The following is a 115,343-nucleotide window of genomic DNA, read 5'->3' on the forward strand; positions in this document are numbered from 1 at the left end:
TGATATTAAGCGGCAAAATGAAACCGGAAGATGCTGGTGAGCTGAAAGCGCTGTTCTTTGAGAAAGCAGCAAAATAAGGATCACTTCATTATTTGTTGCACAAATAAATTACCTGGCAGCCTTAGCGGCTGCTCCCTTCAAACTGCCGCTATTTACGCTACATCAACATCCCATTCCCGGTAAAACTGTTCCAGGAACTGCTCCATAAAACGGTGCCGCTCTTCTGCCATTTCTTTGGCCGTATTGGTGTTCATACGGTCTTTCAGCAGCAGCAGCTTTTCGTAAAAATGGTTGATGGTTGGCGCAAGGCTTTGTTTGTACTGTTCCTTGGTCATGGCCATGTTGGGTGTAACTGCAGGATCGTACATAGGACGGTTCTTAAAGCCTCCATAATTAAACGTACGTGCTATGCCAATAGCGCCCAAAGCATCCAGCCGGTCCGCATCCTGTACCACCGCCAGCTCCGGAGAACAGAAGTCCGGACGATGGTTCCCACCCTTGAAGGAGATGTTCTGAATAATGGACACTACATGTTTGGTCACAGATTCCGGTGCATCAATAGACTGCAGGAACGCGCGCGCCTTTTCAGGCCCAACCGTTTCATCGCCATTATGAAATTTGGAATCTGCAATGTCATGCAGCAGGGCTCCCAGCTCTACTACCAGCATATCTACGTTTTCTTTGGAACCAATATGCCTGGCCAGCTGCCAAACCCTTTGAATGTGCCACCAGTCGTGTCCGCCTTCTGCGTGGGTCAACTCCTTCTTTACATAGGTTACGGTGGGGTTGATTAGTTGTGTCGATAAAGTTGTTTCAATCATACGCACTTAAAACTCTTGTTCACTATAAATATACTGAATATTAAGATGTGTTGAGCACACATAACACGATAATAACACCTTTACCGGAGCCCCTTTCGGGCCCGGTAGAAGGTAAACTACAGGGAAGCGGGAATCCTGGTTGATAAATGGATCTGCGCGTAGCAAATAATAATAATTTAATGGGGCAGATCAGGGGTTTGGCGCGGCATAAGGCGGAGCCTTTTTCGCAACTAATAGGTTTCAAGGTAAAGATCTTAGATGGCCTTAGCTTACCCCGGGACCCGTTAAGTCGAACCCCGCCTATGACCGCTACTATCTTTTTTGCTGTAACAGCAATAAAAGGAATCTTGGAAAGAACAAAGGGAACAGCGCGGGTAGCGCTGCTCCCGTCAGTTGGTTTTATGATTTTGTCTTTTGTGTAACCCTGGTGAATGCATATTTCAGCATTAGTATGTGATAATATCCGTTCACCATTGTAGCATAAAAATAGAGAGATAAATTGAATTTTTATCTATTCAAGCATTAAAATAGCAACATATTTTTAATTATAATATAATATTAGAGTTAGTCACTAAGCAATGTTTTCCACTTTAATAACTTGATTTACAAGTTTATAAATAAATTTAAATGGTGATTTAGCAAATACCCCTTTAGATCACTTGGCAGCTTAACAATTATATTATAATAATACACATATAAATAATTGGGCGGGAAATACCTTACAATAGACATCCGGTATAGGAACAACCTATTAAAAAGGATCCGGGAATAAAAGGGAGATTAATTAAAGGAAAGGATTTACTGTTCTTTTTCTTTTTCCTGCACCAGCACATCGGTGATCTTATTCAGCTGTTTTACCTTTTCGGTAAAATCGCCTTTCAGGCGGTCACGGATAACCTGCAGCTTGTTCAGTACTTCGTCGAGGGTGTCGGGAATGGCTTCCTGTAATACCTGTTTCAGGCGTTTAGCCACTGTGGGGGATTTGCCATTGGTGGAAATGGCAATTTTGAGATTTCCTTTCTGTACAATAGAGCCCAGGTAAAAATCACAGAGCTCGGGGGTATCGGCTACATTAATGAGCACCTTGCTGCATTTGGCCTTTTCCCAGATGGTATAGTTCAGCTCTTTATCGTTAGTGGCGGCTATTACCAGGCTTTTGCCGATCATATCGCCACAGGAAAATTCTTTTTGAATAAGGGTAATGGTATGATGTTGCTGCGCCAGTGCTTCTACTTCCGGTAAGAACCAGGTTGCCACCACGGTTATGTTGGCATCCGGGCAATTCTGCAGCATGGCATTTAGTTTTTCATGGCCGATGTTGCCGCCGCCTACCACCAGGGTGTGCAGGCGGTTCAGCTTAAAGAATACGGGAAACAAATGGTTCTCTTCCATGACCTGAAGTTAATTCACTTTCACCTGACAATCGTTCACATTATACTGCCATTTTTAATTCAGCAGCCAGCTTTTCCTGCATGGCCTGGAACGCTTCGTGGAAGCGCACCACCTCTCCTACTATAATAACAGCGGGGTTGCGCAGCTCATGGCTGGCAGCTATGTGTGCCAGGTCGTTCACCGTGCCTGCGCCTATTTTCTGGTTGGGCAGGGTACCGTTCTGGATAATGGCGGCCGGTGTGCTGCCTTTGCCCTGTGCGGCATAAGCAGCGGCTATTTCAGCTACCTTGCTCATACCCATTAATATTACTACGGTTGTATTGGCCTGGATGGCAAATTCAAGGTCGCGGGCAAGATTGCCGTTCTGGGTATTGCCGGTGATCACCCAAAAACCTTCGCTTACATTACGTGCGGTAACAGGTATTTTGTTGATGCCCGGTACGGCTACTGCGCTGGATATGCCCGGCACTATTTCCGTTTCAATACCAAACTGCTGTGCAAAGGCCATTTCTTCCTGGCCACGGCCAAATACAAATGAATCGCCGCCTTTCAGGCGTACCACGCTGCCAAAAGTAAGCGCGTATTTAACGATCATGCGGTTAATCTCATCCTGAGAATATACATGCATACCGGCGCGCTTGCCTACAAAGCGTTTCAGGCAGTTGGCAGGCGCGTGTTCCAGCAGTTCATTATTCGACAGCGCATCGTAAAGGATCACTTTTGCCTGCTGTATCACTTTCAAACCTTTTACGGTGATCAATTCCGGATCACCAGGTCCTGCACCTACGAGCGTTAATTTTGGAACTATTGGTAACATATACTTCTCTTTAGTGGTGAGGGACGCGGGCCCCTCACCTTTTAATAATTTATGCGTTTACGGGAACAGCGGCGGTAGCAGCTGCTTCGCGATAGGCTTGTGCCTGTTGGTAAAAATCAGCAGCCTGCTGGTGGTATTGTTTGGCAAAACTTTCAGCCGGTTCGTGCTCATTGATCTGCATTACCACTGATTTAAACCCACCTTCAATATTGATCTTACCGGTAGCTACGAAATGTTTATCAAAATCGTTGATGATACCGTGCTGTGTGTTGCAGCTTACACCTTCGCCCAGCAGCAGCGATTTAGCGCCCTGTACAAAGGCTGAATAAGCATGGTAGATGCCATCTGCATACTGGCCTACTGCCAGCGCATCGGCGCTCCAGCCCAGCTTTTCTTCTGCCTCAAACAGCAGGGTAGCTACCAGGTCTATTACCACACCGGCGCACTCACCTACGCCAATGGCCGTTGCATATTTTTCTTCATGGCCCCAATCCACAAAATCTTCATCCCGCAGGGAAGCCAGGTCTGTTAAGGGTTTCAGCAGCTCGTAAAAATAACGATCGCCCTGGCGGTCGAAATAGTCATTGAACAGCTCATCTTCCTGGCCGTTTGCATCAAAATCATTCAGCAGGGAACGCAATACATCGGGGCCGCGTTTGCTGGGTACTTTAATAACCTTATCGGCTACACGGCCTACGCCGTTACCTACAATACCACCGCCTAACAATACCTGCAAAGCGGGTAATGTTTTGCCGGCGCTCTTTAAAGAGCTGCCGTGAAAACCAATGGATGCAATACCATGCTGGCCGCAGGAGTTCATACCACCGCTGATCTTTATTTTAATATCCTTGTTGTATACCAGGTCAGGAAATTCATCGTGGATCACCTGCTCCAGCTTAGCGGCAATACCGGTGCTGCTGCTGATACCCAGGTTACAGGTATCGGTACCGGGGCATGCGGTAATATCTGCAATACTGTCAAAACCCGGTGCGGCATAACCTACTGCTTCCAGCACGCTGAACACGTAAGGTAAATGTGCAGGACGAATATATTTTAACAGTAAACCCTGGTTGGCAGTTACCCGTACATCATTTGCTATAACGGGTTTCAGCGCTTTAATCAATTCGCGGGAAGTACCGGTGCTGATGTTGCCCAGCGGCACGCGTATATAAGCGGCAAAAAAGCCTTTTTGTCTTTGCTCAAATACGTTGGTTGTTTTCCAGGCTTCATATTGCTTAGGATCTTTGATGCTGTAGGCAGGCAGCGCGGGATTTTCTTCCGGCAGCGCTACTTCTTCTTCAGTACCATCAATCACAAATACTTTTGATTTCAGGGCTTTGTGCTCTTCCTTTACCAGGCGGTCAAACTCTTCCCAACCTATTTTCTGGATCAGGAATTTCAGCCTGGCTTTGTGACGGCTGGCCCTTTCACCATAACGGTCAAATACGCGCAGTACGTTCTCTATATAAGGGATCAGCTGATCAACTTCTAAAAATTCAAAAGCGGTGTGGGCCAGGTAAGGCTGTGCACCCAGGCCGCCGCCTACCATTACTTTAAAACCCCGTACCTCTTTACCATCTACCTGGCGCACTTTAGGGATCACGCCTACATCATGCATGAAAGCCCAGGCAGTATCCTTATCGCTGGAAGAAAAGGCGATCTTGAACTTACGGCCCATATCCTGGCAAATAGGGTTGCGCAGGAAATAGCGGAAAGTAGCATCTGCATAAGGTGTTACATCAAACGGTTCATCCGGGTCAATACCGGCTTTGTCAGATGCAGTAACGTTACGTACGGTATTACCGCAGGCTTCACGTATGGTCACATCATCTTTTGCCAGCTGTGCCCACAGTTGCGGCGTTCTTTCCAGGCTCACGTAGTGGATCTGGATGTCCTGGCGGGTAGTGAGGTGCAGGTTGCTGATGGAATACTCGTCAGATACGTCAGAGATCCGGGCCCACTGCTGCAGCGTCATTTTACCGTAGGGTAATTTAATGCGTATCATTTGTACACCGGGCTGGCGCTGGCCGTAAATGCCGCGTGCCAGGCGCAGGCTGCGGAATTTTTCATCCGGTATCTGCCCTTCCCTGAACAATTTGATCTTTTTGTCCAGCTCAATGATATCTTTCTCTACAACGGGATTTTCCAGTTCTGTTCTGAAGCTTTGCATACTGATCTGATTTACGATTTACGGTTTAGATTTACGATTTATGGCGGAGGTGGTGGATCGTAAACCTGGTATCTAAAATTAAAGCCTCCCTTATGCAAGGAGGCTTTATATAAGTAATTGTAATACAATACTTTTTTCTATCGTTATATAGCTATGCCTCCTCATATAGCCTATATTCCCATAATTTTAGTAGACTAATACAAAGATATACAGCCCGGGCAGATTAACAAAACTTTTCGGGTGAAAAGCGGGCCATAAAGGATAACTATTAATTATGCGTAATAACTGCTGGTTATGGGTTGGAAGGCTCCATCTGCGCCATTTCCCAGCCAATAAGGGCTTTTTTGCGGGTAGCGCCCCAGTGGTATTGGCCGGGTATACCCTCGCGTCTGATAACGCGATGGCAGGGAATGAGCCATGCTACCGGGTTTTGGCCAATGGCGGTACCTACGGCGCGGGAGGCATCCGGGCTGCCGATGCTTTTAGCGATCTGCTGGTAAGTGGATACTGCTCCCGGCGGTATTTGCAGCAAGGCCTGCCACACCTTTACCTGGAAGTTGGTACCCTGCACCAGCAGGTGCACCTTACCGCCCGGCATCCCCCCTTCGGGGAAGATCTGCTGCATATAACCGGCGGTAAAGGCCTGGTGCGGCTCTATATTGGCAAAGGCCCAGCGTTGTTTCAGGTCCTGCAGGGCGGCTTCCTCCTGCCCTTCCTCTACAAAGCTTAACCCGCAGATACCGCGTGGCGTAACGGCTATGAAACATTTGCCAAAAGGCGTATCGTGATACCCATACTGGATGGTAAGCCCGGCACCGCTATTGCGGAACTCGTTAGGCGTAACCGCTTCCATATTCACAAACAGGTCATATACCCGCGACTGGCTGGACAAGCCTGCCCATTCTGCCGCCTCTATGAGGTTGGAAGATGCCTGCAGCTTATCTTTCAGGTAAGCGGTAGTTAGGTATTGCAGGAACTTTTTTGGGCTTACACCCGCCCAGGCCGTGAACAGGCGCTGAAAATGGAAGGGACTCAGGTGCACCTGCGCGGCTACTTCGTCCAGGTCCGGCTGCTCCTTAAAGTTTTCGGACAGGTAATCGATAGCGGTGGCAATTCGATCGTAATTCAGTTTGTCTTGTATTTCCATTGTATTTGCATTTGTAATATCGCAAAAGTAGCTGAGATGGGGAGGGTGGGCAACCTGATAATTGCGGAATCAATGTGCTGATGTGCTAATATGCTAATGTGCTGGTTGGTAGATGATGTGCGGATGGCTCCTATGGCGGTTGATATTAGCACATCAGCACATTAAGAACTATCTTTGCGGCGCAAAAAGGCATAAAATATGGTTAATACGGCGATTTTTGATATGGATGGCTTGCTGATAGATTCTGAGCCATTATGGGGCAAGGCAATGCGGGAAGTATTTGCAACGGTAGGTGTGGAGCTGACCTCTGAGCTCACTTCCCAAACCACTGGTTTACGCACCGTAGAAGTAGTGGATTACTGGCACGACTATTTTCAATGGAACGGTAAAAGCCGGGAGCAGGTAACCACCGAGATCATTGATACCGTTATTTCTAAAATACTGGCCCAGGGCACTGCCATGGAGGGCCTGCATTATATCCTGGATTATTTCCGTACCAAGGGTTTCAAGCTGGGCTTAGCTTCTTCCTCTCCCCTGCGCCTGATAGAATCCGCACTGGATCACCTGGAGATCAAACCTTATTTCAACGCCATCCGCTCTGCGGAATTTGAATCGCATGGCAAACCCCACCCCGCAGTATACCTGGCCTGCGCAGAAGCGCTGGACAGCCATCCCCTGCACTGCCTGGCATTTGAAGATTCCGTTACCGGTATGATAGCCGCCAAGGCAGCCCGCATGAAAGTAGTGGTAGTACCTGAAGCGCACAACCGTAACGATAAACGTTATGCGCTGGCTGATCTGAAGCTGGATTCCCTGCTGGCTTTTGGTGATGCGGAATTAGCGCCGTTTGTGTAATTAAGCTGAAAGCAAAATGCAGAAAGCTTAACGCAGAACGCAATCAGCGTTAAGCATTAAGCTTTCTGCGTTAAGCGTAATTCATAGTTCGCTTATCACATAATCTGATAACAATCCATAATCATACACATCATACTCACTGCCGGAAGGATAACTATTTACATTCCGCCACATCCAGGGCGATACCAGACCCGGTGCAGGTTTGTTATGATGCGGGCCAAGTGTGTTCTTTAAGCTGCCGGTAACTATTACTTCTACGGTATTGTTACCACGCTTCACCAGGGGCGTAATATCCAGCGCATAGGGTGGTATATCAATAATACCAGCCTCTTGTCCATTCACTTTTACGGTAGCTACGGTACCTTTCCAATCCTGCAGCTGTACTATGTATGTTTTACCGGCAGCAGCCGTAAACTGTTTGCGGTAGCCCATTTCCTGCCCATACAAAGGTAATCCCTGCTGTTTCCAGCTACCGATCTTTGGCGTTAGGGGTGCATGCAAGGCAAACCCATGTTGCTGTGTTTCCAGGCTGAAATCACCCAGAATGTATACGGGTTCTATTTCTGCAAAAATGCGCATAGGCGTGGCCGTTATTTCCAGTGTGTTAATGCCAGGTTGTGCGGCGTTGCTGATATTGTATACAGCAAAAGACCTGTCCAGCCACCATTTGCCGGGTATGGGCATAAGCGTTTTGCCATTGAGCTTTACTTTCCAGATATCCGGGCGCTCTGCAACGGCTTGTAATGTTTGCCGGTTAATACCCTCACCCAGCGTGAAATGATAACGCGCGGTAAGCCTGCTGCCGGTGCGGAAAGTATTCCGGTCCACAATGTTACGCTTGTACTGTACAGAGGTATTCCAGGGGTTGCCGTTTGTAAAGCCAAAGTATTTGAAAGCCTTATCGGCAGCGTTGTACACATGCTGGTCTTTATATACACTGTCACCTAACTGCACATCGCAGAAATCAATGGTCAGCACATTGGGCTGCAGGCGTTGTACGGTGGAGGGTTTGGTATTTACCGGCGTACCGGTATGTAAAGGCATATAGGCGTTACCGGTACGCATATCCTTATTACTTACAAACCATAACATGCTGCCAGCGGGCGGCAGCTTGTATTGCAGGGTAAGTGTTTCCCCATTAGCGGTAGCCGGGTAATCCCACACTTTGCCGGTGCTTAGCTCCATTAACAGCACGTGTTTACCCTTTAGCTGTACCTGTCCGGCAGCGGTTTCCTGCATGCTGGCGTTGCTCAGGAATAAGAGCTGCCCATCGTCCAGCACACGGCGGTGGTGATACAATTTGCCTTTGGCGAGATCCAGCTGCGGAAAGCTAATGTCTGGGTTGGCGGGTAATTGCGGTGTTTCCTGTACAGTTAAATGTGCGCTTTGCAGCCAGCTTTTCAGCTGCGCATTATCCGCACCATTTACCTGCTGCGGCGCCTGCAGCATAATTACTTTACCACCGGCAGCCGTGTATTGCTGCAAGAGCTGAAAGGTAGTACTGTCCAGGTTATCTGTACCTGGCGGTATAATAACCGTGCTGTATGCACGTTTGCCAATAACAAACTTGTCACCTGCTACCTTGCCATGATCTTTGATAATGTTTTCAGAGCCCAGGTCATACTCCACCTGCTGCTTTTCCAGGCTGGTAACAAATTGCTGGAACTGCTGCGCTATTTCCCCGAAACGGTTATTTGTCTTTAAGGGGCTTACATACATCCAGGCGCTGGAAGTTGGCTCCAGTATAAGGATATTGTTCTGCTGCTGCCCTCTTGACAATGCCAGCGATAAGCGTGCAAAGTAACGGTTCAGCGATCCGTAATGCGGCCACCAGGGATTGTGATAGGAGAAGGATTGCGGGTAATCATATTTACGCGCGCCGTTAATGGTCATATCTGCCAGGTGCTGGTTCAGGGTATTTACTCCCAGTACAAAAGCCCAGTCGCCCAGGCGTTTCATATCCATAAAGGTAAGCTCCCAGCCGCCGCCACCGTAGGTTTCACAAAGCGTTCTTTGCTTGCCTAACTGGTTGGCTACACTGGCCAGCTCTTTTACTGCGCGGATATTTCCAAACTGCGCGTTGGGGCTTTTTTCATCAAACTGGTTAAACAGCAGGTCTATGCCGGGGCGCTGATGCCAGGCATACATGGCCATGTTATCTCCGCCATGATTGGGATCGGGCCAGGCATGTTCCCAGTAATGGCCCGTCCATTCCAGCCCTTTTTTACTGGTGTACTGCTGCCAGGGTTTAGACCAGCCATCAATGAACATTTGCAGCAGGGTTTGACGATAGTTATGCCGTACCTTTTTCCAATCGCCTGTTTCTTCGTATAAACATGGCAGGTAGTTCTGCAGATCATAACCCCAGGTTTGGCGAAAGCGGTTAAATAATTCCGGCGACCAGCGGATGTTACCTCCTCCCTGTGTTTCAATATTGGGCTCATCGGAAAATACGCCTTTCAGGGTTTTCCCAAACTCGGTCCCGCCTATCTGCTCATACCCGCGCATGGTTACATCAATGAACTTTTCTGTTACTCCTTTTACCATCAGGTCTACATAAGAAAAACCGCCGTACCAGTCGGAGCGCTCATAGTATTCTTTGCGGAACAAATAGTAAGTACCGGTTTTGCCGCGCTCCTGGTCCAGGTGCCGGGTAATGTTCTCAAAACCCTGGCCCTGCGCTTTCAGGCAGCAGTAGAATTTATTGGCTGTATCCGGCAGCTGGGTTACTTTGATCATGTGTAACATTTGCCCCTGGTTCCAGGATGCCGGCATTTGCGCCGGTACATGCCCGCCTGCAAAACCGCTGGGGTAAGAGTTCTCGTCATAGATCCAGATATCCAGCTTCAGCTGTTTTGCCTTTTTAAGCGCGTACTGCCAGTTCTCAAACCACTCATTACCCAAATATTCTGTTACCAGCCCCGGGCGCGGATGTACGAACACACCGCCAAAACCTTTGGCCTTAAAATCCACCAGCATACTGTCAATAATGTTATGGGTAACTTTCGTGTTCCATACCCAAAGCGGCGCACTGCCGTATTGCTGATCCGGTTGTGCAAACTGTTGCTGCAGGTAGGCGTAGCTACTTTTTGACGTGGAGCTTTGCGCATGTGCTGCCATGCTGATAAACAGGATCAGCAGGGCAGCTGTATAACATTTATACGAACCATATTTCTTCATAACGGGAATTTAATTGTGATAGCAAGAACACCTTGCTCCTGTTACAGCTGCGAGGTAAAACTGTAAGTACCGGAGCCTATCATTTCCGGCTTTTTACTACCCGGCATTATGATCCTGGCCTGGGTATTGGCAGGTATGGTTACTTCCAGCGCAAACTTTTTACCTTCTTTAAACCAGGCTACCTGCACCGGGCCGTGTAATGTTTCAAAACCAGCTTTTACCCAATCCATACCTGTTACCGGGATGGGCGCTATTTCCAGCATAGTAAAACCTTTGCTGTCAGGCGCCTGGCGTATGCCTGCCAGGCCGTTGTAAAACCATTCCATCAAATGCCCCAGCATCATGTGGTTATTGGATACATAACGCAGCGCAGGCCAGCTTTCTGTAAGCGCAGTAGCGCCGTGTTTCAGCTGGAAAGCATACCCCGGTACATCATCCCGCTTATTCATATCATACAGCAGCTGTGATGCGCCGCCATTGCTTAATACGCTCACCAGGTAGTGATAACCGATATCGCCTGCGGTTAATGCGTAGTTCCCTTTGCGGATGCTATCCTGCAGGTTGCGGAACACTTTTTGCCGGTAACGCTCTTCCACCAGACCGGTGTATAACGGCATGGCATAAGCGGTTTGGCTGCCGGTGGCATAAGTGCCGGTAGCCGGGTTAAAGAACTTTTTGTTAAATGCTTTCCGTATACTATCTGCCAGCGAGTGGTAGCGGCTCACATCTGCACGTTTGCCCAATGCCGTAGCTATTTTGGCCATGGCATCTGCATCCTGGTAGTATATAGCCGTAGCCGTTAGTGCCAAAGGTGTCAGCTGTGCAATGCCCGGGTGTTTGGGGCCCATATCATACCAATCACCCAGACCGTAGTCCAGGATGTGGTTTTGGGCGCGGCTGCCCAGGTAAGCTATATAACGCTGCATCATGTTATAGGCTCTTTCCAGCACCTGTTTATCGCCATACCAGGTGTACAGGAACCAGGGTATTTGTATGCTGGCGCTGCCCCATTCCGGCGAGTCGCGGAAGCCACCGTCAAACTCCACGTATTCCGGCGCAATGTCCGGCACCAGGCCATTGGGCAGCTGCGCCTCCATCATGTCATTTACCGTTTTGTTAAAGAGGTTCAGCACATCGTAGTTATAACCTACACAGTTGCGCAGCAAATAGGTTTGTTCCAGCCAGCCCAGTTTTTCGCGGTGCGGGCAATCAGTAGCTACGCTGGCCAGGTTGCTTTTTATGCCCCAGTTAATGAGGGTAAATATGCGGTTGAACAAAGTATCGGAACAGCTGAAGCTGCCCACGGTTGGCGCGCTGTTGCGGGTATGCAAAAAGGTAATATTCTGCAGCTGCGCGGAATCACTGTCTTTGTAAGTGGCGGCAGGCTCCGCACCTTCTACCATGGCATAACGCAGGCCGTAGTAGGAAAAACGGGGCGTCCATTCCTCCGTGCCTTCACCTTTAAGGGTATACGAAAAATAGTAGGGCGATCCGCTGGCTTTCTGATAAGGCAGGTGCTCATCATCCAGCAGCTCAGCGGGCGTAATACGTACTACTGCGCCCTTTTTCCCTTTTACTTTTATGCGGATAATGCCGGAGGCATTTTGCCCGAAGTCCACCACGTACTTACCAGGCTGCGGGGTATATGTTCTTTGTACTGTAAAGCTATCCATTACCTGCAGGGGATACTCCCGCTGGGCGCGCATTTCACCACCCGGGCTTTGTACGGGCAGGGCGGCCTTCCAGGCGGCGTCTTTAAAACCGGGCCGGCACCAGCCCTGCTGCTCCAAAGTAGCGTCATAACTTTCACCTCCGTAAATGCTGGTAAAAGTAACCGGCGACGGCGTTGTTTTCCAGCTATGATCGGTTACTATTTCTGTGCTGGTGCCATCGGTGTAACGGACCACCAGCTTAGCCCGCAGCATAGGGTAACCCTGTGCTATTACCAGCTTGCGGTAGCGCTCCCGGTTTACATTAAAGAACCCATTGCCTACTATGGCGCCTATTACGTTCTGCTCCGGTTTTAACTGTTCTGTTACATCAAAGCTGTTGTACAGGCATACCTTGTTGTAATTGGTCCAGCCGGGGGTTAGGAAATCATTACCTACCTTATTGCCGTTCAGATACAGCTCATACTGTCCCAGCCCGCTTACAAATACCAGCGCCTGCTGCACCTGTTTCTGCACCAGGAACGACTTGCTAAGGTATGGCACAATGGAGCGCTGCAGGCCTTTGCTGCCCAGCTTATTGCCGTTGCCATGCACACCGGGGTATATTTTACTGCTATCCGGCAGGTTTTCATAAGCTATCCATTGCGCTTTATTCCACTCCTGCGCCTGCATAATGCCGGTAGTAAAAACGCTGGCAGCAGTGGCCGGACCTCCTTTATTGGTCCACACCTCCACTTTCCAGTAACAGCTGGCGGCGCTTTGCAAAGGCTTGCCGGCATATGGTATAAAGCTGCTTTGTGCAGATGGGATCTTACCTGAATCCCACAGGTCGGGCGTGCCGGCCAGCAGGGCTTCGGATGTTGCTGCCAGCAGGCGGTAATGTGTTTGCTGCACATCCCGGCCTATAGATTCCAGCTGCCAGCTGAATACCGGCTGCGGTACATCTACACCTACCGGTGATTGCCGGGCTTCACAACGTAGGTCCTTTATATTTACTACGGCCAGGGATTGTGCATGTGTTTGCAGCTGGGCCAATAAGCACAGGGTAAAACACACACGGAAAAAATGTTGTTGTATCATAGTTGCTGTGATAGTTTCCGGTAATTGCGGGTGAACAATTGGTTACCCATAACGTAGAAATTTAAACAATAAAACGTGGAATTGCCGCTTATGAAAATAGGGCAGGGTTTCAGCAGGGGCATCCTATGGCGTCCTAGTGGAGGTGGGGTAAATAAAAAAATCCCCCGGCGTAAAACCGGGGGATTGGTATGTGAGCTTAAAGCTTGTCGTAATTATTCGCCTTTCTTCTCTTCGCCGCCTTCGTTCTGCTTCAGCTTTTCTCTCAGTTCGGCCAGTGCACCCAGATCGCCCAGGGTAGCTTTTTCTACCTTGCTCTGGAGGTTCTTCACTGCCTTACGGGTTTTGTCAGCATCTGCTCTCTTCTCTTTGTTAACGGCTTCTTTCTCTTCTGCTTTCTGAGCTTCCCAAACGCGGGTGTGAGATACCAGGATACGTTTTTCGCTGCGATCGAATTCGATGATCTGGAATTCTTTCACATCTTCCACGTTGATGGGTTTCTCATCTTCCGTGCGCAGGTGACGGGCAGGAGCGTAAGCTTCCAGGCCGTATTGCAGCTGTACAGTTGCACCTTTCTCATCTTTCTTCACTACGGTACCTTCATGGTGAGAACCAATCGGGAAGATAGTTTCAAAAGTGTTCCAGGGATCTTCCTCGATCTGTTTGTGACCCAGGCTCAGCTTGCGGTTATCTTTATCAATACCCAGAATTACTACTTCGATCTCGTTACCTACTTTCGTGTACTCGCTCGGGTGATTGAAACGTTTGATCCAGCTCAGGTCAGAGATGTGGATCATACCGCCGATACCGGTTTCCAGCTCTACGAACACGCCATAAGGAGTGATGTTCTTCACGATACCTTTGTGACGGCTTTCGAGCGGGAATTTAGTTTCGATAGTAGCCCATGGATCTTCTGTGAGCTGTTTAATAGACAGGCTCATTTTGCGCTCGTCCTTGCTCAGCGTTACTACCACTGCTTCGTACTCTTCGCCTAATTTGAAGAATTCTTTAGCATTGATAGGCGTAGAAGCCCAGGAGATCTCAGATACGTGCACCAGACCTTCTACACCAGGCAGAATTTCCAGGAATGCGCCGTAATCTTCAATGTTCACTACTTTACCTTTCACTTTAGCACCTTCGGTGATGTGTGCGGGTAAAGTATCCCACGGATGCGGGGTCAGCTGTTTGTAACCTAAGCTGATACGTTTCTTCTCGTCGTCGAAGTCCAATACCACCACATTGATCTTCTGATCCATCTGCAGTATTTCGCTCGGGTGAGAGATACGTCCCCAGCTGATGTCGGTGATGTACAGCAAGCCGTCCAGACCACCCAGGTCGATGAACGCACCGAAGTCGGTGATATTTTTGATAGTACCTTCCAATACCTGGCCTTTTTCCAGTTTGGAGATAATATCCACTCTTTGCTGCTCGATATCGCTTTCGATAAGCGCTTTGTGGGAAACTACGGCGTTGCGGATGGCTTCGTTCACCTTCACCACTTTGAACTCCATTGTTTTGCCTACAAACTGGTCGTAATCGGTAACCGGTTTCACATCGATCTGAGAACCGGGCAGGAATGTTTCCATACCATACACGTCTACGATCAGGCCGCCTTTGGTTTTGCTGGTAACGGTACCAGTAACCACTTCGCCTGTTTTGTACACTTCCACAATACGTTCCCATGCACGTTGCTGGCGAGCCTGTTTACGGCTCAGGTGCAGGTTACCGCTGCGGTCTTCTTTTTCTACTACCAGTACTTCGATCTCATCTCCTACTTTCAGGTTCTGCATGTCGCGGAACTCATTCAGGGAGATCAGACCATCGGATTTGAACCCGATGTTGATCACTACGTCGGTTTTGGTTAAACCTACTACCAGGCCGTTGATCAATCCATTTTCTTCAATTACCTTGAAGGTGCTGTCGTACGTTTGATCGTACTTAGCTTTTTCTTCTTTGTTGTAAGAAGAAACGTTCCGTTTGTCCACGCTCCAATCGAAATCATCATGAGCGGTGGCAACGGCAACAGGTTCATTTGGTGTCGCTGTTTCTACTGCGGCAGTAGCTGCCTGCGGAGCCTGTTGTTCAGCGTTTTGTTCGTTAATAATGTTGTTTTCTTCCAAAACTTGTCCTTTTATTGTGTTTAAAATTTCCCGGGATTTCGCCCAGAACCCTTTATTGGGACGGCAAAGATACTAAAAAAAATGCAGGAAATGTAGAAAAAGGGGTATTTTTCATTTCTCCGTTAAGTAGTAATTTTCAGATATGAATGGCACTTCTTTTCAATCGGATATTCGCTACTGGCTCAAGCAAGAAAATGCGGTAAACCATCTGCTAGTCTGGAACATAGCGATCTTTGTGGTATTGGGGCTTTTGCGCCTTGTAAGCTATTTCGGCGTTTCAGACCTGGTGTTCATGTTTTCCTATAACCAGATAGTGCTGCATTCGGAGCTCGGCGTTTTTCTCCGGAAACCCTGGGGGCTGATCACTTACATGTTTGCGCACCTGAACGTTTTTCATATTTTCTTCAATATGCTGAACCTGTTCTGGTTTGGCAACCTGTTCCGCTCTTTCCTGGGCAATAAACGCATACTTCCCCTGTACCTGCTGGGCGGTATTACCGGCGGCCTGGTATATATGCTCTGCTTTCACCTGCTGCTGCCGGCCGGCACTGATACTACCATGCTGGGCGCTTCTGCCTCTGTAATGGCCCTGCTGGTGGCCTGCGCTACCCTGATGCCCAACTATGAAATAGGCCTGCTGCTGATAGGCAGCGTACGGCTGAAATGGCTGGCCCTGGCAGTGATAGTGCTGGACCTGATCTCCATTCCACAGGGTAACCTGGGCGGCATACTGGCCCATGTGGGCGGTGCGGCCACGGGTTTCATTTACATTAAGCTGCTGCAGAACGGTACAGACCTGGGTCAACCTTTTGTATGGTGTTTTGAGGCCATTGCCAACCTGCGGAGCGGTAACCGATCCGCCACCAAACGCTCCTTTAAACCCAAAAAGTCCCCCCTGAAAGTGGTAAAAAAGAACATTGTGGAGAACAAACAGCTGCGGTTAGACCAGCTGCTGGACAAGATCAATGAAAGAGGGATCGAGAGCCTGAGCGCTGAGGAAAAGATCTGGCTGGATAAACATAGCCAGGAGTAGTAATGCGCTGCGCGCAGTCCATGGCCGATGGTCCATTGCCTGCTTCAAGTGCGTTAGTGAGCGGAATTAAGAATTAATAATCACGGAGGAAGGCGGTGCGAGTAACACCGATACCCTATATTTTTGGTTCCCCATGCAATGAATTACCTTTGCCCCATCATTAAGGATGAATAGAAGTACCTCCTTTACGGAAGTACTTGTGTATGCGATTATTAATTATTCATTCTTAATTATTAATTACTCAGAAGTATGAAAACGTTTAATGTTCCCATCATTTACCGCAGCCCGCTGATCACAGCTATAAAGCAAAAGCGCAAGCAACAGGACCGGATGAAGAAGGATTTTACCCCTACCCTGCTGGATTTTGGGGCATTGAAGATATTGCTGGCGCGGCATTTTGGGTTTTGCTACGGGGTGGAGAACGCCATTGAAATAGCTTTTAAGACCATCGAGGAAAATCCCGGCAAGCGCATTTTTTTGCTGAGTGAAATGATCCATAACCCCCATGTAAATAACGACCTGCTGGAAAAAGGGGTACAGTTCATCATGGACACCAGCGGTAAACAGCTGGTACCCTGGGAAGCTTTGCAACCGGATGATATTGTGATCATCCCTGCTTTTGGCACTACCCTGGAAATAGAGGCCCGGCTTACAAGCCTGGGCATTTCCCCCGTACAATACAATACGACCTGCCCCTTTGTGGAAAGGGTTTGGAATAAAGCAGAGCAGATCGGTGAAAAGAACTATACCGTAATTGTACATGGTAAGCCGGGGCACGAAGAAACCCGGGCCACCTTTTCCCACAGCCTGCATAATACGCCTACTGTTGTGGTGAACGATATAGCTGAAGCCAAAATACTGGGCGAGTTCATGACCGGGCAACGGCCGGCATCAGATTTTGCCGGTTTGTTCAAGGGCCAGTATTCCCCCGGGTTTAATGTGGAAACAGACCTGCAGCGGGTAGGCGTAGTGAACCAAACCACTATGCTGGCCACCGAAACCCAGGCCATTGCCGATTATATAAAAGGCGTGATCATGGAGCAATACCAGCTTACCGAAGCTACTGCCGGCGAACGGTTTGCCGATGCCCGCGATACCCTTTGTTATGCTACCAACGATAACCAGAGCGCGGTAAATGGCATGTTAGCCGCCAACGCGGACCTGGCCATTGTGGTGGGTGGCTATAACAGCTCCAACACCTCGCACCTGGTAGAGCTGTGCGAGGAAAAGATGCCTACTTACTTTATCTCCTCTGAAGAAAAGATCTTATCTGAAAAAGAGATCCTGCACTGGGATTTTCACCATAAGCAGGAGTTACACAGCCTGCACTTTTTACCGGAACAAACGCCGGCCACCATTATGCTTACCAGCGGCGCCTCCTGCCCGGATGCGCTGGTAGAAGGCGTGATCCGGAAGCTGCTGACGTTTTATGGTTTGGAACATAAGGCAGATGAGCTGGCGGACCAGCTAATGAATAATTAAGAATTAATAGTGAAGGATACACATTAAAAAAGACACCCGAGGGTGCCTTTTTTCTTTGGGGCTACTCAATGCTAGTAATGCAGAGAAAAAAAGAGTTTATATTATGCGATGTATTATCGAAGTATGATCGTATTCTTTAAACAAATGTACCGGTTCCATATAGCGCCTGCAACGTGTAATTATTATCCGGCAGATAATAGTAAATAAGTGGCGTGAATTGGTGAAAATCTGGAAGTACTAAAACTGCATGGCCCTCTTCAGGAACTCTGCTTTCCGGCGCCGCGATACCTCTACCTGCGTTCCATCTGTCATAAGAGCAAAGCCACCTTCTCCCTGTATATAGGACTGCATTTGCTGCAGGTTAATGAGGTGCGAGTTATGTACCCGGAAAAAGTCCAGGTCTGATAACAGCTCCTCAAACTCCTTTAACGGGCGGGACACCAGCAGGTTTTTCTTATCTGTAAAAAAGATCTTGGTATAGTTACCTGTGGATTCACAACGTACAATGTTCTGTACCGGCATAAACACCAGGCCATTAATGGTAGGCAGGGCTATTTTACGGTGGGTCTGATGCAGGGTTTTCATGTTCTGCAGGAACACTTCCAGGGGGGAGGAGGTGGGGGTGGCGCTACGGTTGCTCTTCCTTTCCCTGCACTTCTGCACCGCATCCTGCAGCTCCTGTACGCTGAAGGGCTTTAACAGGTAATCCAGGGCATTGAACTTGATAGCTTTTAAGGCATATTGCTCAAATGCGGTGGTGAAGATCACATCAAACCACAGCTTTTCAAACAGCTTTAACAGCTCAAATCCGTTCTGGTGGGGCATTTCCACATCCAGGAACACCAGGTCCGGCTGCAGCTCATCTATCAGGCCCTTGGCTTCCCGCACACTATTTACACCTCCGAGTACCGTTACCTCCGGGCATTTTTTCTGTAACATGGTTTGTAATGCATCTATACAGTGCTGCTCATCGTCCACAATGATCGCCTTGATTTCGCTCATGCTTATAGGTTTGTAGGTTTGTAGTTTCTGCTAAAAAATATGCTCCACCGGCAGCGTTATAGCTACTTGTGTACCGGCGGGTGTACCATCTTCTGATTCCAGGTCGGTGATAGTGACGTTTGTATCCCTGCTGTTATTGATCTTACGGATCAGGTCTATACGGCCTTCTGTTACCTGCATGCCCATTGAGCGGTGTGTTTCCCCTTTTTTGGCCTTTATTTCCAGCGCTCTTTTGCGGCCGATCCCGTTGTCTGTAACCATGCAAATGAGCGTACGGCCGCTGCGCATGGTAATGCTGATGTCCAGCATACCCTTGCCTGATTTATGCACTAACCCGTGCCAGATGGCATTTTCCACATAGGGTTGTATGATCATGGGGGGCAACATTACTTCATCATCATTAATATCGTCTGCTATGTTAATACGGTATTCAAATACACCGTTGCAGCGCAGGCGTTCCAGGTCCAGGTACAGGCGCAGGGACTCTACTTCCTTGTTCAGGGAAATGAAGGTGTGCTGGGTATTGTCCAGGATCATGCGCATTAGCTTGGAGAACTTGGTGAGGTAGTCTGATGCTTCCTCCTGGCTGTTACTCCATATAAACCGGTGAATGGAGCTTAAGGAGTTAAAGATAAAGTGCGGGTTCATTTGCGCACGCAGGGAGCGCAGCTCCAGCTGCAAGGTATGCTTATTGGCCTCCAGGTTACGGTGGCGGATATAGAAAAAGGCGCCTACGGCCAGCATCAGTAAAAAACCGGCGGTAGAGAACATGTATACAATGTTACGTTTGGTGCGCAGCTCGCTGAGCTGTTTATCGTGCTCCAGGGCTTTGATCTGGATATCTTTACGGTCCACTTCATAAATGGCCCTGGTTTGGGCTAATGCCATGGCGGCGTTTTCATCCAGTATGCTATCCTTATATAACAGCGACCTGTCTGTAAATTCCAGGGAGCGCTTAAAATCACCACTGGCCTTATAATCTGCGGCCAGGGCTTTATACACCTCCAGCAGCATGGATTTAAAGCGCCAGTGCAGGCTAAGGTCCAGGGACTGCTGTATGTACCTGCGGGCTTCTTCATGTTTGCCCTGCCGGCTTAACAGCATACCTATATTCAGATAACTTTCAGCTATGTGGATCTTATCCTCCACCTTATCATTCACGGCCAGGGCCTTTTGCAGGGCCTCCATGGCATGGGTGTAATCCTTTTTTTCCTGGTAGGCATTGCCCAGGGAGTTATAACATATAGCCATGCCCGTATTATTCTTCAGCTTCTGGTTTACGGCCAGGGAACGTTTGTAGAATTCAATGGCCAGATCTATTTTGCCCAGCCCCTGGTAAGCATATCCAATGTTGCCCAGGTTAATGGCCTCGCCCAGCTCATTTTTGTTTTTTTCTTCCAGCTCCAGGGCTTTGGTAAAGTGGCCGATGGCGTCTGTATATTTTTCGGTAGAGAGCTCTATGTTGCCAATACTGTTAATGGCTACGCAAACACTGCGTACATCATTAGCCCTTTCTGCGGCCTGCAGGGCCCTGAAATGGTAATCAAATGCTTTCTGCAGCTGGTCCATACGCCGGTTATCCACACCTGCATTGTTAAGGGATATGCTGATAAGGCGATCGTCCTTTGTTTCCTCTGCGTACTTAATTGCTTTTTCGTGATAGTCGTTAGCGAGGATATATTCTGAGCGGTTCCTTTTGGCGGTGCCTACTTCATTATATACATTGGCCAGGCCCCGTGAGTAGCGGATGCGTTGTCCAAGGGTAATGGCTTCCTGAAAAAAAGCATTCTCTTCTTTCCTGCCGTCAAAGAAACGGGCCATTGCTTTGCCCTTTGCAATATACCAGTTCACTTTGCCGGAGTCATTTGGCAAGGCTTTGGCGGAATCAAGCGTACGATTTACCAGCAATGAGTCTTGCCCCCGTAAACGCCCATTTGCCCATAAGGTCAAAATCAATAAAATACAGGCACCTTTGCTGAACATGGATCAGTAGGGATAGAACTTACACAATTTAAGTAATTAATCACTAATTAAGACTGAATAATTAATACTGTAGCGCATTTGCACCTTTGTCCCCAATTTTTGACCGTAACCGGCATTAAATGTTACCGGTTCACGGGATTGATAAAAAAGCGAAAGGGCGAAAGAATTCGCCCCTTCTTCCTATTAACCGAATACACCTACTGAAAACATGAAATAAGACTGAAAAACAATCCTATTCCACATTAAGTTTTAATAATAATAACAGCCGTCCTGGCAACCTGTCCAGCCGTTAATTTTATATAGATAAAAATTTCTATTATCGGTTAATAGCAGAGGTCTTTTGGATACAGTTAGGCTAAAATCTTCCAAAACACATTATAGTCATCGTTATACTGCACCTATTTCCTGCCCTGCTTAATATTTAATCATACCAAACACGTGCACACAACATTTTATTGCGCGCCCAAAGATCAAGCATGGCTTTTACACATGGATAAGGTGGAAAATTATGTACGGTAGGAGATTCTAAAGGATGTGGTAAATTATTGGAGTGATCCGCAGGTCAACGGATTCAAAACAAATTTATAAAACCTTTCTTTAAAATGGAAAAATATTTACACTGCCGGCATAAATATTTATATTTCAAGGTGTATTATGAGGTCAGGATGACTGCACCATCATGGCATCCTCTACCCACTGCAGAGCTAACAGCAGCTGTTCTTCCATGCTTAATTGGCTGTTATCCAATATAATAGCATCTGCAGCTTTGCGCAGCGGGCTTATTTCCCGGTTAGAATCTATATAATCCCGCAGCTCCAGGTTTTCTTTTACTTCCTGGATAGTGATGCTCTTATTTTTTGCGTACAGCTCTTTAAAACGGCGTTCTACCCGTATGGCGGTATCTGCTGTCATGAAGATCTTCAGCTCTGCTTTAGGGAATACTGTAGTGCCTATATCCCGGCCATCCATTACGATCCCCTTCTTCTCTCCCATTTGCTGCTGCTGTGCTACGGCAAACTCCCGTACTTCTTTCACGGCAGCTACCTCGCTCACTTTTTCAGCTACCAGCATATCCCGGATCAGGTGCTCTACATTTTCACCATTGAGGTAAATGGAGGCCTGGCCTTCATTGGTTTCATCGTATTCAAATTCCAGGTGAATGTTTTGCAGGGCTTCTTTTACAGCGGCAGTGTCTGACCAGCTTACCTGGTTTTGTATGAAGTAGAAGGTGATAGCCCGGTACATAGCTCCGCTGTCAATGTACACGTAATCCAGCTGCCTGGCCAGCTGTTTGGCCAGTGTGCTTTTTCCACAGGAGGAGTAACCGTCTATCGTTATAATGATCTTCTTCAAAACCGGGTGTTTGTACAAAAGTAAGAAAAAAGCGAAAAGGTGAAAGCATAAAGCATAAAGCTGAATGCAGCGGATGATGATGATTACAAAGATGGCGGATCTAGTAATGCAAAAAGCTGAAGGCCTGCGCAGTGGTGTACACTGCTTTATGCTTTCAGCTTTTTGCTTTATGCTTTTACTGTTGTCCCAGCACTACCACCTTTGTGCGGTAAGCTACTGCCTGGGTATCCTTATGGTACAGCACCAGGTAGTACAGGCCGGCCGGCAGCTCTTTCACCAGCACATCGCCTTCATTCTGTATATCATACTGGCGCAGGATCTGGCCCCAGTTATTGATCAGCTGCATATGCAGTGCCTGGCGGATGCCGCGGATGCGTACTTTAAACTGCCCAAGGTTCGGGTTGGGATATACATCTATCTGGATCAGCGGCGGTACGGCCCTGATCACGGAGTACACTATCTGGCCATTTCGTCCTATCACTTTTATGCGGTAATAGGTCCAGCCATCATAGCTGTTGTTATTATCCTGGTAAGTGTAATCCAAACGTTTATTGCTATAACCACCAGGGGCTTTGGTAGGTACCCTGCCAATGGTGGTAAAGGCGGTATCATCCTCAAAGCGGCGCTCTATTTCAAACACGTAGTTATTTACCTCCTGGCTGGTGCTCCATTCCAGGTGCACCTTATCCCAGGCTAAACGCCAGGCCTGAAAATCGATGATGGTAGCTGGCGGGCGCAGGGCGGTGAACAGTACGGTTTTGGAAAAATATTCGTTGGTGAGCAGGCCGTCAGTAAAGCTGCGCAGGTGCATGGTGGCCCCGCTCATAGGTACGGTAGTAAGCGTACCTGCCTGCGGCTGGTATTGCAGCGTGCTGAGCTTATCCCAGGCGGTTGCATTATAATGATTAATATAGCTGCTATCCCGGTACGTAGCATAAATAGGCATTTCCATGCTGTTCATGTGCTGCAGGATCACATCTGTAGGTGCGCTGCCGTTTTGCAGGTGGCCTATATTCCAGGTTTTGGTAATAAAGGTATCCTGCAGGGCAGTACCACCACTGGCGGCCGTATAAATGCTGTCGAACACGCGTACCTTAAACATATCTGCCGTGCCCTGGTATGCCAGCGCTGCCGGGGCATAGTTATTTACATCTGTACCTACAGGGAACACTACCCTGCCTGAAGTGCCCATCAAACCTTCCCGGTAAAGAAAACCGCCTACTGAACCGGTACCTGTTACCACAAAACGCTGATCACTGTAACCGGTAATGGTGCCGGGCGACTGGTGGCCTACCACCAGGTTCCAGCCGTTCAGGAAAATGTGCCCGTTGCTGAAGCTAAGGGTACGGCGTACTTTCAGATCACTCAGATCATCCAGCAGCAAACCGGAGGGGTTATTAAGCTCTAAGTTAGGGAAGCTGGTACCTGTGCCGCTGGCTACGTTGTAGTTGCCAAACACGGTTTGCTGGCCCATATTGCCGTACAGGATATTGTTGGAGGAAAAGCGGAATATACCACCGGTACCACTATTACCGCCTGTTTCATCAGGCAGCGTAGCTGCGTTACCGTTGGTCCACTTCTTACCCAGGAAGTATAATAAGGAATTAGGATTGGAGCCCAGGGAACCCTCCTGCTGCATGTTGCCGAAAACGGCTACAGGAGCATTGTTGCCGCCAAACATCCAGACCTGGCCGCCGGGGGGAATGTAGGTGCCCTGCTGGGCTAAGCCAAGGGTGGCTACACCAAGTAAGCATAAGGATAAAAGATATTTGAGCGCTTTTAGTTTCACTATAAGATCTGTTCCCTGTGGTTAGAATTGAGCAAGGATATACCAGTTAGTGCCATCTGACTGGATTGTCCAGGATCTGTTTGCCGTTGCTGTAAAAGTCACCCCATTACCTCCGTTAGCCGTTGCAAGGTTGCTACCATCCAATGTACCGGTGGTGGATTTAATATAAACAGTACCGGTTGCGGATACACGTTTTACAACATAGATCCTGCCGGCACAGGTGCTGGCAGCAGGTATATTAATTGTTGCATTACCGGTACCTGTTTTTATAAAAGTGTAATCATCTGCCGTTAAAGTAGTATTAGTACCGGACCTTATTGGCATTGAAAGGCTGCCTCTCACATCTAAAGTACTTGCAGGCGTATTAGTGCCAATCCCCAGCTCTTTACTGCTATTATCCCAGTGCAGATTTGCATCATCCTGCCTTACTTCTGTAGTCGCATCGGTGGTTGCACCGGCAAAAATAAGCCCTCCATTTGTGAAGATGTTATCACCATGTGTAGTAACCACCTTATACCAGGGATTACCTGCATTTGAAGTAAGCGGTGCGGTATTACCAGCCCATTCTTTTACAGCAAAGCCATTTTTATCAAAGTATAACTGCGTGGTAAAGGCGCCATTCTGGAAGGATAATACGCTGTATGCAAAAGCGGTGGTTCCTAAAGGCCCGTTCGTTACCACCCCTGTCATTGGATTCGGGTTGGACCATATTTTCATGCGGTAGTTGGCATCCGGCGCATCTGCATTACTGATATCATTTGTAAGCAGCGTACCATAAGAAGCGCCGCCGGTAATATCCGGGGCCGGCAGCCATAAACTCCTGGTTGGATTCCATTTCAACACGTCGCCGGTACCTGGTACAGAATCCAGTATGTTGCGGTTCTGGAACTTGTTAGCATTCCAGATGTTGCTTGTGTTATTTGCAGTTAAAGTACCGGTGGCAATTCCCAACGTTGTAGTGTTTATAGCCATGTTGGCAATATCTCCATTGGCATCGCGGCCTAACAGGCTGGCGGGTGTACCTGCGCTACCGGTAAGGCGCATATCTCCCTGCACTTCCAGCTTACGTACAGGTACGGCATTGGTGCCTATGCCCACTTTGCCGCTCTGTAAACGCATCATTTCGGTGAAGGTAGTTGTTGCGTAGTTATAACTTTTGAACAGGATAGGCTCGTCTCCATCATCGCCAATAATAAATTCAAAACCGCCATTGTTGGCAGTGCCGGTGGCGCCCATCTCAAAATAATCAGTACCGGCGGATGCGCCTTTGATGCGGAAGTTACCGTCCGCAGTGGTCCACATCTTGGGTTTATAGAAGCTAACGGCAGCGGGTACCTCAAACTGCAAAGCAGAGCGTACCCAGGTTACCTTTTCATCATTATCTGTGTAGTCCGGGTACGTTTCTGTTAAACCTAAGGTCTGGCGGCGGCCAAACTCCAGGTAAGGCTGGCTGTTGGAGCGCAGGCTCATCTTTTTATCGTCTGTGGTACCCAGGAAGTTGAGGGTCTGATCTACCCCGGCATTACCGGTGATCAGCCAGTTATTGGCCCCCGCGTTGGTGGTTACAATAACATCTCCATTGTTATTAATGGATAATACCTTGCTGTTATAAGCCTGCACAGTGGCAGTGCCCAGATCTTTTAAACGTAAACCGGAGGTGCCGGTAGCCGCTGTGGTGCCTGCTACTTCCAGCTTATTGTTAGGGGTATTGGTGCCAACGCCCAGGCGGCTGTTGGCAATATCCCAGAAAAAGTTTGTGTTGTTCTGCGCTACGTTAGTGCCATTCATAAACAGCACTGAACCGCTGGCCAGTGAGGGAAGCCCTAAAGTGCCGCCAATACTGCCATTGCCGCTAATAGAAAAACCGGCCGTTTGTGTACCGGCGCTCAGGTTTTGTATATAGTCATTTAATCCTACACCGCTACCCAGCTTTTGCCAAATACCGTTTGCGCGTACCCGTAATGATTTGTCTGGTGTAAAGTAAATGATGGTTCCATCCAATGCGGTATTCAAAGGCGCAGAAAGCGTATCGGAGATACGTGTTAATAATAAGCCCTGTTTGGTACTTTCCAGCTCCAGCAATGCAGATTTCTGTATTACAGTGGGGGTGGTACCCAGCTTAAGCTGTTGCGCCTGCAAAGCAGTGCTGATGCAGAAACACAGGGTGGCCAATATAGATAGACGGATAGGTAGAACTATTTTCATCACAAACTCGCTTGCGTATGGTTAGGGAAGGCTACTTCATAAAAACGGGTTAACAGGAGTGGCTATACGCCGCTCCTGTTAACAAACCGTATTTATTATTTCTTAATGATGTACCAGTTGGTACCATCAGTTTGCAGTGTTACGTAAGTCCAGGCGTTGTAAATGGTGTAGTTGGTACCACCTTCAATCTGTGCGCCGGTAGGCGTGATAGTTACAGTGTTGTCGATGTTATCTGTACCGGTAGTTATTTTCTTAATGGTATAGATACGGCCTTTCATACCGGTAGGGTTGGGCAGGGTAACGGTTACCGCTGCTGCAGGATTTACCAGTACGGTGTTATCTGTAGCTGTTACAGTATAGTTAGTAGTAACTGTGGTGATAGACATAGATACAGAACCTTCTACCTGGAAGGTAGAGTTAGGCCTTGTTGCAGCACCTACTACTACTGAATCGCGGAACTGTTTGCTGCCGGCAAAAGCCTGGTCAGGTTTACCATTGATCACACCACGTGCAGTCAGTGACGCATCGGGAACGTTCAGGGTAATTACGTTAGCTACGCTGGTGCTATCTAAAGCAACATCAGTACCGGCAGTACCTGTTTTCAGGGAAATGCTGGGGCCTGTAAGGCTGTTCAGCTTCTGGATGGCGCCGTTGAAAGCAGCATCGTTCAGTGTTTTCTTTAATACCAGGCCGCTGGCAGTACGGATCAGCACATCATTTTCAGCAGTAGCAGCATCGGTAAGCGCGTTGGTGATGGTAAGCGCACCGCCTAAAGTAGTAGCACCGCCTAAGCCGGTAGTGCCGGTTACGTTTAAGTTGGCACCTGCCACTAAATTATCCTGGAAGGTTTTTGCACCTGCAAAGGTCTGTGCAGCAACTGATACAGCACCAGGATTGGTAGCATCAGCGGCATGCAGCACCAGGGAAGCCTGGGGACCTGTATTGTCTATGGTTAAACCACCGGCAACAGGTGTGGTAGAGAAAGTACCTATTACGATAGCTTTCTGTGCGTTGTTCAGCTTAGTCCAGTCAGCACTTGTTAAAAGACCTCTTGTTTTAGTACCATCCTGTGTAGGGATATCAAAAGTATGTGCGGTACCGGTAGATGTGATGGTGAAGTCGTTACCGGCAGAACCGGCCACCATTGTTTGCACATTACCTGTTAACCCATTCAGGCTGCTGATAGCGCCAGTGAAGGCGGAAGCAGAGATGGTACGGCGCATTACAGAACCACCGGCGCCTAATACCAGCACTTCCAGATCGCCAACAGCGCCTACAGTTACCTGTTTCAGCTGCACATTACCGGCAGTGGTTACGCGGATAGCTTCTGTATTGTTTGCACGTACAGAAAGCTCCTGGGCATCGCTGGTACCAACATAGTTATTGGTTGGGTTGGTGCCTGCGTTACCGGTTAATCCCCAGTTACCTAAAGCTGATGATGAATTAGCCATCATTTCCCAGTGGCCGCCCTTTCTAACATACAGGCCAACGTTAGGCGCCAGGGCCAGGTAAATGATCATACCATCCGGGGGAGCCGGGGTAATTGCATTGATAGCCACGGTATCTGTAAGGCGGGGCAGTAACAGACCCTGCCGGTCAGATTCCAGCTCTAACACTGCTGATTTCTGGATGTTAGTTGGATTGCTACCGACCTTTAACTGGGCCTGAACGGTAACAGAGAATAAGGCAAGGCAGCCTGCCAGGAGCAGCTTTGCTCCGATACGTAGAGATTTGTTCATGGTATAAGGATAGTTATCAAGTCAAATAATAGCTATGAGGCTTTACCTCATAGTGTTGTGGTTTATTAATCCAATAGAATTTGTCCGGTAAAACCGTAAAGTCTCACTAAGCACATTGCTGTACTTAAATATTGTCCACTGTTTGTACTACTCTCTCACTGATTGTTGCAGCGGCGATGCTGCCAGCTGGTGATGTACTTCCTATTCAGGCCATTCCGTTAAATAGTTGTCACTGTTCACTACGATGGAAGGAAATACTGCCTTAAATGGATAAAGCATATGGCTAGATCAACTCATTATTTAAATAAGCAATAACTTTCATATGACAAAAATGAAATATTTAACTCGTGTATAAAATGGTATTATGATGTCATTTTACTGAATATATTTAGTTAAGGGGTATATGTTTAGCCGCCAATTAACAAGCGCTTAACAATTGATAATGAGGATAAAAGGTCAGTTGTCCTGACTAGTTACCAACTTAATATGTTGATAATCATACTATCTCTTTTGCACAAAATCGTATAATTATATTATACCAATTTGAGTAGTGACATAACATATATGTGTTATAACAAGGGTTAAAATTGCCTTTCGGAAAAGAAAAAATCCCGCCCAGCTTTACGCTGAGCGGGATCTAAAATTATCCTGATAACTAATTTACTTACTTAGGCTTCCGATTTTTCGGACTTGTTGCTTTTAGGCAGATTCTTGATCGTAAAGATCAGCTTCTGATTTTCCTTATCCAGGTCAGCTACCAGTATGTCCCCGTTATGGATGTTCATATTGAGGATCTCTTCTGCTAACGGATCTTCCAGGTATTTCTGGATGGCCCTGTGCAACGGCCTTGCGCCAAACTGTGCATCGTAACCCTTTTCTGCCAGGAAGCCTTTGGCCTCGTCGGTCAGCTCCAGGCTGAAGCCCAGGTTGTTCAGGCGTTTCAGCACACTCTTCATGGTGATGTCTATGATCACATAGATATGCTCCTTGCTGAGTGAGTTAAAGATCACCACATCATCTATACGGTTCAGGAACTCGGGAGAGAAGGTCCGTTTCAGTGATTTTTCGATCACGGATTTGGTGTTCTCTTCTTCATTCATCTGCCTTGTTCCGGTAGTGAAGCCCACGCCTGCACCAAAGTCTTTCAACTGGCGCACCCCGATGTTGGAGGTCATGATTATGAGCGTGTTCTTGAAATCCACCTTGCGGCCCAGGCCATCGGTTAAGATACCGTCGTCCAATACCTGCAGCAGGATGTTATAGATATCCGGGTGTGCTTTTTCAATTTCGTCCAGCAGGATCACGGAGTACGGTTTGCGGCGTACTTTCTCGGTCAGCTGTCCGCCTTCTTCATACCCTACATATCCCGGAGGCGCACCGATCAAGCGGCTTACGGAGAATTTCTCCATATACTCACTCATATCTATACGGATCAGTGAATCTTCAGAATCGAACATGTAACGGGCCAGGGATTTAGCCAGCTCGGTTTTACCTACCCCGGTTGGTCCCAGGAAGATAAAGGTACCGATGGGCTTTTTAGGATCTTTCAACCCTACCCTGTTACGCTGAATGGCTTTGGTTACCTTGGCAATGGCTTCGTCCTGTCCTACTACCGCGCCTTTCAGGTCTTCACCCATGCGGCGGAGCTTTTCAGTTTCTGCCTGTACCATCCGTTTTACGGGAATGCCTGTCATCATGCTCACTACTTCTGCAATGGCTTCCTCATCAATCGGATAGCGTTTGTGCTTCACTTCTTCTTCCCAAACACCTTTGGCACGTTCCAGGTCTTCACCCAGCTTCTTTTCCGTATCGCGGAGGGCTGCTGCTTCTTCAAAGCGCTGGCTCTTCACGACCTTATTTTTCTCCTGCTTAATATCTTCGATCTGTTTTTCCAGGTCCAGGATATTCTGCGGTACGTTAATGTTCTTGAGGTGTACGCGGGCGCCTACTTCATCCAGCACGTCTATGGCCTTATCGGGCAACAGGCGGTCTGTCATATAGCGGTCGCTCAGTTTTACGCATGCATCAATGGCATCTTCCGTGTAGGATACATTGTGATACTCTTCATACCTGGGTTTGATATTGTTGAGGATCTGGATGGTTTCTTCCACGGTGGGAGGATCTACCATTACCTTCTGGAAACGGCGGTCCAAAGCACCATCCTTTTCAATGTACATACGGTATTCATCCAGTGTGGATGCGCCAATGCACTGGAGCTCGCCACGGGCTAATGCCGGTTTAAAGATGTTGGAAGCATCCAGTGAGCCTGAAGCGCCACCTGCTCCTACGATTGTGTGGATCTCATCGATGAACAGGATCACATCGCGGTTCTTCTCCAATTCGTTCATGATGGCTTTCATCCTTTCCTCAAACTGGCCGCGGTATTTGGTACCGGCTACCAGCGCTGCAAGGTCCAGGCTTACCACGCGTTTGTCGAACAATACGCGGGATACCTTTCGCTGTACAATGCGTAAGGCTAAGCCTTCAACGATAGCGGTTTTACCCACTCCCGGCTCGCCTATCAGGATCGGATTATTCTTTTTGCGGCGGGAGAGTATCTGGGATACCCTTTCAATCTCCTGCTCGCGACCCACAATCGGATCTAAGCTGCCACTCTCGGCCAGCTTGGTAATGTCCCTGCCGAAATTATCCAAAACGGGTGTTTTGGATTTAGTATTAGCCTGCTTGCTTTTAGAAGCAAAACTTTTACGTTCATCTTCGAATTCTTCCTCTCCAGGATCGTCGAACTCGGCTTTAGGATCTGCGGACTTAACAAAGCCCAATTCGTTTTTAAAAGTATCGTAGTCCACGTCAAACTGTTGTAAGATTTGTGTACAAACGTTTTCCTTATTCTTGAGAATAGACAGCATCAGGTGTTCCGTTTCTACGGTAGGGCTTTTGAGGGCCTTTGCCTCGAGTACGGTAACCCGGATAACTTTTTCTGCCTGCCTTGTAAGCGGAAGACTATTGATATTGGCAATGTTCTTTCCTGTCTTGTCTTTTACGGCTAACTCCACCTCCTTGCGCAATTCATAGAGGTCCACGTTCAAAGCCTGCAGAATTTTTACTGCGGTGCCTTCACCCTCGCGAATAATGCCTAGCAGCAGGTGTTCTGTGCCAATGAAATCATTTCCCAAGCGTAAAGCCTCCTCCCTGCTGAACGAAATGATCTCCTTTACTTGCGGTGAAAAATTCTGGTCCATTGTGAGATTATTAAATTATTAAAACCCTTACGGGGGCTTGTTTATACAATATTAGCAAATAATTTTGATTCTTTTCTTCTAACACGTTAATAGTATAAGATTTACTTTTGTGCTGAGTATGTTGGAAAGGCTGTGTTAATACTTACGGAGAAAGCGATCTAAAAGTTGCCGGTCTCTTACAGAATTTTCGCAGAGGTTCCTTCAGTTACTACTAATGTACTAAACAAGTTCCAAGCATCATGAAGTTCAAAATTGATACCAAAGAAAAAATACTCATTGTACACCCTGAAATTCCCCGTTTGGATGTTAATTTGTCAGTTGAATTTGCAAGATCTATCACCGATCTGCCGGAGCTGAAAGACCGCAATCTTATACTGGATATGGCATTGGTACCTGAGATAGATGAAGCTGGACTGATGGCCATTTTAACAGTATACCAGCAGCAATATGACAGCAGGCAATCCTGCGCAATCACTGGTCTTAACAACACTTTAACAGGTATCTTACGCGAATCCTATGAAGACCTGAACATTACCCCTACCCTTGCTGAAGCGATTGATATTGTAATGATGGAATCACTGGAAAGAGAGCTGATGGAAGGTGAAGAATGGTGATCATAAAAGGCAGCAACAATGTGGTGAATGGTTAAAATGCAGTGGTAAAATAACATTAAATGACCATTACCGATGAGCCATCAACGATGCATGATGGTAACAAATGTGGATGGTTTGTGTGACTATGTAAAGCGTAAACTGCTAACTAATTACTATTTTCGGCACAGCAAAAACAATTTACGCTTACGACTTTTTACTATGTTTGCTGTTACCATTTTAGGCAATAACTCCGCGATACCCACTACTGAAAGGCATCCCACCGCACAGGTAATAACCTGTAATGAACAATTGCTGTTAATTGACTGCGGAGAAGGCACCCAGGTACAGATGACCCGCTACAAGATCCGGCGCAGCCGCGTTAAACACATTTTCATCAGCCACTTACACGGCGATCACTATTTTGGACTGATAGGCCTGTTAAACAGCTTAAGCCTTTTAGGCCGTACGGAGCCCCTTACTGTTTACGCCACGCCGGAGCTGGAAGCCATTTTACAGCTACAGCTGGAATGCGCGGCCACCCAGCTGAAGTTTGACCTGCATTTTGTGCCGCTGCGCGCGGAAAACGCCGGCGTAATAGTGGATGAAAAGGACCTGGAAGTACGTTTTTTCCCTGTACGGCACCGCATACCCTGTTTTGGTTTTGTGATAGAACAGCGGCGCAAGAAAAGGAAGATCATACCGGAACAGGCACAAGCCTACGAAATACCAGCCGCTTATTACTCCCAGCTCCAGGAAGGCGCTGATTATCAGCGAAAAGATGGCGTGCTGGTAAAAAACCATTGGGTAACCCTGCCCCCTGCCCCCAGTAAAAAGTATGTGTATTGCGCGGATACCATTTACGATGAGGAGCTTATCGCCCAGATGGAGCATGCCGACCTGGTGTACCATGAAACCACTTACCTGCATGGCCTGGCTGAAAGGGCTGCCGAACGCTACCACAGCACCTCTGTGCAAGCCGCTACCCTGGCGGCGCGGGCAGGCGCCAAACGCTTGCTGATCGGTCATTTTTCTTCCAAGTATACAGAGCTGCAGCCTTTCCTGGATGAGTGCCGGCCGGTGTTTGAAAATACGGAGCTATCAGTGGAAGGGGCTACTTTTCTCATCTAGTCCATGGTCGATGGTGAGTTAGTCCATGGTCGATGATGGGTAGGTATGATGTAGGGTTTTATGTAGGGGGGAGGAGTTGCGCACGGGTTGCGCAGCAATGTCGCACGGGTTGCACGTAGGGAAAACCCCAGTTTTACCGCAATCAGACAGGGGAAATGGGCAGGCTGCTTTTGAGGGGTAGAGGATAATGGGCCGCGGCGATAATTCCGGGAAATACCCCCTAAAAACTGTGTGGATATGAAAGAAAAAGACCTGACAAGTCTTGCGAGCCTGTCAGGTCCTGCGGAAGATCCGTTAATGATTTCTACTTATTCTTATCGAGATAGGCTTTGATCTTTTCATTCAGCCCGCTGCTTACCGGTACTACGGGCAGGCGGAAGGCCTGCTCCATTAAACCGCCGTGCTGTAAAAATGCCTTAATGCCTGCGGGATTGTTCTCTGCAAACATCAGGTCAAACGCTTCATGCAGCTTATAATGCAGGGCGCGTGCGGCCGGCAGGTCATCGGCCAGGGCAGCTTTTACCATGGCTGAAAAACCGGCGGCAAAGTAGTTGGCGGCAACGGATATTACACCATCCATACCACAGGCCAGCTGCGGTAAGGCCAGCGCATCGTCCCCACTGATCACCAGGAAGTCTTTGGGTTTGTCCTTTATGATCTGCATACACTGCACCATATCACCACTGGCCTCTTTCATGGCTACAATGTTCTCTACTTCATGTGCCAGGCGCAGCGTAGTGTCTGCCGTCATATTACGGCCCGTACGACCGGGCACGTTGTACAGGATCACCGGTTTGGGCGACGCCTGGGCTATGGCCTTGTAATGCTGGAAAATGCCTTCCTGGCTGGGCTTACTATAGTAAGGCGCTACACTGAGTATGGCTATTGCCTCATCCAGCGGGCAGGTTTCCAGGCGTTTCACCACATCGCGGGTATTATAATCCCCAATACCAACTACAACGGGTATACGCCTATTTACTTTTTCAAAGGTGAACTTTATAATGTCCAGCTTTTCTTCTGCAGAAAGCGTAGGTGTTTCTCCGGTGGTGCCTAAAGACACGATGTAGTCTATGCCACCGTTAATAACATGATCAATCAATTTTTCCAAAGCATTCCAGTCAATGCTTTCATTTGCTTTGAACGGCGTAACCAGGGCTACACCCGATCCTCTTAACTGTTCCATGAATTATTTATAAGCCAAAAAGTCTGCAAATATTAGCATTTGGCCTGTGATCTCTAAATATTTTTTAGCGTTCCTCAAAAAATCCCATGTTGCTGAATTTGTCGATCCGCTGCTCAATGCGCGTATCCGGGTCTATTTTCTTCAGTTCAGCCAGGGTTTGTTTCAGGCTGGTCTTTAAAATGGCGGCTGCTTCGTCGGGATTGACGTGCGCACCGCCTAATGGTTCTTTGATGACACCATCCACCAGACCAAATTTGCTCATATGGTCGGAGGTTAATTTCAGCTCTTCTGCGGCTTTTTCCTTGAAATTCCAGGTACGCCACAGGATGGTAGAACAGTTTTCCGGGGAGATTACGGTGTACCAGCTGTTTTCCAGCATGAATACACGGTCGCCTATGCCGATGCCCAGGGCACCGCCGGAAGCACCTTCGCCAATGATCACGCAGATCACGGGTACGCGCAGCTTTACCATTTCAAACAGGTTACGGGCAATGGCCTCGCCCTGTCCCCTTTCTTCTGCTTCCAGGCCGGGGAAAGCGCCGGGAGTATCTATGAGGGTTACAATGGGCTTGTTGAACTTTTCCGCCAGCTTCATCAGGCGCAGGGCCTTGCGATAGCCTTCCGGATTGGCCATCCCGAAGTTGCGGATCTGGCGCATTTTGGTATTCACACCTTTCTGCTGGCCAATGAACATTACGGTTTCGCCGTCCAGCTCTGCAAAGCCACCTACCATGGCTTTATCATCCTTCACATTCCGGTCGCCATGCAGCTCCACGAAGTTGGTGCACATTTTTTCAATATACGCCAGGGTATAGGGCCTATCGGGATGCCTGCTAAGCTGTACCTTTTGCCAGCTGGTAAGATGGGAATACACGTCGTTCCGGGTAGTTTCTATTTTCTGCTCATACTCTTTTACAGTGGCAGATACGTCTACGCCGGATTTCTGACCGTTTTCCTTCAGCTTTTCCAATTGTTCGTACAGGTCCGCAATAGGTTTTTCAAAGTCCAGGAATTGCATAATTAGTTTTAAAATTGATTAAAGAACGGTGTAAAGATAAAGGGTAAAAGTTTTTTTAAAAAAGATTTGCAAAATTGGGTGGCTTGTTGTTATCTTTGCAATCCCAAAACGGAACAGGTTTGCCTGTGAAGTTAAGGAGGATCGGTAGTTCAGTCGGTTAGAATGCCGCCCTGTCACGGCGGAGGTCGCGGGTTCGAGTCCCGTCCGGTCCGCGTAGTAAGACTGATACAAATAAGGCCCGCTCGGTGAGCGGGTTTTTTATTTTTTATAGGTTAAACTAAACAGGGATCAAGTTGAAATCTTGGGGGATTATAAGTTTAAGCATACAATTTAGCTAACCTGAACAAGAAGAATTCTACATCTCTGACCCCTCTCATAGTATTTCTAAAGGCTTTTATCTTAGAATTGAATGATTCAGCAGCAGCATTAACGGGTCAGCTCTCTTACAACTGGAAACTTACACAAAAATAAGCGCTCAATCCCGCCTTACACATATGTAGTTGCCCGTCAGGATACAAAAAACCAATGTTATGCCCTATAAATTTTTGAGGATAGCTATTTGCAACTCGTGAGGTTAATAGAATTTATCGAAACTTATTCGCTGGAAGAAATGGAACTTGCTTTAACCAATGGTTCTATAGTCTCAACTTCTACAACAGTGTCTCCATTAATAACCTTGATCAGACTACTGTCACCAGTTTTTTCGTATTCATCCAAATTTTCATCTTCTACAAAAGCGAAGAGATTATTGAGGACACGGTGAGTATTGTCTACAAACTCTTTTACAAATTTTCCTACAATTGGTTGTTCATTTCTATAAAAGGATACTTTAACCATTATGTCTGGTGGGAAATCCTCTACCTTTTTTATTTTAAATTTCTGGGCAATTAAAAGTTCGTTTTTGCCCAATAGTCGAATTTTACTATCGTAATACGATAAATACTTTTCCTTCGCTTCTCTGCTCAATTGGGAGTTTTCTACCATTTCATGAACACGGACACTTGAATTTAATAGTATGGCTATAATCCTGGCAGCCCTAATTGGGTTAATACCTATTTTTTTCGCAAGTTCTCTAAAATGTACTTGTCCATACCGTCCTTCCCGGGCATAAAACTCATTCTCATTATCTCCCTTATAAAGTTCTAAAGCTGTTTCTGGCCCTCCAGGTGTGTGAAGCTGAGTACACATAAGATCATACGCTTTAGCAAGCATATTATCTCCCATTGGAGATTCGATAAAAGAAAAGTTTTTCAAATGAGCATCGTCATTGGAAAAAATATAATTGAATAGAACTTGTCTAAAGAATGCCTCCAGTGCTGGGGCTGTTGCGGAAACATGCTGCGTGATAAGCGCTCCTACGTCTTCGTAAGTACCCTGGTACTTAAAATCTTCTCCATGGCTTTGCCTTGTTTTACCACTGGCTTGCGCCATATCTTCCTGCAAGTATTTTCCCCCTTCTGGTTTGATGTCAAATCTTTTGGTAATATAAGCAGGAGAACCATCTTTGAAATAAATCAATGCACTTTCAGCGGTCTCTATTCCAAATACCTGAGAGGCGATCTGCATGGTTAAATGCTCATTTTCCGGTGCTTGATCTTTGTTTAAAATGTGATCAGCAGTAGGAATTGGTTTTAATATATATTGGCCGCCAGTTTCGGTTAATTTCAACTCTTTACCGTCCAGTATCATCGAATACTTTAACTGAACACCAGAAATGGATAATTTCTTTGTTTTATTTTGGTACTCTCTATAGTTATTTTCTTTGGGGGGGTCAAAATTTAGGATATGGGATACCTTTTTGCCGTCAAATAATTTTTTACGACAATTAAGACAATAACCTTCAATATTGTCTTTGTTTCCTTTATAACATCCTGGACACATTTATTATATTCTCCTTTGTTATTTTTCTTCGATTTCTTTAATCGTGATGGCACCAATGGTATCTGTGTCGGCGGTTTTTAATAGCCTCGTGAAATCGTCGTTCTCATCAATTCGAAGTAAGCGGCACTGGATATTTTTATTTATACCCTCAGCAAGAAGCCCCGAAAAAAAGGAAAAAAGCTGGGTGCTTGTATGTTCCTTTCGCTTCTTGGGCAACGTTACACTTATGGAAGGCATTGCAGAATTATCAACATATTTATCATCGTAAGTAAACCGATAATCTTCAGGACCATGCTTTTCAAGGAGACCTGCAAGGATGTCGTTATAGTATACTTCGCCTTTCTGCATTATGTTGGTTTAACTATACTAATAATTTCAACCGTTACATCCATGCCTACTGCAATGAAAAGTTTCCGCAAAGTGTCAAACGAAGGATTGCCTACGCCCTGCTCAATTTGACGGATTGTTCTAATACCTACCCCACTTATCTCGGCAAGATCTTCTTGTCGAAGTCGGAAAAGGGCTCTCCTTTCTTGTAATTTCTCTCCAATTTGTTTAATATCCATCGGCAGTATAATGCTGATTTACCAGCAAATTTATCGAATTTTTCTCACTTTATAATTAAATAGGCATTATAGTGCCGTTTGTGTATTCTAATAGCTAAAATTTAACGATTTCATGCATAATCGGCATCATACTGCCGGTATTAATTTATTTTTGCTCACATTTTCCTAATAATAAACCTTTTGGGCGTTATAATACCGATCAACTATATGGGATATTTATCAATATTTCTTCTGCCAGATATTTTATGCAGAAACAGGTCCTGGGGAAAATTTATCTTTTTCTGCTTATGCTAACAAAAAAAGACCACCGGAATCCTATACCTGATGGTCTGTAAAAGCAATAAATCCACACTCCTGCATCAAGCCGGTATCTCAGGCTCTACCAGCTTAGCCAGCTTTTCCAGTGATTCCTGCCAGCCTAAATAACACATTTCAGCGGGTATAGCAGCAGGGATCCCTTCCTGCGTGATTTTTATTTCTGTACCTGCAACAGTTTGCCGCAGCACTACAGTGGTGGTCATTTCTCCCGGCAGGTTAGGATCATCAAATTTATCCGTATACTTTAACAGCTCATTAGGTTTGAGCTCCAGGTAAGTACCACCGAATGAATGACCACCGCCGGTTGTAAAATTCTGGAATGACATTTTATGGGTACCACCTACCGTTACATTCATTTCATGAACGGTACAAAGAAATCCATAAGGAGGTAACCAGGAAGCGATTGCCAGGGCTTCGGTAAATGCGCGGTATACTTTTTCCGGCGATGTTTTAAGAACTCTGTGTAGTGAAACATTGTTTGACATAAAATTTATTTTTGTTCCCTACTCATCTGGCTTTTCGGTTCCGCCCGTTTTTAGAGTGGTTGCTGCTCCACTATCTTTTCATTTTCAACACCACAAAGATGGCGGGAAAATTTGTTTTGAATAGCGGCTGTACCGGACTAACTGAAGGGCTATTTACGACATTGCAATTCCCCGCCGGCTCATTCAGCCCTCCCATTTGCTAAATGGCACTTCCTCCGCTCCCGCTTGTATTAAACGTTATATACGTAGAGAGGGCGGACAGATAGAGCTGGAAAACGGGGTGTATATAACAGTGTCGCGGCGGAAAAAGGAAGAGCTGCTGAAACAGTTCAGTATAAGCGGTCGGTTTTAGCCGGTTACCTGTAGTTAATTCTATTCCCTTCTGTATTTTTTAAATAGGCCACCACTGTTGCCGGGAGCTCCTTGCTTTCCATGAGAAAACTTATAGACTCCGCAACAAAATTCTTTGTATTGCTTACCTTCTGGAAGATCTCAAACAGGGCAATGGGTTCCTGGTTAAAGCTGATGCAGGTGCTGATAAAATGCATCTCGCTCACTATGTAATCAGGCTGTTTTAGTTTTTCATTAATATCTTTCAACCGTGAAATAAAATGCCGCTGCCGGATAAAGGTATTGCTATTCATAATGATGAAAACATAATCTGCATAGGCTGTTATTTTGCCATAATACTTATGATTGTCGCCTCCACTTCTCTCGATCAGGTATTCGCCCGAAGATTCTGATTTGTATATTTCAACGGATGAGCGCCAGATCCTTTCTTCATTAATTTTGTCCGGGTTATCCGGCAGATTGCGGTTAAAGGAATACCAGCATCCAATTAACTCATCCAGGAGCTTAGTATTCACTGTTGCCTTCGGAATTTCGATCTTCAGATCATTAAAGTTAAAGGCCTCTTTGTGCGAATTAATAAAATCGAAGTAGCTCTCATATCCCAGCACCTGGACAATGCGGCTTAATTTACTAAGGTTAGGCTTACTTGCCCCTTCCATGCTTTTCTTTCCTTCGTATGCTTTTAGCTTATTTATAATGAGATGTTCGTAAAGATAATTTGTACCCAGCAGATCTGCTTCCTTCCTTATTTTATGCTTCCTGTTCCGCTCCTCCAGCAACCTGTTTAGCTCCTCCGCAATGTAGGTCCACTCCGATTTTGAGACATCTTTCCAGGCATTCTTCCTGATAAAATGAGCCGCCAGAAAATTCATCAGCTTTTCAAGATGTAATAGGTCCTCTCTTTTCATAAGACGAATATAAGATAAAAACAACACTAAATAAGACGAGTATAAGACTTTTACATTCTGCTATTTTCAGAAGTTCACCATTGAAAAAAAAGGCCATGAAACCATTGCATTCAAAGATCCTGTTAACGGAAGGAGATATAAATTACCGGGAAAACGCGCTTTGGCTACGGATTGAGAATTATGTTATTGACGACGCCAATGCCGTGATCCCCTTCTCTAAAAAACTGGCACAGACGGAAAAGTGGACGGATGCTTTTACCAGGGATGCCATCCAGGAATACAAGCGGTTTGTTTATCTCTGCTGTATTGCTGAAAACGGGGCCTCACCCTCTGTTGTGGTAGACAAGGTATGGCATATGCATTTATTGTATACCACTGAATATTGGAAAAATTTTTGTCCTAATATTCTGCACCGGGAGCTTCATCATTTTCCCAACATAGGCGGTGTTACAGATCACAAAAAACATCATGACTGGTACCTGGAAACCCTGATCTTATATATACAGGTATTTAAGCAAAATCCATCTGAAAAGTTCTGGCGTATTCCCACAGCGCTAACACCTTTCCTGCTCCCTGATAAAATTGCTGCTCCCCAACAGCTATTCAAAGCATCCGGCACTAAAATAGCTCCGGCAGCTTATTACCTGACCCTGGTGATCCCATTTATATTCACCTGGTTATTATTTGGCGGATTGCCACTGCTTGACCTTTCTGCATTACAGTACTTTGTTCTTTTCACCCCTTTGCTTTTTATCACCAGGAAGCTGGTTGTGATGGATGAGGAGCGGCATCTGAAGCCCGTTATCAGAAATTTGCCGCTTTATAATCGTTATCAGCTGGCTTATTTATCAGGTGGTTATAACAATGCGTTTTTATTATTGGTAAATGACCTTGAGGAAAATAACTGGATTAAGATCCGTGATACGAAAAAAGAATTTGCAAAAAAATACTTTTCACTGATAGTTGATCAAACGCATGCTTTTGAAGATCAAAATTTCATTCAGCCTGAAGTATTGTTTCAGTCCATGGACCGCCTGTACAATAAATCAAAATTCAGTTTGTCCCAGCTGTCGCTGGCGCTCAGTGAATACCTGCATCCCATTGCTACTGTACAAACAGCGCCTCCGGAAAGGGATGCCATACTGTATCCTGTTTGGATCGTACTATCGGCTCTGAGCATCTGTTGTTTTCCTGCTGAAGAAGTTAATTTGTTTACCGGGGTTTTATATGGTATATTTTTCCTGCTGTGGATCATTTCAATTGTTGCCTGGCAAACTAAGGACAGTGATCATACTATTATGGAAAGAGCGCTTAAAAAACGGAAGGGTGCTCTTAACGATATCAAGACCTTACACCAGCAGGCAATCATCCTGCATCGTTTCAACGGTGTTTATAATATTCCTTTCTTCGAAAAGACAGCCAACTTTTTCAGGGACGAAGGCAGTTGCGGAGCCGCCCGCCCAAGTTGTAGCTGCGGTTGCTAGTAAATCATGTTATAAACATAAACAGCCGGATGGAGAATAAATATATAAGCTTCACATTTGAAGCTCTTTTGAAAAAATGGACAAAACCCCGGACTGCGGAGCCGTAATGCCACACATTATTTCAACCGCCTGCAGTAAAAGATGATGGCAGCTGCCGCCGCTAATCCGCCAACCCCTACCGCACAAAAGGCCAGGGCCGCCTTTACTAAGATCATCAGCTGCTTTTGTGCCGCTCCGCCTGCACAATCAAATAATTCCGTACATTTATGGCGTACCCCTTTTACTATCCCACTGGCCACCCCAGAACACGCAACAGCTATAATAAAGCAAAATTCAACGGTTAATGGATAGAAAAATTAAAACAATTAAATTATGCCTAAGTATGTGATCGAGCGCGAAATTCCAGGCGCAGGTAAATTATCCGCAGAACAGTTAAAAGCAGTTTCTCAGACTTCCTGTGGTGTGTTAAACAAAATGGGACCGGAAATCCAATGGGTTCAGAGTTTTGTAACCGCCGACAAGATCTACTGTGTTTACATTGCGCCCAATGCAGAAATGATCCGTGAACATGCAAAACAGGGAGGATTTCCGGCCAATTCCATCAACGAGGTGGCTACGGTTATTGATCCCACTACTGCAGAATAGTATTTCCGGAAGTAGTAGCAGGAGGACCTGCTGCTACTTCTTATTTAATGCCTCCTGTTAACTCCTTAAGCCGGTACCCCTTTAACCGGACTTATACTACGCTGCTTTGTTCAAAACAAACACCGCATTAACATGAACACGCCAATACATTACACACCTGCACCGAATGCCGCCACAAAAGCAAATACAACCGTATTACCTGCACAGGAACCCGTACAACCAACCCTGCCTGAAATGGGTGTTATGCCATTATCCATTTCCTGCAAATTAAACATCGGCGCTCCGGATGATCCATTAGAACATGAAGCCGATGCCATGGCAAATAAAGTAATGCGCATGCCTTCCGCTTCTTTTATTCAACGCAAATGTGCGCATTGTGAAAACGAGGAGCAGGTACAACGCAAGCCCTTAGCTTCCTTTATCCAAAGGAAAGGCAGCGAAGGAAGCACCCAGGCTTCCGATACGGTAAGTAGTAAGATCCAATCCTCCAAAGGAAGCGGCAGCGCTATTGACGGCGGCGCCAGGACCTTTATGGAAAACCGCTTTGGTACTGACTTCAGCGGCGTAAAGATCCATACGGATAACGAATCCGTACAAATGAACCGTGAATTGCAGTCGCAGGCATTTACGGTGGGTAACGATATTTATTTTAACGAAGGCAAATACAATCCCCAATCCGAAAGCGGCAAACAGCTGCTGGCGCATGAGCTTACGCATACCGTGCAGCAAAGTGGTGCTACCTCCATTCAAAGGTTCGCTGACGATGATCACCATGTGATAGATGAATCGGCCTTGTCAGGCATTTTTGAGGAAGCAGATATCCGCAATATTGAAAAAGGCAATAAACAACGGGATTACAGCCAAAGCCCCTATGCTTTTGTAAATGCGCTGCTATTGGGAGAATATAACCGGTTCGGGGGTTATAAGGATTATGAGCACTTTGATAATTTTGTATGGGACAGTGAAAAAGAGCGCTGGATAAGCCGGGACGAATGGAACAAAATATGGGATGAAAAAAGCCAGCAATGGGTACCCCGGATCTTACCCATCAAAGGTGAACCCACTAAAAAAACGCCTGTTGAATATATTGAAACCGAATTTCTTGCTGCGGTAGAACAAACGCCTCCATCCCCGGCAGGTTTCACCAGGATCGGCAACGCCTTCCATTCCATAGAAGATTTTTTTGCGCATTCCAACTTCTTAGAGCTTATGCAGCATGATACTTCTTTTGGTACCGAGCTTACTACGGGCTCTGTTGGAACCAGTGACAATACTTCCCTTTATTCCATAACCTCCCATGTAACCACTGGAACAACGAGTGAATTTTACGATGATAAGTTTAAAAAAGACCAGGCAGCATCTTCCACCACTTCGCACGCGAAAATAGCCAAGGATTATCCCTCTAACAAGAACCATCAGCTGGCCATCCTGTTAGCGTCGCTTGTGATCCAGGAAACCGCTATCAGCCTGAAGAACATCTTCACGTTAAAAACCAAGGCTGAACGTGAGAAAGCAATTAAAGATATTGTAATGAAACGTTTAAACTCCTATCTGCGCCCGCCTTCTGACAAAGACAAATGGTGGGAACGGTTAATAGATAAAGGAGGCAAAGCAATGGGGGAAACCAATAAAGAAAAACGGGATGAAACCATTGTAACCGTCAACCAATCGCCCTTTAGCCCATTGAGGGGCCTGGAGGCCAATAGGTTTGGCGATGTACGCGGATTTGGATATGGCAATCTGTTAATGCCTGATACGGTCAGGTTCCTTGGTAAAATAGGATCCGGCAACCTGCTTTCTATTACGGCAGATGATCTTCCCATACCATCCGTATCTTTCCCCATAGGCAGCGGCAACCAAACGTTTATAACGATCGGGAAAATATACAATTTCCCGGGGCTGGGCAGCATTGTCAATCAACCGCCTGATGGTACAAGCCAGTCCAGGGTATTGCCGGACCCGCCCCGTATAAACCAGGATCAGCCGGTAAGGCCTTTTATTGGTATTTCTATTGAGGGTAGAACGGATTTTCTTTCAGGGAAGTAATTAATCCATAAACCCTACATCATCCAGAATAATCACACCTGCCTTTGACTGGTCAAAGATCAGCTGAATGCTGCGCAGCTTATTCATTACAAAAGCTGGATGTTTCTTTTGCAAAACATCCAGGTCAAAATAAAAGAAATCGGGAATGGATTCCGCATCATCGTTAGAATTTAGAAAAGCGTATTTCGCGAGGTTCTTCTTTATCTGCGGCTGCAGCGGCATACACTCACTTAACAGGAAGCGGATATGGGATCCCTGCTGATCTGTTAATTCCAGGGTAAAATCAACCGGCTTTTTTTCGTTGTCCTTTTTATCTTCTTTAGCGGCTTTTTTCTCTTTCTTTTTTTCTGCTTTGCTCTTCTCTCCCTTCTCAACATGGAGGGAGCTTTCGTCGCTTTCTGCCAGACTGAATACCAGCGCGCGGCCATCCAGCTTTAAGCCTGCGCTGTCCGGCAGGGTGAAGGTATACTTTCCCACCAGGGAATCCACCTCTTCCCTGTTCCATCCAATATAGGCGGCACGGGAAATATGATCGCCCCACATGAGCTTATGCTGTGCTTCCCTCCAAACGCTCAGGTGTGCCGATGATATAGAAACGCCTGGCCTGGTGGCTGTTTGCAGGTTCAGATCTTCCTCATAGCGGGCTATGTAAGTGGTGCGGCTGCTCTCAAACTGGTTGAAATAAATTTGTTTGGGCAGCCATTGGCGGCCATAACGGTAATCCATAAACAGGGGTTTGTAAGCACTGTCACCCTTCAGATTCAGATCCAGGAAAGCGCTGATGTACACCTTTGCTATTTGCTCCTGGTCTTTGACCGGCATCAGGTTGGTCATGTTAAACCGGTTAATATAAGGGCTGCTGCCATCGTACTTTCCCCAGGAGGTATTGAACTGGCCATGGTTGGCATGGTGCACATATAAGCCGGCTTTAAAACCGTTGAATGAAGGGGAATATTCAATCCGCTTAAAAGGGCTTAAGCCGCCGTAAGATTGCATGTCCATATCATGCGTTCCCTGTATTACAAAATAGTTGATGTCTTTCAGCGGGGCCAGTATTGCGGCGGGTTTATATTGCCCGTCAACCGGCGCAATGGCTACATAGGCCTTGATGTTGAAATTAAAATTGAACACTTCATTTGCATTATCCGGAAAGCTGGGCAGGGTGTTGAATAAAGCGGCGTGCGACATGGCCTCTCCTCCTCTTGAATGGCCCATAAGGGCAATACGGTCCATATCTACAAGATGGTAAAAGGGATTCGTTGGGTCCTGGTTCCACTTTCTCCAAAGCTCCAGGTGTTTCAGCATCATCCATCCCCTGACGCCATTTTCCTCTTTTAATCCTCCACCTGGCAGGTCTGTAAAACTTGAGTTGAGGAAGTTCTCATCTACCGAAGCTACTATATATCCCCTGCTGGCCAGCAATTCGCCCAGATAATCATAGCCGCCTTCTGACCAGTCCTGGGCAAGATGGTTCCCATGGACTACCAGCACCAGCGGCGCAGGTGCTTTCAGATCTTTGGGGTACCATACCATAGCATTCAATGGCAATGCTGTTTGATCAAAACCAAAGTACCAGGTACGCAGCTTGCCGGATAAGCCATCCCAGGATTTAAGTAGGAAGCTGGCATCCACTGAAGGTGTTTTTATTTTTGCATCCTTACCATATATTTTGCGGCGTTTGTCTTTTCCTGAGCCATAGGTGAGGAACGATACTGTATAACTGCCGGGCTTAGACGGATCAGCAGCCTGAATAGGCTCCGGTAAATGGGCCAGGATCTTATAATCTTTTATGGGTTTAACCGGTGTGCCGGGATATAAGAAAAGGTACAGGCTGATGGCGATGCCCAGCACGCCTACGGCCAGTGAAACCAGGGTAATAATGCGCTGCTTTTTGGGCCAAACCACTCCCCGGTGGGTTTTCCAGGCGTACAGCGCACCAAAGGCTAAAGCGGGAAAAAGGATAAGGATGGAGATCAGGATCCAGCCATACGGCCCGTTGAGCCGGAAGAAAAACAGCAGGCTCAAAACAACCAGCGCCACGGCTGTTCTGAAATTGCGCGGTGTTTTGGCCACCAGCCGCACCAGCTGCCCTACCAGCCAGGCTGCCGCCACTGCTATCAACAGGTAACATAAAACACTTACCAGGTAATAACCAAAGCTGACGCCCTTTAAAAAAATGTTTGACATTGAAAGGACAAAAAAGAGCAGGGCAGCTATAAAAACACCGGTACCGGCGGCTTTCAGGCTTGCCTGGCCAGGCGCAAGCGCAAGGATGATAACCCGGATACGGTTCTTAATGCGGTTGCCAATGGAAGTGCTGTTTTTTTGCATGAGGATGGTTTGTTACGTACAAAACTATATAGGTGATCAAGATAAAAATTGTATGTATTTAGCCTGGGAAGGGGCAACATTAATGGGTACTTAACCGGGCAATGTTCTTTGCTATCATAGCTTTATCCGATTCAGAAACGGCCAGCTCCAATGCCTTTTCAAAGTGTTGTAATGCCTGCTTATTATCAATATCCGTATAAAGGTTCCCCAATAATGAATAATAAAAATGGTTATTGGTAAGCCCCAGCTTTTCCGCTTCAATAATAGCGGCCTGTTTTCCTTTTACCTTACTCAGGGCATACGTTCTGTTAAGCGCAGCAATGGGTGAATATTGCAGGATAAGCAGGTTATTATACAGCTGCAGGATGCCTTCCCATTTTTCAGTGCTGTCTTCCTTAAAGGTATGCCAATAAGCAATGCCTGCTTCCAGGTGATACTTTGTTAATACCTCTAAAGAGGATGCCTGGTGCAGAAAATACCGGCCTTTGGCAATGAGCTCCTGGTTCCAGCGCGCTGTATCCTGATCCTGGTACAGGATGGCCTCTCCTTCTTCGTTCATCCTGGCATCAAACCGCGAGGTGTGAAAACACATAAGGGCCATTAATGCATTTACAGCCGGCGTATTGGTGTTTGTATTTTCATTCAGCAGGTAGGTTAACCGCATTGCTTCTGCGCAAAGGTCTTTACGTAAAGTTATATTTTTGGAAGTAGAATAATACCCTTCTGAGAACAGCAGGTAAATGGTGGTGAGCACCATCTCCAGCCGGGTGTTAATCTCTGCCAGGCCGGGTGTTTCAATCTTGATCTTTGCTTCTTTTAGTTTTTCCTTGGCCCGGTTTATCCGCTTATACACTACCTCTTTGTTGGTTAAAAAGGCATCTGCTATTTCCTGGATGCCAAAACCGCATAACAGGTTTAAGGCAAGCGCAATCTGCGATTCTGCTGAAATAACGGGGTTACACACGGTAAAGATCATACCCAGCTGGCTGTCTGTAATGTTTTTGGGCGAGAGGTCAATTTCAATTTCGCTGCCGGTTTCCAGGCTTGCTTTATATTTTAATTCTGCTGAAAGCTTTTGTTCAAACAGGGAGTTGCGCTTTAAATAATTCTTTGTTTTGTTCTTTGCTACGGTATAGAGCCATCCCGTGGGATTATCCGGGATGCCATGCTGGCTCCATGATTCTGTTGCAGCCAGGAATGTATCGCTGACTATGTCTTCTGCTATTTCAATATGTTCAATGCCAAACAGGTAACAGAGCACCGAAACGATCTTCTGATATTCTGTTCTGAATAAATTCGGGATGAGCTGATTTCCGGTCATAGAAAAATAAAATGCCTTTGTAAATTACAAAGGCATTTCCAGAAAATAACTGCACTACTCTACGGGGGTAGCTTTCCGCACCTCTACATTACCTCCTAACAGCAGGATGGGACAGCCTTTCGCTATTTCGCAGGCTTCTTCATAATCCGCCGCTTTTATGATCACTAACCCGCCTATTGATTCCTTGATCTCAACATAAGGGCCGTTGGTGACCACCTTGTTGGGCGTTACTACTTTGCCTTTACCATCCCATCTTTGCAGGGGCCTGGCCAGCTTGTCCTGGGCAGCAATTCCGCCGAACCAGTTTTGCCAAAGCTTCAGGGATTCCTGCAGCTCATCAGGTGATGGCTGCGCTTCCTTATTCGTGAAATCTCTGCGAAATATTAACAGGAACTCGTTCATTTTATTTGTTTGTTTGGCGTTATTAAAATTGCTACAATTTAGTAAATACTTAAAAGCGGCGGTATGATCAACCAAACTGCCCTACCTGGTAACCGCCCGGAGTAGTGGGGAATGCCAGGTTAAACCGGTTCCAGGTATTAATGTTGGAAATGGCAAGCGTAAGATCGATCAGCTCTTCTTCTGAGAATTGCTGTATGGCATTATTATATACATCGTCCGGCACATGGCAGGCTGTAACGGCTTCTGCCCAGGCTAATGCGGCCTTTTCACGGTCATTATAATAAGGCGTTTCCCGCCAGGCGCTTAAACCATACAGGCGCTGTTCTGTTTCGCCATGGGCCCGTGCATCTTTTGAATGCATAACCAGGCAATAGGCGCAGCCATTGATCTGGGATACCCTGAAATCGACTAATTCCCGTAAGGAAAGCTCCAGGGATGTTTTTTTCAGGTAACTGCCAGTGGCAAAAAGTGTTTTAAGGGCATTTTGTCCTTTCTGGTGAAGATTCAAACGTTGATCCATTGCTTTAATTTTTATGTTGTTAAAGCAGAATGACAACTGAATTTCCCGGATTGGACAAAAAGGGAAATATTTTTTTTTTAAACTTTTACCCCACCACAATCTCCCCCTCCACATTTACCTGCTTTAAAAAATATTCGTCGTGCGATACTACCAGCAGCGTGCCTTTATATTCATTAATGGCATTGGTTAAGATTTCTATGTTCTGCATATCCAGGTTATTGGTGGGCTCATCTAATATGATCATATCCGGCGCCTGGTTACTGATGGTTAAGGCACAAAGCATTAACCGCATTTTTTCACCGCCGCTCAGCGCGCTGCAAGGTTTGTCCCAGTATTCTTTTGTAAACAGGAACCGGTTCAAGCGGGTCTTTACCTCATGCTCCTGCAAGGCGCCGGTATTAGCCTGCTGCGCCTGTTCGTATACGCTGAGGTTATTGTTGATCCCTGAATAATCCTGGTCAATATAAATGGCTTTAACGCCGGCCCTGTCCAGGGTTCCGGAGCGGGGTTGCAGCTCCCCTAAGATCATTTTTATTAAGGTGGTTTTGCCGGAGCCATTAAGTCCTTTAATGGCTATACGCTCACCGCTTTTTACCTGGAAGCTAAGGCCGGGTTGCCAAAGCTGCCGGTTGCCGTATCCGAAATTAATTTCCTTTGCAGTAAGCAGGATCTTTCCCTTATGAAGGGCGGAATTGTCGAGGTCCATCTTCATTTTCTCCGTACCGGGCAGCTCTTTTCGCAGCTGATCCAGCTCCTGCGCAATGGTATCCACTTTCTCCGCATGAACGCCCTTTAAACGGGCCGTGCTTTTTTCCGCATTGTTCTTAAAAGTATTCATGGAAATGGTGGGCAGGCCTGCTTTTTCCTGTTTCTTCCTGCCGCGGGCATCCAGCTTTTGCTGCCGTTCCTGCGATTCCCTTTCTGTTTCTTTTGCCTTGCGCAGCGCTTTTTCTTTGCTTTTGAGATCCTGGTCCAGCGCATCCTTCTCTACCATTTTCTGTGCTGCGTAAAAATCATAATTACCGCCGTAAACCGTGATACCGCGCTTGCTGAGCTCATAAACAGTATGCAGGAGGTTTAATAAAGTTCTGTCGTGGCTTACTACTACCAGGGTGTTGTTGGTAGTTTGTATGTAGTTATAGAGGATGTTCCTGCTAAGGGTATCCAAGTGGTTGCTGGGCTCATCCAATAAAACTATTTCCGGGCGGTGGATCATAATACCTGCCAGGAAAACCCTTGTTTTTTGACCGCCGCTTAGGGTTCCCATTTTTTGGGTAAGGTCCAGGCCGTCCAGCTTCCAGTGCATGAAGGCTTCTTTGCAGCGTTCTTCAATGGCCCAGTCATCATCCAGCAAGGCCATGTTCTGCTCTGTTACATGGCCATCCAGGATCTCTTTTAATGCCTGGAGCTTATGCTGCACCTGCAGGGCTGCTGCAATACTAAGATCGTTGTACTGGCCAAACAGCTGTGGTAAATAATAAGGCTTGCTGCCTGCTTTTACCAGGCCGCCGGAGGGCTGCAGGTTGCCGGACAGGATCTTTAACAGGGTAGATTTTCCTGCGCCGTTATTGCCTATTAATGCAATTTTATCGTGTTTGTTGATAACGAGATCTATACCAGTGAACAATAGATCCCGGTTGGGATGTGTGTAGGTAATACCCTGAAGCATCATCATCATTCCTTTCTTTAAAAAAGTAAATAATCACCAGGGCCATAGCGGCCGGCGCTGTTTATTTATTGAAAGAAAGTGAATCTCACATTAAGGTATTGTTTTGATGAGAGCTGCAAAATTAAGAAAAAAAACAATCCGCTAAAAGTCCAGGATCATCTTCATAGCAATGTTCCTTCCCATATTATAAATACCCAGGCGCCCGTTGGAAGCAGCGTTGTAATATTCAAAATATTTTAAGCGGCTTAAATTATCCTGGTACGCCACATCAAATAAATTATTTACCTGCAGCTGTAACTGTAACAAATGTTCCCGGTAATATTTAATGTGCGTGCCTGCTGAAATATTAATGAGCGTATAGGAAGGAGTAGCGGTTTCCGTATTATATAATGCTAAAAAGCGGTTTTGCGCTGCAACATACTCCATTTCAGCCCCGGCAGTAATGGTAGAAAAAATCCGGGAATTAGTACTGATCTCCTGGCTGATACTGCTTAACCATTTGGCAGGTGGTATTAACGATAAATACTGACCGTTTATTCCTTTGTTCTTATAATCCTGCTTTTTATTTACGCCGTATGTAAGTGAAAGGGTATTGTTAAAGGAAAAACCTTTCCAGGCTGCCGGGTAAATGGTGGCCGATGCTTCTGCGCCATACAGGCGGGCAGCTGCCTGCTGGTACTGGAATGTTTTATTGCCCTGCGCATCTGTTATGGCATTTCCGCCGGCATCCGTTAACTGGGTCAGGTAAATATAATTCTGGATGTTGTTGTTGAATACACTCAATGAGGCTGATATGCCTTTAAATTGGGCGCTGATGCCCAGATCCTGCTGAAAGCTGAATTCCGGCACAAAGTTCCTGTTGCCCAGGTAAATAATATGCGCGCCGGGGTCTAAACCATTAGATGCAAGCTCGGTAATAGCAGGGCTCCTGTACCCCCTTGCTATATTGGCTTTCAGGCTTATCTGCTCTGTAAGCTGATAAGCGGCCCCTATACTTAAAGACAGGCCGTTAAATGTTTTATGCAGCGCTGCAAACTGTAAGGTTGCACCGGCCGTATCCGGTAAAAATGCCTGCCGGGCAAAACCCGTAACCGTAGCGGTATCTACATAAAAATTCCGGCCTGTTACACTGCGCTGGTCATAACGCAGCCCGCCACTGATGGTTAATTTGTCCTGTTTCCATTTTCCATAGATATAACCGCCTATGTCTGACAAGCTGTAATCCGGTATTGGAAAATCAGTTGCATCTTTATTCTTATTGTTCTGGTACATACCGTTTGCCCCAATGGTTATTTCAAGCTCGGAAAAAACGGGGACCAGGTATCTTACACCATAATTGATGGTATTTAAGCGCACGTACATGCCTGCCTGTTGCGGCGCTGAAGGATGGCTGTACTCCCTGCGGATGTTTTGCTGAAAACCTATTGTGGCATCTATTTCCCCGCTTCCTAACCGGTAATGGTTATTTGTGTAAACGCGGTAATGCTGTATATGCTGGTGCAGGGGGCTCAGTGTGTAGCTGTTCAATTCACGGTTAGTTACAACCGGCCTGTTGTTGATATTGTCCTGCGCGCCTTCATACACCTGTTTGGTGAATTGCCGGGTTAAGGAATCGCGGCTGCCGTCGGGGATGCCCTGCAAATTATCATATAAGGTGGTGTTGAAGGTAGTGAAACCCTGGCCGGTAGTATAACCAATGGTAACGCCTGCATTGGCTTCTTTAAAACCGGTATTGTATACCCGGCCATCAATGGCATTGATATAATTTTTTGCCAGCCGGTATGAACCTTTTACTATCCATAACCAATGCTGGTTGCTGTATCCCAGGCGCATACCGTTACCTATTAAACCATTATTGCTTTGATACTCGCTCATTACCCGGCCATGGATCTTAGCATCCTTTTCTTTGGGCAGACTGGGGAACAGGCTTACCACACCGGCTACAGCATCGGAACCAAACATCAGGCTGGCCGGTCCTTTAATTACCTCCGCCTTGTCTATATTATAGGCGTCTACCTCAATACCATGCTCATCACCCCATTGCTGGCCTTCCTGGCGTATACCATCGTACAAAGTAAGTACGCGGTTATATCCTAATCCCCTGATAAATGGTTTGGAAATATTAGGGCCTGTTTTTACTGCATTTAAGCCTGGTACATTTTTAACCAGGGCATCAATAATATTGGGCTCAACGGTTTTGTCAATATTCCTGGACGATACGCCGGCAATTGCTACAGGGTTTTCCTTAATTAAGGTAGCCCTGGAAACACCTGTTACTACCAGCTCATTTAATACACTGCGCACAGGTTCCAGGTTAATATTCACCGTTAAGGATTGCCCTTCCCTGACAGATACTTTACGGGTAAACTTTTCATATCCTATGCTGGAAACGGTGATGGTGAAAGCGCCTTCCCGCACGCCCGTAATTTTATAAATACCGTTGCTGTCTGCAACGGCGTACTGCGCCTGAAGGTGAACACTGGCTGCAGGGATCTTATAACCCTGGCCCGTTATTTTACCCCAGACCGTAGCCCCTTTTTGGGCGCACACAGGGGTGGCCGCCCCTATTATTAATAGCGTCAAACAAAAAAGTAAGGAAAAGCGCATGTATTTTATTTGAATAGCAAAATAAACAAAGTTAGGTATATCTAACAAATAATGTTTCGTTATTTCTGTATTTTTGTAACTATGCTATCACAGACAGAGGAAAATTATTTAAAGAGCTTACTGCACCTGACGGTTGAAGACGACAGGAAAGAAGCAGGCACCAATGAGCTGGCCGCCTACCTGAGCGTAAAACCAGCCTCTGTTAACGACATGCTTAAAAAGCTGAAGGAGAAGGAATTAGTGCTTTACGAGAAATATGGCAAGATCACGCTTACGGCAGAGGGCCGGAAAAAAGCGATTGAGGTAGTACGCAAACATCGTTTATGGGAAACCTTTTTATATGAGAAGCTGTCTTTTTCCTGGGATGAGGTGCATGAAGTGGCGGAGCAGCTGGAACATATACAAAGCACCAAGCTGGTGGATAAGCTGGATGAATTTTTGAATTACCCCTTATATGACCCGCATGGCGACGCCATTCCCAATGCCAAAGGAGAATTGCCCACCACCTGGAAAAAAACGCTTGATGAGGAAGAAATAGGGCATAACTGCACCATGATTGCCGTAAAGGACAATTCAGCACCCTTCCTGCAATATGTGAACAGGATCGGGTTAAGCATCAATCACAAAATTAAGGTGATAGCCAAACATGCCTATGATGAGCTGATGGATATAGAGGTAAACGGTAAGGTTTGTAGTGTAAGCCCCCGTTTTGCCAAAAACATCGTTATTATCTGCAATGATTGTTCAAAGAAGCCAGCCTTAAAACATCCTACGCATTAGTGTTTAGCAGCATCTGCCGGCACAACCTGCATTAATCCCTGCTGGTTTTTTATCTGCAGGTATGGGTTCCTGTATTTTTCTATGAACTGTTTTTTAGCATCCCGGCAGGAAGATACTGCGCCGATGAATTTTAAAGTTCTTATATAATACCACGCAAAGTCTATTTGACCGGGTAAGAAACCGGAGCGGGCACTGGCGGGGTACAAATGATGGTTATTATGCCACTCACCTGCCACAATACCGGGCCACCACTGGTTAATGGATTTATCGTCTTCATTAAAATCAGTACCTACCACCTGCTTGTTCTCTCCTTTACCATGGCCTTCATAGTTAAAGGTCCTTACACCTACTGCCCATACAAAAGCGCCGGCAAATAAGGCTGCTACCAGGTAAAAACCGCCAATCAGGTAAAACACCGTGAACCAGAAGATCCAGCTGGCAACCGTAGCAATCACCGTTTTCAGCGGTGAGGCAACAGAGCCCCATTTTAAATACTGCTGGTAAGAATTGGCTTTTACACCTGTATGCTCCAGCATTTTTGCTGTGCGGGCATAATCCTCCTCACTCAGGTTCTTGGCAATGGGCTGGTGATTTACATCGGCCAGGAAGCAGTATAAAAAGCCGCCTTCTGCATTATACGGATCACCGGGTTTATCAGATAATGAATGGTGTACGTGGTGCGATACTACATACAGCTCCTCCGGTATCATCTTAACCACCAGGTTGGCTGTTATAAACCGCCAGAAATTATTACGGAAAGTATAGGCCTGGTGCGTACAATAACGGTGGTACCAGATGGTGCCATGTGTGCCCATGAATACCATTCCATATACAAATGCTGCTGCCAGGTACCATGGATTAAAATCATTTATTTCCATGGCAATGAAAATGAACAGGAAGGGCGCCAGCGACAGGGTACATAACCAGGAGAAAAATGGCATCCAGTTCTTAGCGGAGGCAAAAATGTTAAGCCTGCTAAAGAACTGGGAAAAAATTTGTTTGGGACTGGGTTTGTAAAAAGATCCCTGGCTGTCTTTCCAGCCATAGTCAGGTGTCTCAAGTACATTTTCTATAAATGACATATTTGGAATAGTTTTAATAAATTTTACCCCGTATTGCTTTCTGGATCGTTAAACAAATTTTTCAGATGGATGCTGAAGTGTGAAAGCCGGCCCCTGAGACATTCGTCTTCGAAAGAAATTGCTGTTGTAAACAGCATATTCCCGACGGCCCTAAGGTGAGACGATGATTGTACCTTAACAGTTAAAAAGTAAATCCAAGTGTTGTAGGTTGTTATCAAAAGAATCAGGCACGAATATATGAAATATATTGAAAATATTTTGTTAAAGTTAGAAATTGAAATACAGCAAGTTGTGCATTGCGGTAAGATGCCTATATTTGCAACACTTATATTCCTCTTTTCACATACCTTGAATTGCGGCATTTAATCTACGTGGAGATAAGATCATAAGCCTAAGCACGTAATAGCTTTCTTTGGCAGCTCATTTGCTGGGGACAATACGATGGCTATTAATCAGCTAACCTGAACAGTACAATCTATGCAACGCTCCATTATTACCGGCACGGGCGCCTACATCCCGTCTGTTGTTAAGAATAATAAAGAATTTGAATCCGGCAGCTTTTATACGGACAAACATGAGCTGATCGATCAGCCCTCGCTACAGATCATCAAAAAGTTCCAGCAAATTACGGGGATCAATGAACGCCGTTATGCGGCGGAGGGTGTTAATGCCTCTGACATGGCTACTCATGCAGGCCGGCTGGCTATTGAAGAAAGCGGTATAACACCTGAATCACTTGACCAGATCATTGTAGCGCATAACTATGGTAATATTAATAATGGCACTTCGCAAACAGATGCGGTGCCCTCGTTAGCATCCAGGGTAAAACATAATCTTGGGATCCGCAATCCCGGCTGTATTGCTTACGATCTTTTATTTGGCTGCCCGGGCTGGCTGCAGGGAGTAATACAGGCCGACATTTGCCTGCGGGCCGGTGCGGCAAAAAAGTGCCTGGTAATTGGCACGGAAACCCTTTCCCGGATGATAGACCGTTATGACCGCGACAGCATGATATTTTCCGATGGGGCAGGCGCCTGCGTTATTGAACAGCAGGAATCAGGCCCTGCCGGCGCCGGTATACTGGCTACCAGCAGCCGGTCAGATTGTTTTGAGGAGCTGGAGTATATTAATTTTGGCGGCTCCTATTTCCCGGATGCGGATAGCCATTCCCGTTATATTAAGATGAAAGGCCGTAAAGTATATGAGTATGCGCTGCGCCATGTACCGGATGCCATGAAGGAGTGCCTGGATAAAAGCGGTATACCTATTGACGGGCTAAAGAAAATATTCATCCACCAGGCCAATGAAAAAATGGACGAGGCTATTGTAAAGGCTTTTTACGGGTTATATGGCATAGAACAGGCGCCGGAATATATTATGCCGATGACCATTCAATGGCTGGGCAACAGCTCCGTAGCCACCATTCCCACCTTATATGACCTGGTGCGCAAGGGCCAGCTGGAACAGCATACGTTAAATACGGGAGATGTAATATTGTTTGCGTCTGTTGGCGCGGGGATGAATATTAATGCGGTTTGTTACCGGTATACGGCGTAGGGGTTTAATAAAAGAATTGCTCTGATATGATCTGACCATCTTTTACTTCATAGAGCATGACCTGGTTAATCTGGATCCTGCCATGTCCCTGCACCGTAATATCTATATCCCTTCCAACTGCAAAATGATTGCCACCCACAACCGGTGCAGTTGTAGAAGCACTATGAACCGCTTCGATCCGTTTCACAAAGTCTTCGCCTTTTTTGCGAACAGGTGCCTTACCTTCTGCATACCCAAAATATGGGGAGCCTGCAGGATCTGTGCTTGTAACATTCTCCGTGAAAAATTCGTCCTGGATCTCAAACCATTTTTCCTGCTGGGCCAGTTCATGGAACCGTGCTGCAACTTCCTGTGTTGTTAGTGTTTTTGTGTTTTGCATTGTTATTGTTTTTTGTGTAATTGATGATGATTAAGAAGGCTGTCCTGTTCCGGTTTCGCAATAGGATTTTAAACTTTTCATAAATAAGGCCCAGTCATAATTACAGGCAGCAAATGTATCTGTAACTGCTTTCCAGCCTCCCTGGCTAAACCGTAATAATGTTTTCCCGTTTTTTTCTTCCAGGTCAAAAGAGATGCTGGTACCAATCCATTCCTCAATTGAATTGATGCATTCCCATGCGGCTCTTTTGTTGGGGACAAGGTCGGTTACCTTCATTTCGTTATAGTATTGTCCAAAGATGAAGATATTCACAAACCCCAGTTCCGGTTTGGCGGTTGTATGCTTACACCACCATGCTTCAATACCTTCCTGTGTGGTAACTGCTTCGTAAATTTTTTCGGGTGTAGCTTTGATCACTACATTATGCCTGATGTCTGCCATAGTTTGAATATTTAATACAAAGCTACTGTCTAAATATTACTTCGGGATGTACCATTTAGACAATTTGGGGGATGGATTTGGACAGTACAATTTCATCTTATCAAGCAATGGAACCTTAACCGGTTTATGACGGATCAGGAAAGGTTCACTGAAATGGTTTAATTTTCAGGTATGATCTACACTGCAGAAACTACTATTCCAAAGTATGCTTTTGAGCCGGATAACGCTACGGGAAACAAATTTTTCCGTATCAATAAAAACGACAGTGTACTGTATTACCGGCGTTCTGACTTCCTGGTGCCGCACCGGAAAGACTATTACTTTTTTGCTTTTGTAAAAAAGGGCAGCAGCCGGCACTGGATAGACATGACCCCTTATACCTTAAAGGATAATACCTTTTACTTTACCGTGCCTTACCAGGTACATTTAAAGGAAGAAACCGCGGCCCTCACAGGCATTACGCTTAGCTTTACCCGGGACTTCCTGGCTACTGATGAAAACGACTTCCTTAAAAACCTGCCCATTATCCAGAACCCTTATAACGGCCATGCGCTGAACCTGAATGAGCCGGACCTGGCTTTTGTGGAGGACATACTGGAAAAGATCTATGCTGAATACCACGCCCAACACGACTGGCAGCATACCATGCTGTTAAGCTATACCAAAGTACTGCTGATCTATTTAAGCCGCTTGTACATGGAGCAGTTCAGCAATGTAAACCAGTTTCCGGAGCGGCTGCTGCTGAAGAAATACCTTTCACATATTGAAGACTCTTATACCCGCCTGCATGAAGTAGCCGCCTATGCGCAGCTGATGAACATTTCCGCCGGGCATTTAAGCGAGGTGGTAAAAGAGCAAAGCGGCAAACCTGCTATTGTACATATCCATGAACGTTTAATCCTGGAAGCCAAAAGGCTGTTGTACCATACCGATCAGTCCATTAAAGAGATTGCCTTTAGCCTGGGATTTGAAGAGGCGTCTTACTTCAATAAATTCTTTAAACGGCTTACCCAGCAAACGCCATTGCAGTACCGGAGCGCCATCCGTGAAATTTACCATTGAAACCATTTGAAGTGCAGTTTTGCCATTACAGGCAGGGATAACTTTGCCCTGTAAATAAAATATATGGAACCGAGCATGAGATATTTTCTTACACAGGAGCATGTTAATGCGAGGTTCCATCTGACCCGTAAAAAAATCAAATATTAACAGATGAAAACAGCACTTATAACAGGCGCAAATAAAAGCATTGGTTTTGAAACTGCCAGGCAATTAGCTGCACAGGGTTATTTTATTTTCCTGGGCAGCAGGGATCTTAAAAATGGAGAGCAGGCAGTGGCACAGCTGAAAGCCGAAGGCTTTGACCAGCTCACACTTGTTCAGCTAAACGTAGCTGATCCTGCATCTGTAAAAGCGGCCCGGGAGCAGGTAGAAAAACAAACTGCTTCTTTGGACCTGCTGATCAATAACGCCGGCATTAGCGGCGGCTTTCCGCAAACGCCTTCTACAACGGAGGTGGCTACTATCCGCGAGGTTTTTGACACCAACTTTTTTGGCGCCATAAACGTTACACAGGTTTTCCTGGATCTCTTGAAAAAATCCCCTGCCCCGCGTATTGTGAATGTAACATCGGGCTTAGGATCGCTTACCTTACACAGTGACCCCAACTGGAAATATTATGCAATAAAAGGCGGCGCTTACGGTCCTTCCAAAACGGCCCTGAATGCGTATACCGTTGCACTGGCTTATGAGCTGCGCGATACTGCCTTTAAAGTAAATGCAGTGGACCCGGGGCATACGGGTACTGATTTTAATAATCACCGCGGCCCTGGCAGCGTGGAGAACGCTGCAAAGATCATTGTTAAATATGCTTTGCTTGATGCAGAGGGCCCTACCGGGAAATACTTCAGCAATGACATGGATGGTGAAGGGGATGAAAGTCCCTGGTGATCACTTGTCCAGCTGGATCCACACCGGCGCATGATCGCTTGATTTTTCCCAGCCGCGTACCTCCTTATCAACACCGGCAGCTTTCAGGCGTTTTTCCAGGTGCGGGCTTAGCAGAAAATGATCAATACGCAAACCGGCATTGCGGTTATAAGCCTGGCGGAAATAATCCCAGAAGGTGTAGATCTTTTCACCGGGATGCAGGGTTCGTATGGCATCAGTCCAGCCCTGCGCTACCAGTTTCTTAAATGCGTCACGCACTTCCGGCAGGAACAGGGCATCATTTACCCAGCTTTCAGGCTTATACACATCCAGCTCAGTAGGCATTACATTATAATCGCCTACCAATACTACCGGTATATCCTGCGCCAGCAGGTCCTTTGCATGTGCATGCAGGCGTTTGAACCAGCTCAGCTTATAGTCGAACTTAGGGCCAGGCGCAGGGTTGCCGTTAGGTAAGTACAAACAGCCTATTAAGATGCCGTTGACAGTGGCTTCTATATAACGGCTATTCACATCGTCCGGGTCGCCGGGCAGCGCCCGCCGCAGCTCCTGGGGTTTTCCGATCTTTGAGAGGATGGCTACACCGGTCCAGCTTTTTTGTCCGTGCCAGATGGCTTCATAACCGGCGTCTGTAATAGCCTGCTCAGGGAATTTTTCCGGGGGCGCTTTTAGCTCCTGCAAACAGGCCACATCGGGCGCGGTTTCTTTTAACCAGCGCAGCAGAACGGGTAAGCGGCCATTGACACCATTAACGTTATAGGTAGCTATTTTCATGATGATGGGTGATGGGATTTATGTGGATCAGTACTTCGAATTTCGTGCCATTGGGTTATAATATTATTGCCTTTCCTTCCACCGGTTCCGACAACACGCTGTAAGTGATCGTTTCCCCGTACGCACCAAACTTATCCAGGATCACATCCAGCTCTGCTCTTGTATTTACCGTTACGCTTACAAAGAAACAATACTCCCCGGTTACGCGTACTATATCTGTTATACCCGCTATTTTTTCTGTTGCTTTTAAAAATGTATCTGTGTAGGCGTGCGGCAGCTTTACGCCTATCAATGCTTTTTCCGTGTATTGCAGGCGCCGGAAATCAATATGGGTACCAAAACCTTTGATGATGCCTGCTTCCTCCATCCGTTTTATTCTTTCGCCTACAGCAGGCGCGGTAAGGCCTATCCGGCGGCCCAGCTCTGCGTTGCTGATGCGTGCGTTCTGCTGCAGTTCATTCAATATAGCTTTATGTAATTCATCCAGCTGCATATAAATTCTTTCGGTTTGTAAGTTTGGCGAAGATATTCCTTTGAATCGAAAGCGGCCTTACGCCCTGCCGGTATTTACTTTGTGCAATGAAAACACTCACGGCTGTGAACACGGCTAACCGTTCTTTCCTGCTGGCCATTTTGGCTATCTGCTTGTTAGCCAGTGGCGGTATTTTTGTCAGGCTCAGCACCTTACCTCCTATTCATACCGGCTTTTACCGGGTATTGTTCTCCGTTTTTCTCCTGTACCCGTTTGTTAAAAGTAAATTACGGCAATTGGATGTAAAAACGATGGTCACTATTATTATAGCAGGGGTATTCCTGGCGCTGGACCTCATACTCTGGAACATCTCCTTTCACCTGACTTCCGTAGCTAATGCCAACCTGTTTGCCAATTTAGTGCCTTTTACCATGATACCGGTGGCGTATTTTGTTTTTAAAGAGCGCTTGCAGCCCCGGTTCTTTTTGGGTGTGGCTACCACTTTAGCAGGGATCTTTTTGCTGGTGTCCGGTAAAATAAATCCTACGTTCAGCAATTATAAAGGCGACCTGCTGGCGTTTGCCACCTCTGTTTTTTATGCGCTGTTCCTGCTAACGGTGTATACTATACGGGATAAGGTGGATGCGCTGACCATTATGTTTATAAGCGCGTTCGGATCCTTGCCGGTATTATTTGGGGCGATGGTTTGGCGAGAGGGGTTTTATGTACCGCAGACGTTTACAGACCTGTACCCGCTGATCTGTTTAGCGGTGTTTTCCCAAATCCTTGGGCAGGGATTGCTGAGCTATTGCATGGGCAAGCTGCCGGTAGCAGTGGCTTCACTGGTGGTGCTTACGCAGCCGCTGGTTGCAGCGGTGTATGCCTATGTACTGTTTCATGAGCGGTTATCATTTGGGGAAATGGCCGGTATGCTGGTGGCTTTAACCGGGATATTTTTTGCGAAGAAATCGTGATGCCAATGGTTAGAGAATGTAAAAATAAAATGCCGCGAAACCAGGTGGGCTTATATCGCGGCATTTTACTTTACATTTATGATTTGAAATTTTACATTCCTTTTAGTCGGCCCTATTTATCCAAATTCCACACCTTCAGCTCATTCAACTCCACACTTCCCTCTTTTGCAAAAGCTGCAAAACCAGTGGCGCCGGGCGCGGGAAAGAGCAAGGTAGTAAGCACCTGCTCCCCATCATTCACAAATACTTCCAGAGATGACTTATCAAACAGCACCTGCAATTTTATTTTATTGTTCACAGGTTGTACCTGCAATTTTTGTACATCGCCAGAAACCTTGCCTTCCTTCATATTTGCCAGGTACAGCTCATGGCTTTGGGTGTTATAACCCAGCACCGTTTCCGTACCGCCGGTTTGCTGCGCTATCTTCAGGCCAAAATCTATTGCAGTGGCGGGGGTAAACTCCGCCTCTATCCAGTTCGTGTTGGTGTTAAAGCTGTTGGCTGTATTTAAAGGCAGCTCCTGGTTATTGATAGTAACATTCTTTTTTACCAGTTTTTTAGCTGCCGGTAATTTATCCAGCGAAGCATTCAGCACTGCTGATGGCTGCTGAAATAAACGTATACCCGCAGGCGTGGTTTTTAACAGCAGGTCCCGGGGAATTGACATTTGCCCGCGCCAGGGAAAGGTGGCTGTTTCAAAAGGCATCAGCCAGCCCACCATGGTCTGGCGGCCCTCCGGCAGGTGATTGTAGGGGATAGCGGCATAAAAGGTTTTGCCATAATCCACGAATAGCTGGCTTTCCGCAGGATTATTATTGGTAAATGTTTTGCCATCAAAATCACCAATGAAGTATTGCATGCCGGTGGCGGCATCCGGGTTGCCGGATGATACCATGAGCAGCCATTTCTTTTTTGAAGGATCACCATCTACGTACAGCGGCGTTAAAGAAGGGCATTCCCAGATCTTGCGCGTATCGCCCTGGCCGCCAAACTCGCTCAACAGCTCCCAGTTTTTCAGGTTCGCAGAACTATAGAACTGTACCTTATGCTCTGCAGGTACAGCTACGGTCATCAGCCATTTGTGCTGGTCTTCCAGCCAGATCACGCTGGGGTCGCGGAAATCTTTTTTATTAATATCTACCACCGGGTTGCCGGAATATTGGGTGTAGGTTAGCCCGCCGTCATTGCTATAAGCAATGAACTGTGATTCCTTTTGCTGTTTGGGCTGATCTGCGGTATAGATGGCTACAATGGGCGCCTTGCCATTCTTACCAAAACCGCTGCTGTTCTGTTTGTCCAATACGGCGGAACCGGAAAAGATCCAGGTGGTGGTATCTTTGCTTTCCATTTCAGGAATGGCTACCGGTAAGTGTTTCCAGTGCAGCAGATCTTTGCTGGTGGCGTGGCCCCAGCTCATATGCCCCCATTTATTTTCAAAGGGATTGTGCTGGTAATACAGGTGGTATACGCCATCCAGGTAGATCAATCCATTGGGATCGTTGGTCCAGTTCTTAGCGGGTGTGAAGTGGTATACCGGGCGCCATTGAGGCGTAGGCGTGGTGGCGTCCTGCGCCTGCAGTAGGGCGGGCAGCAGGCCTACCCCGGCTAACAACATCGAAAAGAGTTTTTTTTTCATAATTTTTTTTTTGTTCCTTTTTGCTTCCCCAAAAAGGAACCAAAAAGGGGACCGCAACCGGTTACCGCCCGGTTGCGGGTTGGTACATTGATTAAGCTTTTTTGCTACTGTGGTGCCAGGCTTTGGAGCCTTGAGCTGCACAGTGTTTTATGATACGTTGTATGTTCATATTTTATGTCGCTTTACCAGCCGGTGTTTTGTTTGTATAAGCCTTTGCTGAAGTTAATCTGGTTCAGCGGTATGGGCAAATATTCATCGCGGCCTTTTTTGAAGAGCGCGTCGTTGAGATGGGCGCTGCGCGTTTTTTCGGTGGTAAAATAGGTGTTTAGATATTCTGCTGCAATGCCCCAGCGTACCAGGTCAAAAAAGCGGTAACCTTCCATGGCAAACTCCAAACGCCGCTCCCAGCGCATGGCCTGGCGGGCAAAATCCTGCGTCCAGGTGCAGTTGATGCCTGGCTGGTAAATACCCATTTTGTAATTGGATGTGAAGCTGCCATTGGATTGTTTTAACAGGCTGGTGCTGGCACCGGCCCTTTGCCGTATGCTGTTGATCAAAGGTAAAGCCTCATTTTGCCGGCCCAGCTCTATCAATGCTTCTGCCTTAAACAGCAGCACATCGGCATAGCGGATCACTTCCCAGTTCTTGGAGCTGGACATAAAAGGCGGCACCTTCTGAAAGGCAGGATCATCCGGCAATACGGCTTCTTTTAAACTTAGGTAGCTGCCATATACCTCTGGTGCGCGTGCCCAGGAACGCTGGTAAATAAACGCAGGATCGTATTTATAAGGATGCTCCGGTATGGCTACGGTATGGTCTAAACGCGGATCAAAGGTGAGGGTCTGGAAATCACTTTCCTTGGTAATGTTCACGTTGTTGAATGTGTTGAACATAGGCAAGCCAAAATTATCTGTCTTAAAAGCATTCACCAGGTTATAGCTGGGAGAGTGAAAGCCGCAGCAGCCAAAATCCTGGTTCATGGGATAATCCAGCGCATGTCCATAATCCAGGCGGCCTTTGGGTGTACCATCGTCTTTGGAATATTGAATGGCAAAAACAGATTCAGGACCGTTCTCATTCTTTGATAAAAAGTTATTGGCAAAATCTGCTGCCAGCTGGTATTTACCGGATGCCATTACTTCATCACAAAGCGCATTTACCTGCTGTAACATAGCGGCATCAATGCCGGTAACAGCATTACTTTCATTCTGCTTATAGGCTGCATACAACAGGGTTTTAGCCAGGTATGCTTTGGCCGCAAACTTATTGGGACGGCCGGTTTCAGGCTGTGTTGCGGGTAAGTTAGCTGCTGCAAAAGTGAAGTCTGCTATGATCTTGCTCCATAGCTCCTGGTCGGTATATACGCGGTTGGAGATGGTATCATAACTTGCCTTGGGCATGGTTTCATCTATGTAAGGCACATGCTTGAAAAGTATTTTCAGTAAAAAGTAAAAGTGGCCGCGCAGGAATTTCATTTCTGCCTGGCGGATGGTTTTATTGGGAAAGGCATCGTCTGTGGCGGTATTCAAACGGCCCAGCGCATCATTGGCCCGGCCTATACACACGTATAAACGGAACCATAACAGGTCAGACGAACCATTGTCTACCCGGTTCAGGGAAAAAGTTTCGTAAAAATGATAGTCGCTGATATCACCGGCGCCATCTCCGCCTTTATACGCATCGCCGCTGCGAATGTTGCCATAAGGCCACATGCTGGAATAAGGCGCGGTGTAGTGATCGTTCCCTAAACCGGCATAAGCGGCCACCACCATCTTTTCCAGGTTCTCCGGCGTATTCAGGTCATCGCCGGAAATTACGGCCTGCGGCGTTTGATCCAGGAACTTGCTGCAGGCGCCCAACAGCAGGCAGCTGCCTATAATTATATATTGAAGGTACTTCATGTTGCTGTGTTTAATAGTTTAAAAGGACAGGTTTAAACCCAGGGTGCCAATTACCGGAATGGGGTAGGCATTGTTCGGGTTTTCAGGATCAGTGGCAGTGAAAGTTTTGCTCTTTATGGTGAACAAATTACTGCCCTGCATATATACCCTGGCCGTTTGTAAACGCTTGCTGAAAAAATGCTGGAAGCTATACCCTACCTGCAGGTTCCGGAGCTTCAGGTAAGAACCGGATTCCAGGAAGTAGGTGGAGGTACGGTTCTCGTTATTACGGTCTACCAGTGTTAAAGCAGGTATGGAAGCATCTGCATGCTGGGGTGTCCAGGCATCCAGCGTACGTGCGCCCCAGTTAGTACCCGGCCATATGGAGGCAAAGTCGGTATAAGTTTTAAAAGTGTTATACACCTGCACGCCCTGGATCCCCTGAAGGAAAAAAGTAAGGTCAAAGTGTTTGTACTCTAAAGACACATTCAAACCATAGGTAAAATCAGGATCGCCTTTACCAATGTAGTTGCGGTCCTTGTCATCCACCACGCCATCGTTGTTCAGGTCTTTATAACGGATGCGGCCCAGGCCTTTGCCTATCTGGTCAGCATAATCATCTACCTCTTTCTGGGAGCGGAACAGGCCATCTGCTATGTAACCGAAGGTGGAGTTAACAGAACGCCCCAGGATGGTTTTATCCTGCCCGTTGCCGGGATAAGAGGTAAGCACCTCTGCCGGCAGCTTTGTAATTTTATTGCGATAGGTGGCTATGTTGCCGGTAACGGTTAAAGCCAGTCCCGGTGCAATGTTGCCGCTATAAGACAGTAATACTTCCAGGCCTTTGTTCTGCATAGAGGCGCCGTTCACGAATTTGGTGCCGCCCTCCCCAATCACCGCCAGGTAAGCCGGGCTAATGAGGATGTCGGATGTTTTCTTAATAAAATAATCCACGGAACCACTGAGGCGGTTATCGAACAAACCAAAGTCCAGCCCAAAGTTTGACTGTACCGTGCTTTCCCATTTCAGCGCGGGATTGCCCTGCTGTATCAGGGTATAACCGGATGGCAGCTGCCCGGAGCCTGCGCCGCCAAGATCATATGCGCTGCCGCTATCAAAATCCCAGGTAGGATCTATGCCATAAATAGCGGAGTATAAAGTATTGGTAGCATTGTTGGCAATTTCCTGGTTACCGGTTTTACCCCAGCCGTAACGCAGCTTCAGGTCAGAGATAAAGGCTACATTATTCTTGATGAAATTTTCTTCGCTCACGCGCCAGCCCAGTGATACGGCGGGGAACATACCAAAGCGGTTCTCTTTCCCAAAACGGGAAGAGCCATCACGGCGGAGGGTAACAGATGCCAGGTACCTGTTATCATAAGAATAGTTAACCTTACCAAAATAGGATAACAACGTATACCCGCTGCCGGTACCGCCGTTATCCTTGTTGGTGGAGCCTGCGTTCAGGTAGGAATAGTCAATATTCTCCAGCGCATACCCTTGCCGGCTGGCGTAAAAGTTCTGCGCCATATATTTGATCTGCTCCTCGCCCAGCAGGAAATCCAGGTGGTGTTTTTGCAGCGTTACATCGTAGGTAAGGGTATTTTGCCATACCCAGTTACCGTTGTAGTCCTGCGAGGTTTGGGAAAAATTCGTTTTATCTGACAGGAAACCGGAGGTATAAGATTTGCGCAGCGTACGCTGGTAGGTACCGTTATAGTCTATACCATAGCTGCTTTTAAAATGCAGGTTGGGAATAATTTCCAGGTCGGCGTAAGCATTGCCGAAAATGCGGTAAAAGTTGCTTTTGTTCTGCCGGTTATCTTCGATCAGGCGTACGGGATTCTGACGGTCCGTCATGCCAGGTGCAGGGCCGCCCCAGCCGCCATCCACGGTATGTATAGGTACAACCGGCTGTTGCACCAGCGCGGTAAATAAAATGTCGGACGAAGGGACCAGCGCATCTTTTATATAGGATGCGGAAAGGTTCTCTCCTATTCTTAAGCGGCCGTTAAAAAATGAATAATCGGTATTAAAACGGGCCGTGATCTTTTGCTGGTTCGTAGCTTTTACAATGCCTTTATTGTTGTACATGCCTACGGAGAAAAACGAGTTGCCTCTTTCGCTGCCGTTGGCAATGGAGATGTTATAATTCTGCAGCAGGGAGGTTTGCGCAATCTGGTCGTACCAATAGGTATCTGCCGGGTGCATGGTTTTAGCGGCATCAATAAATTCCGGCAGGTTTATTTTATTCAGCACCGGGTTATTGTAATCGCCGTTCCAGTCGTACTGGTAGATCTGGTTGTTGTTGGGATCTACATGGTCATTCACCGCTGCCTGCCAGTAGGCGCGGCCACGGCCATCTGTATTCAGGGTTTTTAGCTTTGTGCTGTAATACTGCAAAGAGGAAGAGGCATCCACATTAATGCGGCTGTAACCTTTTTTGGCTCTTTTGGTAGTAACAATAATAACGCCGTTGGCTGCACGTGAACCGTAGATGGTTGCGGCAGATGCATCTTTCAATACCTGTATGGATTCAATGTCGCTCTGGTTCAGCTCCTGCAGCCCTCTTTTGGTGGGGATACCATCTATTACATACAGCGGATCATTATTACCCAGGGTACCTATACCGCGTATACGTACGGTGGCGCTGCTGTTAGGATCACCGCTGGTGGTAATGAATACGCCGGGAACGCGCCCCTGTAAGGCTTTTACAGGATTGCCCAACGGAATATCCTTGATCTCTTTTACATCCACTACAGATACCGCGCCGGTAAGGTCTGCCTTTTTCTGGGTTTGATAGCCGGTTACAATTACCTGGTTAAGGTCTGTGGCATTTTCTTCCATTTGTATAGACAGTACAGTGCCGCCTTCCCCTGCTTTTTGTGAAACAGGCTTCATGCCGATGTAGGAGAAGTTCAGCACTTCATCCGGCGCAGCCTGTATGGTAAAGTTACCACTGGCATTGGTGATGGTATTGCGGTTGCCTGCCTGCACGGTTACACCGGGTAAGGGCATGCCGCCTTGTTTGCCGGTAACCGTACCGGTGATGTTGCGCTGTTGTGCCAGCCCCCAAAGACTGCATAACAGCAACGATGTTAAGTATAACAACTTTTTCATAATGGGAATTTGTGTGATTGTAAACAGTTGTTTTCGTGATTGTCCCTGGTGATCTATAAACTGTATTGTGGAATTTTAAGCAGGGTGGTTATTTCCGCCGGATCGTATTCCGGGCAGCCGCCTGGCCGCGATGCTACCAGCGCGCCCAGCGCATTGGCATAGGCCAGGCTGTAAGCGGGTGTGCAGCTATTGAGCTGGCAGCTGAGAAAGCCCGCCAGGAAAGCATCGCCGCTGCCAATAGTATCTGCTACGGTTACCGGCTGCACCTCCTGATAGTAGAACTGCTGCTGTATATATCCCATACAGCCTTTGCTGCCCAGCGTTACAATAATGGTATCTATATTAAAGCGGGCAGCCAGTGCCTGTATGCGTGTTTCGTTATTATCATAGCTGCCGTACCAGGCGCTGATCAGCTGCAGCTCTGCTACATTCAGCTTCAGCAGCTGGCAGTGCTGCAGCAGCCATTCCAGCGTTTCCGGTGTATACCAGGGTGCGCGCAGGTTAATGTCCAGCACTTTTTGCGCTTTTGTTTGCAGGGCTTTGTCCAGTGTTTCGCGGGAGGCTGCATGGCGCGCCATCAGGCTGCCAAATACTACATATTGCAGGTGTGGCTGCTGTAACAGGTTTTCCAGCTGCGCATTCCAGCTGATATGATCCCAGGCCACGGGGTGCAGGATATCATACTGCATATCGTTCCGGGCATCCATCCAGGCATTTACCTTACCGGTGGCATAAGTACTATCCTGCTGCACATAAGCAGTGCTGAGCTGCATTTTTTCCATGAGCTGCAGCAGGCGTTTGCCATGATCATCGTTCCCAATGCGGGATACCATGGCCACCTGCTGTGAGAGTTTTTGCAGGTGATAGGCTACGTTCAGCGGCGCACCGCCGGGCAGCTCTTTATCCGGCAGCACATCCCACAGTATTTCTCCCAGGCAAACGATATTGTGCTTTATCATAAGGTTTTAGTTTTAAAGGTTCCGTTAATGCACTACCATGCTTACTTCTATCTGTTCCAGGGTTTGGCCTTTGGTTTCCGGCATCCATTTCCATACAAATAATAATTGCAGCACCATCATCAAACAGAAGAAAAGGAAAATGTGCCCGCCGCCGATATGGCTGGCCAGGTAAGGAAATGTGAAGGCTATCACTGCTGCCATGATCCAGTGCGTAAAGCTGCCAATAGTTTGTCCTTTGGCGCGTACCTGGTTAGGGAAGATCTCTGAAATAAACACCCAGATAACCGCGCCCTGTGAAAAGGCAAAAAAGGCAATGTAGATGAGCAGGTAGGACACCACTGCAATGCCGCCGGTATGCCGGTAAAAGGAAATGGCTACCAGCCCCAGGGTGGCAATCAACCCCACAGTGCCAATAAGCATGAGCTGCCTGCGGCCTATGCGGTCAATAAAACGTATAGCGGTTAACGTGAAAATGAAATTCACGATGCCGATACCCACTGTTGATAATAAGGAAGACCCTGCGCCTAAACCTGACATTTCAAAAATGCGGGGCGCATAATATATAATGGCGTTTATTCCGGATACCTGGTTAAACATGGCAAACAATACGGCCAGCATAATGGGCGTACGGTATTTGCCGGAGAACAGCTTTTCTTTGGGCGCACCTGCCACCATCTGCTGCGATTGCCGGATGGTAATCATATCCTGCTCATAACCGGCAGGGTTAATGATCTGCAGGGTTTTCACGGCCGCAGCTTCTTCTTTACCCTGCAGCAATAACCAGCGCGGGCTTTCCGGTACCCAGCGCAATAACAGCAGGAACAATGCTGCAGGAAAAGCCTGTATGCCCAGCATCAGCCGCCAGGCATTTTCCCCGCCCTGTCCGCCAATAAGGTAATTGGATAAATAAGATACCAGGATGCCAAATACTACATTGAACTGGAACAGCGCTACCATGCGGCCACGGTACTGCGCGGGTGATACTTCTGAAATATATACCGGCGCTGTTACGGAGGATGCGCCTACTCCCAGCCCGCCTACAAAACGGCATAACAGGAACAGGTACCAGTTAGTTGCCATGGCCGTACCTACTGCAGAAACCAGGTACACAATGGCTACCAGTAATAAGGTAGCCCGGCGGCCCAGCTTATCAGAAGGGGTGCTGCCACCCAGGGCGCCCAGCACCGTACCTATTAAAGCAATGGATACAGTAAAGCCATGCTGCATTTCTGATAAATGCCAGTATTGCTGAATATCCTGCTCCGCCCCGGAGATCACCGCCGTATCAAATCCGAATAAAAAACCGCCCAGTGCTACTACAAAGGCCCAGAAAAAAACAATGTTGCTATTCATCCTTTTGGTTGTTTTTATTTTAAGGCAGGATGGGAACCTTACATGCTTTTTTCCTGTGGAAGAAGAAATCAGCCTTGTCCGGTTTCATAACGCAGATCCTGTTAATGCTTCAAACCTAGCCCTTTTCCCAGGCGGCGGCATTACAGGATAGCTTCCAATGCTTTTGAAATTGTAACAGGAGTGAATTTTGCATTTGTTGTTAATAACCAGCTAATTATAAATGCTTGTAAAAATATTATCCGGGGTAGTTTTTCAATTTTGTATCATTGTTTTTAGAAATTAGCACCAGGTTGCCATCTTTAGATTACCCGCCACGTTATATGTCATGTTAAGAACATTCCTGTTTTTTTGCTGTTTATGGGGGCTGTTATGCGGCATTAGCTGCCGGCAGGAAACAGCGCCGAAATACCGCATCGGGTTTTCCCAATGTACCGGTAACGACGACTGGCGCCGGAACATGCTGACGGAAATGAAAAGGGAACTTTTCTACCATCCGGAAATGCAGCTATTATATAAGGATGCGGAAAGCGACAGCAAGCGGCAGGTGCAGCAGATCAGGGAGCTGCTGGCGCAAAAAATGGATATACTGCTGGTATCCCCCAATGAAGCTACTCCCCTGGCGCCGGTAATTGCGGAAGTATATAATAAAGGTATACCCGTGATTATCCTGGACCGCAAAGCAGCTACTGACTCTTTTACTGCTTACATTGGCGGTGATAATTATAATATAGGAAAGCTGGCGGCAGAATATATTGCCGGGCAGTTGGGTGGCAAAGGCCGTATTATAGAAGTAACCGGGTTAAGAGGATCTTCCCCCACCATAGAAAGGCACCAGGGTTTTCATGATGCGCTGGTACGCTACCCCGGCCTGCACATGATAGCCACGCTGGAAGGCAGCTGGGTGGCGGATAAAACACAAGCTGCAGCTGCGCAGCATGATTCCGCCTTACGGCAGGCCGATGTGGTATTTGCCCAGAACGATGTAATGGCGTATAGCATGTACCGTTATTGCCGGGCAAAGGGATTAACTAATACCCGGTTTATTGGCGTAGATGCATCGCCCTACCCGGATGCCGGTATAGACCTGGTATCCCGTAGGATCTTAAGCGCATCGCTGCTGTATCCCAGCGGCGGTAAAGAAGCCATTAGCATGGCGGCCGATATTTTAGCCGGTAAAAAAGTACCCCGCAGCACATTACTGCAAACCGTGCTGATAGACAGCAGCAATGTAAAGCTGATGCGCTTACAGATAGATAAGATACAGGCGCAGCACCAGGAAATAGAGCAGCAGCAATCGCTGTTGCAGGAACAGCGCTCCCTGTACCAGGACCAGCAGCACCTGCTGCGCATTGTGGCTACTACCCTCTGCATTGCTTTTTTACTGGGCATTGTGCTGTTCTTTATACTGCGCACCAACCGCCGCATTAACCACCAGCTGAAACAGCAGCGGGATGAAATACTGCAGCAGCGCGACCGCTTAGTGGAAATGACAGCTAAGGCGCAGGAAGCCACGGAAGCGAAGTTTGCTTTTTTTACCAATGTATCCCACGAGTTCCGCACCCCGCTAACACTGATACAGGCCCCACTGGAAAGCCTGATGGGCGGGCGGCAGTTCTCCGCCACGCAAAAACACCAGCTGGAGCTGATGCACCGCAACGTGATACGGTTAATGCGGCTGGTGAACCAGCTGCTGGAATTCCGCCGTATTGAAAGCGGCAAGCTGCAGCTAAGAGTAGCAGAGCAGGACCTGCAGGTTTTTATGATGGATATTATGGAAGCCTATAAAAGCATTGCGGTAAAAAAACATATTGACTTCCGCCTTATTAACCGGCAGCCGGGCATTAAAGCCTGGTTTGACCAACACCTGTTTGACCGCGTGTTATACAACCTGCTTTCCAATGCTTTTAAATTCACCAGCGATTATGGTAAGGTGCATATATACCTGGAAAAACCGGAGCAGGCCGGCGAGGTGATCATCCGCATTGAGGATAATGGCGCAGGTATGGACGAAGCCACGCTGGCACATGCCTTTGAGCTGTTTTATCAAAGCCGGGAAACCGCGCATAAAGGCACAGGCATAGGGCTGGCGCTGAGCCGGGAGATCATTTCCCTGCACCACGGCACTATTAGCTTAAAAAGCACCAGAGGTACCGGTACTACTTTTACCCTTACGCTGCCCGCCAGCAGTACGCCTTTTGAACCGGAAGAGATCCAGCAGGAAGCAGAAAGCATGAATGTGCTGAACCACTCCCTGTTCAATTACCTGGAAGAACCGGAAGAGCAGCTGCCGGCTACCACTAATACCGGCGAACACCTGCATTCTATATTGATCATTGAAGACCACCCGGACCTGAACAGCTTCCTGGCAAGCTACCTGGGCGGGCTATACGAAGTTTTTCATGCAGTTAATGGTGCAGATGGTTTGCAGCTGGCCTTTCAGCACATACCTGACCTGATCCTCTGCGATATTATGATGCCGGAGATGGATGGCATACAGGTGCTGGAAACCCTGAAAAAAGACATCCGTACCTCGCACATACCGGTTATACTGCTCAGCGCCAACAGCAGTGAGGAGCAGCGCATAAAAGGCATGCAGCACAATGCAGATGCCTATATCAGCAAACCCTTTAACCTGCAATACCTGGCAGAGAACATCAGCAGCATCCTGAATAACCGCGCGCTGCTGAAAGACCATTACATTGCGGAGCCGGAAACCCGGGTGCATACGCCCCAGTCTAATAAGCCGGACCGCAAGTTTGTAAATGATTTCACGGCTATTGTTGAAAATAACCTGGGCAATGACCAATTTGGGGTGGATGATATTTGCCAGCAGCTATCCATTTCCAAAATGCAATTATACCGCAAGGTGAAGCAGCTGCTGAACTGTAATGTGAATGATTACATACTGGATACCCGTGTTAAAAAAGCTAAGTACCTGCTGGTAAATTCCCAGCAGTCTGTTTCGGAAATTGCCTATGCCTGCGGCTTTTCATCGCCCGCATATTTTTCAACGGTATTTAAGGCGCGCAGTCAGCAAACACCTAAAACCTTCCGGGAGCAGGTGAATAAGAAACCGGATGTGTAGAGCAGCTGTAATTACGCCATTACAGATCTTTGAGCATGGGCGGCCTGCTGTGTTACAGCCTGCTTACTTTTAAGTTTCCGGAAATACGTATACGAAACCGTTAAAATGCCCAGGAAGATGAGCGGATCAATAATGAAGATAATACCATCGCCCACAGAGAAATGCGCAATGGCAGCAGATGCCAGCGTAATGGCAAAACCTGCGTAGGCAAATTCTTTTGCCTTTGATGGTATGCCGGGAATTAATAAGGCCAGCACCCCTAATGCTTTAGCAATGGAAAGCTCTATCCGCATATAATCCGGCAGGCCCAGATGTTTGAAGGGCCCTTCTGTACGGTATACTTCCGGTCCTATGGGAACTTTGAGATTAAAATTAATAACGCTGTATACCATTACGGTGCAGATGATGCCCGTGGTGATCCAGTAAATGCGCTTGTCCTTTTTCATGATGTACTGTTTATACATAGGACAGCGCAGCTATTCATCCTGTGACAGCCTCTTAAAACGTTTCAGCTTTTCCGGGTTGGTTTGTATGTAAATGTTTTTGATCTGCTCCCCTTCCAACTCGATGGATACAATGCTTACGGCCGATGTACCTGAATAGGAAATGATAGAAGGCAAGCCATTAGCCATGGTTATTTCGCGGAAAATCTCCGGCATATCGCGGTAGTATACAGGTACTACGCCTTTCAGCAGCCTGATCACATTTTCCTTACCGTAAATGGGATTTAAAGGAGCGGTAAGACGTTTGCGGTTAAGCGCGGTTACGGTGCCGCCACCATCGGCAAACAGGGTAATATCTTCTTTCAGCAGCTGCACCAGCTCTTCCACCCTGCCTTCTGAAGCAGCCAGCAAAAAGTTCTGCAGTATTTTTTCATGGGCTTTAATATCTACTTCAAAACGGCGGGTTTCCTTGCCCAGGTTATCTTTGGCGCGTTTCAGGATCTGCCGGCAGTTATCTTCTGATCTGTCAAAGATCTCTGCCAGCTCATAATAGTCGTAGGCAAATACTTCTTTTAACAGGAAAATGGCCCTTTCCTGCGGAGTGAGCTTTTCCAGCAGCACCATCATCCCAATAGACAATGCATGGTACATTTCCACCTGCCGGTAAGCAGGGTGTGTGGCATACTGCTGCAGCGGCTCCGGCAGCCAGATGCCAATATATTCTTCCCGCTTTAAACGTGCGCTGTGCAGGTAATTAATACTTTTATTGGTGATCATTTTTACCAGGTAGGCTTTGCGGTGGCGTACATCCTCCACCGGCATTTCCATCCATTTCAGGAAGGTGTCCTGCACCAGGTCCTCCGCTGCATCCACATTGCCCAGCATGTTATAGGCGATGGAAAACAGCAGGTTTTTGTATTCAAGAAAAGTTGCTGCCCTGTAGTCCATAATTTAATTACTGCATTGGTACAAAAGTAAGACAGCATAACCAGCTGTTTTGTGACAACTTGTTTGTTATTCCTGGCAAGAGTTTTTAACTTCCCCCTTCAACCTATATTAAATACGTAAACCATGAGAAAGATTGTACTGGACTTAGCAGTTACCTTAGACGGTTTTATTGAAGGCCCCAACGGGGAAATTGACTGGTGTATAATGGATGGCGATATTATGGACGGGGAATCCGGTTTTGGCGCTTTCCTGAACAGTATTGACGCCATTTTTTACGGACGCGTAAGCTATGATCTGTGGGGGCAGTTCCAGCCGGACAGCAATGCAGCAGCGGCGGAGCAGCAGCTGTGGCAAACGGTGCACAGCAAAAAGAAATACGTGTTCTCCCACCAACCGAAAGATGATGGTAAAGCCACTTACATTCATGGGGACATTGCAGCGCAGGTAGCTGCTATCAAACAACAGCCAGGCAAAAACATCTGGTTATACGGTGGTGGTAAGCTGATCACAACGTTTATAGCGCAGGGTTTGATAGATGTGTACCGGCTGGCAGTGCATCCCGTGCTGCTGGGCGAAGGCAAACCGCTTTTTTCCGGTTTTAAGAACCGTGTGGGGCTTAGTTTAATAAACAGCACCTCTCATAAATCAGGTGTGGTTTTACTGGAATATGCAGCGGTGAAATAAATGCGTTTCCACCCCCCTGATTTGTCGGTTTCTCCCCGCCTGCGTGGTATATGCAATCCGTAGTTTTGTAAAAACATAAAACATATGAGAAAGCTTATACTGAAAGTGTCTATGTCTGTTGATGGCTTTATGGCCGGGCCTAATGGGGAAATGGACTGGTTCTTTAAAAGCAGGAGCGAGGAAGGCGCCGCCTGGCTGACGGACACGCTATGGCAGATGGGCCTTCATATTATGGGCAGCCGCACCTTTTATACTATGGCGTCGCACTGGCCTTTTTCCAAAGATGCTGTTGCGGAGCCTATGAACGCTATTCCCAAAGTAGTATTCACCAGCAAAGATAAACTTGACCTGCAAGCCAAGGGATTAAACGCACAGGCTTTGAAAGATGCTAACGCTTCACCGGATGCCCACACCTGGGCTGAAGCACAAATAGCCAATGGCGGCCTGGCTGAAGAAATTAAAAAGCTGAAACAACAACCGGGGAAAGATATACTGGCACAGGGCGGCGCCAGTTTTGTAGAAAGCCTGGTAGCCACCGGTTTAATTGATGAATACCGCCTGGTAATACATCCGGTAGTGCTGGGGACCGGCTTACCCGTATTTTCTAAATTGCCCAAGCCCACGGATCTGCAGCTGGTGGAGCATATTCCATTTAAGGCCGGCACTGTGGTGCACATTTACCGCGCCCTGGGTAATTAATAATGAATAATTAACATAGTAAACGTTGAATGCAGGAGATCGCTGCATTCAACGTTTACGTTTGGGGCTTTGTGGTTTGGGCTTTTAGCTAAATTATTTTATTCCCCTAAAATTGCCTTAAAATAGTAATATCCTACCGCGATGGTATGGCATGGATCAATTCAGCAGGGTAAAGGTTTTCTTCGCTTTCTCTTCCCCGTTAATAATAACAGACAGTTCATGCGGGCCTGCATAAAACGTACGGGTGGTAATAAGTTTAAAGGATTGTTTTCTGCTGATCACGCATTTTTCGCCGGGTGCATAGGGCCGTTCGCTGATCTTAAATACTTTACGGGCCAGCTGCCCGTTGGCTTTATTGTAGTACAGTCCATATTCCAGGCGTACAGTTTGCTGTGCGGTAAACCCGTTGGTTACTGCAAAAGAAAATTCCACGCTGCCGCCTATTTTTACTTTGGGGGTCATGATCTTAAAATCTGCCAGTATAATGTGCTTACTCTCCAGGCCATAGTGGCGCAGCATTTCCGCATGCCCTTTTTTTAACAGGCTGCGGCTGCCGTGTTTAATAATGGCATCTGTTTCTTTGCTGATGCCTTTCCATTGCCGGGCAATTTCCATTACAATATCCGGGTGGTCTTTGGAAATATCATTGAGGTTGTTGGCCACACTTCTTCTTACCCATTCATGCGGATCATTTTTCAGGTTATTCAGCAGCGGTAAAATAGCGGCCGGGTGTTTCTTCAGCTCCGGGATAGCCATTGCCCAGGGCAGGCGCGGACGGCTGCCTTCACTGGCAAAACGCCTTACCTTATGGTTTTCATGTAATGACCATTCCGTCATCTGGTTGATCATACGCTGGCCGTATTTTAAAATAAAAGGCCGCACGGCAAATTCACAGCTTACAAACTGTGTTAACCATTCAAAGGCTTTTGCGGCATGTTCAAAATCATCCAGCCCATAGGTTTCTATATAATCCGGGAAGAACATGTAGGCCAGGCTATCCTCTCCCACCCCATCTTTACGGAGCTGTGTTATGATCTTTTCAATGGACTTCACTGCTTTGGGAAAACCCTTTGGCAAAAATTCGTGCAGGGTACGGGTAGTGTGTTTCATGCGGTCCTTCCATTCCATTTCACTAAACCCGTTGCCTAACGCCTGTTTTACAAATTGTTTTTTATTGAAGTCCGGCAGCACCTTTTCCACGGAGGTTGCAAACTTATTATAAAAGCCCTGCGAGTAAATATCCTTGATCAATGCCATGATATGTAGTTGTATAGTTTGCAAAAGTAACATTTCCCGGCTGACCGCCCTGCCACCCGGCAGATTTTCCCAATTAGATAAGTTATTCTCCCGATTGCGTAAACTTTCCTTGCCTGCATACCTGATTTTTGCGGTGCTAATCAATTAAGTTATGTGTAGCTATTCCCCTGGCCGTATATCATTTCTTTTAATCACACTGTTTATTACTGTTTTATATACACCGCTGTTTGCGCGGGAGGACATTGAGAAGAATGGGAGCATCCACGGTACCGTTACTACCAGTGATGGTACGGCCGCTGCATTTGTAACCGTTCAGATCAAATCATTATCCAAAGGCACGCTTACCAATGAGGAAGGCCGCTTTTCGTTCAGCCGGCTGAAACCTGGCAGCTATACCCTGTCTGTTTCCTTAACCGGTTATGAAACTATTGAGCAAACCGTGGAAGTAGAAGAAGGAAGAACCGCTCAGCTATCTATCCGGTTAACCGTGTCCCGCAGCCAGCTGCAGGAGGTAGTGGTTAGCAGCGCACGCGGAAGGCTGGTAAATAAAAATACCGACTACGTAGCCCGCATGCCCATCTCTAACCTGGAAAACCCGCAGGTGTATTCCGTGGTAAACAAAGAGCTGCTGAAAGAGCAGGTGGTAATAGATGCTAAAGAAGCCCTGCGCAATGCAGTGGGCGCTGCACCGGTTACCTATCCTGCAGGCGGCCTGGCCATCAGCTCCCGTGGTTTTACCACCAGCGTAAATGCGCGCAATGGCATGGAAACCGTTGCCAGCCGCTCTTCCATTGACCTGGGCAACGTAGAACGGCTGGAAGTAATCAAAGGACCTTCCGGTACCTTATTTGGCGCTGCTATTTCCTCCTTTGGAGGCCTGGTGAACCTGGTAACTAAAAAACCTTTTGACACTTTTAAAGGCGAAGCCGCTTATACATTTGGCAGCTTTGGCTTACAGCGTGTTGCCGCTGATATTAATACACCCGTGAACCAGGACAAAACAGTGCTGTTCCGCCTGAACACGGCGGTGAACCGGCAGAACAGCTTCCTGAATTACGGGCATAACAATGCTTACCTGGTAGCGCCCAGCCTATCGTACAAAGTAAATGACCGGCTTACACTACTGGCCGACCTGGAATACCTGTACACCGATCAAACCAGGGTAATGTACTCACGCACTGCCGCCAATTCCGGCATTACCAACCCGGCAGATATTAAGCTGCCTTATGACCAGACGCTTTACGTAGACGACGCTAATGCCCGTGCTTTTGCCAATAAGCTTTTTCTGCAGGGGCAATACAAAATTTCTGATAGCTGGATCACCACCACCCTGTTCTCCTATGTTAGTGAAAATGCCATTCAAAGCTACCAGTACTACCCCACCTGGCTTACGGATACTACCGTAGCCAGGAATGTGCTGAACTACGGGCCTATCCATAATGACTACACGAACTTTCAACAGAATGTAAACGGCACTTTCCATACCGGCCGGCTGCGCCACCGTTTGCTGGCAGGGGTGAACTACCGTTATTTTCACGGCACGTTTAACTATACCGGCAGCAGGAACAACCGTTTCATAGATACTATTAACATCCGCAGATCCTTTACTGCACTCAGCAAAGCCCAGATAGACCAGTTTATGCTGAACTATGGCGGTATGCAGCCCTCTGCGGTTTCTGACCAGCAAACCATGAGCGTTTATGCCAGTGATGTAGTGAATGTCACTGACCACCTGATAGCCATGCTGAGCTTACGGGCTGACCGCTTTAATTATAAAGGAGTAAAAAGTACTGACGCCTATAAACAAACTTCCGTGGCGCCCAAACTGGGACTGGTATACGAAGTGGTAAAAGACCAGGTATCTGTATTTGGTAACTACATGAGCGGTTTCCAGAACATGGCGCCGGTGAACCAGCCCAATGGCAGCCAGTTAGCGCTGGATCCCATTTTTGCCAATCAATGGGAAGGCGGCCTAAAGGTGGAAGCCTTCTCTAAAAAACTGAACCTGACAGCCAGCTATTATAACATTAACATAGATAACGCCACCCGTACCGATGCAAACCTGTTCACTATACAGGATGGCAAACAAGTGAGCAAAGGTTTGGAAGTAGAATTAATAGCCAGCCCCGTAACAGGCCTGAGCATTATAGCCGGTTACGCGTACAATGACAACAAGATTATACGGGCCACGGATAAGAACATTGAAGGCAATAAGGCCGCTGCTGCGCCGGCCAATGTGGTGAATGTGTGGATCAGCTACCGCCTGCCCGGCGTGCTGAAGAACCTGGGAGTTGCGGCCGGCGGCAACTACGTGGATAAAGTTTACCTGGCTACGGACAACAAATATTTTATGCCTTCCTATACCATCGTGAACGGATCACTGTTCTATGATACTGACCAATGGCGCTTTGACCTTAAGCTGAATAATATAGGCAGCCGTAAGAACTGGGATATGTACGGCGCGCCACAGGCGTTAAGAAATTTTGCAGGGAGTGTAACCTTTAAATTCTGATGTATGACCTTTAAGAAAATATCCGGCTGGCTGCACCTGTGGCTGGGCCTTATTGCAGGACTGATAGTGATGATCATTGCGCTTACCGGCGCCATTTATACCTTTCAGCCGGAGCTGACAAAGGCAACACAACCTTACCTTTCAGTAAAAGCGGAGAACAGGCCTTTTTTGCCTGCCTCCGCTTTTAAAGCTATTGCGGAAAAACAATTGCCCGGCAAAAAGCCCATCCGCATTATGCTGCGCGGCAAAGACGAATCAGTGAACGTGATGTTCTTTGAACGGAAACAGCACCCTTACTATTACAATGTGTACATTAACCCTTACAGCGGCAAGGTGCTGGCCGTAAAGAATATGTACAGGGATTTCTTTCACGTAACGCTGCTTGGGCACCTGTACCTGTGGCTGCCCCAGCCCATTGGTCACGTAGTGAATATTTATGGCACCCTTACTTTCCTGGTTATTATCATCAGCGGTATTGTGCTGTGGTGGCCACGGAACAAAGCGCGACGCAAAACCAGCTTTAAGGTAAAATGGGATGCCTCGCCCAAACGGCTCAATTATGACCTGCATAACGTGCTGGGTTTTTATGCCAGCTGGATCATTTTGTTTGCCGTGCTCACAGGCCTTGTATGGGGATTTGAATGGGCGGCAAAAGCGGAATATTCACTATTGAGCGGCGGCAAAAGCAAACCGGTATTCCCAAAGACGAAGGTGCTGCCAGTGGCCCAGCCGGTAAAAGATCCGTTGGATAAGATCACCGCCATTGCACAGGCACAAAACCCCGGCGCCAAACGTGTGATGCTGATGCTGCCTGCAACAGATTCTGCTGCCGTAGGCGTGCGTATTTATAATGATGAACAGTTGAATTATACTACTGACCTGGCCTATTTTAATCCCTATACCCTGGAAGAGATCAAGGTGCCGCACTGGGGCAAATATTCCGAAGCTACCATAGCGGATAAGGCTGTACGTATGAACTACGATATTCACGTGGGCGCTATTGCCGGGTGGCCGGGCAGGATCCTGATGTTCCTTGCTTCGCTGATCACGGCTTCTTTACCGGTAACCGGGTTTTACATCTGGTGGGGCAAAAGGAAGAAGGATAAAAAGAAGAGCAAAGGCGCAGCAAAGAAAGCAGGCAGCGTGCAGGTGGCTTATGCTACGCCTAAGGCAGGTGTCAAAGCATAAAGGTTAAAGCAACTATTAAGCAAGGGCTGACCATTACTTTTGGTCAGCCCTTATTATTCTCTTATTTTAACAGGTGAGGTTCTACCATCTCCTTCCAGATCTGGTAACCTTTTGCACTCATGTGCAGCATGTCCGATACAAAGAGCTCAGGACGTGTTTTTCCATCAGCCGTTAGCATAGCATGGAACACATCTATGAAAACGGTTTGTTTTTCCTTGCTCAGGAAATCCTTAATGAGCGCATTGGCTTCAATGGCCTTTTGCTGGAATTTTTCCCTGGAAGGGCTGGGTTTCATGGAAATATAAACGATGGGCACATCCGGCAGCTTATTCCTGATCAGGTGAAACAGGCGTTCTGTTCTTTGCAGCACAGAATCGGCCGTGCTGGCTTCATCCGGCAGGTCGTTCTCCCCTACATATAATACGATCTGGCGCGGATGGTATGGAAAAACAATATCGTTCAGATAAAAAGTAATGTCATTTACAATGGCGCCGCCAATGCCGCGGTTCAACACCACATAACTGGCAAAGCTGCGTTCCAGGTCGTCCCACTTGCGGATGGAGGAGCTGCCGGTGAACAGGATGGGATGGGCCGGCGGGTTGTACATTTTATCAAATTGTTTGATGGTTTGTACATCATCCCAGAACCGGGGCTTATCCTGCGCCTGTAATACCGTAACAGATGCAGCGAGTAACAGGGTGTAAAGCAAAATAACTTTTTTCATACGACAGATCTCTTCTGATTAATGACTCAATGTTTACGGAGCAGCTCCAGGAACTGTTTATCCAGCTGGTGACCGTACCATTCTTCATACTGTACATCGGTACGTTTGGAATCCAGCACCCCAAAATCGCCAATAAAATTCCAAACAGCAAATCCAATTTGATGAGTGGATAAAATATCCAGCACATCGCCAAACCAGGCCATAAATACAGCATGTGGTGTTTTGTTCCAGCAGCCGCATTCCCCGCAGTGCACGCCGGTGCCTTTTGCGGCCAGCTCTATCCAGGGTTTATAGTAGTTTTCCAGCATATCGCGGCTCAGGTATTTATCGCCTACCTGTCCCGGCCACAGCGGTGCAGGGGCATGTTCCGGGTCTTTGTTAGCCCAGGGCGCCTTGTAGTGTGAGATGGCGCCCGGGAAATACCCGCGGCAGCTTTGCGCAATGTCCAGGTCTATGATCTCCGGGATAACGTTATTGCCTACACTATTGCCATCAGCAATCACCAGGTGGTTGGGATTTTCTTTACGAATGGCAGTTGCCGCAGCCTGCGCCACTTTACGGTACACGTTACCGGGAACGGCTTTGGAGGGTGAATGCTGATCGTTCATGTCTTCCCGCATGCTGGGCTCATTTACCAGGTCAAAGCTGATCTTTTTGCTGGATAAACCTTTGTACCGTTTAGCCCACAGGTTCCAGTGAAAGCAGAAAGCATCCTGCGCTGCCTGGTCTGTCCATAAATTATACGGCTCATGGAACCCTGCATTAATGCAATACCCCGGGGCACGGTGCAGGTTCAGGCTTACGTGCATATTATATTTATGGGCCAGAGTTACCAGCTGATCAATCTTTTCAACTGCCTGCTCATCTATTTTATACACCTCTTCCGGCGTAATGTTGCGGCTGCGGTCAATATTTAAATAGCTGGGATAAGCAATGGGAATACGCACAAAATCAAAACCCCAGTCGCGCATCCAGCGGAAATGATCTTCAGTAGTAGGTTTATTGGCGCCTGCGGGCTGGGGCGAGAAAAAATCCAGCAGGTTAAACCCTTTCCATTTAGGCAGCTTGTTAGTCTTAATAACAGATGGTTGTAAAGCAGCCATGGCGGCGGCACCGGCCAGACTGATACCCGCAGTTAACAGGCCGGTGTTTTTAAGAAAAGAACGACGTTCCATAACGTGAATATTTAACGTGAAATAATTATTAACCGGGTGAGCTGATGAAAATAGACAATTTCAGCCGTTAGTCAAAATACCTCCTGTATGCTTTTTACCATTTGGTAAATGAAAGCAATTCTTAGCGGCAGACCTTTGCCGTATAAAATATAAGCATCATGGAAAATCAAAGTAAACAAGGATCAGCACTGGCAGGTAAACGGGTTATTTTACTAGGCGGCAGCTCCGGTTTTGGACTGGCTACTGCCAAAGCCGCAGCAGCTGAAGGCGCGAAAGTAGTGATCGTATCCAGCAACCAGCAACGGGTGGATCAGGCCATGCAGCAATTACCTGCAGGCAGCGAAGGATATGCCATAGACCTGAGCAAAGAGGCCAACATTAAAGATTTTTTTGAAAAGGCCGGCGCTTTTGATCACCTGGTATATACGGCAGCTGAAAACATTAACCTGAACAATCTGAGTGAAACTATAATTGATAATGCACGCCAGTTTTTTGGGCTGCGTTACTGGAGCGCATTGGCAGCTGTTAAATATGGCGCGCCACATATTAATCCCGGTGGATCTGTTTGTTTAACCGGTGGTATTGCCGGTTTACGTCCAGGTAAAGGATGGACCATAGCTGCCAGCATTTGCGGCGCCATGGAAGGTTTAACGCGTGCGCTGGCTGTGGAACTGGCGCCTATACGGGTGAACAGCGTGGTGCCGGGTGTGGTGAGAACCAATCTTTGGAACAGCTTGCCGGAAGCTGACCGGGAAGGATTGTACAAAAATGTAGGAGATGCTTTGCTGGTAAAACGGGTAGGTGAAGCGGAAGAAATTGCACAGGCGTTTTTATACCTGATGAAACAGCAATTTGGTACGGGCCAGAATATGGTGATTGACGGCGGTGCGTCGCTGGTATGATCACGGCTGCCCGGGGCAGGTGCTCCGGGCAGTCTTACGGCCACTACGCATACATTTCAATAAACGCCTTCATAGCCCTCGATTGCGGCAGGTCTTTCCGGTAAACAAGTACTGTTGTTAAAGTACCCAGCTCCTTATTGATCCCATGGATCTTTATTTTGCGTTTAGCATAGTGCTGCAGCAGCAGGTCCTCTGGTACAATGGTCATGCCCATGCCGCCTTCCACAAAACTGATAATACCTTCCCAGCTATTCATTACCGTGCGTCTATAGCTTACTACTCCTTTTGCATTCAGCCATGATTCCAGCCGGGCGCGGAAGCTGCAGCCCTGGTCAAACACGATGATCTTTACCGGTTGTTTTTTCAGGTAATTTTTGAGGCTGGTATGTTCGCTGGCGGTAATGATCACCAGCTTATCCTTTTTGATCACCTTCTCCTGCAGCTCCGGCGAGGCAATGGGCGCTGCCACGAAAGCCAGATCCAGCTTATAGCTGAGCACATCGTTGGTTAACACACCAGTAAAGGCGCTTTTAACTTCAATCTCTACATCCGGGTAATGATCCGTAAAACGGTTAATAACACCTGGCAGCTTCATAGACAGGGATGTTTCCATTGTACCAATGCGGATAATGCCGCCAACCTGCGAGGTTTCCGACAGCTCTCTTTTAGCTTCTTCAATGGTTTGGCCGATGTGCCGGCAGTATTTGATCAGTGTTTCTCCGGCTGTTGTCAGCTCTACCCGGCGGGAGGTACGCGTGAAAAGGGTTACTTTAAATTCATCTTCCAGGCTTTTAATACGTGCGGTAACGTTAGATTGCACGGTGTGCATAGCTTCTGCTGCTTTGGTAAAACTACCTAGGGCAGCTACTGCCTCAAAAGTTTGCAGGTCATGTAAATTCATCTCTTTTACAGATAGTTCATATCAAAACTAATCATTTTTACTGATTAAATGGCTGGTGTACATTTGTAGGGTCAACAAAAGACATACTTACCATGACAAACACCACTGTATTTCACCGCACTGCCAAAGCCAATGGTTTAAATATATTTTACCGGGAAGCCGGACCTGCGAATGCCCCTACTGTACTGCTGCTGCACGGGTACCCTACCTCCTCTTTCATGTTCCGCAACCTGATCCCCATTTTAAGTGAGCAGTACCATGTTATTGCGCCGGACCTGCCCGGGTATGGCTATTCTGATGCAACACCGCACGACCAGTTTGCCTATACATTTGACAACCTGGCCAATACCATGCAGGCGTTTATTGATGGCCTGGGATTGAAACGTTTTGCTATTTATGTGTTTGATTATGGCGCCCCTACCGGTTACCGGCTGGCATTGGCTAACAAGGAAAAGATCACCGGTATTATTTCCCAGAACGGAAATGCATATGAAGCCGGCTTAAGTAAAGAGTGGAATCCGCTGCAAACTTATTGGCAAGACCCTTCTGAAACTAACCGTAATGCGCTGCGCGGATTTGTAGCTACTGAAATGACGCGTTTCCAATATGAGCACGGTGTAACGGATCTGTCATTAATTGCCCCTGAAACCTATACGCTGGATCAGCATTTCCTGGACCGCCCGGGCAACATAGACATTCAGCTGGACCTGATGCTGGATTACCGCAGCAATGTGGCGCTGTACCCGAAATTCCAGGAATACTTCCGTAACAGCCAGCCCCCGATATTAGCCACCTGGGGAAATAAAGATCCGTTCTTTTTACCGGCTGGTGCGGAAGCGTATAAAAAGGATAACCCGAAAGCGATCGTTAAGTTTTATGATACCGGGCACTTTGCACTGGAAACGCATTACCGGGAGATTGGGCAGGATGTGCTGGAATTTTTGAAGGGGTTAGCGGCGTAGGAGCACCTTCATTAACTCCATTATGCCTTCCAAATCTTTAACCCCTTGCTCGTAACCCAACATTTGTGCAATCATAGTATAAATATCCGCCGGCTGCTGTTCTTCTTTTCGCAGGAATTGTATGGAAGTGGCACCGGCGGATTTTGATAATTTTTTATCAGGCGTTTCTAATAATAGCGGATGATGATAGCTAGTACTGTATTGAAAAGTATTACCCGGCAGGAGTGCAGATAAATAATTCTGTGCAATGGTGGATGGCCAAAGGTCCTCTCCTCTTATTATTAAGTCTACCCCAAAGTAATGATCATCTACAACCGAGGTTAGCTGGTAAGCCGGGAAACCATCCTTCTTTCTTACAACAAAATCCTGCATGGATGGTGGTAGGATGGCTTTTATTTCACCTGTCAACGTTTGAATGCTGATCTCTTTCGTAGTATCCGTACGCAGCCGCCAGCTTACGTTTTCTTTATCCAGCGGTAATCCTTTATTACGGCAGGTACCCTGGTAAATTCCATCCGGTACCTGCGCGCGTGAACACTCACAGGCAAATACATGTTCACTTTCTTTTAACTGCTGCAGCGCTGTACGGTATAACTCCATGCGGTGCAACTGTGAATATTCCTTTTCGTATTGCGCATAATCTGCAGGGCCTTCATCCCAGGGAATGTTGAGATAATGCAGGGTATCAAAGATGTCCTGTACATACTGCGGCGCTGCCCGTTCACGGTCCAGGTCATCAATACGCAGGAGTATTTTTGCGTTGGTTTTCTTTGCCAGCGCAGCAGTGATGACAAACGACAATACATTACCCAGGTGTAAGAAACCGCTGGGTGTAGGTGCTAGCCTGGTTTTATTGAATGTTTGGTGCAGCAGCATGCGCGGGTAAATTACTATTTTTTTGCTGCCGGCTATGAAGAGGGAATTTTTTTTATCTGGATTTGTTTATTTCAGAGATCTCTATATATTTGCAGCCCGTTTAACACGGAACGGATCGGTAGTTCAGTCGGTTAGAATGCCGCCCTGTCACGGCGGAGGTCGCGGGTTCGAGTCCCGTCCGGTCCGCCTCTCTCGGAGCTAAGAGCTCCAAAAGACTGATACATTTTTAGATAGAAGCCTGTAAATCGAAGATTTACGGGCTTTATCATTTTTGTCCTTCGTTAATTTCTCCACCTTACACAAAATATTATTATCAATTCAAACCAGACCTATTTGACCTGTGCAGGTATCTATCAATAATTTTAAAGTTATCAATTTTGCGATAAATATATAAAATCATTAAATTGAGAAAATAGTAATTTTTCCTAAATGAAAAAACGCATATCTGTATGAATAGTGAGGACGTTTTGTATATATTAAGTGCTAACCCGGCATTCTTAATCCTAAGACTACAAAATACAAAGTGGATATTACCCTTACTACACAAAGCCTTTAAGGAAGATAACCGGCTATTGATCGACGAAGAATCGCTCATTCAAATAGTAGCAGAATTTCTGCTCAACCAGTCTGATGGCACAGAAAATCTCGATGAGGCCAATATACTCTTTGGCGAAAATGAAGATATCAGAAGCCGAAAATATATACTCAACTGGGTACAGAAAAGAATACTGCAAGATTTCACAGATGCAGAAGGCACAATTCAATATCAGCTAAGTGCCCATACCGAAAGATTATTCCAGTGGATTACCAGCCTGCAGAACAGGCATCATGTGGGCACAGAAAGCCGGTTTAAGCTATTATTCAACTCCCTTCGGGATATGGTGGAGCATACAGAAGATGATGCGAAGAAAAGGCTGGAATTGCTGAAGGATAAAAGAGCTGAAATAGATAAAGAAATCAAAGCTATTGAACTGGGGATAGCGCCCGACAGTTATAATAATGCCCAGGTACAGGAACGGCTTGCTCTCTTTACCCGCCTTAGCTATGAACTCATCAGCGACTTTCGCGAAGTGGAAGATAATTTCAAGCAGATCCATCGTTCCATTGTAGAACATCATACCAGAACTGAACAACATAAAGGAGCAATTGTAGGTTATGCTTTTGAAGCTTACGATGTGCTGCGTAACAGCAGCCAGGGTAAAAGCTTTTATGCCTTCTGGGATTTTCTCATCTCCCGTATGGGGCAAGAGGAATGGAAAACCCTGACAGAAGAGCTGCTGGTACTGCTCAGGGATAGAGAAATTTCCACGGATGATTTTTTTATTCAGAACGTAAAATCGCTGCTGTTACAACAAGGACGCTCCGTTTACGATGCAAACGATAAAATGGCGGATAAACTAAGCCGTATTATCTCCGAAAAAGAAATTGCCAGACACAGGAGGCTGCGTCACCAGATGTCTGCTATTAAGGAACTGATCTTCGACTTAATGAATATACCGGATATTAATTGTGGCTTGTCCATACCAGAAGAACCAGACATAAAGATGGTGATGGACAGGAAACTGCAAATGACACCTAAAAGACCGCCACCGGTAGTAATACAACCATCTATGGCGCCTGAAAAGATTACAGATCCGGAACGATTCGGCAGAATACTTAATACTACCCTTGTTGATAAAAAATATTTATGGGACAAGGTGGAACTGGCCCTGAAAATGCAAAAAGTAGCGTCATTAAAAGAAGTATTACAAATAACCCCACTAGAACATGGGCTGGCCGAAATAGTAGGTTACTTCAGATTTCTCCGGGAAAAACCGGGTAAGGCCAGTGTTGTTGGTACCGGTACAGAATTAATTCCACTGGATAAAGCACAGACCAGGTTCGTAGAAGTTCCCTTTTTATTATTTAACATCTGAACAACATGAATACAAACACCAAAATACTTCCCTTCACGCCCGTATTTATAAGACTATTAAAAGGACCATTGGAATATCTGGAGAAAAGTAACTGGGAAAAACTAATGCAACATAAACACGAACTCCAGTCTTTTCTACTCCCCCTTGGTCTGATAATGACATTGGACGAAGAGGATGGCTACGCTTTCTTAAAACATAACTTCACAGAAGATGATAATATCGGGTTTAGCTGGATACAACGCCGCGCCCTGAGCTATGAAGAAAGCATTATGCTGGTATTGCTCCGGGAAATGATGGCCGAGTTTGAAACCGGCGAATCAACCAACCGTGAACTGATCCGGAAACGAAGAGAAATAAAAGAACAGGCAGAACTATTTTTCAAAGAAAATGCCAGCCGTGTAAAATTCATGAAGGAAATAGACCGGCTCATTGAAAAAGCAGAAGAATATGGATTCCTCCATCGGGAAGAACAACACGAAATACCCGATGAACAAAGGTTCAGAATTTGCAAAATTATTAAAGCCAGGATTGGTGCAGAAGAGCTGGATGATTTTTATCAGCAGCTCCTACAGGTAAAACAATCCATCTCATCTGGCCCCGACACAGACGATCTATTTAACAATAATTAAACCCAGGACCATCGATGCAGCTAAGCGTTTTCAGTACCGATAGCCAAAAGAGCGGATTCCGCCTACAATATATGGAAGTGCTTAACTGGGGCACTTTCGATGAAACCATACATACTATTAAACCGCTTGGGGAAACCAGCCTTTTAACCGGCGCAAATGGCAGCGGCAAGACAACCTTCGTAGATGCCTTGCTCACATTGATCGTGCCTGAAAAAAGATACCGTTTCTATAACCAGAGCAGTGGCAGCGAAAAAAAAGGAGATCGCACAGAAGATAGTTACGTGTTGGGAGGCTTCGGAACCATCAACAATGAAACAAACGGATCTTCCAAAACCGAATACTTAAGAGAAGATAAAGCAAAAGCCTATAGTATCCTGCTTGTCCATTTTTCAAATGAAACAGGGCAAGAGGTCACGCTTTTCCAGGTACGATACTACCTGAATGGTGACATGAAAAAATATTACGGCCTGGCACATAAAGCCCTGCTCATAGAAAATGATTTCAAACCTTTTGACCTGAGCGGCAACTGGAAGCGGAACATCGATCAACGCTACAACAAAGGTACCCGCAAACAGGTGGAATGGTTTGATACCGCCAGCAGATATGCGCAAAGAATGGTGGAGGTATTGGGTATGCAAAGCCAACAGGCGCTTCAGCTCTTCAATCAAACAGTGGGAATAAAAGTACTTGGCAACCTGGACGAATTCATCCGCCTCAATATGCTGGAACCCAGAAATATAGAAGATGAATTTGAGGCGTTGAAAAAACAACTGCTTACCCTATTGGAAGCACAGCGGAATATTGAAAAGGCAGAAGAACAGATCCGTATGTTAACTCCTCTCAAAGAGTATTACGGGCAATTCCAGGAGCTCATTGCGGGGGCGGAAAAAAAGAAACAACTGCTGGAAACTGCCCTTATCTGGAAAAACTTTACTAAAAGAGAGCTGCTGCAAACAGCCATCAACGAAATAGATGAGCAGCTTAAAATCCAACAGGACAAACTACTCAGCACCAGAAATTTACTTAATGAATATCAAAAGGAAGAACAGGATATCAATTATCAGATACAAAACAACAAGGCAGGTCAACGGCTAAAAGCCCTTGAAACAGAGATCAGTGAAAAAGAAAAAGAACACCAATCGGCACAGCTGGCACTGTCAGAATTCGGCAGATGGTGCGAATTATTGAAATTATCCATCACGATACCTGCAAACAATGAAAACTACCAGCAGATAAAAAAGGAAAACAACAGGAAATTCCTCATCCTTGAAAACGAAAAAAGACTGAATGATGAGGATGACTTTGAAGCCAAAAACAATAAAAAGACAGCACTAGCTGATAAGGAGGCTTTTGAATACCAGCTGAACAGCCTGCAGCAAAGTAAAAATAATATCGACTACCATCTTATCAATCTGCGGAAGGAACTCTGTGAAGAACTAAGTATAGATACTGCGCAACTACCCTTTGCAGGTGAACTAATGCAGGTAAAAAGCGAAGAAGTAATTTGGCAGCCCGCTCTGGAAAAGCTTCTCCACTCCTTTGCACTCAGATTGCTTGTACCTGACAAATACTATAAACGGGTTAACAAATATGTAAACAATCATCACCTCAAAGCACGATTAGTATATACACATGTAGTAGATATTCCGTTACACCAGCATATAGAAAAAGATACTGTACCTGAGAAACTGGAGTTCCATCCTGATCATGACCTAGGTAAATGGATAGAACAGGAAACTATCCGGCATTTCCGTTATAGCTGCCTGCAAGATGAAAAAAATATAGAACAGTATGAGAGCGCCATCACGCTTAACGGTCTTATTAAAAACGGGAAACGTCATGAAAAAGACGACCGCCCTGATCGGAATGACCCCAGCCGCTATGTATTAGGCTGGAATAACGAAAAGAAAAAAGAAGCCCTGCTGAAAAAAAGAGCCGCCACGGTAGAGATCATCTCTAAAGCTGAAGAAACTATCAGCAAATGCGAAAACAAAAACAAACGGCTGAACCAACAGTTCTATGCGAATAACCGGATTAAAGACCATACAGGATTTGAAGTACTGAATGTAACTGCCATCACTGCGGCCATACAAAACCTGAAGAAACAGGTGGAAGAGCTACGTCAAAGTAATGAAGTGCTGGATGCACTGAAAAAACAACTTCAACAGGTTCAGCAACAGCGCAAAAATGCAGACGACATAATCACAGACCTCGTCCGGGAAGAAGCCAGACAGCAATTTCTCAAAGACCAGTATAACAGGGAGGTTGATCTGCTGCAACCACTGCTGCAAAATTTAACCGAAACAGAAAAAGACATACTGTTGTCTTTCCAGCAGCAATATAGCGCTACCCTTGGACTGGTAGACCTAAGCAACATTGGGGCCTGCTATGATACTTTTAAACAATCCTGTGAGAAGGAAAAAGAAGCAATCCAGGAAAATTTAGCTAAAAAAGAAAGAAATGTAGTGCTGCAAATTTCCAGGATCAAACGGCCAACCCCTGAAGTTTTAACCAGATATCCCGATTGGGGCGGAGATGTACAACAGCTGCCGGATGATCCGAAGTATGCTGCAGAATATATAGAATGGCTGGAAAAACTGACCACAGAAAATCTTCCAAAATATAAACGGGATTTCGAAGACTTCATTAATATTACGATCACACATAAAATAGCGGGGCTTAAAGAAGCATTGGATAAATGGGAACGGGACATTGATACCAGTGTTAAACGATTGAATGAATCATTGGCAGGTATTAATTTTAACAGGCTCCCGGATACCTATATACAATTAGGCAAAAGAGTATTGGGCGCCGGAACAGATATCCGTGAGTTTCGTCAGAAAATACTGGAAGCGCTGCCACAGGCTGCCAACTGGGGACAGGAAAGCTTTGAGGCAAAAGCTTTTCATTTCACTCAAAAGGTGCAGCCCCTCATTGATGAACTGGATAAAAATGAAGCCTATCGTAAGAAAGTATTGGATGTGCGCAATTGGTTCGAATTCTGGGCAGATGAAAGATTCCGCAGCAATAACGATCTCAGGAAAACATATAAACAAATGGGGCAATTATCCGGTGGTGAAAAGGCCCAGCTCACCTATACCATTCTTTGCAGCGCCATTGCCTATCAATTCGGCATTACGCGGGAAGGAAAAAACAACAAAAGCCTTCGCTTTATTGCAGTAGATGAAAGCTACAGTAACCAGGACGAAGAAAAAGCGACTTACCTGATGGAGCTATGCCAGGAACTTCACCTGCAATTATTGGTAGTTACTCCCAGTGATAAAATCCAGATAGTACAGGATTTCATTGCCCATGTACACCTGGTTCAGCGGGTTAATCATCGCAACAGTACGCTGTACAACATGACAATAAAGGAATTAAAAGATAAAATGGAACAAACGTCCTAAATAATAAAATTATCTCCATGCAGGACAAACTGTATCTCTCTCAATTAGAAAAACATTACCATACTTATCTTCAGCAGCTGATTAATGAGAGAGAATTTACACCTGTTATTTTGCGGGGTGGCCTGAAAAAACCAGATTCATGGGAAGTACTGGAACAATCCGTGCAATGCTTTCAACGATACGAAAAAAAAACGGGTACTCATGGCTGGACTATCCAATGGGAAGAATGGAACAGCAAAAAACTAAATAAACAGCGTTGGCCGGCTCAGATCCGGGTGGATCATGAAAAAGACTATCTGACTTTACTGAAAAAAGAAAAAGAGGTCACAAGATTCAAAGAACAATTATTGATCCTCATTCAATGGAATCCCAACATCCGCCCCTGGCTTGCCAAGCGGCCAGGCAAAGTACTGGAACTGGAAAATGACTGGAAAGGTCTCTGTGCAGTTATCGATTATCTTTACAACAACGCGCTTCATGAGCATTACCTTCGTGGGTTACCGGTTCCGGTACATACAAAGTTTATCAGCAAATACCAGGCAACTATTCTCTCTTTAGTAAGGCACCTGCATCCCGGCATCTGCAAACAAGACAGCGGTAACCTGGAAACCGTTTTGGGACTACGCCTGAAACCCTTCCTGTTTCCCACACGCTGGCTGGATATCTCCTTACAACAAAGTCTTCTTCCCAACATGGAATTCATTGGTCTTACACAGGAATCATTACAGGCACTCAACTGGCCCATCAAAGAAATATGGATTGTGGAAAATGAAACTACACTGTATATGCTGCCACCAAGACCCAATGCACTTGCCATCTGCTCAGAAGGTTATGCGCTCACCGGATTAAGCGATATTCCTATGTTACATCGGGCCAATCTGTATTATTGGAGTGATATGGATGAAGATGGATATAATTTGCTGAGTATGTTCCGAACACTTTATCCACATGCAAAAAGCATATTCATGAATGAAACATGTTTTGGTCTCCATGAACCGGAAGCCGAACGCCAACCGGAGAAATACAAAAGACAAGCCCCTATTCATCTCACCAATACAGAAGTAAACACCTATAACCGGCTAATGTTATTACAAGGCCGGATCGAACAGGAAAAACTAAAACTATCTTATGTTATGGACATCATATCTATGATGTAAATAAATATCCAAGCCCTGAAAAAGGCCTAACCTTTCCATAGTCAGCGTATCTGGCTGTGTAAAGCCGGTAATGTCAGGGTATTTTGATATTTTACCTAACCTATACTCCGGCAAAAAGTCAGCCGTTATCTTGGCTTGATTTGTTGGAAACATTGAAGACTCCTATTCGGATCTATCATAAAAATCATAATTAAGGTTTTAAATTTGTCATAAAGGTCAATGTATCAAAGTATAAGGTCAGGGATTTTAGTTTTCCTTTTTCAACGGTCCAGTTTTCCGAAACATTTCCATTGATCTGAACGCCGTTTGGAAATATAAAATCGTAGTTTCCGATAACGCTTGCTTTGTCGTCTTCTACAATCATTTGTTTTACACGCATTGCATCAAAGCGCTGAGAAAATCGTTTAATGATCTCAATATAGGCTTGCTTTCCTACGACCGGCTTAATATTGTTCATGTCTCCGCCAACATATTCAAAGTCGTCTGCAATTACGCTTTCCCAATCCGATTTTTCTGCAAATCCCCTGTAATAGGTTTCCAATAGTTGTTTGGTCTGTGCTGATTTTTCCATTGTTTATATTTTTTAAGTTTATAAATTTGTTGTTGCAAAACGCAAGAACCAAATTTATAAAAGATATTGCAAAACGCAACAACTTTTTTTATGGAAAAATTCAGGTCAGATTGTCCGATCAGTTGTTCCCTTGATGTATTTGGGGACAAATGGTCGCTATTAATAATCAGGGATATAATGTTGAGAAATAAAGTATCCTACAGCGAATTTTTAGGTTCGGAAGAGAAAATTGCTTCAAATATCCTGGTCAACAGGCTAACTGTTCTGGAAGCGGAGAATATACTTGTAAAAGAAGTGTCGCCTACAAATAAGTCAAAGTTTGTATACAGCCTTACGCAGAAGGGTTTGGATCTATTGCCCATTGTTATAGAAATAATGGATTGGGGTGCAAAATACAATGCAAACTGTCCACGAAAAGAGATCGGCAAAAAGATCAAAAAGGATAAAGCTGCTGTTATTAAAGAGCTAAGCCAGTCTTTGAAATCAAAGATCAGGTAGTACAGGTGCTGACCAACAAATTCAAACAGGTACACGATAGCCCCTCCCCAACTTTTTCCTGAACTACCTGACCATACAAATTGAGTTGTTTGGTAAATAAGCGCCAATAATGCCAATACCTGCTACATATTGAATATAGCAGGTACTGGCAATTGTTAAATATAAATGGCATCCGGAATTAGCATAATTACCGCCATAGCCATGCTCACAGCAATATTTTCTTGCTGATCACATCAACTTTACCAAAAATTATAGTACCCGTGAAAATTCCGGGAGGTACATTTACCGGTTCTGTAAAAACATTTTTGCCTTTATTCAACCGTAGCTGACGTCTGATAATCGTACGCCCCATGATATCCCTCAGGGAAAAATCGCCCTGGCAGTCGGTATCTGAAAAAATGAATATAGTAAGCTGGTTACCCCTGGCAGAGAGTAAAAGGCTATTATTATCTCCTTTGACGGCCAGCTTTACTTTTTCTGACAGTATTTCGTGGCCCGTTCGGTCCATGGTTCTGATCTGGTAGCTGCTGGTTCCGGATAAAGGCCTGAGATCAGCGAAATCATGCATCTTTGTTGAAGAACCTGCAGTATCAGTTCTTACCTGGCCGATTGTAAATGGCATATGTGTTCCTTCGAACCGGAGCACCTCGAAATGCGAATCAGGGTTTTCATTAACAGCCTGCCATTTCAAAATCACCTGCTTACGGTTCACATTTGCCTTCAATGCTGTAATCCGGGTTCCGGCAACCGGGACCACGCATGATGCTGATGCTGCTAGTAGTGTATCCTCACTTTCTGATGATCCGCTTACCCATAATATGTCCTCTGTTGTGGAAGCTGTGGAACGGCCTATAGCCGTAGAACCGGTCGTTGTGTTTGATCCATTCGTGTATAATCTGAATGTGACCGTGGTACCGCCGGGAAGATTTTGTAACGCTGTAATCCCTGAAAGATCCACGTGTGGCATAAATTCACCTTCCGTATTAACTGCAATCGCTAAGGTAAACGGGTTATCGGCTTTATAAAAATCAGTGCCGTTGAGACTATACTTCCAATAATAAACTTTAGCTCCGCCACCTGTTGCACGGATCTTAAAGTCCAGGCCATTTAAACTTATTTTCCGCCCGGTTTGAGCGGTTATGCTAAAACCAAAATACATATTATTGGCAATGGCGATAGCTGTATCTGCCAGATTGGAGCTTGACGGTGTTGTTGTTAAGGAAGCAAATGCCCTTGCAAGCCCGGTGGGGTTTAAACCGGCGCCACGAACCAGGGGTGTGGCAGTAACAGCACTATTTATTGTGGTCGGTGTAACATCCGTCTCGTTTCCTGCTTTTGCCGGCGTAGCTAACTGCCAGGCTACTAATTTTTCAGGCGCAATGACCACTGTGGAATTTCCATTCACTGTAAGCACATAATCTGTGGTGCTGGATGTAGCCGATCGCCCAAATGCTGTAGTGCCGGTGCTTGTGTTAGAACCGTTCGTATACATCCGGAAATAAACTGTTTCTCCTGCAGGTATATCCTGCAAAACCCCGATGCCGGATAGATCTACCGGCGGTTGTGTGTCCCCTTCATCAGCAGTGGCTGCTGACAGCACCCGCGGATTAGCGATCTTTTCAAAATTTAGCCCGTCAAGACTATATTTCCAGTAGAAGACTTTTGCACCGCCGGGTGTCACCCTTAACTTATAATTTATGTCACTAAGGGATACTTTATATCCGGGTTTAATTCCAATATTAAAGGCATAATACATCTCCTGCGAAATTGCTTCTGCAGTATCCGTAACAGCCGGTGTAGTTGGTACGCTTGTTAAAGAAACAAAGGTACGGTGCAGCACAAATGGTGCTCCTGTGGAATCAGTCGCCCTTAAACCGGCGCCCCGCTGTAAAAGACCAACATTTAAGGAAGAATCAATAAGAGAAGCCGCAGCGGAAGCTTCACCTCCGGTTCTTAAGGGTGTAGCAAATTGCCAGGCAGCCAGCTTCTTTGTGCTAACCGTGTCTTCAACAATACCACCTACAGAAAGTGCATAATCATCTGCTGTACCAGGACTTGAGACGCCGATACCCGCTATGTCTGAATTATTATCCATCCCATTAACGTATAATCTGAAATAGACCGTCTTATCCGAACCTATATGCTGCAATTCGGGATAAGCTGACAGATCGATCGTTGCCTGTGAGGTTGATTGAGCAGCATTAAATAAATAGGATTTTGCCAGGTACCTGAAGTTTACACCATCGAGGCTATATTTCCAGTACCACAGCTTCAAGGTTGGCCCGGTGGACATAAGCTTCGCATCAATCGTGGACAACGAGATCTTTTGTGATGCCTTTGGCTTTACTGTGAACTGAAAGTACAGGTTATTATTGATTGCCACCGTAGTGTCGGAGGCATAGAGCGTTGATGCAACCGAGGCAGCGGCGCCAAAGCCGCCTGGCAGCGATATACTCCCTGAAGACCCGCTCACCGTTTTGAAACCAGCTCCCCTGGTTAATGAGGAAATGTTCACGGCTGCATTGTTTATGCTGGAATTAGCGGAAACTTCCGCACCTGTACTGGCAGGACTTGCAAATTGCCAGCCCAGCAACGGTATAGTTTTTTCAGGAGAGCCCGCATTCCTACGTTTATAAATGGTAAAATCATCGATATCTAACCGCCCGTTGTTAGCGGTTCCTAATCCAAATTTATTGATCCTGAAACGTACATTCCCGGGAATGTCCATTATAAAAGTGGCTTGCTGCTTATTCAGCTGGTGAGTTGAAATTACCGGCCCTATGGCCGTCCAGGTAAGTCCCTGGTTCGTTGAATATTCCAGCTGCCATTTCGATACGCTATCGGTAGCATAGGTACTATGCTGCAGCGTGACCCTTGAAGCGCCTTCCGTAACATCGAAGTTCATTTGTAAGTAGGCAGGCACCGTGTTACGATCAATGATCCTCACCCCATAGCTTCCGCTCGTAGGTTTATCATTCGCTGAGCTTCCGCCGATAATTGCGTTGTTCAATGTCCAGGTTCCTGTCCTGAAAACAACATCACCACTTGCGTAAGAAGATTTTACCGGATCAGGGTTTTCGAAGTCTTCCGGAAATTGCCGGTATAATTCTCCTAAATCATTTTCCTTTTGGCCAAGGATCGTCATCACGGCATAATGATCTGAAGCGGTATGGCTATTAAAAAGATCCAGTAATACATCATGCTCATAGGCTTTCCACGTACTGGTCGCAAAAACATAATCGACTATCGTTCTGTCCCTTCTGTCAATATTAAAACCATTTCCGGTTCCCCGTTCTTTCTCATGATCAATCACTGCAAGGTTTTTCGTATCCTTTAACAATACGGAATTATTTAAGGTAATATAATTCGGGTCCCATTGGGTGGTATTAAGATCGCCCATAAACAAAGTGGGAGTAGTACCCGCAATTTCATTGATCTTTTGTAAGATCAATTGAACACTATTCGTCCGGGCAACAGTTCCGACATGGTCAAAATGTGAACAAAACACATAAAAATCCAGATCCGTTACCTGGTCAGTGAATTTAGCCCATATGCACATACGCGCAAATTTGGCATCCCATCCCTTTCCGGGAACATCCGGCGTTTCTGATAAATAGAAATGTCCATGTGACTGAAGCGTTAACCGTTGTGTATTATAGAGCAAGCCAACCTGAATACCAGCGTCAAAACCAATGCTGTCAAATCTTGGCAGCGTATCGATCAGGTAACCGGCCATAGATGGCAATGTTTCCTGGAGCCCGACAATATCCGGCTGGTACTTTTCAAACTGGGAAACGACCATTAATTTCCGGTCAGCCCATAAATTTCCAACGTCTGTAGCATTATCGCCTCTTAAATTGTAAGTTATGACATTAAGATGCTGAGCTTTTGCTGTAACTCCCCACAGAGAGGTCAGCAAAAGGATTGAGATCAAATACTTCATGGTTTAGTGATTTAAAACAAGGGAAATATTCTTAATCCAGATCGACTACAATATTTTGATTACCTGTTGCAGTGCTGCTTATCTTAAGATCTTTTTGTTTTGCGCCGTTTATCGTGAAAGATGACACGTGATTTCCTTTTCCCTTAACGGTCACGTTGATCATGGCTTTTCGATAGGGAATGGACGTAATGCTTAAAGAGTGAATGCCGTCAGGCAGATACGGCCTTATATATAGATCATCATTTGTGAATTTAAATCCCAACAGGCCATTGAACACCATACGCAGATAAGCCGTAGCCGACCATGTTTGATTTTTAAATGATGGCCAGTGAATGTCTTTCTCCGTTTTTCTGCGTTGCCAGCCACCATCAGGTACGCCTGAATCAGCATTATAAATTTCACGGAAGTTATAATTACCCTTGTCTTCATCCAGGGCCAAATGGGTCAAATTGTTTAACTCGGCTGTGAAGATGTCATAGTTCTTTGTGGTGAGGGCTGCATCAGCAAAAAAACCGTTCACCATTGGCCAGATCACTACATTGTGCCTGCCGGGCTTTTCTGCATCATACCGTGCAAAGGCAGGTGAAACAGAAGGAATGCCATGCGCTGAAGTAGCTGCTGCTTTTATCACACCGGCTGCTTGTTGTGGATCAACAATGCCGGATAATACAGCCAGGGAGATACCCAGGGCTTCCTGTGAACGATCAACGTTTCCCTGGCTATCGATCAGGTAGTAAAATTTATTCTCCTGAGCGTTGTAAAGATATTTCAGGATCTGTGCTTTCAGTGCCGATGCTCGTTGATCGTAAGTATGCTGCTGTCCATCTTTCAGCAGGCCGCTCATTTCTGAAAGAGCCTTATAAGCGCCAAAATAAACTGCGTTAGTACTTAAACACTTGATGGTCTTTGATCTTTTATGGTCAAGCACAAAAGACGAATTGTTCAGGCTATCATATACAGATGCGGGATAGCCGGCTATCCCGTCATTAAACACGGAAGGTCCGGTAAACAATCCGTAGGCATGATCATAAGCACTTTGCTCCAGCTCTTTCATGGTGTTCCCGGCGCACCGGTAAGCTTCTTTTAAAAACACACGGTCTCCGGTTACTTTATAGTGGTTTAGGGCTGCGAGGGTCCAAATGATCTTGTCCCAGTACTGGTGCCCGATTGAATCCTTTTTCACCGTAACGCTCCATAATGAATTCACAGCCACGCGGGGCTTTAATAAACTTGCACAGCTCCATGAATTAATTGCAATATCCCTTGTCCATTCACCGCCATAATCACCTCCGGCAGCAAGTACTCCCCGCCTGACATTAATGTCTACGGTGTTCAAAGCAAGATTAAAAGCATCAACCAGCGCTGCGTTATTGGAGCTGATCTTTTGAGCATTTAACCTAAGCGGCGCCACAATGGTTATGAATAAAACTAAAGCGGAAAGTATGTTTCGCATTATATTTTATGTTATAGATTCTTTTAAAAAATTATTGAACGTTTTCAATACTGCTTATCCAGCCTTCGGAAGGGGCTTTGGTTTCCGGCTGAGCGGAAGCGATGATTTCGAGCTTGCCGCCCGCATCGATCTCTTTCTGGGTAATGTAGATACGATTGAGCACTTTGCCATTCAGTATTACTTTTTTAATGTACTTATTGTGAAGCCCGTAATTTTTAACTTCGATCTCAAATGGATCCTTACCAATGTGGTTCAGCTTCACAGTCTTCATCAACGGCACATTCAAATAGTAAACCGGCCAGCCCGGGCAAGCCGGTGAAAAGCCACAGGCTGCAAGAACATACCAGGCAGACATAGCACCGGCATCATCATCCATAGTGCGGATATAGGCTTTAGGCTCATTTTTGTAAACCTTATCAACAAAGGGATCGATGCCCTTACTATTATCATTAAAGTAATATTGGATCACGGTGTCCGCAGCAAACCGGTGCATCAGCTCCTGCGACTTCCATGGCTGACCAGCCGCGTTGTATATTAATGGCGCCTGCAGATCCGGCTCATTGGCATGATTATAAAGATCTTCATTAAAGAACTGATCAAGCTGGGTAATGAACGCTGCCCTTCCTCCTGCGAGATTAATGAGCCCTTTGATATCAAATGGTACAAACCACCGGTACTGCCAGATAGTACCCTGATAAAGATTCCGGGCCTGGACTTTATCAATATCCCTGGCTTCCAGGTTCTTAAAATCCTTTTCCCAGTATTTTTTATAATCGCGGGCCTTTTGCATGTATTTTTCACTCAGCTCATCCCTTTTAAGGATCTTTAGGATTTCTGCAAATGCCCAGGTATCATAACTTGATTCCAGCGCTTTATCCGGTTTGGAAAAATCAAGATGATCTATTTCTTTGGCCAGTGAATCGATGATCAGATCAAATCTAACCGGATAACCCTTCCTGTATGCATCCAGTAACACTACTATAGCATGCTCGGTCCGCACAGTATTTGTCGGTTCAGTCTGGGTAGCATAATCCTGTTTGCCTGCTGTATAGAGATTAGCCAGAGAGGTTATCATTCCCCTGTATTTTTCGGGCCAGCCAACAGAAAGCATGGGGAGCTGCGTACGGTAGTTGTCCCAAATGGCCCAACCATTAAACATTGTTTCCGTACTTTTCTTTTCGATACCATCTGTACCGCGGTAAGTACCGTCCTTTTCAGAGATCTGATAAGGAGATTGCAATGTCCGGTACAGCAGGGAATAGAACAATTTCTTCTGAGCGATATCCCCGGTCACTTCAATCCTGCTTAATGCCCTGTTCCAGGCGTTGTGGCCTTCTTTGCAAAGCTGATCAAATGTGCCGTGAAAGATAGATGATCTTGCATAGTCAGTACTTACCGACGACATACTAACCCTGATCTCAACCGGATCATTTACGGTGCTGAATACACAGGTTAGCTTGTGCCCAGGCCTTTCCGTCCATGTTACCGGCTGGCTAAATTCAAGACAGTAATACAATTTATAGGTTCCTGCATTACAGGTAGTACGGGCTTCTACCCAGCCTGTTAGTGTACGGCTGGTAGTGACATGCTCCTCAGCTACGAATTTATTGGCCAGCGTATGAGCAAGATCAATGAAGTAACCGTTATTACCGGCCGGGAAGTGATAACGATGAATTCCGTTCTTCTGACCTGTGGCTAATTCAGCTACAATTCTATTGGTGAAGGTAACCTTATAATAACCTGGAGTACCCGACTGATTAATTTTGATCAGCTCTTTATCCTCTTCTTCCCCAATGAAAGGCCTGATCAATATATTCCCGCCGCTTCCACGGCAACCTACGCCCTCAAAGCGGTTGTGCGTAAATCCCAGAAAACGCCGGGCCTCGTACTCATATCCTGTATGGGTTGCCGGATAGGTTTGCGGCCCGATGCTCAGCATACTGAACGGATAGGATGCCGCTGGTGACAGCTGACCATGATCGCCCGATGTTCCTAAAAACACATTAACATTGGCTGCGGGATCCGTAACTATTGTGCGCTGAGCACCGGCCATATTTAAACCTAAGGATAAAAATATGGCCAGATAATATTTGGTATATCTCATATGCCGGTTAAATTATTTTCCGGCTTTGTGGGTTTCGCCGGTTCAATAATCGCACTTTCAGCTATATTCTGCATAGCTGTTATTACGTTCTTTTTCATAGTGGATTGGTGCGTTACCTACTGTATATGAGCAATGACTTAGCGGCCGGCTAATTGCCGGCCACCAAGTCATTGCTAACTACCAGCCAGGGTTCTGACCCAATTTGGGATTAACCTGCCGGTCGTTCTCAGGTATGGGGAATAGATAGAATTTATCATCCCAGGTACGTTTTACATTTGTGAGCCAGGTTAGCTCACCGGAAGTATTGCTGGATAGTCTTTGAGGATTTGCACCATTCTTAATTGTTTCAGCAACATTAACGTAAGTGACGCCGGGGATTGTGGTAGCTGGTTTGTCCTGGTAAAAGAGAACATCCAATACGCCATCCTCATTAAGGTCCATTGCCTGGTCTAAAGCAGGTACATAAAATCCATTCCAAACCTGCTCCATTAACGGCCCGCGTTTCCACCTTACGATATCATAAAATCGGAAACCTTCCAAAGCCAGCTCAATTCCTCTTTCCCGCCGGATCTCCAACAGAACAGGATCGCTGATGCCGGGGAAATAGTTAGCCTTCAGATAAGGGTCGGCTATCAAAGGTTTCGTGCTGGTGTTGCCCGTTATACCTGCCCTTCTTCTCAGCGCGCCTATGGTATTGTTCCAATCCTCATCAGTGAGTGTGCCAAGTTCTCCCTTAGCTTCTGCGTAATTCAATAAGACCTCTGCATAACGGATCAACGGCAATGAATTGGTATTCCGGGAACCGCCATCCATCGATGCGTCATCCATAGTCAATTTAATAGGCTGATAGCCTGTGTATGTGTAAGAAAATACAGGTGGGGCAGCTTGTTGTACGCCACCATTAGCGCGCGTGTAATTACCCATCCTTATTGTTTGCTGCAGGCGCATGTCACGGTTTTTCACCTCCTGGGGAAATGTCATGGTGCGATAACCGGCTGCATTCGTGAATGGTGTGCCGTCTATATTCAGATAGGTATTTATGAATGTACGCGTAAAGCTCAACCTGTCGCCATAAGTGGAGCTTGTCAGGTACCAGTTGGCATCATTATAAATAGCCAGGGTTGGATCAACCAGGTTTGCCAGTATTATTTCAGAAGGAATGATCGCCTGGCTGTTAAATAAATTCCGGTAGGCCTTATCCGTACCACCTGCTGTGTTTAATGCAAACCCGCCGTTAGTTATTACCTGTTCTGCAGCTTCAGCAGCGGCGGTCAGCAAAGTATTGACCGAGCCTTGCAAATTGTATCCGGTATGATATTTCCGGAAAGTACCTTCGAACAAACACACCCTGGATTTAAAGGCAAGCGCCGTATATTTGGTGATAAGGCTCCGGGTGTTATCGTTGGTTGTAATATGCGACGCTGCATAATCCAGGTCCGCCATGATAGAATCAACGATCAGGGTTCTTGGATCACGGCCGGCATACAGATCCGGATCATCTACATCAAATGGCCTGTTGATCCAGGGTACATCTCCAAAACGCTTTAACTTCTCAAAATAAAACCAGCCGCGGAAAAATCGCGCGAGTCCGATATAATTTTCCCGGATAGGTTGAGAAACGGCAGGATCTGTACAGTTTTGTATAAAGTAGTTGATATTACGCAGATCGCTCCATGACCATCCTGTGCTTTGCTGGGGGCTGAAGGCGCCGGGGCGGATGAAGTCAGGAACCGTAGTTCGCGACAGATAATCGCTCATGGCGTCACCTCTTATGATGGCGCTTGTGGTAGGTAAAATATTATAAAATGAATTGGTATACAGATCAAGACCGGATTTACTACCGAATACTGCAGCTTTATTAGCAGTAGCTTGCGGCTGCTGGTCCAGTTTTTTACAGCCAATGCTCATGCTGCCTGCGAAAAACATAAACAGCAATGGTCTGAACAATTTTTCACTAAGGATCGTCATATCAAGTGTCTTTAATTGTTAAAATGTTGCGGATAACCCAAAAGTGATTGACTTCAATATTGGATAGTTGTTGCCATTACCGGCCGACCCATCGGACAAAATTCTGTCTGAACCGCCGATACTTTCGGGATCAATGTCATGTGTATTTTTGAAGACCGGTGACCAGGTCCATAGATTTTCCCCCGACACATACATTCGTGCATCATTGAGACCGATCCTTTTAATCAGGTTGATGGGTAAATGATAACCAAGCTGGATATTCTTCAACCGTACATAAGCAGCGTTTTGAAGATACTTGGTCTGACTCTGGGCAAGCTCGTTGCTGCCTGCGGCTTTATAACCTGCAAACCTGGGGAAATAGGCATCCGGGTTTTCCGGTGACCACATTTTGTCTAACTGATTTACAGTTGCTTTAAAATAAGGGGAAGCATATTGGCCCCAGAACGTTCCGGTTGCGCCGATCGGATACCAATCGCGTTTACCTACCCCTTGTATAAACGCCCCGATGAAAAAGCCTTTCCAGTCAGCATCCATACTAAATCCAAAGGTATAGTGAGGGAGCGCGTTGCCTATGATCCGCCGGTCACCGGGATTTCCTACTGTATTATTGCCGGCATCTATTACGCCATCTCCGTTCAGATCTGCGAATTTGATGTCGCCGGGAGCAAGCGTTCCTGTATTGGACGCCTTTACAAGGATCTGTTTGGGTGACTTAGCGATATCCTCTGCTGATGTAAAATAACCGGCATTCTGATATCCCCATATCTCACCAACCTGTTGGCCAACGTAATGATCAGACAACCTTTTGTCGGGGTTATTGTATTTAGTGACCACTGCATTATAGTCTGCAAGCGTAGCTCTGAAACCATAGTTCAACGGGGCGCCGGAAACGGTAAGCCTGTCGCGCCAGGTAACCGACAGTTCCCAACCCTTTGTTCTCAGATCAGCATAGTTGCCTTTGGGAGATGCTGTTCCAAAAACAGTTGGTAATGATGGGCCCAATGTGAACATGTTAAGGGTTTTCCGTGTGTAAAGGTCTCCTGAAACAGATAGTTTTCCGTCCAGCACACTCAAATCCACGCCAAGGTTCTGGCTTCTCGAAGTTTCCCAGGTCAAACCATCAGGCAATACGCCTGGCGAGCTTGTGGCCTGCGGACGGACGCCATTTAGAATACGTCCCAGCTGGTTGATATTGAATTGCTCCTGAAACACATAGGAGTTGATACTGCCATTACCTAATGAGCCATAAGAGCCGCGGAATTTAAGGTCCGTGATGATCTTCGGCGAGATATGCCAGAAAGGCTCACCGGACACCCTCCAGCCGGCAGATAAGGAAGGGAAAAAAGCATACCGCTGATTGGAAGGGAATTTGGAGGAGCCATCGTAACGCCCATTGCCTTCCAGCAGATAACGTCCTTTATAATCGTAGTTTAAACGGTAAAAACCTCCTATTACATTCCATCTGTCCCAATCTCCTGAAGTAACTATAGACTGACCTAATGCTAAATTGATGTTGTCTGCATCCGGATAGGCCAGGCCGTTACGTTGAACAGCTGTGCTCTGAAACGTAGATTGCTCATAATTGAAACCGGCCAATACCTTCGCATGGTGCCCACCGCTCAGCTTAGGTTCAAACTCACCGTAAATATTTGTTACGAGGTAACGGGTTGGCTGGAATGTCAGGGTAATATCATTAAAGGCCGAACCCACATACTCGATCACCCCCGGTTTCCGGCTATATGGTACAGGTACTCTTTTCACAAAGGTGTTGTTATCCGTGTTCTGGAAAGTAAAGTCACCTTTTATTCTAAACTGATCATCAAGAATGCGTGCCTCAAAGCCTGTAGTGTTGCGAAATACCCTTTTGTCAAAATCATAGCCGTTCTTACCATAAACCAAATCACCAACAGTATAAGCGGCTGAATAGGTTAATGTTCCGTCAGGATTATAGAGAGGCGCTACTGTATGCGCTTCTGCCGACATATTTATCCAGATACCGCCGCCTTCACCAACATTTAACGGGTTATGATATTTCATCGAAGAATAGTCGGCATTGTTATATACTTTCAACCATGGGAATACCTGCAATGATCCTTTGGCCCTAAAGTTGTAAATATTGTAATCGTCTGAATTATATCTGAACAGGCCATCCTGCCGGTACATCCGGCCTGTTACCAGGAAGTCGGCTTTGCCACTGCTACCGGAAAGGGATAAGTTATGGTCGCTCGCCGTGGTATGGTCCTTGTAAAGCAGCTTGTACCAGTCTGTGTTTGCATAATATACATACTCACCTGCACCATTGACATCAACTTTTGGTAAGCTGGGATCCGCATCTCTTCTTTGCAGCTCAGCCAAATATTCTGCTGAAAACTTTACAGTTTTATTGATATTCTGCGCGGTTTGGGAGCTCCCATACCAGGCAGTATAAGCCTCACTAAAAAGCCTGGCGAATTGATAGCCGTTAGTAACTAACTCAGGTACAGTAGTCGGACTTTTGAATGACTGATTATAGGAATAGGTAACGCTTATCTTATCCTTCGCCGGGCTTTTAGTCGTGATCAGCACTACCCCAAAAGCTGCCCTGGCTCCATAAATAGCCGCTGACGCCGCGTCTTTTAAAACTGTGACACTTGCTACATCATTGGGATTTATACGGCTGGGATCACCTTCAACGCCGTCGATCAAAACCAGCGCATTACCTCCCTGGCCTATAGAGGTGGTGCCACGGATGTTATAGCCGGGTGATTGTATGGGCTTACCGTCTGCAGGCACCAGGTTTAAGTTAGGCAGTAAGCCCTGCAGGCCCTGCGTTAAGTTTGGCAGCGAGCGGTTTTCCAGTGCTTTGGCCGATACCTGATCAACAGCCCCGGTGAGATTTATTTTTTTCTGCGTACCATATCCTACCACAACAACCGCTGAGAGATCTGATGCTGCAGGGTTTAGCGTAAGCACCGCGGGTACGCTACCTGCAGGATATTCCTGCGTCTGATAACCGACGAAACTAAAAACAATGATGGTAGCTGCATCAGGGACCGTAATGGAGTAATTGCCTTCCTGGGTGGAGGAAACACCATCCATCGTTCCTTTCACTCTTATGCTAACGCCGGTTAACGCTTCGCCCTTCTCATTCTGCACTTTTCCATTAATCGTCAGGGCAGCTTTTATTGAAGTGACCTTTGGCAATTCCTTTTCCTTAACTAAGATCAGCTCTCCCTGGATCTCGTAAGTTAAGGGCTGATCCCCGAGGTAAGTATCTAACACCTCGGTGATGGTGGCATTCTTAAAATTAACATCCTTGGGGGAAATGTCTTTTATCTTGTTAACCGAAACTAATACGTTGTAGCTGGTTTGCTTTCTTAGTTCCCGTACAATTTGCTCAAAGGTTGTCTTCTTATGGACAAAATTTACCCGCTGAGCAAATGTTTCCGCCCGCACCTGAAACAGGGCTACGAGAATTAAAACGGCCGTTAGTTTCATAAATAATAGGAATTTATTTGTGCCGCCGGGACGCGCACAAAGAAAACGTGGATAAATGTTATACATTTGTGTTACTGGTTAATATTGAAAATTTTGTTAGCAGCAAATATCATCAGTAGCCAGGCATCAGGCGGGGGTGTTCCACCACCTCCGCTTAATTTTTGGCCGCTTGTCAGAGATCCGATCGTATTCGTTTTCTTATCTCATAGTTGGCTTAATTTATTAGTTGATCATTTACATATTATTTCCCCTTTGGTAAGACCTTGATGGTTTTTCCATCTATCTCAAACCTAACCTCGCCGGTTATTTCCAGCATCTTTAATACTTGTGATACATTCGAGTAGCGCGTGAGTCCACCCAAATAAGATTCTTTTAAATTAAATCCCTTCTGATATTGAATATCTACATCGTACCAACGCGAAACCTTTCGCATAATACTTTCGAGTGGTTCGTTATTAAATAAAAATTTATCGTTCTTCCAGGCCAAAGCATCTTCAATATCCGCGGCAACAACATTTGTAGTTGGGTTTCCGGTTGAATTAACCGCTTGCTGACCAGGTTTTAAAATTATATACCGGGATGATGTTCTAAGGCCAATGCTGCCTTCCACGAGCGTTGTTTTAATGACAGGCTCGTCATCGTATGCATTAATGTTGAATTTAGTGCCCAGATCTTCTATAACCTGACCTTTAACACTCACTTTGAAAGGCTTACGTGCATCGTGTACCACTTCAAAATAAACCTGCCCTGTTATTTGAACGCTCCGTTGATCACCATTAAATGCTACCGGATAATGAATAGATGAGGCGGCGTCCAGTATGGCAATTGTTCCATCAGCAAGTGTTAACTGGTATTTCCCACCCCGCGGCGTCTCCACGGTATTGAATAATTCGCCATTGGCAGCTGCCTGGTCACCGGTATAACTCAACTGGCCATCTTCACGTTTTGCAATGGTAACACCACCTTGTTTGGCTACGAAACCATTTTTAGTTCCATTTAACTGGACTTTTTCCCCGTTAGCAAGGGTTAGAACGGCTTTATTGCCCCCTGGAGCTATATCCTGAACTGTGTGAGCCATTTGCTTCTTAACCGGTTTGACCGGGAAAAGCAAAAAAGCTCCGTACGAGAGAATTATTATAACTGAAGCCGCTGCTGCTATTCTGGGCCAAAGCCATTTTTTCTTTGCTTCCTGCTGAACGATACCTGCCTCCGAATGGATACGCGCAAGCATCAGCCTTTTATGCTCTTGTGGTGTAAGGCCTATTTCTATAATTGTCTCCTGAGCATCGTCGCTTAAAAACCATTCGTCGAATTCCTGTTGTTCGGATACAGTAAGTTTTCCTTTCAGATAATTTCTGGCCAGCTTTTGAAGCCGGTTCCTGTTGGGAGGAATAGTCATACTGCGTTTAATTTAGGTTGCTTTAATATAAGTACCCCCCGCCGGTTAAAACCCGCAAAAAAAATAAAAAGATTTTGAAAGAAGGATTAAAGCAAAGAACCGCCCAAAAAAATGCCAGGTTCTATTCCTGTAGGGAGGAATAGTACACCATATTAAATTTGGGCCGCTTTATTATAAGTACCCCTGGTTGGTTAAAACCCGCAAAAAAAAATAAAAAAATTTGGGGGAAGAAGGATTAAAGTAAAAAGTCGCCTAAAAAACTGCCAAGTCCTATGCGCAGTTTTCGCCGGGCACGCAATAAATGGGCATCTACGGCCTTTTCCGATAAGTTTAGTTCAGCAGCAATTTCCTTGTAGGACTTATCCTCGTTTTTCAATTGATAAACTAACCGGCTCTTTTCCGGCAGCTTGCTAACAAGCATTTCCAGGCGTTCACGGATCTCCTCAAATTCCAGGTATTCCTGGGGGGAATCGCCCAGCAGACCGCTGACCTGTTCTAAATCAACCGAGCGTGAAGAAGCTCTTTTAGCAAGCACTTTAAGTACCCTGTACTTTATAGAAATAAAAAGATAATTGGCAAAATCACCGTTTATTTTAAGGCTTTCCCGCCTTTTCCACAGCGAAACAAAAACATCCTGCACAATATTCTCGGCTTCCATAAGGTCGCCGGTTTTCCGGCAAGCTAAGCTTAATACCCTGTCCCAATAACGATTGTAAAGCACGTCGAATGCGCTGGCATTACCGTCTTGCAGTAAGCTAAGTAATTTCAGATCATCAAATGTATGCAGCCCGCCCATGGTTTATAATGGTTGAATAAAGCTATAAATAATTCCCCGAAATAAACAATTGATTGTAAACTATATGTTAATTACCGTTCATCTGACCATTTATTTTTATCTTCAGCTTTGTATTTTAGCTGTGGCAAGATATAAGCACACCCCATGACAACACCCGCATTTAAAATAACCATCCACATGGTTTCCAGCCTTGACGGCATTATTGCAAAAAAAGACAATAACATCTCCTGGTTTGAAACAGCTGATCACTACGAAAAAGGAGCTACGCTCACGGAACAGGATACCAGCGAATTTCTTAAAGCAATAGATTGTTATGTAATGGGCGCCCGCACATACGAACATGCTTTGGAGCTTTCAAGATCCTATGGCTGGGCTTATGGGGATACACCAACAATTGTATTAACTCACCGGAACCTGCCTGTTGAAAGACCTAACATTGAAATTTATTCAGGTGACCTGAACAAACTGGTGAATGAACGGCTAAAACCAAACTACAAAAATGTTTGGCTCGTTGGCGGAGCAATGCTTGCCAAGGATTTCATTTGTTTAAAGCTGGCAGATGAAATAAGGTTATCGATCATGCCCATTATTTTGGGGGATGGCACCTTGTTCTTTGATCAGATAGGACAGGAACAGGCATTGCACCTAAAAGACGTGACAGCCTATAAAAGCGGGATGGTGGAATTATTTTACGAGATAAAAAAGTAACGGAACGTTTAAGGCTATCATGCCTTTTATTTTCCCTTGCTCAATTCAAAAACCGCCGCCTCAATCCAGTCTCTTCCCGGCTCCAGGCGCACGATCGGAGCTATCCCTACAAACTCATATTTAGAGTTGCGCTGTATTTAGTGATCGTTGTATTAAGTGTAAACTTACCACAGGGATCTCTTTTGACTTTACATCCCCGTAACCCATAAAACCACCTGAGCTGCAGTGATTAAAGAGTTAAGCCAGTCTTTGAAGTCAAAGATCAGGTAGCTCTCTGATGGTGTTAGTATTCCCCCAGGCAAGTATCTCTTCTGCTAACTCCGATACAGATAATTTTATCGTGTTAATGAATTCAACAATGTCAAAACCTTAAAGAGGGAAAGTGCTTCCGGAAGATCAGTAACTGAAAAGAAACGACTGTTGTCATAATGGCAACAGAGCCCATTAAAGATGCAGGAATTCTGTAAAGAAAAAGGGGTATCCTTATCCGGACTGAAGACCACTTCCTACTCCTCCAACTGAACGTAACAATTACGAAGCACTATTGTATATAAATTTTATTATATGTATCTTCAGGGCCGGGAGCACTAGCTATACAAGGGACAAATCATCATATTAATCACTATCCTATGCCTACAGAAAGATGCATGAAAAATCTGTTTTTCATTGCTTTAGCAGCGGTCACCTGCATTTCCTGCAGATCTACCGAGCTGGTTTACATTAATGTATTGAAACCAGCACCCGTGACTATACCGGCCTATATTAAAAGCCCCGGTGTTGTGAATAGAACTACCGTTACCTCACAGCATAAGACAGTAGACGCCGTTGACAAGATATTCAGCCTTGAAGGGGTACAGCTTGACAGGGAAGGAGCACAAAGCAGCGTAAGCGGGCTTACCGACGAACTGCTGAAGAACAACCGTTTCAACGATGTAAAAGCGCTGGGGGAGCTGGATCTGACCACCAATGCCCCGGGGCTTTTTTCCGCGCCGCTCTCCTGGGAAACCGTAGACAAAATATGCCGGGAACATCATGTGGATGCCCTTTTCTCACTGGAGCTTTTTGACACCGATTCAAAGATCAGCTATGCCGCTGTACCGGTTTCTTTGAAAACACCGCTGGGCAATGTACCGGGCATAGAGCACAAGGCCAGTATGCTTACCACTGTGAAAACAGGATGGAGGATCTATGACCCTGCCGGCAGGAATATCCTGGATGAATTTCCCGTTGCCAGGGACATTACTTTCTCCGGCAGGGGTATCAATCCGGCCGTTGCCGCCGGTGCACTGATCAACCGCAAAGAGGCAGTAAAGGAAGTGAGCGTACAAGCAGGGCAATATTATGCCATGCGGATCATTCCCTTCCGGACAAGAGTAACCAGGGATTATTATGTGAAAGGCACTGATAATTTCAGGACAGCCCGGCGTAAAGCGCAAACCGGCAACTGGGACGGCGCAGCTGAACTATGGAAGAAAGAAACCACGAACCCTAACAGTACCGTGGCCGGCAGGGCCTGTTATAATATGGCCATTATCTGTGAGATCAACGGGCAGCTTGACCTTGCAATCAAATGGTCGCAGAAAGCTTACGAGGAATACAAGATCCGCCTTGCGCTGAACTATATCCGTTTACTAAAGAACCGGCAGGCAGGCGATGAGCTGCTGAAACAGCAGCAGGCAGAATAATGGGTTTTATGTATGAAAAACAGAACAGCAGCGCCTTCTTACGGGCAAACTGCTGTTCCATTCCGGTGAACTAATCATTGCCTTCCACCTTCACAATTCGTATGAAGGTGAGGAAGATAATGATAACTACTATTCTATTTTCAGGCTGTTCACCGGATTCATAACAGCGGCTTTTATGGCCTGGTAGCTTACTGTTGCTAATGTTATTGCCAGCGCACCAACAGCGGAGGCTATAAAGATCCACCAGGAGAGTGTTGTGCGGTATTCATATTGCTGCAGCCATTGGTGCAGGCAATACCCTGCCAGCGGAATGGCAATGGCGCAGGATATTATAACCAGCGCTACAAAATCTTTCGACAGCAATTTCCATAGGTTAAATACAGAGGCACCCAGCACTTTACGTATGCCTATTTCCTTAGTGCGTTGCTCTGCCACAAAGGATGCCAGCCCGAATAATCCCAGGCAGGAAATGAAAATGGCAAGCATTGCAAAAAAGGTAGTGAGGTTGCCGATGCGTTCTTCATTATCGAACTTTTTGGCATATTCATCATCCGTGAACTTATATACAAAAGGACTACCCGGATTGTATTTCCTGAATACCGGCGCTATCCTGTCCAGGCCTTCCCGCATGGAGATACCGGGTTTTATCCGCACCGTTATTAAACGGGCCCAGGCCGGGTTCAGGTGAAAAATAGTGGGCCGTACCGGCTGGTAAGGCGATTCCATTACCATATCCTTTACTACGCCAATGATCATATGGTCCTGGTTCAGCCAGCGGATAACCTTACCTAGCGGTTCTTTAAAACCAGTGAGCTTAACGGCTGATTCGTTCAATATAAAAGCGCCGGTGTCTGAAGCAAAGCTCCGGGAAAAATCGCGCCCTTCTTTTATTTTCCAGCCAATGGTATTGCCAAAGTCGTGCGAAACAGCAATGGTGCCCGGGCTCACTACAATGCCGGGGTCTTTACCTTCCCATTCAACAATGTTATTAGACCATACTTGCGTAGGCGCGCTGTTGGATTCCGCCATATCGGCTACTGCGCCTGTTTCCAGCAGATCATGGCGTATGGCGTTATAATGCCCCTCCATATCCGGTGTGTTCATATCTACGGTGATCAGTCCTGCGCGGGTATAACCTACGGGCCTGTTGCGGGCATGCTCTATCTGCCGGTAAACAATAAGGGTACCCATGATGAGTGAAACAGATACGGTGAACTGTACTACCACCAGTATTTTGCGTGGAAGCGCTGCAAACCTGCCTGCACGGAAGGTGCCTTTGAGCACTTTTACCGGTTCAAAGCCGGACAAATAAAACGCGGGATAGCTGCCGGAAACAAGTCCTGCAAAGCAGGTAAAGGCCAGGGTAAATACCCAGAACAGGGGCATGCTCCAGGGAATGGCCATGGCTTTGTCTGACAGGCTATTGAAGAACGGCAGCAACAGCTGTACCAGCAGCACTGCCAGTACCAGCGCTATGAATGCCACCAGCAATGACTCGCTGAGGAACTGCGCTATAAGCTGTCCGCGGAATGATCCGATGGCTTTGCGTATGCCTACTTCGCGGCTGCGCTTTTCGCTCCTGGCAGTGGAAAGGTTCATGAAATAGATGCAGGCCAGCGCCAGCACAAACACACCTATAATACCTATAAGCCATACCATGCTGATACGGCCGCCAGAAACTTTACCATTCTCAAAGCTGCTGTACAAATGCCATTTTTCCATAGGATGCAGCAGCAGCTCCTCCTTGGAAAAATTAATATGCGGTGTGGGTACATTGCGGATCCTGGCGTTCACTTTATCAATATCCGCATGATCGTTTAGCTGCACATACAGCTGGCACATATGATTGTCCCATTGTGTCCGGGCATTTTTTATCCAGTCCTCATTGTTCCCGTTCCAGGGCAGCATCAGTTTTATATCCCGCAGGGTGGTATTATACGGCAGGTCTGCATACACACCGGCTACCTTCATATCTGTCTTATTATCCAAACGCACTAATTTATTCAGCGCATCTTCTTCTCCAAAAAGGCCACGGGCCATAGATTGGGACAGCAATACGGAGGATGGGTCTTTCAATGCATCAGCGTTGCCCTGTAACATTTTCAGGGTTAACATAAGAGGAAAGGCCTGCTGTGCCCACACGCCTGTTTGTGATATTTGTTTGTCGCCCACTGCCAGTATATGCGCTGCAGGATGTGAAACCAATGATACATATTTAAGATCAGCAGCGTATTTATCCTGCAGCTCAGTACCCATAGGAATGGAAACAGTGCCGCCGGTATAGATTTTTCCACTGTTGGTTGTATTTACCATTACCTGCGCCACGCGGTGGTATTGGTGGTGATAGGTGTTAAAGGAAACCTCATCCCATACCCATAGTCCTATCAGCAATGCTACGGCCATGCCTGCGGCCAGGCCTACAATATTGATAGCGGCATATAGTTTACTATGCACCAAATTGCGCCAGGCTATTTTAAGATAGTTCTTGAACATGGTATCAAAGGTTAGGTGAGTAACTCAAATGCAACTCACCAAGGCTGTGCCATAAAATACCATGATAAAGGCCATCAATATAAATATGTGTTTATTTTAAAATGTGTCCGGTTTTGAAACAGGCATGTTCGCTTTAGTGCAAGAGAATTTTAGCCGGTTAAGGGAAAGAGAGGTTTGCTATTTCCTGTCCAGGTCTGTTATTAATAATGGATTGGATCTTTTTAATTCTTCGATCAGCTGCTGTACTTCAACCGTAGTAGGGTTTTGTTTAATCCTTTCTACTTCTTCGTTGGTGATGCCTACCATTTGCAGGAAAGATACTTCTCCGTGAGGGGTACTGATCTTCCCCAGCTCAGGATCCAGTGTAAATACAATACCTGTAATATTGGTTTCGGTTTCCAGGCGTATAGGGCCGTTTGCCGGAATAAAATGATTTTCTTCAAACCATTTACCGCTCTGGTATACATACCTGGCCAGGTTATTCATCATCTGCACAGCCCAAAGCGGGTCGCCTGCATCACCCGCATAGGGTTTTAATCTGAAGGTAAGCTCAAAGCCCCATTTGCTGAATTCACCACCGGCCTTTTCTGTATTATAATACAGCTCCGACATGCCATAGCTGATAATATGCCTGTGGGATTCCTGTTTATCGCTGTCATAGATGCTTGCACCATCAATAGGATCTGTTCCACCTGCCACATAATGAAGGCCGCATAGCGGGCCGTAATGCCTTGGTTCTATTCCCCCGTACACGTTATCCAATGTTGCATCAATTGATAACCATCCTACGGCATCTTCTTCTGAAAATTGTTGCTTGTATTCTTCAGCTGTCATGGAATAATGAATTTAGGATACGGGCCAAAAGATAGATCGTCTGCTGCATATTCAAAAGAAGTTTTTCAAAGAACAAGCTATGAAATTGTTAACAATCC

Annotated in this window: 83 protein-coding genes, 2 tRNA genes and 1 pseudogene (1 of these 86 cut by a window edge); 30 read left to right on the forward strand and 56 right to left on the reverse strand. The window is 46.3% G+C overall.

Annotation, left to right across the window (positions count from 1 at the left end):
* Positions 1-77, forward strand: partial view of an acyl-CoA thioesterase gene (locus KVT36_RS00790; protein ID WP_217601601.1) — the 3' end only. It extends 454 nt beyond the left edge of the window; the window shows 77 of its 531 coding nt (coding positions 455-531); its start codon lies off the left edge, out of view; the stop codon is at positions 75-77.
* Between the two features lie 75 nt (positions 78-152).
* Here KVT36_RS00790 and KVT36_RS00795 read toward each other — a convergent pair whose 3' ends face one another.
* The 5 genes from KVT36_RS00795 to KVT36_RS00815 form a co-directional block, all read right to left on the reverse strand.
* Complete coding sequence (locus KVT36_RS00795; RefSeq protein ID WP_254639779.1) at positions 153-758, reverse strand: HD domain-containing protein; 606 nt, start codon at positions 756-758, stop codon at positions 153-155.
* Between the two features lie 861 nt (positions 759-1,619).
* Positions 1,620-2,213 carry a bifunctional precorrin-2 dehydrogenase/sirohydrochlorin ferrochelatase gene (locus KVT36_RS00800; protein WP_217601603.1) on the reverse strand — a complete coding sequence of 198 codons (594 nt, stop codon included), beginning with the start codon at positions 2,211-2,213 and terminating at the stop codon, positions 1,620-1,622.
* Between the two features lie 40 nt (positions 2,214-2,253).
* On the reverse strand, positions 2,254-3,030 hold the full coding sequence (cobA, locus tag KVT36_RS00805; protein ID WP_217601604.1) for a uroporphyrinogen-III C-methyltransferase: 777 nt from the start codon (positions 3,028-3,030) through the stop codon (positions 2,254-2,256).
* Positions 3,031-3,079: 49 nt separating this feature from the next.
* Complete coding sequence (locus KVT36_RS00810; RefSeq protein WP_217601605.1) at positions 3,080-5,200, reverse strand: HEPN domain-containing protein; 2,121 nt, start codon at positions 5,198-5,200, stop codon at positions 3,080-3,082.
* 292 nt (positions 5,201-5,492) lie between these two features.
* Entirely contained in the window at positions 5,493-6,347 is an 855-nt protein-coding gene (locus KVT36_RS00815; protein WP_089917186.1) for a methylated-DNA--[protein]-cysteine S-methyltransferase, read from the reverse strand.
* Positions 6,348-6,545: 198 nt separating this feature from the next.
* Here KVT36_RS00815 and hxpB point away from each other — a divergent pair, with 198 nt between their 5' ends.
* Positions 6,546-7,202 (forward strand): hexitol phosphatase HxpB, encoded by a 657-nt coding sequence (gene hxpB, locus KVT36_RS00820; protein WP_217601606.1) that lies wholly within the window; start codon positions 6,546-6,548, stop codon positions 7,200-7,202.
* 81 nt (positions 7,203-7,283) lie between these two features.
* Here the strand turns inward: hxpB and KVT36_RS00825 are convergent, their stop codons facing one another.
* The 3 genes from KVT36_RS00825 to rpsA form a co-directional block, all read right to left on the reverse strand.
* Entirely contained in the window at positions 7,284-10,382 is a 3,099-nt protein-coding gene (locus KVT36_RS00825) for a glycosyl hydrolase (protein WP_217601607.1), read from the reverse strand.
* Positions 10,383-10,423: 41 nt separating this feature from the next.
* The gene (locus KVT36_RS00830) at positions 10,424-13,132 is read right to left on the reverse strand and encodes an alpha-L-rhamnosidase (protein ID WP_217601608.1); all 2,709 of its coding nucleotides are present in this window, start codon (positions 13,130-13,132) and stop codon (positions 10,424-10,426) included.
* Between the two features lie 212 nt (positions 13,133-13,344).
* Positions 13,345-15,249: a 30S ribosomal protein S1 gene (rpsA, locus tag KVT36_RS00835; protein WP_217601609.1), complete on the reverse strand. Its 1,905-nt coding sequence runs from the start codon at positions 15,247-15,249 to the stop codon at positions 13,345-13,347.
* Positions 15,250-15,391: 142 nt separating this feature from the next.
* On the opposite strand from rpsA, the gene KVT36_RS00840 reads away from it, so the two are divergent.
* Positions 15,392-16,282, forward strand: a complete 891-nt coding sequence (locus KVT36_RS00840) for a rhomboid family intramembrane serine protease (protein WP_217601610.1) — start codon at positions 15,392-15,394, stop codon at positions 16,280-16,282.
* A gap of 249 nt (positions 16,283-16,531) precedes the next feature.
* Positions 16,532-17,764: a 4-hydroxy-3-methylbut-2-enyl diphosphate reductase gene (locus KVT36_RS00845; RefSeq protein ID WP_217601611.1), complete on the forward strand. Its 1,233-nt coding sequence runs from the start codon at positions 16,532-16,534 to the stop codon at positions 17,762-17,764.
* A gap of 237 nt (positions 17,765-18,001) precedes the next feature.
* Here KVT36_RS00845 and KVT36_RS00850 read toward each other — a convergent pair whose 3' ends face one another.
* From KVT36_RS00850 to KVT36_RS00880, 7 genes are all read right to left on the reverse strand, one after another.
* On the reverse strand, positions 18,002-18,766 hold the full coding sequence (locus KVT36_RS00850) for a LytTR family DNA-binding domain-containing protein (RefSeq protein WP_217601612.1): 765 nt from the start codon (positions 18,764-18,766) through the stop codon (positions 18,002-18,004).
* A gap of 30 nt (positions 18,767-18,796) precedes the next feature.
* The gene (locus tag KVT36_RS00855) at positions 18,797-20,638 is read right to left on the reverse strand and encodes a tetratricopeptide repeat protein (protein ID WP_217601613.1); all 1,842 of its coding nucleotides are present in this window, start codon (positions 20,636-20,638) and stop codon (positions 18,797-18,799) included.
* Between the two features lie 771 nt (positions 20,639-21,409).
* Complete coding sequence (gene cmk / locus KVT36_RS00860) at positions 21,410-22,102, reverse strand: (d)CMP kinase (protein ID WP_217601614.1); 693 nt, start codon at positions 22,100-22,102, stop codon at positions 21,410-21,412.
* Between the two features lie 175 nt (positions 22,103-22,277).
* Positions 22,278-23,891 carry a T9SS type A sorting domain-containing protein gene (locus KVT36_RS33090; RefSeq protein ID WP_217601615.1) on the reverse strand — a complete coding sequence of 538 codons (1,614 nt, stop codon included), beginning with the start codon at positions 23,889-23,891 and terminating at the stop codon, positions 22,278-22,280.
* 21 nt (positions 23,892-23,912) lie between these two features.
* Entirely contained in the window at positions 23,913-26,096 is a 2,184-nt protein-coding gene (locus KVT36_RS00870) for a hypothetical protein (protein ID WP_217601616.1), read from the reverse strand.
* A 95-nt stretch (positions 26,097-26,191) separates the two neighbouring features.
* Positions 26,192-27,835 carry a hypothetical protein gene (locus KVT36_RS00875; RefSeq protein WP_217601617.1) on the reverse strand — a complete coding sequence of 548 codons (1,644 nt, stop codon included), beginning with the start codon at positions 27,833-27,835 and terminating at the stop codon, positions 26,192-26,194.
* 668 nt (positions 27,836-28,503) lie between these two features.
* Positions 28,504-31,038 (reverse strand): ATP-dependent Clp protease ATP-binding subunit, encoded by a 2,535-nt coding sequence (locus tag KVT36_RS00880; protein ID WP_217601618.1) that lies wholly within the window; start codon positions 31,036-31,038, stop codon positions 28,504-28,506.
* A gap of 239 nt (positions 31,039-31,277) precedes the next feature.
* On the opposite strand from KVT36_RS00880, the gene KVT36_RS00885 reads away from it, so the two are divergent.
* Positions 31,278-31,652, forward strand: coding sequence for an STAS domain-containing protein (locus tag KVT36_RS00885; protein ID WP_089917216.1), 375 nt, complete (start codon positions 31,278-31,280; stop codon positions 31,650-31,652).
* Between the two features lie 198 nt (positions 31,653-31,850).
* A complete protein-coding gene (locus KVT36_RS00890) occupies positions 31,851-32,759 on the forward strand; it encodes a ribonuclease Z (protein ID WP_217601619.1) in 909 nt (302 codons plus the stop codon).
* A gap of 304 nt (positions 32,760-33,063) precedes the next feature.
* On the opposite strand, the gene dapA is transcribed toward KVT36_RS00890, so the two are convergent.
* Together dapA and KVT36_RS00900 are read right to left on the reverse strand one after the other, a co-directional pair.
* Positions 33,064-33,942 carry a 4-hydroxy-tetrahydrodipicolinate synthase gene (gene dapA / locus KVT36_RS00895; RefSeq protein ID WP_217601620.1) on the reverse strand — a complete coding sequence of 293 codons (879 nt, stop codon included), beginning with the start codon at positions 33,940-33,942 and terminating at the stop codon, positions 33,064-33,066.
* Between the two features lie 64 nt (positions 33,943-34,006).
* On the reverse strand, positions 34,007-34,960 hold the full coding sequence (locus KVT36_RS00900; RefSeq protein ID WP_217601621.1) for an acetyl-CoA carboxylase carboxyltransferase subunit alpha: 954 nt from the start codon (positions 34,958-34,960) through the stop codon (positions 34,007-34,009).
* Between the two features lie 138 nt (positions 34,961-35,098).
* On the opposite strand from KVT36_RS00900, the gene KVT36_RS00905 reads away from it, so the two are divergent.
* Positions 35,099-35,172 (forward strand) — tRNA-Asp (locus KVT36_RS00905).
* Between the two features lie 105 nt (positions 35,173-35,277).
* Here the strand turns inward: KVT36_RS00905 and KVT36_RS00910 are convergent.
* The 6 genes and pseudogenes from KVT36_RS00910 to KVT36_RS00935 all read right to left on the reverse strand — a co-directional run.
* Positions 35,278-35,376 (reverse strand): annotated as a pseudogene (locus KVT36_RS00910) (DDE transposase); the annotation flags it as partial.
* 178 nt (positions 35,377-35,554) lie between these two features.
* Positions 35,555-36,841 (reverse strand): HipA domain-containing protein, encoded by a 1,287-nt coding sequence (locus KVT36_RS00915; RefSeq protein WP_217601622.1) that lies wholly within the window; start codon positions 36,839-36,841, stop codon positions 35,555-35,557.
* Positions 36,842-36,859: 18 nt separating this feature from the next.
* Positions 36,860-37,189: a HipA N-terminal domain-containing protein gene (locus KVT36_RS00920; protein ID WP_217601623.1), complete on the reverse strand. Its 330-nt coding sequence runs from the start codon at positions 37,187-37,189 to the stop codon at positions 36,860-36,862.
* Entirely contained in the window at positions 37,189-37,407 is a 219-nt protein-coding gene (locus KVT36_RS00925; protein ID WP_217601624.1) for a helix-turn-helix domain-containing protein, read from the reverse strand. The genes KVT36_RS00920 and KVT36_RS00925 overlap by 1 nt, the downstream gene beginning before the upstream one ends.
* Before the next feature lie 359 nt (positions 37,408-37,766).
* The gene (locus tag KVT36_RS00930) at positions 37,767-38,210 is read right to left on the reverse strand and encodes an SRPBCC family protein (RefSeq protein ID WP_217601625.1); all 444 of its coding nucleotides are present in this window, start codon (positions 38,208-38,210) and stop codon (positions 37,767-37,769) included.
* 356 nt (positions 38,211-38,566) lie between these two features.
* Positions 38,567-39,469, reverse strand: coding sequence for a hypothetical protein (locus KVT36_RS00935; protein ID WP_217601626.1), 903 nt, complete (start codon positions 39,467-39,469; stop codon positions 38,567-38,569).
* A gap of 95 nt (positions 39,470-39,564) precedes the next feature.
* Between KVT36_RS00935 and KVT36_RS00940 the strand changes: the two genes are divergently transcribed.
* From KVT36_RS00940 to KVT36_RS00950, 3 genes are all read left to right on the forward strand, one after another.
* Complete coding sequence (locus KVT36_RS00940) at positions 39,565-40,953, forward strand: hypothetical protein (protein ID WP_217601627.1); 1,389 nt, start codon at positions 39,565-39,567, stop codon at positions 40,951-40,953.
* A gap of 372 nt (positions 40,954-41,325) precedes the next feature.
* On the forward strand, positions 41,326-41,598 hold the full coding sequence (locus KVT36_RS00945; RefSeq protein ID WP_217601628.1) for a DUF4242 domain-containing protein: 273 nt from the start codon (positions 41,326-41,328) through the stop codon (positions 41,596-41,598).
* Positions 41,599-41,730: 132 nt separating this feature from the next.
* Entirely contained in the window at positions 41,731-43,644 is a 1,914-nt protein-coding gene (locus KVT36_RS00950) for a DUF4157 domain-containing protein (protein WP_217601629.1), read from the forward strand.
* Here KVT36_RS00950 and KVT36_RS00955 read toward each other — a convergent pair whose 3' ends face one another.
* The 6 genes from KVT36_RS00955 to KVT36_RS00980 form a co-directional block, all read right to left on the reverse strand.
* On the reverse strand, positions 43,645-45,975 hold the full coding sequence (locus KVT36_RS00955) for a hypothetical protein (protein ID WP_217601630.1): 2,331 nt from the start codon (positions 45,973-45,975) through the stop codon (positions 43,645-43,647).
* Positions 45,976-46,054: 79 nt separating this feature from the next.
* A complete protein-coding gene (locus KVT36_RS00960; protein WP_217601631.1) occupies positions 46,055-47,296 on the reverse strand; it encodes an RNA polymerase sigma factor in 1,242 nt (413 codons plus the stop codon).
* Between the two features lie 54 nt (positions 47,297-47,350).
* On the reverse strand, positions 47,351-47,698 hold the full coding sequence (locus KVT36_RS00965) for a YciI family protein (protein WP_217601632.1): 348 nt from the start codon (positions 47,696-47,698) through the stop codon (positions 47,351-47,353).
* 67 nt (positions 47,699-47,765) lie between these two features.
* Positions 47,766-48,218: a carboxymuconolactone decarboxylase family protein gene (locus KVT36_RS00970; protein WP_217601633.1), complete on the reverse strand. Its 453-nt coding sequence runs from the start codon at positions 48,216-48,218 to the stop codon at positions 47,766-47,768.
* Between the two features lie 85 nt (positions 48,219-48,303).
* Positions 48,304-49,896, reverse strand: coding sequence for a ribosomal protection-like ABC-F family protein (abc-f, locus tag KVT36_RS00975; protein WP_254639780.1), 1,593 nt, complete (start codon positions 49,894-49,896; stop codon positions 48,304-48,306).
* A 132-nt stretch (positions 49,897-50,028) separates the two neighbouring features.
* Positions 50,029-52,470: a TonB-dependent receptor gene (locus tag KVT36_RS00980; RefSeq protein ID WP_254639781.1), complete on the reverse strand. Its 2,442-nt coding sequence runs from the start codon at positions 52,468-52,470 to the stop codon at positions 50,029-50,031.
* 105 nt (positions 52,471-52,575) lie between these two features.
* Between KVT36_RS00980 and KVT36_RS00985 the strand changes: the two genes are divergently transcribed.
* Positions 52,576-53,274 (forward strand): metal-dependent transcriptional regulator, encoded by a 699-nt coding sequence (locus KVT36_RS00985; protein ID WP_217601635.1) that lies wholly within the window; start codon positions 52,576-52,578, stop codon positions 53,272-53,274.
* Here the strand turns inward: KVT36_RS00985 and KVT36_RS00990 are convergent.
* Positions 53,271-54,356 (reverse strand): fatty acid desaturase, encoded by a 1,086-nt coding sequence (locus KVT36_RS00990; RefSeq protein WP_217601636.1) that lies wholly within the window; start codon positions 54,354-54,356, stop codon positions 53,271-53,273. The genes KVT36_RS00985 and KVT36_RS00990 overlap by 4 nt on opposite strands.
* A 477-nt stretch (positions 54,357-54,833) precedes the next feature.
* Between KVT36_RS00990 and KVT36_RS00995 the strand changes: the two genes are divergently transcribed.
* Positions 54,834-55,913, forward strand: coding sequence for a 3-oxoacyl-ACP synthase III family protein (locus KVT36_RS00995; protein ID WP_217601637.1), 1,080 nt, complete (start codon positions 54,834-54,836; stop codon positions 55,911-55,913).
* Between the two features lie 4 nt (positions 55,914-55,917).
* Here the strand turns inward: KVT36_RS00995 and KVT36_RS01000 are convergent, their stop codons facing one another.
* Entirely contained in the window at positions 55,918-56,292 is a 375-nt protein-coding gene (locus KVT36_RS01000; RefSeq protein ID WP_217601638.1) for a nuclear transport factor 2 family protein, read from the reverse strand.
* A 30-nt stretch (positions 56,293-56,322) separates the two neighbouring features.
* Complete coding sequence (locus tag KVT36_RS01005) at positions 56,323-56,733, reverse strand: SRPBCC domain-containing protein (protein WP_217601639.1); 411 nt, start codon at positions 56,731-56,733, stop codon at positions 56,323-56,325.
* Positions 56,734-56,904: 171 nt separating this feature from the next.
* On the opposite strand from KVT36_RS01005, the gene KVT36_RS01010 reads away from it, so the two are divergent.
* Entirely contained in the window at positions 56,905-57,795 is an 891-nt protein-coding gene (locus tag KVT36_RS01010; RefSeq protein WP_217601640.1) for a helix-turn-helix transcriptional regulator, read from the forward strand.
* A 150-nt stretch (positions 57,796-57,945) separates the two neighbouring features.
* Positions 57,946-58,683 carry an SDR family oxidoreductase gene (locus KVT36_RS01015; RefSeq protein WP_217601641.1) on the forward strand — a complete coding sequence of 246 codons (738 nt, stop codon included), beginning with the start codon at positions 57,946-57,948 and terminating at the stop codon, positions 58,681-58,683.
* Here the strand turns inward: KVT36_RS01015 and xth are convergent, their stop codons facing one another.
* Both xth and KVT36_RS01025 read right to left on the reverse strand, forming a co-directional pair.
* Positions 58,684-59,457, reverse strand: a complete 774-nt coding sequence (gene xth, locus KVT36_RS01020; protein WP_217601642.1) for an exodeoxyribonuclease III — start codon at positions 59,455-59,457, stop codon at positions 58,684-58,686.
* A 55-nt stretch (positions 59,458-59,512) separates the two neighbouring features.
* On the reverse strand, positions 59,513-59,950 hold the full coding sequence (locus tag KVT36_RS01025) for an Lrp/AsnC family transcriptional regulator (RefSeq protein WP_217601643.1): 438 nt from the start codon (positions 59,948-59,950) through the stop codon (positions 59,513-59,515).
* An 86-nt stretch (positions 59,951-60,036) separates the two neighbouring features.
* Between KVT36_RS01025 and KVT36_RS01030 the strand changes: the two genes are divergently transcribed.
* Positions 60,037-60,903: a DMT family transporter gene (locus tag KVT36_RS01030; RefSeq protein ID WP_217601644.1), complete on the forward strand. Its 867-nt coding sequence runs from the start codon at positions 60,037-60,039 to the stop codon at positions 60,901-60,903.
* Positions 60,904-61,015: 112 nt separating this feature from the next.
* On the opposite strand, the gene KVT36_RS01035 is transcribed toward KVT36_RS01030, so the two are convergent.
* The 5 genes from KVT36_RS01035 to KVT36_RS01055 form a co-directional block, all read right to left on the reverse strand.
* Positions 61,016-62,539, reverse strand: a complete 1,524-nt coding sequence (locus KVT36_RS01035) for a glycoside hydrolase family 32 protein (protein WP_217601645.1) — start codon at positions 62,537-62,539, stop codon at positions 61,016-61,018.
* Positions 62,540-62,721: 182 nt separating this feature from the next.
* Positions 62,722-64,440, reverse strand: a complete 1,719-nt coding sequence (locus tag KVT36_RS01040) for a RagB/SusD family nutrient uptake outer membrane protein (RefSeq protein ID WP_217601646.1) — start codon at positions 64,438-64,440, stop codon at positions 62,722-62,724.
* An 18-nt stretch (positions 64,441-64,458) separates the two neighbouring features.
* Positions 64,459-67,539, reverse strand: coding sequence for a TonB-dependent receptor (locus KVT36_RS01045; RefSeq protein WP_217601647.1), 3,081 nt, complete (start codon positions 67,537-67,539; stop codon positions 64,459-64,461).
* A gap of 53 nt (positions 67,540-67,592) precedes the next feature.
* Positions 67,593-68,498 (reverse strand): carbohydrate kinase, encoded by a 906-nt coding sequence (locus KVT36_RS01050; protein WP_217601648.1) that lies wholly within the window; start codon positions 68,496-68,498, stop codon positions 67,593-67,595.
* Between the two features lie 24 nt (positions 68,499-68,522).
* A complete protein-coding gene (locus KVT36_RS01055; protein WP_256449935.1) occupies positions 68,523-69,923 on the reverse strand; it encodes a sugar porter family MFS transporter in 1,401 nt (466 codons plus the stop codon).
* 253 nt (positions 69,924-70,176) lie between these two features.
* On the opposite strand from KVT36_RS01055, the gene KVT36_RS01060 reads away from it, so the two are divergent.
* Positions 70,177-72,936, forward strand: a complete 2,760-nt coding sequence (locus KVT36_RS01060) for a substrate-binding domain-containing protein (RefSeq protein ID WP_217601650.1) — start codon at positions 70,177-70,179, stop codon at positions 72,934-72,936.
* Between the two features lie 11 nt (positions 72,937-72,947).
* Here the strand turns inward: KVT36_RS01060 and KVT36_RS01065 are convergent, their stop codons facing one another.
* Together KVT36_RS01065 and KVT36_RS01070 are read right to left on the reverse strand one after the other, a co-directional pair.
* Positions 72,948-73,382: a DoxX family protein gene (locus tag KVT36_RS01065; protein ID WP_217601651.1), complete on the reverse strand. Its 435-nt coding sequence runs from the start codon at positions 73,380-73,382 to the stop codon at positions 72,948-72,950.
* Between the two features lie 30 nt (positions 73,383-73,412).
* Positions 73,413-74,327: a sigma-70 family RNA polymerase sigma factor gene (locus KVT36_RS01070; protein ID WP_217601652.1), complete on the reverse strand. Its 915-nt coding sequence runs from the start codon at positions 74,325-74,327 to the stop codon at positions 73,413-73,415.
* Between the two features lie 123 nt (positions 74,328-74,450).
* Here KVT36_RS01070 and KVT36_RS01075 point away from each other — a divergent pair, with 123 nt between their 5' ends.
* Together KVT36_RS01075 and KVT36_RS01080 are read left to right on the forward strand one after the other, a co-directional pair.
* On the forward strand, positions 74,451-75,011 hold the full coding sequence (locus tag KVT36_RS01075) for a dihydrofolate reductase family protein (RefSeq protein ID WP_217601653.1): 561 nt from the start codon (positions 74,451-74,453) through the stop codon (positions 75,009-75,011).
* An 84-nt stretch (positions 75,012-75,095) separates the two neighbouring features.
* The gene (locus KVT36_RS01080) at positions 75,096-75,710 is read left to right on the forward strand and encodes a dihydrofolate reductase family protein (RefSeq protein WP_217601654.1); all 615 of its coding nucleotides are present in this window, start codon (positions 75,096-75,098) and stop codon (positions 75,708-75,710) included.
* A gap of 156 nt (positions 75,711-75,866) precedes the next feature.
* Here the strand turns inward: KVT36_RS01080 and KVT36_RS01085 are convergent, their stop codons facing one another.
* Positions 75,867-76,967, reverse strand: a complete 1,101-nt coding sequence (locus KVT36_RS01085; RefSeq protein ID WP_217601655.1) for a DNA alkylation repair protein — start codon at positions 76,965-76,967, stop codon at positions 75,867-75,869.
* A 151-nt stretch (positions 76,968-77,118) separates the two neighbouring features.
* Here KVT36_RS01085 and KVT36_RS01090 point away from each other — a divergent pair, with 151 nt between their 5' ends.
* Complete coding sequence (locus tag KVT36_RS01090) at positions 77,119-79,479, forward strand: TonB-dependent receptor (protein ID WP_217601656.1); 2,361 nt, start codon at positions 77,119-77,121, stop codon at positions 79,477-79,479.
* A gap of 3 nt (positions 79,480-79,482) precedes the next feature.
* Positions 79,483-80,667, forward strand: a complete 1,185-nt coding sequence (locus tag KVT36_RS01095; RefSeq protein ID WP_217601657.1) for a PepSY domain-containing protein — start codon at positions 79,483-79,485, stop codon at positions 80,665-80,667.
* 61 nt (positions 80,668-80,728) lie between these two features.
* Here KVT36_RS01095 and KVT36_RS01100 read toward each other — a convergent pair whose 3' ends face one another.
* Together KVT36_RS01100 and KVT36_RS01105 are read right to left on the reverse strand one after the other, a co-directional pair.
* Complete coding sequence (locus tag KVT36_RS01100; protein ID WP_217601658.1) at positions 80,729-81,391, reverse strand: GDSL-type esterase/lipase family protein; 663 nt, start codon at positions 81,389-81,391, stop codon at positions 80,729-80,731.
* Between the two features lie 26 nt (positions 81,392-81,417).
* A complete protein-coding gene (locus tag KVT36_RS01105; protein WP_217601659.1) occupies positions 81,418-82,566 on the reverse strand; it encodes a glycoside hydrolase family 5 protein in 1,149 nt (382 codons plus the stop codon).
* A 158-nt stretch (positions 82,567-82,724) separates the two neighbouring features.
* On the opposite strand from KVT36_RS01105, the gene KVT36_RS01110 reads away from it, so the two are divergent.
* On the forward strand, positions 82,725-83,468 hold the full coding sequence (locus KVT36_RS01110; RefSeq protein WP_217601660.1) for an SDR family oxidoreductase: 744 nt from the start codon (positions 82,725-82,727) through the stop codon (positions 83,466-83,468).
* 43 nt (positions 83,469-83,511) lie between these two features.
* On the opposite strand, the gene KVT36_RS01115 is transcribed toward KVT36_RS01110, so the two are convergent.
* Positions 83,512-84,369: a LysR family transcriptional regulator gene (locus KVT36_RS01115; protein ID WP_217601661.1), complete on the reverse strand. Its 858-nt coding sequence runs from the start codon at positions 84,367-84,369 to the stop codon at positions 83,512-83,514.
* Between the two features lie 92 nt (positions 84,370-84,461).
* Here KVT36_RS01115 and KVT36_RS01120 point away from each other — a divergent pair, with 92 nt between their 5' ends.
* Positions 84,462-85,331, forward strand: a complete 870-nt coding sequence (locus KVT36_RS01120) for an alpha/beta fold hydrolase (RefSeq protein WP_217601662.1) — start codon at positions 84,462-84,464, stop codon at positions 85,329-85,331.
* Here the strand turns inward: KVT36_RS01120 and KVT36_RS01125 are convergent.
* Positions 85,320-86,207, reverse strand: a complete 888-nt coding sequence (locus KVT36_RS01125; RefSeq protein WP_217601663.1) for a glutamate--tRNA ligase family protein — start codon at positions 86,205-86,207, stop codon at positions 85,320-85,322. The two genes, KVT36_RS01120 and KVT36_RS01125, sit on opposite strands and share 12 nt — an antisense overlap.
* A 112-nt stretch (positions 86,208-86,319) precedes the next feature.
* Here KVT36_RS01125 and KVT36_RS01130 point away from each other — a divergent pair.
* The 5 genes from KVT36_RS01130 to KVT36_RS01150 all read left to right on the forward strand — a co-directional run bounded on the left by KVT36_RS01130 (position 86,320) and on the right by KVT36_RS01150 (position 93,316).
* Positions 86,320-86,393: transfer RNA gene (locus tag KVT36_RS01130), tRNA-Asp, on the forward strand.
* Positions 86,394-86,656: 263 nt separating this feature from the next.
* Complete coding sequence (locus KVT36_RS01135) at positions 86,657-88,123, forward strand: DUF3375 domain-containing protein (RefSeq protein WP_217601664.1); 1,467 nt, start codon at positions 86,657-86,659, stop codon at positions 88,121-88,123.
* 5 nt (positions 88,124-88,128) lie between these two features.
* Positions 88,129-88,752, forward strand: coding sequence for a DUF4194 domain-containing protein (locus KVT36_RS01140; protein WP_217601665.1), 624 nt, complete (start codon positions 88,129-88,131; stop codon positions 88,750-88,752).
* A gap of 71 nt (positions 88,753-88,823) precedes the next feature.
* Positions 88,824-92,159, forward strand: a complete 3,336-nt coding sequence (locus KVT36_RS01145) for an ATP-binding protein (RefSeq protein WP_254639782.1) — start codon at positions 88,824-88,826, stop codon at positions 92,157-92,159.
* Positions 92,160-92,176: 17 nt separating this feature from the next.
* The gene (locus KVT36_RS01150) at positions 92,177-93,316 is read left to right on the forward strand and encodes a Wadjet anti-phage system protein JetD domain-containing protein (protein WP_217601667.1); all 1,140 of its coding nucleotides are present in this window, start codon (positions 92,177-92,179) and stop codon (positions 93,314-93,316) included.
* A gap of 190 nt (positions 93,317-93,506) precedes the next feature.
* Here KVT36_RS01150 and KVT36_RS01155 read toward each other — a convergent pair whose 3' ends face one another.
* Positions 93,507-93,887: a nuclear transport factor 2 family protein gene (locus KVT36_RS01155; RefSeq protein ID WP_217601668.1), complete on the reverse strand. Its 381-nt coding sequence runs from the start codon at positions 93,885-93,887 to the stop codon at positions 93,507-93,509.
* 90 nt (positions 93,888-93,977) lie between these two features.
* On the opposite strand from KVT36_RS01155, the gene KVT36_RS01160 reads away from it, so the two are divergent.
* Positions 93,978-94,385, forward strand: coding sequence for a helix-turn-helix domain-containing protein (locus tag KVT36_RS01160; RefSeq protein WP_217601669.1), 408 nt, complete (start codon positions 93,978-93,980; stop codon positions 94,383-94,385).
* A gap of 205 nt (positions 94,386-94,590) precedes the next feature.
* Here the strand turns inward: KVT36_RS01160 and KVT36_RS01165 are convergent, their stop codons facing one another.
* The 7 genes from KVT36_RS01165 to KVT36_RS01195 form a co-directional block, all read right to left on the reverse strand.
* A complete protein-coding gene (locus tag KVT36_RS01165; RefSeq protein WP_217601670.1) occupies positions 94,591-98,328 on the reverse strand; it encodes an endonuclease/exonuclease/phosphatase family protein in 3,738 nt (1,245 codons plus the stop codon).
* 31 nt (positions 98,329-98,359) lie between these two features.
* Complete coding sequence (locus KVT36_RS01170; protein ID WP_217601671.1) at positions 98,360-99,664, reverse strand: hypothetical protein; 1,305 nt, start codon at positions 99,662-99,664, stop codon at positions 98,360-98,362.
* A 148-nt stretch (positions 99,665-99,812) separates the two neighbouring features.
* On the reverse strand, positions 99,813-101,885 hold the full coding sequence (locus tag KVT36_RS01175; protein WP_217601672.1) for a glycoside hydrolase domain-containing protein: 2,073 nt from the start codon (positions 101,883-101,885) through the stop codon (positions 99,813-99,815).
* Positions 101,886-102,062: 177 nt separating this feature from the next.
* A complete protein-coding gene (locus tag KVT36_RS01180; protein ID WP_254639783.1) occupies positions 102,063-103,853 on the reverse strand; it encodes a RagB/SusD family nutrient uptake outer membrane protein in 1,791 nt (596 codons plus the stop codon).
* A gap of 18 nt (positions 103,854-103,871) precedes the next feature.
* Entirely contained in the window at positions 103,872-107,330 is a 3,459-nt protein-coding gene (locus KVT36_RS01185; protein ID WP_217601673.1) for a TonB-dependent receptor, read from the reverse strand.
* Positions 107,331-107,571: 241 nt separating this feature from the next.
* On the reverse strand, positions 107,572-108,729 hold the full coding sequence (locus KVT36_RS01190) for a FecR family protein (protein WP_217601674.1): 1,158 nt from the start codon (positions 108,727-108,729) through the stop codon (positions 107,572-107,574).
* A 235-nt stretch (positions 108,730-108,964) separates the two neighbouring features.
* On the reverse strand, positions 108,965-109,525 hold the full coding sequence (locus KVT36_RS01195; protein ID WP_217601675.1) for an RNA polymerase sigma factor: 561 nt from the start codon (positions 109,523-109,525) through the stop codon (positions 108,965-108,967).
* A gap of 144 nt (positions 109,526-109,669) precedes the next feature.
* Between KVT36_RS01195 and KVT36_RS01200 the strand changes: the two genes are divergently transcribed.
* Together KVT36_RS01200 and KVT36_RS01205 are read left to right on the forward strand one after the other, a co-directional pair.
* A complete protein-coding gene (locus tag KVT36_RS01200; RefSeq protein WP_217601676.1) occupies positions 109,670-110,233 on the forward strand; it encodes a dihydrofolate reductase family protein in 564 nt (187 codons plus the stop codon).
* Positions 110,234-110,880: 647 nt separating this feature from the next.
* A complete protein-coding gene (locus KVT36_RS01205; RefSeq protein ID WP_217601677.1) occupies positions 110,881-111,918 on the forward strand; it encodes a DUF6340 family protein in 1,038 nt (345 codons plus the stop codon).
* Positions 111,919-112,047: 129 nt separating this feature from the next.
* Here the strand turns inward: KVT36_RS01205 and KVT36_RS01210 are convergent, their stop codons facing one another.
* Both KVT36_RS01210 and KVT36_RS01215 read right to left on the reverse strand, forming a co-directional pair.
* Positions 112,048-114,411 carry an ABC transporter permease gene (locus KVT36_RS01210; protein ID WP_217601678.1) on the reverse strand — a complete coding sequence of 788 codons (2,364 nt, stop codon included), beginning with the start codon at positions 114,409-114,411 and terminating at the stop codon, positions 112,048-112,050.
* Positions 114,412-114,588: 177 nt separating this feature from the next.
* Complete coding sequence (locus KVT36_RS01215; protein WP_217601679.1) at positions 114,589-115,245, reverse strand: suppressor of fused domain protein; 657 nt, start codon at positions 115,243-115,245, stop codon at positions 114,589-114,591.
* Positions 115,246-115,343: the final 98 nt, after the last annotated feature.

The sequence above is a fragment of the Chitinophaga sp. GbtcB8 genome (assembly GCF_019091455.1).
In the GTDB taxonomy this organism is placed as follows: domain Bacteria; phylum Bacteroidota; class Bacteroidia; order Chitinophagales; family Chitinophagaceae; genus Chitinophaga.

Excerpts from the sequence above, each read along its gene's own strand:
- KVT36_RS00885 (WP_089917216.1), top strand. The coding sequence starts at position 31,278 with ATGAAGTTCAAAATTGATACCAAAGAAAAAATACTCATTGTACACCCT.
- KVT36_RS00880 (WP_217601618.1), bottom strand. The coding sequence starts at position 31,038 with ATGGACCAGAATTTTTCACCGCAAGTAAAGGAGATCATTTCGTTCAGC.
- KVT36_RS01145 (WP_254639782.1), top strand. The coding sequence starts at position 88,824 with ATGGAAGTGCTTAACTGGGGCACTTTCGATGAAACCATACATACTATT.
- KVT36_RS00960 (WP_217601631.1), bottom strand. The coding sequence starts at position 47,296 with ATGACCGGAAATCAGCTCATCCCGAATTTATTCAGAACAGAATATCAG.
- KVT36_RS00850 (WP_217601612.1), bottom strand. The coding sequence starts at position 18,766 with ATGAGCGAAATCAAGGCGATCATTGTGGACGATGAGCAGCACTGTATA.
- KVT36_RS00935 (WP_217601626.1), bottom strand. The coding sequence starts at position 39,469 with ATGAAAAGAGAGGACCTATTACATCTTGAAAAGCTGATGAATTTTCTG.
- KVT36_RS00920 (WP_217601623.1), bottom strand. The coding sequence starts at position 37,189 with ATGCAGAAAGGCGAAGTATACTATAACGACATCCTTGCAGGTCTCCTT.
- KVT36_RS01120 (WP_217601662.1), top strand. The coding sequence starts at position 84,462 with ATGACAAACACCACTGTATTTCACCGCACTGCCAAAGCCAATGGTTTA.
- KVT36_RS00925 (WP_217601624.1), bottom strand. The coding sequence starts at position 37,407 with ATGGATATTAAACAAATTGGAGAGAAATTACAAGAAAGGAGAGCCCTT.
- KVT36_RS00815 (WP_089917186.1), bottom strand. The coding sequence starts at position 6,347 with ATGGAAATACAAGACAAACTGAATTACGATCGAATTGCCACCGCTATC.
- KVT36_RS01210 (WP_217601678.1), bottom strand. The coding sequence starts at position 114,411 with ATGTTCAAGAACTATCTTAAAATAGCCTGGCGCAATTTGGTGCATAGT.
- KVT36_RS01190 (WP_217601674.1), bottom strand. The coding sequence starts at position 108,729 with ATGACTATTCCTCCCAACAGGAACCGGCTTCAAAAGCTGGCCAGAAAT.
- KVT36_RS01000 (WP_217601638.1), bottom strand. The coding sequence starts at position 56,292 with ATGCAAAACACAAAAACACTAACAACACAGGAAGTTGCAGCACGGTTC.
- KVT36_RS01180 (WP_254639783.1), bottom strand. The coding sequence starts at position 103,853 with ATGACGATCCTTAGTGAAAAATTGTTCAGACCATTGCTGTTTATGTTT.
- KVT36_RS01115 (WP_217601661.1), bottom strand. The coding sequence starts at position 84,369 with ATGAATTTACATGACCTGCAAACTTTTGAGGCAGTAGCTGCCCTAGGT.
- KVT36_RS01165 (WP_217601670.1), bottom strand. The coding sequence starts at position 98,328 with ATGAAGTATTTGATCTCAATCCTTTTGCTGACCTCTCTGTGGGGAGTT.
- KVT36_RS01050 (WP_217601648.1), bottom strand. The coding sequence starts at position 68,498 with ATGATAAAGCACAATATCGTTTGCCTGGGAGAAATACTGTGGGATGTG.
- KVT36_RS00900 (WP_217601621.1), bottom strand. The coding sequence starts at position 34,960 with ATGCAATTCCTGGACTTTGAAAAACCTATTGCGGACCTGTACGAACAA.
- KVT36_RS01125 (WP_217601663.1), bottom strand. The coding sequence starts at position 86,207 with ATGCTGCTGCACCAAACATTCAATAAAACCAGGCTAGCACCTACACCC.
- KVT36_RS00830 (WP_217601608.1), bottom strand. The coding sequence starts at position 13,132 with ATGATACAACAACATTTTTTCCGTGTGTGTTTTACCCTGTGCTTATTG.
- KVT36_RS01060 (WP_217601650.1), top strand. The coding sequence starts at position 70,177 with ATGTTAAGAACATTCCTGTTTTTTTGCTGTTTATGGGGGCTGTTATGC.
- KVT36_RS00990 (WP_217601636.1), bottom strand. The coding sequence starts at position 54,356 with ATGTCATTTATAGAAAATGTACTTGAGACACCTGACTATGGCTGGAAA.
- KVT36_RS01005 (WP_217601639.1), bottom strand. The coding sequence starts at position 56,733 with ATGGCAGACATCAGGCATAATGTAGTGATCAAAGCTACACCCGAAAAA.
- KVT36_RS00800 (WP_217601603.1), bottom strand. The coding sequence starts at position 2,213 with ATGGAAGAGAACCATTTGTTTCCCGTATTCTTTAAGCTGAACCGCCTG.
- KVT36_RS01070 (WP_217601652.1), bottom strand. The coding sequence starts at position 74,327 with ATGGACTACAGGGCAGCAACTTTTCTTGAATACAAAAACCTGCTGTTT.
- KVT36_RS00995 (WP_217601637.1), top strand. The coding sequence starts at position 54,834 with ATGCAACGCTCCATTATTACCGGCACGGGCGCCTACATCCCGTCTGTT.
- KVT36_RS00930 (WP_217601625.1), bottom strand. The coding sequence starts at position 38,210 with ATGTCAAACAATGTTTCACTACACAGAGTTCTTAAAACATCGCCGGAA.
- KVT36_RS01075 (WP_217601653.1), top strand. The coding sequence starts at position 74,451 with ATGAGAAAGATTGTACTGGACTTAGCAGTTACCTTAGACGGTTTTATT.
- KVT36_RS01110 (WP_217601660.1), top strand. The coding sequence starts at position 82,725 with ATGGAAAATCAAAGTAAACAAGGATCAGCACTGGCAGGTAAACGGGTT.
- KVT36_RS00955 (WP_217601630.1), bottom strand. The coding sequence starts at position 45,975 with ATGCAAAAAAACAGCACTTCCATTGGCAACCGCATTAAGAACCGTATC.
- KVT36_RS00985 (WP_217601635.1), top strand. The coding sequence starts at position 52,576 with ATGCTATCACAGACAGAGGAAAATTATTTAAAGAGCTTACTGCACCTG.
- KVT36_RS00945 (WP_217601628.1), top strand. The coding sequence starts at position 41,326 with ATGCCTAAGTATGTGATCGAGCGCGAAATTCCAGGCGCAGGTAAATTA.
- KVT36_RS00915 (WP_217601622.1), bottom strand. The coding sequence starts at position 36,841 with ATGTGTCCAGGATGTTATAAAGGAAACAAAGACAATATTGAAGGTTAT.
- KVT36_RS01140 (WP_217601665.1), top strand. The coding sequence starts at position 88,129 with ATGAATACAAACACCAAAATACTTCCCTTCACGCCCGTATTTATAAGA.
- KVT36_RS01040 (WP_217601646.1), bottom strand. The coding sequence starts at position 64,440 with ATGAAGTACCTTCAATATATAATTATAGGCAGCTGCCTGCTGTTGGGC.
- KVT36_RS00870 (WP_217601616.1), bottom strand. The coding sequence starts at position 26,096 with ATGAAAATAGTTCTACCTATCCGTCTATCTATATTGGCCACCCTGTGT.
- KVT36_RS01105 (WP_217601659.1), bottom strand. The coding sequence starts at position 82,566 with ATGGAACGTCGTTCTTTTCTTAAAAACACCGGCCTGTTAACTGCGGGT.
- KVT36_RS01045 (WP_217601647.1), bottom strand. The coding sequence starts at position 67,539 with ATGAAAAAGTTGTTATACTTAACATCGTTGCTGTTATGCAGTCTTTGG.
- KVT36_RS00950 (WP_217601629.1), top strand. The coding sequence starts at position 41,731 with ATGAACACGCCAATACATTACACACCTGCACCGAATGCCGCCACAAAA.
- KVT36_RS01175 (WP_217601672.1), bottom strand. The coding sequence starts at position 101,885 with ATGAGATATACCAAATATTATCTGGCCATATTTTTATCCTTAGGTTTA.
- KVT36_RS00940 (WP_217601627.1), top strand. The coding sequence starts at position 39,565 with ATGAAACCATTGCATTCAAAGATCCTGTTAACGGAAGGAGATATAAAT.
- KVT36_RS01200 (WP_217601676.1), top strand. The coding sequence starts at position 109,670 with ATGACAACACCCGCATTTAAAATAACCATCCACATGGTTTCCAGCCTT.
- KVT36_RS00875 (WP_217601617.1), bottom strand. The coding sequence starts at position 27,835 with ATGAACAAATCTCTACGTATCGGAGCAAAGCTGCTCCTGGCAGGCTGC.
- KVT36_RS01100 (WP_217601658.1), bottom strand. The coding sequence starts at position 81,391 with ATGAAAAAAGTTATTTTGCTTTACACCCTGTTACTCGCTGCATCTGTT.
- KVT36_RS01015 (WP_217601641.1), top strand. The coding sequence starts at position 57,946 with ATGAAAACAGCACTTATAACAGGCGCAAATAAAAGCATTGGTTTTGAA.
- KVT36_RS01025 (WP_217601643.1), bottom strand. The coding sequence starts at position 59,950 with ATGCAGCTGGATGAATTACATAAAGCTATATTGAATGAACTGCAGCAG.
- KVT36_RS01090 (WP_217601656.1), top strand. The coding sequence starts at position 77,119 with ATGTGTAGCTATTCCCCTGGCCGTATATCATTTCTTTTAATCACACTG.
- KVT36_RS01085 (WP_217601655.1), bottom strand. The coding sequence starts at position 76,967 with ATGGCATTGATCAAGGATATTTACTCGCAGGGCTTTTATAATAAGTTT.
- KVT36_RS01030 (WP_217601644.1), top strand. The coding sequence starts at position 60,037 with ATGAAAACACTCACGGCTGTGAACACGGCTAACCGTTCTTTCCTGCTG.
- KVT36_RS01065 (WP_217601651.1), bottom strand. The coding sequence starts at position 73,382 with ATGAAAAAGGACAAGCGCATTTACTGGATCACCACGGGCATCATCTGC.
- KVT36_RS01185 (WP_217601673.1), bottom strand. The coding sequence starts at position 107,330 with ATGAAACTAACGGCCGTTTTAATTCTCGTAGCCCTGTTTCAGGTGCGG.
- KVT36_RS00840 (WP_217601610.1), top strand. The coding sequence starts at position 15,392 with ATGAATGGCACTTCTTTTCAATCGGATATTCGCTACTGGCTCAAGCAA.
- KVT36_RS01010 (WP_217601640.1), top strand. The coding sequence starts at position 56,905 with ATGATCTACACTGCAGAAACTACTATTCCAAAGTATGCTTTTGAGCCG.
- KVT36_RS01195 (WP_217601675.1), bottom strand. The coding sequence starts at position 109,525 with ATGGGCGGGCTGCATACATTTGATGATCTGAAATTACTTAGCTTACTG.
- hxpB (WP_217601606.1), top strand. The coding sequence starts at position 6,546 with ATGGTTAATACGGCGATTTTTGATATGGATGGCTTGCTGATAGATTCT.
- KVT36_RS01215 (WP_217601679.1), bottom strand. The coding sequence starts at position 115,245 with ATGACAGCTGAAGAATACAAGCAACAATTTTCAGAAGAAGATGCCGTA.
- KVT36_RS01150 (WP_217601667.1), top strand. The coding sequence starts at position 92,177 with ATGCAGGACAAACTGTATCTCTCTCAATTAGAAAAACATTACCATACT.
- dapA (WP_217601620.1), bottom strand. The coding sequence starts at position 33,942 with ATGGAACAGTTAAGAGGATCGGGTGTAGCCCTGGTTACGCCGTTCAAA.
- KVT36_RS00845 (WP_217601611.1), top strand. The coding sequence starts at position 16,532 with ATGAAAACGTTTAATGTTCCCATCATTTACCGCAGCCCGCTGATCACA.
- KVT36_RS01095 (WP_217601657.1), top strand. The coding sequence starts at position 79,483 with ATGACCTTTAAGAAAATATCCGGCTGGCTGCACCTGTGGCTGGGCCTT.
- cobA (WP_217601604.1), bottom strand. The coding sequence starts at position 3,030 with ATGTTACCAATAGTTCCAAAATTAACGCTCGTAGGTGCAGGACCTGGT.
- KVT36_RS01160 (WP_217601669.1), top strand. The coding sequence starts at position 93,978 with ATGGAAAAATTCAGGTCAGATTGTCCGATCAGTTGTTCCCTTGATGTA.
- KVT36_RS00825 (WP_217601607.1), bottom strand. The coding sequence starts at position 10,382 with ATGAAGAAATATGGTTCGTATAAATGTTATACAGCTGCCCTGCTGATC.
- xth (WP_217601642.1), bottom strand. The coding sequence starts at position 59,457 with ATGAAAATAGCTACCTATAACGTTAATGGTGTCAATGGCCGCTTACCC.
- abc-f (WP_254639780.1), bottom strand. The coding sequence starts at position 49,896 with ATGATGATGATGCTTCAGGGTATTACCTACACACATCCCAACCGGGAT.
- KVT36_RS00890 (WP_217601619.1), top strand. The coding sequence starts at position 31,851 with ATGTTTGCTGTTACCATTTTAGGCAATAACTCCGCGATACCCACTACT.
- KVT36_RS00965 (WP_217601632.1), bottom strand. The coding sequence starts at position 47,698 with ATGAACGAGTTCCTGTTAATATTTCGCAGAGATTTCACGAATAAGGAA.
- KVT36_RS01080 (WP_217601654.1), top strand. The coding sequence starts at position 75,096 with ATGAGAAAGCTTATACTGAAAGTGTCTATGTCTGTTGATGGCTTTATG.
- KVT36_RS01205 (WP_217601677.1), top strand. The coding sequence starts at position 110,881 with ATGAAAAATCTGTTTTTCATTGCTTTAGCAGCGGTCACCTGCATTTCC.
- KVT36_RS00970 (WP_217601633.1), bottom strand. The coding sequence starts at position 48,218 with ATGGATCAACGTTTGAATCTTCACCAGAAAGGACAAAATGCCCTTAAA.
- KVT36_RS00810 (WP_217601605.1), bottom strand. The coding sequence starts at position 5,200 with ATGCAAAGCTTCAGAACAGAACTGGAAAATCCCGTTGTAGAGAAAGAT.
- KVT36_RS01135 (WP_217601664.1), top strand. The coding sequence starts at position 86,657 with ATGAATAGTGAGGACGTTTTGTATATATTAAGTGCTAACCCGGCATTC.
- KVT36_RS01035 (WP_217601645.1), bottom strand. The coding sequence starts at position 62,539 with ATGAAAAAAAAACTCTTTTCGATGTTGTTAGCCGGGGTAGGCCTGCTG.
- KVT36_RS01155 (WP_217601668.1), bottom strand. The coding sequence starts at position 93,887 with ATGGAAAAATCAGCACAGACCAAACAACTATTGGAAACCTATTACAGG.